This is a genomic window from Kribbella sindirgiensis (genome assembly GCF_004331435.1).
Lineage (GTDB): Bacteria > Actinomycetota > Actinomycetes > Propionibacteriales > Kribbellaceae > Kribbella > Kribbella sindirgiensis.
In genome coordinates this window covers 1-115,343 of the sequence record NZ_SJKA01000010.1, presented here as the reverse complement: position 1 = coordinate 115,343, position 115,343 = coordinate 1, and the positions used below count along the sequence as shown (strand labels likewise).

The following is a 115,343-nucleotide window of genomic DNA, read 5'->3' as shown; positions in this document are numbered from 1 at the left end:
TCTGCCGGCTACTTCCAGGCGCGGCGGCGGTTGTCGGTGGATCTCATGGGGCGGGTGGATTCCCAGACTCGGCGCCAGCGGGCTGCTTCGGGGCCGGTTTGGGAGGGGGAGGCTCCGATGGCGGCGCGGCGGCGGGATTCGTACCAGGTGGTGGATTCTTCGTCGAGGAGCGCCGAGACGGCGGCGGCGATCCGGGGTGCGAAGTCGCGGGCGCTTTCGCCGGCAGCGGGGCGGAGCGGGTCGCCGTACCGGACGTGGACGGCGGGGCGGCCGGGGATGGGCCAGCCGCGGCCGCGGGGCATGGCGGCGAAGGAGCCTTTGATGCCGACGGGGATGATCGGTACGTCGTGTTCGACGGCGAGGTACGCCGCGCCCATCCGGAACCGCTGCACCCAGCCGTCCGGCGAACGGGTGCCCTCCGGGAAGACGACGACGTTCCAGCCGTCGGCGAGCAGGTCGCCGGGGGTGGCACTCATCTTGCCGCCGCGGCGTTCGATCGGGAACGTGTTGAACACGATCGCCGACCCGGCGGCCCGCCACCAGGTGTCGAAGAAGTAGTCGGCGGCGGCTGCGAAGGCGGTACGGCGGCGCATCGCGTCGGGCAGTGACAGCAGGAGCAGCGGGGTGTCGAGGTGCGACGAGTGGTTCGCGACGATGATCGCGGGGCCGTCGAGCTTGAGCAGCGAGTCGAGTCCGCTGACCTGCGGGCTGACCTCGAAGTTGAGGACCGCGTTGAGCGGGCCTTTCTGGATCAGGTCGCGGACCGCGATCGCGGCCGGCGTCCGGGCCCATTTCGTCGGGAAGACCGTGGTCTCCTTGGGAATGACGTACGGCTCGGCGGATCGCGGTACTTGCGGCCGGCGGCCCCAGCGCCAGCCGCGCGCGACCTGCTTGACGTCGCGCGCGGTGTCCTTGCCGAACTTGACCAGACTGGTGCCCATCAGCGCACGTCCGCGAGCAGGTGCGGCGGGTTGTGCAGGTACGTGATCGACGGCGACCGGCCGACGGAGTGGCTGACCATCTCGAGCGCGTCGGACAGGGTCGACGCGGACCGGAAGCCCATCCGCTCGACGGTCTTGCGGTTGGCGCCGACCCAGACGATGTCGCCGCAGTGGTCGAGGGCGTGGGAGATCCAGTACCACATGTAGAACGGGTGTACGCCGTGGTAGGCGTACGACGTCCGGTACAGGTGGATGTACCACGGGTCTTCGGCGTACTGCTTCTCGAACTTGGCCTCGATCGTCGCCGGGTCGGTCGACTCCGAGAGCACTTCCTCGAAGAAGTCGACGTACGACGGGTGGTGCAGCTGGCTGAACTCGTAGTCGACCGGGTGGTACAGGATGACGGCGCCGTCCTTGCGGACGACGGGGTTGCCGCGGTACGAGTTGAAGTAGTACCCGAGGCCCATGCAGGCGGCGAGGATCGGGTTCATCACCGAGTTCACGTTGTAGGGGCCGACGAACGGCACGCCCATGATCGCGACGTCGGACTGGCCCTGTACCTCGACCAGGTGCTGGCGATGCACGGCCTCGATGGTCTTCTCGTGCACCGGCTCGATCGCGCCGGCGTTGATCCCGGTGAGGCCGTAGTTCGACCGGGTGTCGGTGAAGATCTTGTGCCGCAGCTTGGCCGGCGCGACGTCGAGCCCGCGCTTGGTGGCGAGGAAGGATGCCTGGTCCTTGATGGACCATTCCCATTCGCGCTTCTGCAGGAACTCGAGCGGCCCGCCGAAGATGTCGTTGTTCAGCGTGGTCTCGATCTGGAAGACCTTGACGTGGCTGGTCAGCACCTCGCCCATCCGCCAGGCGGAGTGGTGCATCTTCGAGGCCTTGTGGTCCATGAAGGACCGCGAGTGGATCATCGTGTGGCTGTTGTGGTGGTGCTTGAGCGACTTGTACGACGCCAGTCCGATCGACGTGGACTTGTGGCCGCCGTCCATCGCGACGAGGTTCACGTTCACGTAGACGAGCAGGTCGGATTCGGCGGCCCGCTTGGAGATCTCGACGTCCTCGCCGTGCCGGGTCTGGCCCAGGTGGGTGAGGTTGTCGCGGTCCTCGGCGTCGAAGTTGTAGAGCTTGCCGTCGGGGAAGAACGAGCGGAAGACGCGTTCGCCGACGATCTCGCGCAGCTCGTTCGGGGTGAGCCGGCGGTGCAGCGCGTTGGCGGAGATCAGCTCGACGTCGTCGACACCGGCCTGCGCGGCGAGCTCGAGGACGGCCTCGATGACACGCTGCCGGATGTCCGGCTTCTTCATCGGGGGCAGCGGCAGCGAGATGTCGTCGAACGCGATCGTCAGCCGCATCCCGGCGCGCAGCAGCTCCGGCAGCGGCTCGGAGTCGATCGGGTTCAGCAGCGCGTTCTGGATCGCCTCGTCGACGTCCCGGACCGGCGGCAGCGCCTCGGGCGGGTACACCACCCGGGTGCCTTGCGGGAACCGCTCCAGCAGGAAGCCCTCACCGTTGTGTACGAGCAGCGGCGGCGTGCGGTCGTCCACCTCAAGCACGAATCCTGGCCGAGACATGTCAGAACCTCTCTCGTCGTACGTACTGCGTCGTCACGGCCCTCATGAGGCCCTCACATCGAAAGCAACCTTGACCGTTCCCAGTCGGCCGGCGGAGTGCGCATGGTCGAGCGCTTCGCGCCAGCGGTACAACGGGTAGCGGGCCCCGACGATCCCGTCGAGCGGGGCGCGGCCGGCGAGTTCCAGAGCGGTCTCGAACGCGGGGCGGCCGTTCGGCTCCTCCCGCGCGGAGGCGTACGTGCCGGTGACCTCGAGTTCGCGGAACCACACGGGCGACAGGTCGGCGCCGCTGGCCGGCATCCCGGACAGTACGACGCGGCCGCCGGCCTTGGTGACGCGCAGCACGGTGTCGATGGAGTCCTTGCTGCCGACCGCGTCGACGGCGACGTCGACACCGCCGAGCAGGAACTCGCCGCCGCTGAAGTCCTGCTTCAGCCGGAACGCGCCGGTCGCCCGCCGGACGCCGCGGAACACCTCGTCGGGTGCCACGACGTCGCTCGCGCCGAACGCGCGGGCCAGCTCTCGCTGCTTCGCGTGCTTGGCCACCACGGTGATCCGCCCGGCCTGCGTCAGCTCGCGCAGGGCGAGTGTCGCGAACAGCCCGACCGCACCGGCGCCGCTGACGAGCACGGACTGTCCCGGCTCGACCTTGGCGCGCAGGGCGGCGTGCACCGCGCCCGCCAGCGGCTCGACCAGTACGGCGCGTTCGTCGGACATCCCGTCCGGTACGGCGTACAGCTGGCTGCGGTGGGCGACCATCAGGTTGCCCCAGCCGCCGCCGGTGTCCCGGCAGAACCCGGTCTGCAGGCCCGGCGCGACGTGGCCGACCGTGATGCGGTCGCAGCGGTTGGTGTTGCCGGTGACGCAGCCTTCGCACGGTTCGACGCCGCGCGCCGCGCAGGTCAGGACGCTGTCCATGACGACGCGGGTGCCCTTCGGCAGGTCTTCGCAGTCGTCGAGCAGTTCGCCGACGATCTCGTGGCCGGGGACGAACGGCATCGACACGACCGCGGAGAAGTACAGCTTGGTGGCGCCGGTGACCATGCCGAGGTCCGAGCCGCAGATACCGGACAGGATCGGCCGGATCCGTGCCCAGCCGTCCCGCTCGGCCTTCGGCTCGTTGATGGTGACGAGGCGCAGCGGCGCGGCCGGTCCGGTCAGGATGCCGGGGATGCGGCCGCCGACCGCCTTGGCCGCCAGGTACTTCGCCGGCGACCGGTACATCTCGAGAGCGAGCATCATCGAGCGTTCACCCCAGGGAGCTCCAGACGAGAAGGCGTGGACGAGGTCTTCCAGTCGACGATCTGCCAGCGCGCGGCCCGGGCGGCCCGGAACAGCGACACGTCCGGCGAGACCGCGACCGGGTTGCCGACGACCGACAGCATCGGGAGGTCCGAGTGGCTGTCGGCGTAGGCGTACGACTTGGACAGGTCGATGTTGGTCTGCCGCGCGTGGTGCTTGAGCCACGCGGCGCGCGATTCACCGACCAGCGGCGGGCCGGACAGGAAGCCGGTGCAGCGACCGCGGTCGTCGACGGCCAGCTCGGCGGCGACGATCTCGTCGAACAGCGGCTCCAGCGGCCGGGTCAGCGGCCGGACGGCGCCGGTGATCAGGATCGTCTTGTGCCCCGCGGCGCGGTGCTCGCGAATCCGCCGTACGGCGGCGCCGCTCAAACGTTCCAGCACGTGCTCGGCGAGGATCTCGTCGACGATCTGGTTCAGCTCCTCCAGATCCGCGCCGGCGTAGCGGCGGTAGATCGTGCGGAGGAACGTGCCGCGGTCCTTGCGCTCGGCGGCGATCAGCTTCGGGAGCTTGCGCAGCATCGCGCCGATCTCGTTCGCGCGCTGCGGGCCGTCCAGTTCGGGCAGCCGCATCCACAGGTAGGTCTCGATCACGTTCGACGACAGCAGCGTGCCGTCCATGTCGAACGCCGCGACCACCTTCGCCTCGGAGGGCTCGACCTTCTTCAGCACGCCGGCCGACTCGGCGAGCGCCTTGTTCCGCTTCTTGCGGACGACGTCGAGCCGGCGCATCGACTCGGTGACACTCGGGCAGTGCAGCTCCTGCAGGTAGTACTGCCAGTCGACGACCGCGGTGTCGCAGGCGAACTTCTCCTTGTCGTCGCCTTCGAGCGCGTTGTGCAGCGCGAGCACGTTGTCGTCGATGAACTGCAGCTCGGCCTGCGCGTACTCGGAGTACAGGTCCATGTAGCGGCGCAGGAAGTCGAGGCGGCGCTTCTGGACGTCGAGCTCGCGGGCGTACTTCCGGGTCCGCTCACCGCGCGGGATGGTGGTGATGATCTTGTCGGCGATCTTGTGCGCGCGCTCGCCGTACCTGAGCATCGTCTCGACCGAGTCGCCGCCGGGGAACTTCCAGACCGGCAGCCGGACCGCGCCGCGCTCGCCGAGGTCGAACGGGTGCTTGGAGAAGTACGCGCGAACGCCGGCGTACAGCTGCTCGAACGTCAGCGGGTTCCGGGCGCCGGAGCCGATGTGGTAGTACTCCGGCTTGCTCAGTTCGGGCTCGGTCGCCATCACCGCGCAGATCGCGCCGACGACGTGGTCGACCGGGATGATCTCGATCACCGAGTCCGGCGAGGCCGGGAACTCGGGCAGCTCGCCGCGGCCGTAGGCCAGGATCAGCGGCTCGGCCATCTTGAAGCCCTCGATCCAGCCCGGGTGCGGGCTCTGCACCGCGGACTCGATGATGGCGGGCCGGACGATCGACGTCGGCAGCTTGCCCGAGAACTCCTCGACGACGCGCTCGCCGAGCGCCTTGGTGAACGTGTAGCAGTCGGTCCAGCCGAGGCTGCGGGCGCGCTCGGTACCGGTCTCGACGAGCCGCTTCGCGACCCATTCGGTACGCCGACGCTCGGTGTCGGCCGCCGCCGTCAGGTGACCGGCGCGCCGGTGCAGCTTCTCGGCCTCCTTGCGGAACTTGGCCAGCATCGGCGCGGACCGGGACTGCTCCTCGATCCGGGACTTCATCGCCATCCCGGCCTCGGCCTCGATCCGCCAGTCGACGAAGTGGTCGACCGGGGCCTCCGGGATCGCGCCGCGCCGGCGGCCGGCGGTGTAGGCGGTGGAGATGTGCACGTAGTGGACCGGCTGCCCGGTCTCGACGATCCGCTCCAGCAGGCTCTTGGTACCGAGCACGTTGGTCGTGAACGCCTCGTGGATCGGCGGGTCGAAGCTGACGTCGCCGGCGCAGTGCACGACGATGTCGAGATCCTTCGGCAGCTCCGGCACGTCGGCCAGGTCGCCGTCGATGACATGGATCCGGGCCGCGGACAGTGCCTCGGCGTCGGCGTACTCCGTTCCCTCACCGTAGAACGGCTTGAAGATGTCCTTGCGGAGCAGCTGCGCCATCCGGTCAGCGCCGGTCAGCGAGCCCTTCGGGCGGATGATCGCGGCCACGGTGGTGCCGGGGAGCTCGCCGATGATCCGGTGCAGCAGCGCCTCACCGACGAAGCCGGTGACGCCGGTGACCAGGACCTTCTTGTCCTTGAGCTTGTCGGCCAGACTCACTTGTCGCCTCCACGCGTGAGCTCGAGTGCCTCGGTCAGGGTGAACGCGCCGGCGTACAGCGCCTTGCCGACGATGACGCCTTCGACGCCGTCCGCGACCAGCGTGCTGAGGGCGCGCAGGTCGTCGAGGCTCGAGACGCCGCCGGACGCGATGACCGGCTTGTCGGTGCGCGCGCACAGGTCGCGGTACAGGTCCAGGTTCGGGCCCTGGAGCATGCCGTCCTTGGTGACGTCGGTGACCACGTAGCGCTCGCAGCCGGCGGTCTCCAGCCGGGCGAGCACCTCGTACAGGTCGCCGCCTTCCTTGGTCCAGCCGCGGGCGGCCAGCGTGCGGCCGCGGACGTCGAGCCCGATCGCGACGCGGTCGCCGTACTGCTGGATGATCCGGTCGCACCACTCCGGGTCCTCGAGCGCGGCGGTGCCGATGTTCACCCGGCGCGCACCGGTGGCCAGCGCGGCTTCGAGCGAGTCGTCGTCGCGGATGCCGCCGGACAGTTCGACCTGGACGTCGAGCTTGCCGGTCACCTCGGCGAGCAGCTCACGGTTGCTGCCGCGACCGAACGCGGCGTCGAGGTCGACCAGGTGGATCCACTCCGCCCCGGCGTCCTGCCACGCCATCGCCGCCGCCAGCGGATCGCCGTACGACGTCTCGCTGCCGGCCTCGCCCTGCACCAGACGGACCGCCTGCCCGTCCGCCACATCGACGGCAGGCAGCAGCACCAAATGCTCAGACATGGGCCACACCCTAGAGGGCTTAGCTGAGAGATCCGTAACCCGGAGGGCTCCTGAGTCGTTTGAAATCGATCTGTCTCAGCAATACCAGTTGGGTCAATGGTATTACACCTAGGCTGATCCTGTGGTGACCGTCGAAGAGCTCACAGCCGACCCGCATCCGGCCCTCGCGCAGATCCGTCCGGTCGGGTGGGTGGAGGCGCTGAACAGCTGGGTCGTCAGTTCGCGCGCGCTCGCGATCACCGTGCTGCGCGATCCGGAGACGTTCACGGTCGACGATCCGCGGTTCTCGACCGCGCAGGTGGTCGGCCCGTCGATGCTGTCCCTGGACGGGAACCCGCACAAGGCGCATCGCGATCCGTTCGAGTCGCCGTTCGGCCTGGCCGAGACCCGCCGCCGCTTCACCGGCCCGGTCCAGCAAACCGTCGACGGACTGATGGCTGCTCTCGAACAACCTGCTGATCTCCGCACGGGGCTGGCGGGGCCGTTGTCCGTGGCGGTCGTAGCGCTCTCGCTCGGGCTTCCACCGGCGTCGGCGTCGACGGTGCTCGAGTGGTACACGGCGATCTCCGAGTCCGTGTCCGGTGTCTCGGCCGGGCGTCCGGTGACCGTCGAGGGCGCGGCGGCGTTCGCCGAGCTGCACAAACATGTTGCCGCGGGCATCGACTCGTCGGACTCCCTGGTCGCCGCGGCCGCGCACGCGGGGCTCGGCGTGGACGAAGTCGTCGCGAACGCCGCCGTCCTGATGTTCGGCGGGATCGAGACCACCGAGGGCATGATCACCAACGCGCTCTGGCACCTCCTGACGCATCGCGACCAGCTCGATCTGGTGCTGGCCGACCCGTCGCTGCTGCCGAACGCGATGGAGGAGTCGCTCCGCCTCGAACCGGCCGCGGCCGTCGTCGACCGCTACGCGACCCGCGACCTCGAGCTCGCGGGCCGGCCGATCCGTCGCGGCGACATGGTCACCGTGTCACTCGCGGGCGCGGGTCGCGATCCCGAGGTGTTCGAGTCGCCGGACGACTTCGACGTACGGCGGGCCAACGCCCGTCGCCACCTCGCCTTCGCCAGCGGACCGCACATCTGTCTCGGTATGCACCTGACCCGCCTCGAAACGCTCGTCGCCCTGGAGGCGGTACTGAAACTCCCCGGGCTCCGGCTGGCCGCGGACTCGCCTCCGCCGCGCGGCCTGGTCTTCCGGAAGCCGTCGGCGTTGCGGGTCAGCTGGGACGCGTGAGGACGAGCGTCGTCGCCGGGTAGACCGGCATCGCCCGATCGGGGTCCCGCTCCGCGTCCGCGGCGAACCTGGCGAACCCGGCCTCGATCTCGTCCGCCGGAAGATGCTCGAACGTCGACAGGAACATCAGCACCGCGTCAACCGATGCCTCAGGCAACGGAATGTCCTCGGCCCGCGACGTACACACTGCCCATCCGACCGTTGTAGTCGACCATGCTGCGAGGTTATCCGTCTTGGCCGAGCATCACCGCGAAGGAGAGGAGGGCCGCTAGCACTGCCAGGACGGCGGCGGCGTACGCGAGGATGGTCGTGGAGCGCGCGAAGGTGCGGCCGCTGGGCCTGTCACGTGCCTCCTTGCGGACCGTGTGGGCACAGCGAACAGCCGCGATGGCGACCAGCAGGCCCGGTATGGGTTGGAGCAGGAAGGCGGGCGCGTCGAACTGGGGATCCGAGTACGCCAGGTCGTACATCGTCGTGAAACCGGCCCAGATCGCCAGCGGCGTCGACAACGCGAGCAGCACGGCCGCCGGGGCGGCCGGCACCCAGAGCGGCCCGTCGGCGTTCGAAGGATTCAGCCACGCCCCGCCGCGGCGACGGCTCGCCGCGAGCACGGCCGCCAGCCCGAACGCAACCAACCCGATGAACGACCACAGAGCGACGTTGTCCCGTTGCATGGTCCCCACTTCCCCCACCGCCTACGGTACCGACGCAGGCTCAGGCGAAGAAGACGTCGTACGCGAGGCGCAGGATCAGCGCCGAGACCACGACCAGGAAGATCACCCGCACGAACTTGCTGCCGCGCGCGACCGCCGTCCGGGCGCCGAGCAGGCCGCCGAGCATGTTGGCGGCCCCCATGATCAGACCGAGCCGCCACAGCGGTGCGCCGCTGAGCGCGAACACCGCGATCGCGCCCAGATTCGTGGCCACGTTGGCGATCTTCGCCTTCGCGCTCGCCTGCAGGAAGTTGTACCCGAGCAGACCGACCAGCGCGAAGATCAGGAACGACCCGGTCCCCGGTCCGACCGCGCCGTCGTAGAACCCGATCAGTACGCCGACGCCACTGGCCGCGAGGTAGTGGTCGCGGCCGTCGAACCGCAGCGCGGTCCGGGCGCCGAGGGACGGTTTCATCGCGGTGTAGATCGCGACCGCGACGAGCAGGACCAGCACGATCGGCTTGAACCACGACATCGGGATCCTGGTCGCCACCAGTGCGCCGGCGGCGGCGCCGAGCCCGGCCAGGATCGCCATCGGCAGCACGGTTTTACGGTCCGGACGCACCTTCACACCGAACGTGACCGCGCTGGTCGCCGTACCGAACAACGACGAGATCTTGTTGGTGGACAGGATCTGCGCCGGCGATGCGTTCGGCAGTCCGAGCAGCATCGCGGGCAGTTGCAGCAACCCGCCACCGCCGACCACCGCATCGATCCAGCCGGCCGCGAAGGCGGCGATCACCAGCAACAGCAACGTCAGCAACGAGACATCAGGCACAGCGGCAAGTCCTCACGCCCCGATGATCCGGTAAGGGCGTAGTACGGCTCAACCCTTACGCCGTCGAGTGAGAGACAAACCACGTTTGCGGTGCGACAGTGAGCCCATGGCGTCCTCGATCCTGCCGCCGGAGGGTGAGACCCTCGCCACCGGCTGGGAGCCGGACCTCGCGCCGGCCGATTCGCTGATCCGCCAGGCGGTGCTCGTGCACGCGTCCTGGGCGGTCGATGCCGCCCGCCGGGCCGGCAAACCCTGGTACGAGAGCGACACGTGGGCCGGCGGGATCCTCGGTGAGCGCGGTGCGCTGACGAACTGGGTCGTGCCGAAGCAGCCTGTCGACCCGGCCGGGATCGTCGCCGAGGTCGCGCGGGAGCTGCCCGGCGACGCGCCGTACCTGTTCGTCAGCGCCTGGCCGGCCGGCGACCTACGCGGGTCGGGACTCGCGCTGGCCGGGCACCCGCCGCTGATGCTCCGGCTCCCGCAGATCACGACCACTCCCCCGGCGACCGATCTCGCAGTCCGCCAGGTGACGGACGCCGACGGACTGGCCGACGCCGAGCGGGTGCTCGTCGAGGGCTACCCGCTGCCGGAGCTGCAGCCGTTCCGGGCCGGCGCCGTCTACGTGCCCTCCTTCCTCGACGGCTCGGCGGTCTGGGTCGGGTACGACGGCGACGTACCGCTGGCCACCGCGACGGCGCACAGCGCGGCCGGCCTCACCGTCGTCGAGAACGTCGCCGTCATGCCCGCGGCCCGCGGTCGCGGCGCCGGCGCAGCCGTCACGTGGGCAGCCACCACGGCGTACCCGGATCAGCCGGCGGTCCTGATCGCGTCCGACGACGGCCAGCCCGTGTACCAGCGCCTGGGCTATCTGCGCGTGGAGCGGTGGACCGTCTGGGTACGCCCCTGACACCTTGGCTCTGACACCTCGTCCGGGAGAATGGCGGGGTGAAGTTTCTACTGCTGATCCACAACAATCTCGAGGCGCTCAAAGGATTCACCGAGCATCAACTGGTGGAGATGTCCGGTGGGCGGGAGCACGTCGCGACGCTCGCCCGCGACCTGCTGAAGAGCGGTGAGCTGGTGTCGGTCCTCGGGCTGAACGAGCCCGGCGAGGAGAAGGACGTCCAACTGGTCGCCGGTACGCCGGTGATCTCCGACCGGCCGTTCCTGGAGACGAAGGAGTACCTGGCGGGCGCGATGGTGCTGAACTGCGCGTCGGTGGAGCGGGCACTGGAGATCGCGGCGCTGATCCCGCTGGCGCAGTTCCGGCGCGTCCAGCTGCGGGAGATCCGGCTCGACCAGGACGATTTCCTGGCGGAGCTCGCCGAGTAGTGAGTGAACTCGAGGCGGCGATCCGGGCGGCGGCGCCGCGTGCGCTGGCCGCGCTGGTCCGGCGGTACGGCGTGTTCGACCAGTGCGAGGACGCGGTGCAGGAGGCCCTGCTCGAAGCGTTCGTGCAGTGGCGCGCGAACGGCGTACCCGAGCAGCCGATCGGCTGGCTGATCAGCGTCGCAGCGCGGCGGATGATGGACGGCTGGCGGCGGGACAACGCACGCCGGCAGCGCGAGCTGAACGACTATCTGCGCGCGCCGGCCGAACAGTACGACCCCGAGGACTACCACGAGGACGCCGACGACACGGTTCGGCTGCTGGTGCTGTGCTGTCACCCGGAGCTGACGCCCGCGTCGCAGATCGCGCTGACGTTGCGGTCGGTGGGCGGCCTGACCACGGCCGAGGTCGCGGCCGCTCTGCTCGTCAGCGAGACCACCGTTGCGCAACGCATCAGCCGCGCGAAGCGACAACTCAAGGACGCCCGGTTCGAGCTGCCGACGGCCGCTGAGTACGACGTACGGATGCGCGCCGTACTGCAGGTGCTCTACCTGATCTTCAACGAGGGGCACACGGCCAGCGCCGGCGACTCGTTGCAGCGCGTGGATCTGGCCGAGGAGGCGTTGCGGATCACGCGACTGCTCCACCAGGCCGTCAACGGACCGGGTGAGGTGACCGGGCTGCTGGCGCTGATGATCCTCACCCACGCCCGCCGGGACGCACGCACCGGGCCCGGCGGCAACCTCGTCCCCGCCGACCGACAGGACCGATCCCGCTGGTACGCCGGGGAGATCGCCGAAGGCACGCAGCTGGTCGAGGAGACACTGCGCTCCGGAGCCGTCGGCCCGTACCAACTGGAGGCGGCGATCGCGGCCGTGCACAGCGAGGCCGACTCGGTCGAGACCACCGACTGGGAACAGATCGCCGGCCTCTACCGGATCCTCGAGAAGATCGACCCGAGCCCGATGGTGACGCTCGGGTCCGCGGTCGCCGTCGCGATGACCGAAGGCCCGGACGCCGGGATCGCGATCGTCGAAGGTCTCGCCGGCGACCGGTACCTCGGCGACCACCACCGCCGGCTGTCGGTCCTCGCCCATCTCCACGAGCTCGCCGGCCGCACGGACCTGGCCCGCTCCAACTACCTGGCGGCACTGGAGCGGACCCGGAACACGGCCGAGCAGAACTACCTCCGCGACCGCATCGCCCACCTCATCAGGTGACGGCGGCCGCCGGTCCATTCCGGGCGCGGCGGCACGCTCAGCGGTCCGCGGAACACGTGCCCCGGATCGACCGACTGCTTCAGGGCGGCCAGCCTGGTGCGGTGCTGCTCCGGGAAGCAGCTGTCCAGATCGGCGTCGGTCGGGTTCGACAGGAAGTTCAGGTAGGCGCCGTTCGGCTCGAGCGCCTTCCACAGCGCGTCGAAGTCCTTGGGCTGCTGGGTGCCCTGCTGTTCGGGCGTTCCCATCAGCACCGAGTTGACCATGAACCGCGCGTCCCGGTGCGCGAACGCAGTCGCGTCCGCCGGCATCGCGCCGTACGCACCGCCGAGTGCGCGGATCTCCATCGCCATCCCCGGGATCCGCCGGCGCGCGGCGAGCAACTGGTCGGCCGGCAGTTCGTTGAAGAAGCCGTTGCGGATCCTGGGCCGCCAGTCCGCGGGCATCTCCATCGCCGTGAACACGTCGGCGTACGGGACCTCGGTCACGTTGTCGGTGAGCAAGGACCCGAGCTGCCGCAGCGGCTCCAGGACCTCGTCGCGCCGCGCGACGTCTCCGGCGACACACACCGCGATCGCGACCGGCACCTGGCCGTCAGCCATCATGGTCGGCGCCAACTGCAAGGACGACGTGAGCTCCTCGGGCGCGGTCGTCATGTACTCCGCCCAGCCCTCCAGCACCTGCGCCGCGTGCATCCACGGGTACAGCAGCGTGCCGAAGTGCACCGTCGGTTGCCGTACGGCCGTGATGTCGTACGACGTGACCACGCCGAGGCTGCCCGCGGCGCCACGGAGGCCCCAGAACAACTCCGGTTCCGTGGCGGCGTCGACCCGGCGGACCGAACCGTCCGCGGTGACCACCTCCGCGGAGACCACGTTGTCGATCGCCAGCCCGTGCTTGCGGACCATCCAGCCGATGCCGCCGCCCGCCATCAACCCGCCGACACCGACGCTCGCCGTGTCGCCGGACGAGATCGCCAGGCCGACCTTGCCGAGCCGCGCGGCGACCCGTCCCCAGGTGGCGCCGGTGCCGATCCGCACGACGTCGTCCGGCAGCACCCTGACCTCGTCCATCGGCCGTACGTCGATCACGACGCCGCCGTCGTTCGTGCCGAACCCGGCCGAGTGGTGCCCGCCGCTGCGGACCGCGATCGGGAGGTCGTGCGTCTCGGCGTACTTCAACGCCGTCACCACGTCGTTCACGCCCGCGCACCGCACCACCACCCGCGGCCGCCCCACGGCCGTCATCACCCGCCCGGCCTCCGGGTAGCCGGCGTCCCCGTCCGTGAGCACCTCCCCCACGACGGCCGCACGCAACTCGTCAAGCCCGCCCTGGGCCACTACAGATTCCGTCATCGCCAACTCCCTAACTCCCGGACGCCCCCTCAGGCGTCACACCCCGGGATCGGAGCCGATCGACGGTCCTCGACATCACCTGCCGAAGAAAAACAATCCGGCCCCGCCCCCTGCGAGGGGAACGGGGCCGGATGAGCCGATCGGTCAGCCGCGGACCGCGGCGACCAGGTGGTCGACGACGTCCGCGACCGGGACGTCCGCACGGTCGCCGGTACGGCGGTCCTTGACCTCGATCGTGCCGTCGGCGAGGCCCTTGCCGACCACGGCGATGGTCGGTACGCCGATCAGCTCGGCGTCCTTGAACTTCACGCCGGGCGACACCTTCTCGCGGTCGTCGTAGATCACCGTCAGGCCCCGGGACTCCAGCTCCGCGGCCAGCTCGGCGGCCTTCGCGAACAGCTCCTTGTCCTTGCCGGTGGCCACCAGGTGGACGTCGGCCGGCGCGATCTCCCGCGGCCAGACCAGGCCGAGCTCGTCGTGGTTGCCCTCGGCGATCGCGGCCACCGCGCGGGTCACGCCGACGCCGTACGAACCCATGGTGACCGTGACGAGCTTGCCGTTCTGGTCGAGGACCTTGAGGTCGAGCGCGTCGGCGTACTTGCGGCCGAGCTGGAAGATGTGGCCCATCTCGATCCCGCGCGCGGTCGCCAGCACACCCGAACCGTCGGGTGCCTGGTCGCCGTCGCGGACCTCGGCGGCCTGGATCGTCCCGTCCGCGGTGAAGTCCCGGCCGTGCACCAGGTTGACGACGTGGAACCCGGACTTGTCCGCACCGGTCACCCACGCGGACCCCTCGGCCACGCGCGGGTCGAGCAGGTACCGGATGCCGGAGGTGTTGTCCTTGCCGAGCACGCCCGGGCCGATGTAGCCCTTCGCGAGCGACGGGTACTTCTCGAAGTCGGCCTCCTCGAAGGCGACCACCTCGGCCGGCTCGACCTGCGCGCCGAGCCGCTTCTCGTCGATCGCGCGGTCGCCGGGGACGCCGATCGCGAGCGGCTCGCGGGCGCCGTCCGGGTGCACCAGCATCACGAGCACGTTCTTCAACGTGTCCGCGGCGGTCCACTCGCGGCCGTCGGTACGCGCGTGCTTGGCGTTCATCGCCTCCACGAGCGTGTCGATGGTCGGCGTGTCCGGGGTGTCCACGACCTCGGCGGCCGGTACGCCGGAGGCGTCGATCGCGGGTGACTGCGGCACCACGACCGCCTCGACGTTGGCGGCGTACCCGCCCGGGGAACGGACGAAGGTGTCCTCGCCGTTCTCCGCGATCGCCAGGAACTCCTCGGACCGCGAGCCACCCATCGCGCCGGACATCGCCTGCACGATCACGTAGTCGAAGCCGAGCCGGTCGAAGATCTTGATGTACGCCTCGCGGTGCTTCTCGTACGACGCGGCGAGACCCTCGTCGTCGACGTCGAAGGAGTACGAGTCCTTCATCACGAACTCGCGTCCGCGCAGCACCCCGGCCCGCGGCCGCGCCTCGTCGCGGTACTTGTTCTGGATCTGGTAGATCGACAGGGGAAGGTCCTTGTACGACGAGTACAGGTCCTTCACGACCAGGGTGAACATCTCCTCGTGCGTGGGGCCGAGCAGCATGTCGGCGCCCTTGCGGTCCTTCAGCCGGAAGATGTTCGGCCCGTACTCCGTCCAGCGGCCGGTGGCCTCGTAGGGCTCGCGGGGCAGCAGCGCCGGGAACACCAGCTCCTGCGCTCCGATCGCGTCCATCTCCTCACGGACGATCCGCTCGACGTTCCGCAGCACCCGCAGGCCGAGCGGCAGCCAGGTGTAGATACCGGGCGCGGCCCGCCGGATGTAGCCGGCGCGGACGAGCAGCTTGTGGCTCGGGACCTCCGCGTCCGCCGGGTCCTCGCGAAGGGTGCGGAGGAACAACGACGACATACGCAAAATCACGGGAGTCTCCAAGCGTGCAAAATCGAAAAACAGGACGTCACAGAGGATATCTGCCCGCCGGACCTGCTCCCACCACGTTGTCCACAGGGTCAGCGCGACTCGCGGGCGGCCTTCAGCGCCCAGCGGATCAACGGGATCTGCATCGGCAACCGCGCGTACGCGATCGTCAGCGCCGTCCGGGACCCCTTCTTCCGCAGGTCGGCGGCCATCTGGACGTTCGCCGGGAAGACCGCGACCAGCAGCCCGGCGCCGGCCAGTCCGGCGAGCCGCCGGGTCCGCGGGTGCAGCAGTCCGGCCGCGCAGGCCAGCTCCGCCGCCCCGGACAGGTACACGAGCTCTTTCTTCCGGGGCAGCGGTTTCGGCACGATCTGCTCGAACGGCTCCGGCTTCACGAAATGCAGAGTGCCGAGAACGCCGAACAGAACGGCCAAGCCGGTGGTGCTCTTGCTCCGCGACATGCGCCGGAGCTTACCCGACGGTAAGAACAGAGCCGGATCAGAACAGGATCGTCGCGAACGTCTCGATCGTCCGGAACCCGACCCGCTCGTACGCCGCCCGCGCCGGCAGGTTGAAGGCGTTCACGTACAGCGTCACGACCGGGGCGATCTGCCGGGCCAGCTCGACCACCGCCGCCATCCCGGGCGCGGCCAGCCCGCGGCCGCGGTACTCCGGATCCACCCACACGCCCTGGATCTGGCACACACCCGTTCCGACCGAACCGACCTCGGCCTTGAACACGACCCGCCCGTCCTCGATCCGCGCGAACGCACGCCCGGCCCGGATCAGCTCCGCGACCCGCGACCGGTAGAACGTCCCGTCCGGCCCGGTCTGCGGCGGTACGCCGACCTCCTCGGTGTACATCGCCACGCACGCCGGGTACAGGATCGGCAGCTCGACCGGCTCCACCGCGCGGACGAGCGGATCCGGCGCGATCCCCGGCGGCCCTTCGATCACCATGAACGGCTGGTCGTCGCGCACCTCACGGGCCGGTCCCCAGTGCGGCTCGAGAATCTGCCACAACTGGTCGACCGCGCGGGCCGGCCCGAGGATCTGGAAACAGTTCCGCCCCCGGCGCATCGCGTACGCCGCGAACGCCCGGAGCGCCGCGTCGCCGGCGCCGACCGGCACCATGTTCCCGCCCGCGTGGCACAGGGCCTCGAGCGCGCCGTTCTCGACGTACCCCCAGACCTCCGCACCGCGCCGCGGGTCGAGTCCGGACGCCTGCACCAGGCTGTCCACGAACACGTTCACCACCGGATCACGGGCGATGACCGCGCGCGCCGCCGCGAGGTCACGAGGACCGAGAACCCGTACGCCCACGCGCAGAACTTAGCGGATGATCACGCCGCAGGCATGCAATGGGTTGCAGACCGCGCCGATTCCGGACGCCCACCACTCATCAACCCGGCTCCGCCAACCCCAGCGGACGCCTCCTGAGCGTGCCGCCTACTGGACGTCGGCGGTTGATGAGTGCTGCAGGTCCGCCGACCGCAGCGGAGACGTCCAGGCGAAGACCACGCCGGCGCAACCGAACAACCCCATCAGCACCATCCCGGTCCGCGGCCCCAACGCGTTGCCGAGCAACCCGCCGACGACCGACCCGAGCGTCCACCCGACCCCCCAGGACAGCATCCGGCCCGCTGTGTTGACCCGGCCGAGCAGGTTCTCCGGCGTGACCTGCTGCCGGTACGACACCGCGTTCACGATCACCAGCACGTACGCCGAGCCCCAGACCAGCAACGCCAGCGAGGCCACGATCCAGTTCGGCGACAACGGCGAGAGCACACCGAGCAGCGCCGACACCGGCAACGCGTACAGCGTGATCGCCGCCGGCGGCATCCGCTTCAGCAGCCGCGGGAGGCTGAGCGCAGCGATCAGTCCGCCGATCCCCCACACGCCCCAGACCAGCCCGAAGCGGAGTCCCGACGTACCGATGTCCAGGACGCGGTCGCACCACACCACGATCAGCGCCATGAACCCGCCGCCGGCGAACGACTGCACGCTGCCGATGATCGTCATCGTGCGCACCCCGGCGTGCCGGACCAGGAAGCGCAGACCGTCACCGATGTCGTTCAGGATCACCTTCGGCCGCAGCGGCGGCTGCCCGTCGCGGGACTCCGACATCGCCCGCACGATCCCGCGGACCGCGAACGCGGACGCCGCGAAGCTGAGCGCATCGAGCGTGAGCAGACTGGCCGGATCGAGGACGGCGAGGAGCAGACCGGTGGCCGGCGGGACGAGCAACTCGATCAGGCTGGACGCCGTCCAGACCGCGGAGTTCGCCTGCGCCACTCGGGCACGGCCGACAAGGACGGGCAGCGCGCCGAAGTTCGCGCCGTCGAAGAACGTGTAGACGGCCTGCACGGTGAACGCGACGATCAGCACCTGGACGACGGTGAGCACGCCGAGCAGATGCGCGACCGGCACCGACCCGACCAGCACCGCGTTGACGGCGTCCGCGGTCACCATCGTGCGCCGCCGGTTCCAGCGGTCGGCCAGCGCGCCGGCGAACAGACCGGTCAGCAGGTACGGCGCGGACTCCAGCGCGGTCACCACCGCGGTCAGCACCGTCGACCCACTCAGCCGGTAGACGAGCACCGGCAACGCGATCGCCGTCACCATCGACCCGGTGATCGACAGCGCACGAGCCAGCCAGTACCGCCGGAAATCCGGATCGTCGCGCAGACGCCCTGTTGTCATGTGGCGCATCCTGCACGTTCAGGTCCGGTCGAGGTCAAGACTCATCCACATCAATTCGACACCGAGGTCCCGGTCGGGCGTCCGCTCTGACTCGGTGAACCCTTGTGAGCGGTAGAAGCCGATCGCCTGCTCGTTCGCGACGAGCACGTCCAGCAGGAGTTCCGGCGTACCTTCCGGCAAGGCCGCGATCGCCGCGTCCAGGAGGGCCTTTCCGACGCCTTTGCCCTGATGATCGGGCAGCACGTAGAGCTTCCACATCACCCAGAAGTCGTCCTCGCGGCCGAGCCCGGTCATGCCGACGAGTTCGTCGCCGTCGACCGCAACCAGCGTGATGCCGTTCTTGATGCCGTACTCGACGACCTGCGTCGACCACCACTGGGCGAGGCCGTCGGCGATGAACTCGTCGGACACCAGCCCGGCATAGGCCACCGGCCAGGTCGTGAGGCCGATGTGCCTGATCGCGTCGACATCGTCCGGCGCGGCACGACGTACGACGATCATCCGTGCACCACCACGAGCCGGCCGTCCGGGTCCTCGATCTCCAGACCGGATTCGGTCCGCGATCCGCCGGCGCGGGCCTGCACGTCGTCGAGGTCCTCGGACGTGGTCAGGTCGAGCCGTACGGCGAAGTCTCCGGCCGCCGGCCCGAAGCGGACCGCCTCCCGCACACCGATCGCGCCGAGGAACCGCTGCCAGGGCGCCTCGTCCGCTCCGGTCAGGTACGGCGTGACCGACCAGCGATCGTCCGGGCTGGCGTTGTGCAGCTTGTACCCGTACAGGTCGTCGTTGCGCTCGTCGACCCAGATCACCACACCCTCAGGACCGCTGACCGACAACACCCGGCCATATGCCTCGTCGAACACCGTCGCGTCGACGAACCCCACCTGCTCCAGCCGATCCTTCAACTCGTCGAGCTTGTCCGCCTCGAACGACAACGTCGTCTGGCCCGGCTGCCCGCCCGTGGAACTCGACGCCGCGTCGTGCAACGCGACCATCCCGCGACCGGCCACCATGTCGACCCATCCCCCGCGCTCGGACTCGATCCGCGACCGCAGCCCCAGCGTCTCCAGGAACGCCCGCATCGCCTCGACGTCCGCCGTGAACCGCAACGGCCTGATCACTGTGCTCATCCTCGCGCCTCCCCATGCTTGTCGAGATACTCCCCCAGCGCCTGCTCGACGAGCGCGGACAGACTCGCCCCGTCGTCGATCGCCTTGTGCTTCACCCGCCGCACCAGCTCCGGCGGCAGATACACGTTGAACTGCACCTTCTTGCCGCTAGCCTCCACCATGGCTATATTGCTAGCATCCTAGACAGCAAGTCGTCAATCTTCAGGGAGCCCGACGATGAACCTCCGCCTCGACCACCTCGGCCTACTGACGGACAGCCGCGCGAAGAACCAGGAGATCGCCGACTTCTTCACCGGAGTCCTCGGTCTGGAAATCTGCGGCGACGCCGGCGACGGGTACGCCGAGGTGAAGGCCGGTGCGATGACGATCGCGCTGCACACCGGCGCGATGGTCGACGACTTCGGCGCGCACGGCGGGACCCTGCTGCACTTCAGCAGCGACGACGTACGCGCCGACGTCGAGGAGATCCGCGGCCGCGGAGGCAAGATCGCGCTCGAACCGACCGACGCCGCCTGGGGCACGATCGCCTACATCGCCGGCCCGCAGGGCGTACTGGTGGAGCTCTGCAGCGCGAACTAGCCGACCGCGGTCAGCAGCGCCTCGTCGATGTCCTTCAGGAGTTTGGCCTTCGGGCGGGCGCCGACGACGGACCAGATCATCTCGCCACGGTGGAACAGGATCAGCGTGGGCAGCGCCATCACCCGGTAGCGGGCGGCGATCGCCGGGTTCTCGTCGGAGTTCAGCTTCAGCACGGTCAGCTGATCGTTGCGCTCGGCACCGATCTGGGCGAGGACCGGGGCGATCTGGTGGCACGGCGGGCACCACTGCGCCCAGAAGTCCACCAGTACGGGCTTCGCGGAGCGCAGTACCAGCTCGTCGAAGGTGTTCTCATCCACACTCAGCAGGTCGGCCATCGTTCGTCCTCCAGGATTCGGCATCGGTCAGGAGGTCGGTCAGCCGCGCCCGCAGATCGGTCAGTTCGGCGATCCGCCGGTCCACTTCCTCGATCCGGCTCCGGTACGCCGTCAGCGACGCGGGGCACACGTCCGCGCGTGCGTTCCCGGCCCGCAGGCACTCGATGAACGGGTACGTCTGCTCCGCGGTCAGCCCGAGGCTCAGCAACGCCTTCACCTCACGCACCACGACCACGTCGTCCGGCTCGTACGACCGGTACCCGTTGGCCTCCCGGCGCGGCTTGAGCAGTCCCTGCGCCTCGTAGTACCGCACCGCCTTGACCGTCACACCGGCCTCGGCCGCCAGATCGCTGATTCGCATCCCGCCTCCTTCACCCCGACGCTAAACCTTGCCCCCAGGGTCAAGGTCAAGCCAGGATATGCCGGATCCTTCAGTGCCCGCGGAACGCTTCCTCGAGCCACCACGACGGGTGCTCCGCGACGACCTTGGCGTCCACGAGCATCGGCGCCGACCGCGGCCCGTTCAGCCAGTCCTCGACCGCGGTCAGATCTTGGGCCGTGCGCACGGTCGCCGCCTCGAAGCCGTATCCCCGCCCGATCGCCGCGATATCCGTCGGCGGGAACGTCACCGTCTCCAGCGGATGCCCGCCCGGACCGAAGTGGTGTACCTCGGCGCCGTACGCCTCGTCGTTGTACACGACCACCAGCATCGGCAGGCCGAGCCGGCGTACGGTGTCGAGCTCCGCGGCGCTCATCAGTGCACCGCCGTCACCGAGTACCGCGACCGGCAGTCGATCCGGCTGCGCCAGCGCGGCACCGATCGCGGTGGCCAGCCCGAGCCCGATCGACTGGAACGCCTGAGTGAAACAGAACCCGTTCTCGTCCGGCACCGACAGGCACACGCTCGGGTAGCCCATGAAGTTGCCGGAGTCGACGGCGATCACCCGTTCGGCGGGGAGGAGGTCGTCGAGTGCGATGCTCAACGTCCGCGGGTCGATCCGCTCCCCCGTGCTCTCGTCGTCGAACGCAACATCCCTCCACCGCACGCTTCCAAGCTCGTCGGTGCGATAACCCACTTGCTGCTCGCCGTACGACGCGAGAGCGAGCTTCGCGGTGAGCTCGACGTCGCCTGTGACGCCCAGCTGGATCTCACGATGCGCACCGAGCGCGGACGGGTCGTCGTCGACCTGCACCACCGTCGCGTCGGGTCCGATCAGCTGCCCGTGCCGCATCGTCCACATGTTCAGCGCGCAGCCCCAGCCGACGACGAGGTCGGCGCCCCGGATCAGTTCAGCGGTACGGGGCGAGGCGAAGCCGCCGGAGATGCCGAGATCCCAACGGTTGCCGTGGAACAGGCCGTGCGCGACGGCCGACGTCGCGAGCAGCGCGCCGCACTGTTCCGCCAGCTCTTCAAGGGCGTGCCGACATCCACGGGAGCCGCGGCCCGCGACGAACACCGGCCGCTCCGCGCGCCGCAGGAGGTCGGTCAGCGCGGCGACCTCGGCCGCCTCCGGTACGAGGGGATCGCGTGAAGGCAGCGGTTGCGTCACCGGCTCCGCGGACTCCAACGCCTGCAGGGAAAGCGGAACATTCAGCAGTACCGTACGGCGTTCGCGTACCGCTGTCGCCACCGCTGCGTGGGCCTCCGCGGCCGCCGTCTCCGCCGAGGTGATCCGCGCCGGCACCGCGCCCACCGAACGGGCGAGCGCGTCCTGGTCGACGTAGAAGTTCGACCGCGGCTCGGTGACCTCCGCCGCGACCACGAGCATCGGCGTACGGCTCTTCGCCGCCTCGGCGATCCCGGTCATCGCGTTGGTGAGACCGCATCCCTGATGGACCGACAGCGCGGCGACCGTGCCGCTCATCCGTGAGTACGCGTCCGCCATCGTGGCCGCGCCGCCCTCGTGCCGCGCGGCGACGAACCGCGCACCGGCGGCCACCATCGCGTTCGTCAGGTGGAAGTTGCCGGAGCCGACCACGCCGAACACCTGGCGGACGCCCGCCGCCGTCAACGCCCGGCCGACGGCGACCGCGACGTTCATCCGCGTTCGACCAGTGCGAGCACCCGGGCGGGCGAGCCGGAGCCGCCGACGATCGGCAGCGGCCCGGCGATCACCACGGCGCCGGTCGGCGGCAGCTCGGCGAGGTTCTGCAACTGGGTCAGGCCGTACTTGTCGCTGCCCATCAGGTACGAGTGGCACGGGAACGGCGGATCGAACGAGTGCGCCTTCCCCGCGTCGGTCCCGACCGTCTCGACGCCCAGGCCGAGTACGGGCGACTCCTCCGCGACCCATCGTGCGCACTCGGGCGACAGGCCGGGCGTGTGCGGTCCGTTCTCGTCGGCGTTCAGGAACGCCTCCTGCGAATGCGACCGCGCATCCCATCCCGTACGGACGAACAACCAGCCACCGGCCGGCAGCGGGACGTTGTCCGCCTCCCACGCCTTGAGGTGGTCGACCTCGACGAGGAAGTCGGGATTCTTCTCGACCTCGGCAGTGAAGTCGAGCACAACGGCCGGCGCGATCAGCCGCCGCGCCGGCACCGACGCCACATCGGCCAGATCCTTGCCGGTCACCCAATGGTTCGGTGCGTCGAAGTGAGTACCGGTGTGCTCGCCACTGGTGAAGTTGTTCCAGTACCAGCCCGGCCCGCGATCGTCGTACCTGCTGATCTCCTCCAACGCGAACGACGCCGTCTGCCCGAACTCCGGCGGCAACTGAATCACCGGAGTCGCAGCAGACAACGGCGACGTCAGATCCACCACCTCAACCGCCCCATCGGCGAGCGCCGCAACCAGCCCCGACAAAACCGACATACAAACCTCCAGCCGAGTCCCTCACGAACCCCTGACGCTAGGCCGCCACCCCAGACCCCGTCCAGAATGCGCCATATGCACCTGGGGATCTTCCCGCGAGGTCGCCGTGCTCGAATGGCTCAGCGAGCGTTCTCGCTGACCCACTCGCCCAGCACCTTTGCGCTGGCGTCTACGAGGGCCGGCCAGTCGAGGGCTGCCTCGTCTGCTGAGTCCGATACGTGCTTCACGACGCGGACGGGTACGCCGTACTCCTGGCACGCGTAGACGACGCCGTACGCCTCCATGTCCACCAGGTGCGCCCGCTCCGCCAACCGCGCCCGTACGACGGAATCCGTCACGAACACGTCCCCCGACGCCAGGACCGTCCCGTCCCCACCCGCAACCTGCAGCTCATCACGTGGATCCAGCCCGATCGCCCGGACCGCGTCCGCGTTCACGTCGTGGTTGAGGACCGTGCTCGGCAGGTACAACCCGGAGAGCCCGTCCCGCAGCGCCCCCGTCGTACCGACGTTCAGCACCACCAGCTCCGTCGTATCCCGTTCCGCCAACGCCCGCGCGGTAGCGACCGCGGCCGCCGTCTTGCCCACGCCGGTGACGACGACCGGCAGCCCTTCCGGTACGTAGCGAGCTTCCGCGCGGATCGCGCTGACGATGAGGTAACTGGTCACCCGCCGAAGCGTAGCCGGCGGGTGACCGCAGCTCCCGCGATCAGGGAAGGTTGACGTACGGCGCGAGGAACGACCGCGCCGACGGGGTGTCGGTCCGGTACACGACGTTCGTCGCGTAGCAAGGCGTGTCGCCGGTGATGGTGGTCGCCGCGAGGATGCGCTTGCCGTTCAGCGTGACGAAGTTCGGGCCGCCCGAGTCGCCGTAGCAGGCGCCGCCGTTGCCCTGCGGCGCGGTCATCGCGAGCCGGACCCAGGTCTTGTTCAGCGCGTCGAAGTCGACCGGCGCCTTCATCCGCACACCGCCGCCCGGGTGCGTCTGGCCGCCCGGACCGTTGACCGCCTCCTGCGTGCCGTAGCCGACGACCAGCCAGGACGCGGCGTCGAGCGCGCGGCCGCCCAACTGGTCCAGCTGACCCGCGGTCGGCAGCGTGGCCGGTGTGAAGCTCCAGACGTCCGCGGGATCGGTCGCGCGGTTCGCGAAGTCGATCACGCCGATGTCGTGCGCGTCGGCCGAGGTGCCCGGGTACGCCGGGTCCTGATGGGTGTCGCCCTCCACCGCGTGGTGGTTCGCGACGAACCAGGCGGCGGTCTGCGCGGGCGTCAGCCCCTGCGCCGCGGCGTTGTCGAGGAGCGTCTGGACGTCCTGGTCGAGCGACACGTAGAACTTGGTACCGGCCGGCCAGTCGTCCGTGCAGTGCGCGGCCGTCAGATAGGTGTCGCGGTCCACCATCGTGCCGCTGCACACCCAGTCGAACCGGTCCGGTACGCCGTCGCCGGTGTTGTCCCACAACGCCACGAACGCCCCGACCTCGGTCCGCTCCGGCGCCGGAGTCGCGTTGTACGAGTTGATGGCCGCCGCCGGCATGGTGGACGCACACACCGCCGCACCGATCGCCAGCACGGCCAGAATCTTCTTGCGCATGGAACCTCCCAGAGGGCACGACCTGCGGGCACAGTACGCCCGCACCTACCCCCGGAGAATCCCCGGCAACCCCAACGGCCCCACGTCAGAGGAAACCCTTCGCAGCGTGGGGCTGCCCCTTCGCGCCGGCAGGATCAGCTGACGGTGACGGTGGGTTCGGTGCCTTCGGTGGGTTCCATCTGCTCGGCGATGCGCATCGCCTCTTCGATCAGGGTTTCGACGATGGCCGACTCCGGGACCGTCTTGATGACCTCGCCCTTGACGAAGATCTGGCCCTTGCCGTTGCCGGAGGCTACGCCGAGGTCGGCTTCGCGGGCCTCGCCGGGGCCGTTGACGACGCAGCCCATGACGGCGACGCGGAGCGGGACCTCCATGCCCTCGAGGCCGGCGGTGACCTGCTCGGCCAGGGTGTAGACGTCCACCTGGGCGCGGCCGCAGGACGGGCAGGAGACGATCTCGAGCTTGCGCTCGCGCAGGTTCAGCGACTGCAGGATCTGCAGGCCGACCTTGACCTCCTCGACCGGCGGCGCGGACAGCGAGACCCGGATCGTGTCGCCGATGCCCTTGGACAGCAGCGCACCGAACGCGACCGACGACTTGATCGTGCCCTGGAACGCCGGCCCGGCCTCCGTGACGCCGAGGTGCAGCGGCCAGTCGCCGCGCTCGGCGAGCATCTCGTAGGCCTGCACCATCACGACCGGGTCGTTGTGCTTGACCGAGATCTTGAAGTCGTGGAAGTCGTGCTCCTCGAACAGCGACGCCTCCCAGACGGCCGACTCGACGAGCGCCTCGGGCGTCGCCTTGCCGTACTTCTCCAGCAGCCGCTTGTCCAGCGAGCCCGCGTTCACCCCGATCCGCAGCGACGTACCGTGGTCCTTCGCGGCCTGCGCGATCTCCTTGACCTGGTCGTCGAACTTGCGGATGTTGCCCGGGTTCACCCGTACGGCGGCGCACCCGGCCTCGATCGCCGCGAACACGTAGCCCGGCTGGAAGTGGATGTCGGCGATCACCGGGATCTGCGAGTGCTGCGCGATCTCCGCCAGCGCGTCGGCATCCTCCTGCCGCGGGCACGCGACCCGGACGATGTCGCACCCGGCCGCGGTCAGCTCGGCGATCTGCTGCAGCGTCGTGTTCACGTCGTGCGTCTTGGTCGTCGTCATCGACTGCACCGAGACCGGCGCGTCGCCGCCGACGAGCACCTTACCCACCTTGATCTGGCGGGTCTTGCGGCGCGGCGCGAGGGTGGGGGGCGGCAAGGCAGGCATGCCGAGGTTGATGCTCATGTTTCCTAACCGTTGACTATCCGTTGAACAGCTTGATGGGGTTCACGATGTCGGCGATGACGAGCAGCACGCCCATCACCACGATCACACTCGCCGCGACGTACGCGATCGGGAGCAGTTTGGCCACGTCGACGTACCCGGGGTCCGGCCGGCCGAACAGCTTGGCGAGGCCGCGCCGGATACCTTCCCAGATCGCGCCGATCATGTGACCGCCGTCCAGCGGCAGCAGCGGGATGAAGTTGAACAGGGCGAGGAACAGGTTCAGCGAGGCGAGCAGCAGGATCAGGGTGGCCGCCTTCGCGCCGACGTTCAGGTCGCTGGCGGCGATCTCGCCCGCGACCCGGCTGGCGCCGACCACGCTCATCGGGCTGTCCTGGTCCCGCTCGCCGCCGACGATCGATTTCGCGACGCCGACCAGCTTCTCCGGGAACCGGCCGAGGGCCTGGACGGTGCTGACCGTGTAGCCGCCCATCTTGTCGAGCGCGTACCCGACGCTCTGCCGCTCGACCTTGCTCTCCGGCGAGACCCCGAGGAACCCGACCGACACGTACTTGTCCGACCCCGGCTTGTCCAGGACCTGGTTGATGATCGTGCTGGTCTTCAGCGTCAGCTGCTGACCGTTGCGCTCGACAACGATCGTGGCCGGCTTGTCGGTGTTCGCCCGGATCAGCGGCGTCAGCTGGTCCCAGCTGGTGATCGTGGTGCCGTTGAACGCGACGATCTTGTCACCGACCTGGAACCCGGCCTGCTTGGCCGGCGAGACCTTGTCGCCGTCCTGGCACTTGCGGTTCGCGGACGCCTGGTCGGCCGGGATCACGCAGTCGGTGACGGTGGAGATCGTGGTCTGCGCGACGCTGTCGCCGTAGATCGTGAACAGCCCGGTGAACAGCACGACCGCGATCAGCACGTTGACCAGCGGCCCGGACGCCATCACGATCAGCTTCTTCCACCACACCTTCTGGTAGAACAGCCGGCCGTTGTCCTCGGGCGCGATCGTCTCGTACTCCGCGGTGCGCGCGTTCTCGACCATCGACTGGATCGGGCCGGTGTTGGCCTTCCGCACCTTCGTCGGGTCCTGGCCCTTGGCGGGCGGCATCATCCCGATGATCCGGACGAAACCGCCGGCCGGGATCGCCTTGATGCCGTACTCCGTCTCGCCGCGTTTCGTCGACCAGATGGTCCGCCCGAAGCCGACGAAGAACTGCGTGACCTTCATCCCGAACGCCTTGGCCGGGAGCATGTGGCCCAGCTCGTGCAGCGCCACGGAGATCAGCACCCCGACAACGAAGAGCACGATGCCGAGGGTCGTGAGAAGCACACTCATGCCTGCTGGGTCTCCTGTACTCCGGTGATCTCCCGGGCCCGCTGTCGGGCCCACGCGTCCGCGGCGAGCACGTCGTCGACGGACAGTTCCTCATACGAGGGTACGTCGTGATCGGTCACCACCCGGGCCACCGTGTCGACGATCCCCGTGAACGGCAGCCGGCCGTCCCGGAAGGCCTGCACGCAGACCTCGTTCGCCGCGTTGAAGACGGCCGGAGCAGTCCCGCCGCGGGTCCCCGCCTCCCGGGCCAGCTGGACCGCCGGGAACGCCGCGTCGTCGACCGGCTGGAACGTCCAGGTGCTCGCCTCGGCCCAGTTCCACGGCGGCGATGCGTCCGGTATCCGGTCAGGCCAGCCCAGCGCGAGCGCGATCGGCACCGTCATCGTCGGTACGCCGACCTGCGCGATCGTGGAGCCGTCGACGAACTCGACCATCGAGTGGATCGCCTGCTGCCGGTGGACGACCACGTCGATCCGGTCCATCGGGATCCCGAACAGCAGGTGCGCCTCGATCAGCTCGAGCCCCTTGTTGACCAGCGTGGCCGAGTTGATCGTGACCACCGGCCCCATCGCGAAGTTCGGGTGGTCCAGGGCCTGCTCGACGGTCACGGCCTCCAACTCGCTCCGCGGCCGGCCGAGGAACGGGCCCCCGCTCGCGGTCAGCAGCAGCTTGCGGACCTCGTCCGGCGTACCGCCGCGCAGGCACTGGGCGATCGCGCTGTGCTCGGAGTCGACCGCGACGATTTGGCCCGGTTTCGCCCGCCGCGTGACGATCGGCCCGCCGATCACCAGCGACTCCTTGTTGGCGAGCGCCAGCGTGTTCCCGGCGTCCAGCGCGGCCAGCGTCGCGTGCAGACCGACCGACCCGTTGATGCCGTTGAGGACTACGTCACACGGCAGCGCCGCGAGCTCGCCGGCGGCGTCCGGCCCGGTGACGATCTTCGGGATCCGGAACTCGCCCTGCGCGTACCCCTTCCGCTGCGCCTCGGCGTAGAACGCCAGCTGCAGGTCCTGCGCGACCGTCGCCTTGGCCACCGCCACGACCTCGACGCCGAACTCGAGCGCCTGCTCCGCGAGCAGCGCGACGTTGTCGCCGCCGGCGGACAGGGCCAGGACGCGGAAGCGGTCCCGGTTCCGTCCGATCAGCTCGAGCGCCGTGGTACCGATCGAGCCGGTGGAGCCGAGGATGACGACGCTACGCGGGTTCACGGCGCCATTGTTCCAGGTCAGGGCACGGATCAGGGGCACGGGTCAGGCGAGCAGGAGCCGGAACGGGAGCGCTCCGAGCCGGATCTCGTCCCCGTGGGTCACCATCGCGGTCTCGATCGGTACGCCGTTCACCAGCGTCCCGTTGGTCGACCCCAGGTCCCGCAGCTCGTAGCTGGTCGCGTCGATGCGCAGCAGCTCCGCGTGATGCCGGCTGACGTCCGGGCGGTCGAGGATCAGGTCACAGTCCGGTGCGCGGCCGATCCGGGCCAGGTCGAGCAGCGGTACGACGTCACCGTCCACCCCGACCAGTGCGGGCTGTGGACCGGTCTCCAGGGCTTCTGCGATCTCCGTCACGCCGGCGGTCCGGATCGACAGCGAAACGATCAGGTCGTCGCCCTTGTCCACGTGCAGGTTGTGCTGAGCGCCGTACCCCTGCAGCAGGTCGCCGTACTCGTCGATGACCACAGCGGAGACGTGGTAGTACCCCGGCGGCAGCTGTGCGTACGCCGCCGCGCCGAGCGAGGTCGTCAGTACTACGGCGTCGTACTCGCGGTGGGTCACGTCGGTGATCGTGATCAGGACGGGACTGTTGGCCGTGAGATGGGCCTCGGCGCCGGTGTCACCCGGCGTGAACTCGACTGTGATCAGCGGAGCCGGCCGGAACTCGTCCAGGCCGACCAGTCGCCCCACGGCCGGCACGGTGCCGGTCGGAATGGCCAGCGGGACGTACTGCCCGTGTGACCGCACCAGTAGGTCGAGCTGCGGCCGCGGCCACCCGTTGCGGCGGGCGAGCAGGTACGCGCTGACCATGCCCTTGCTGAAGATGAAGGCCACATCTCCGACAACAGCCCGCACGAATCCGCTGACAGGTTCCATCGACACCCCCAGTGCATCAGTATCCCGGAATCCCTCCTCCGGTACGCCGCAGCTCGGTGTGCCGCCGTACCGTGGCCGGGTGACTTCTGTGCTGATCATCAAGAACGACCGTGACAGCGGTCCTGGCCGGTTGCTGGAATGGCTGGACGCCCGGAGTATCTCTCCAGTCGTCGTCCGGGCCTGGGACGGTGAACCCGTACCCGGGAGCGTGGACGGTCATGCGGGGCTCATCCTGCTCGGCGGCGGCATGCTGCCGGACGAGGACGAACGGTCGCCGTGGCTGCCGGCAGAGCGTGCACTACTGCGTCAGGCGCACGGACAGGTACCTGTGCTCGGCATCTGTCTCGGGGCGCAGTTGCTGGCGCATACGTTCGGCGGGGAGGTGCAGGGAAAGTACGGGCAGCCTGAGAAGGGTGTGACCTCGCTGACGGTGCTCCCGGCCGGTGCGGACGACGTACTGCTGGCTGGTCTGCCGTCGACGCTGCGGGCCGTGGAGAGTCACCAGGACCAGATCACCCGGCTGCCATCCGATGCTGTGCTGTTGATGTCGAGCGAGCGCTGCACGAACCAGATGCTGCGACTGGGGCAGCAGAGCTGGGGCGTGCAGTTCCATCCGGAGGTGGAAGCGGAGCGGGTACGGCGGTGGTCGCCGGACCGACTGCAAGCTCTCGGGTTCGACCCGGACACCGTGGTGGCGGACGCGGACCGGTACGCCGTCGAACTGGAGAAGACGTGGTCGACAGTGGTGGAGCGGTTCCTGTCACTCGTCGCCTGATGCGGCGGTTACCTTACGGGGCATGAGTCTGGAGCAGCCGCCGCCCAACCACCGGGCATCCGACAACGACCGTGAGCGTGCCGCCGCCGTGGTCCAGGAGGCGCACACCGACGGGCGGCTGGACTTCGAGGAACTCGACGAGCGGCTGACCCAGATCTACTCGGCCAAGACCCAGCTCGAGCTCCGCAACGCGACCGCGGACCTGGTGCCGGTCGCCCATGGCAGCGCCCAGGAGCTGACGCTGCGGGCCCGGCACAGCGCACAGAAGCGCGAGGGCGCCTGGACCGTCCCCGAACGGCTGACCGCGATCGCGGAGCACTCCTCCGTGAAGCTCGACTTCACCGACGCGCTGGTGCAGTGGACCGACATCTACGTCGACGCCCAGGCCATCCACAGCTCGGTGGTGATGGTCATCCCCGAAGGCTGGAGTGTCGACATCGACCAGGTCGAGGCCAACCACAGCAGCGCCAAGAACAAAGCCGTAGCCCCCCGCCCCGGCGGAGTCCGCCTCCACGTCACCGGCAAGGCCCACCACGCCAGCGTCATAGTCCGCCACCCCCGCAAACGCCACTGGTGGTGGCCCTGGTACCGCAAGTGAGGCCGGCCACAGCGCTGACCAGCTAGCGTGAGCACATGGGTGCTTCGTTGGATCTGGTGGATGTCGACTCCTTGCTGAGTGCGGAGGAGGTTGATGTTCGGGGGGCTGCGCGGCGGTTCGCGGACGAGCGGTTGCGGCCGTCCTTGCCGGAGTGGTTCGAGGCGGGGGCGATTCCGGCCCGGGAGCTGGCGAAGGAGCTCGGGGCGCTCGGGTTCCTCGGGATGCACCTGACCGGGTACGGGTGCGCCGGACTCGGTCCGGTCGCGTACGGGCTGGCCTGTCTCGAGATCGAGGCGGCCGACTCGGGCATGCGGTCGCTGGTGTCCGTGCAGGGCTCGCTGGCCATGTACGCGATCTGGAAGTACGGCAGCGAGGAGCAGAAGGCCGAGTGGCTCCCGCGGATGTCCGCGGGTGAGGCGATCGGCTGCTTCGGGCTGACCGAACCGGACTTCGGCTCGAACCCCGCCGGCATGCGCACGAACGCCCGCCGCGACGGCGCCGACTGGATTTTGAACGGCTCGAAGATGTGGATCACCAACGGCTCGATCGCCGACGTCGCGGTGGTCTGGGCCCGGACCGACGACGGTGTCCGCGGCTTCGTCGTACCGACGTCGACGCCCGGGTTCTCGGCGCCGGAGATCAAGCAGAAGATGTCGCTGCGCGCATCCGTCACGTCCGAGCTGGTACTCGACGACGTACGGCTGCCGGAGTCCGCGATGCTGCCCGAGGCGCGCGGCCTGTCCGGCCCGCTCGGCTGCCTGAACGAGGCCCGGTTCGGCATCATCTTCGGCGCGATGGGCGCGGCACGGGACTGCTTGGAGACCGCGATCGCGTACGCCGGCGAGCGGATCGTGTTCGACAAGCCGCTGACGGCGTACCAGCTGACGCAGGCGAAACTGGCCGACATGGCGGTCGAGCTGAACAAGGGCATCCTGCTCGCCGTCCACCTCGGCCGGCTGAAGGAGAAGGGCACACTGCGGCCCGAGCAGGTGTCGGTCGGCAAGCTGAACAACGTCCGCGAGGCGATCGCGATCGCCCGCGAGTGCCGCACGATCCTCGCGGCGAACGGCATCAGCGGCGAATACCCGATCATGCGGCACGCCAACAACCTCGAGTCCGTCCTCACCTACGAGGGGACGTCCGAGGTGCACCAGCTCGTGATCGGTCAGGCGCTGACCGGGCAGTCCGCGTTCCGCTGACGGCATCGAGAAAGCCGGCTTCACGTTCCTGCCGCCGCGCCGGTACGCCGTCCGCGTCAACACCTTCACCGCATCGGCCGCCGGCGTCGCCTAGAAGGTCTTCAGCAGGTACTCACACGGGTCGTTGTGCGTGCGTACGACAGTCCCGTCCGCCGCCTGCTCCGTCCAGTGGTCGAGCACCCGCGGCCCGGCCCACGGTTCGTACCCGAGCCGCTCGTACAACGCCCGCGCCCGGTCGTTGTCCAGTTCCACGGCCAACCCGATCGCCGGCCGGTTCCACTCCCCCGCCGCGATCGCCTCCGCGGCGCGAATGATCGCCGTACCGACGCCCTGTCCCGGGACTTCCGCGTGCAGCGCGTTGATCTCGGCCGGATCCGCGTCGGCGCGCACCTCGTCGTACTTCGACTGCCGCAGCAGGATCGTCTGCCCGACGATCTCGCCGTCGCGCCGCGCGAGCAGGTAGACGCCGCCGTCGGACTGTTGGATGTCCCAACGAGCCCGGATGTGGTGCTGCGCCCACGGTTCACCCTCCAGCGCGCCGACCATCCTGTCGACGTCGGCGCGGGTTGCGGGCTCGACAACTATTTCGCGACCTCCGTCGCCCGGGACTCCCGGACGACGGTCACGCGGATCTGACCGGGGTAGGTGAGCTCCTCCTCGACCTGCTTCGCGATGTCGCGGGCCATCACCTGCGCCGCGATGTCGTCGACCGCGTCCGGCAGCACCATCACGCGGATCTCCCGGCCGGCCTGCATCGCGAACACCTTCTCCACACCGTCGTGGTGCATCGCGATCTCCTCGAGCCGTTCGAGCCGCTGTACGTACGCCTCCAGCGACTCGCGCCGCGCACCCGGCCGGCCGCCGCTCACCGCGTCCGCCGCCTGCGTCAGCACGGCCTCGACGGTCCGGACCTCGACCTCGTTGTGATGCGCCTCGATACAGTGCACGACGTCGTCGTTCTCGCCGTACTTGCGGGCCAGCTCGGCGCCGACGATCGCGTGACTGCCCTCGGACTCGTGCGTGAGCGCCTTCCCGATGTCGTGCAGGAACGCGCCGCGCTTGCACAGCTTCGGATCCAGCCCGAGCTCGGCCGCCATCATCGAGGCGATGTGCGCCGACTCGACCAGATGCTTCAGCACGTTCTGCCCGTACGACGTCCGGTAGCGCAGCAGCCCCATCGTCCGGATCAGCTCCGGATGCAGGTCGATGATCCCGACATCGGCCATCGCGTCCTCGGCGGCCCGCTGGCACAGCTCGGCGACCTCGCCCTTGCTGCGCTCGTAGATCTCCTCGATCCGGCTCGGGTGGATCCGGCCGTCGAGCACCAGCGAGTCCAGGGTCAGCCGCGCGGTCTCCCGGCGAACCGGATCGAAGCAGGACAGCAGCACCGCTTCCGGGGTGTCGTCGATGATCAGGTTCACGCCGGTGGTCTGCTCGAACGACCGGATGTTGCGGCCCTCGCGCCCGATGATCCGGCCCTTCATGTCGTCGCTCGGCAGATGGACGACCGACACCACCGACTCACTCGTCTGCTCGGACGCCAGCCGCTGCACCGCGCCGGTGATGATCTTGCGCGCCTTCGTCTCGCCCTCGTCGAGCGCCTGCCGCTCGATGTCGCGGACGATCGTGTGCGCGTGCCGCTTCGCCTCGTCCTCGATCGCCGCGACCAGCTCGGCCTTCGCCTGCTCGCTCGTCAGGTTCGCGACACCCTCGAGAATCCGGCGGCGCTCGTCCTCGAGATCCTTGATCTCCTGCTTGCGCAGCTCCAGCTCCGCCAACCGCGCGGTCAGCTCGGTGTGGCGTTCCTCGATCCCGCGGTGCTGCTCGTCGAGCCGCTCCTCGCGTTCGGTCAGCCGGTGGTCGCGGCGCTCCATCTCCAGCCGCTGCTCCCGCAGGTCGTCCCGGATCGACTGCGCCTCCGCCTCCGCCTCCCGGCGTACGTCGGACGCCCGCTGCTCCGCGTCACGCCGTACCTCGGACGCCCGGTCCTCCGCGCCGCGGCGGATCTCCTCGGCGCGCTGCTCGGCCGCCTCGGCCCGCGTCCGCAGTACGGCGGCGTCCTCCTCGGCCTGCCGACGGATCAGCTCCGCCGCGGTCTTCGCGCCCGCCTGGAGTTGAGCCGCCTCCCGTTGAGCTGCCTCGACCTGTGCAGCCTCGAGCTGTGCTGTCTCGTGTTGGGCAGCCTCGAGCTGGGCGGTCTCGCGCTGGGTCGCCTGCTGTGGCGAACTCGCGGCGTCCACAGCCTTCCGGCGGGAGAGAGTGAGGCCGATCCACGCCAGCAGTCCGGCGATCAGCAATCCGATCAGGGCCAGGCCAACGGACATCGCGGTCATCGGCGTCTCCCCTCTCCTTCGAGTCCCACGCGGGAACTGTGGCCATCGGTCGAAGGGATCAGCCACCCAGCCTTTCGGTAAGGCGTCACCAGGGTACGGCGGTGCCGGCGCCACCCCTGCTGAGGCGGTACCGGTGCTGCCACTTCCGGCGGTGCCGACGGTGCTGCTGCGCACTCGCTGCCGATGTGCTGCCAGCGTGCTCGCGGTCCGCGAACCCCCGTCCGCCGACTGCGGGGACGCCGCATCCGCAGCCGTCCCGCGTTGCTTGCTCACCGTGCGTCGCCGGTCGAACCCTCGGAGACCACGATGGCCCCGCTCGTGTCCTGGCTGGCTGCTGCCGTTCAGGTATTACGTGCGGCGCCGTCTATCCGACAGCGTTTGTACGACGCCGTCGTCCTTCCTTCAGCTCGGTCGAGCGTGGTTGCGTTTTCCCGGCCGGCCGGTAGTTTCACCAGCCCGCCGTTCCTCATATCCGCCACCGTACCGGTGGATTCATCCCTTCCTGATGCCGAGGCTAAGCGCGCCCCACCACCCGGTCAAGACGGACACTCGTCGACGGCACCGCCGATCTCGCGCCACACCTCCACAAGACCACCTCGTGAGGTGGTCTACTCCGGATCCCCCAGCCGTGTGCTGTCAGCTCGACCACACCAACCTCAGCGGTCGAGCTGACCGTCCGTGGACCCGGCTGGACTAGCTGCCCTGGGTCCCGGTTCGCCCGTCCGACGTGCCGGCCGTCTCCGCCGACTCACCGGGGGCCGCTTCGGGTGTACCTGCCGACGCGCCCGTGGCTGACTCGGAAGCAGTCCCGGTGGACTCGGACGCTGCTTCGGGGCGCTCAGGCGCCGTGGAGGATTCCGCTCCCGCCGGGCTCGGGGTCTCTTCGGAGCGGCCCGGGGCGTCTTCGGAGTTCTGCTTGTCGACGAAGCCGCCGACCTTCTGCTGGACTGCGTCGACCTTCTCCGCGTACTTCCCGCCGGTCTGCTTGTCGATCAGGTCGCCTGCCTTCTCGACGCCGGCCTTGATCTTGTCCGGGTTCTGCTTGACGACATTCCGGAGCCAGTTCTTCGCCTGTTCCTGGAAATCGTTCATTGCACCCTCCGCGGTGTCTGGGGCGGATCGACGGAAAATCCCAGCCTACGGACCGGAGCAAATACCGGTCCTACCTCGGATAACACACCGTCACGCCGCACCCGTCAACGCCCCTCGCCGCAGCCCGCCCTCCGAACCCACGTCACCCTCCGTCATATCCATGGGTCACCGGGTGGTGAGGCCGGGTCGCCGGCTACCTGTTTCCGAGGTGCGCCTTGGCCACATCCGCCGGCGCGTGCACCAGCCAAGCGTCGAGCAGGGCTTCCTTCAGGACGGCCTCGGACACCTCGTCCAGCTGAACCAGTACTGCGGCGTACCCATCGAAATGCGGGATGGTGAAGAACCCGTCCCCGGCCCGCGCCTGCAGCACAGCTTCCTTCTCCGCCAGGTCCTCAACCACCAGCGCGAGAATCGGCCCGCTAGGCGGCGTCTCGTCCCCAAACCGCTTCAGATCCGCCTTACTGAACGGCCGCTCCCACGCGTACGCCTTCCCTCCAACCTTCCACGTCCGCGTCCCATACCGAGTGGCCTCCTCGGTCCCCGGCAACGCCAGAACCACCCGCTCCACATCACCCAGGCTCATCACCCCACCGACGCTACCGCCGATAACTACTCGGGTTCGAGACCGGAGGACTCGAGGAGCAGGAACTACTCCGGCTCAAGTCCCGAGGAGTCGAGGAGCGGGAACTCTTCGTGGCCGGCGTCGAGCTCCTCTTTGACGACGGTCATGGCCAGACCACCCGGATATCCCTTACGCGCAAGCATTCCGAGCAATCGCCGCATCGCTACCTGGCGCTCCAGCGAACGCATCGAGCGCAACTTCCGCCGTACCAGCTCGCGAGCCCGCTCCTCCTCCTGCTCAGGCTGCAGCTCGTCCAGCGCGTCCCGCGCCAACTGGTCGTCCACCCCACGCCGCCGCAGCTCCTGCGCCAGCGCACGCTTCCCCAGACCTCGTCCGCGATGCCGTGACTCCACCCAGGCGTTCGCGAACGCGGCATCGTCGATCAGCCCGACGTCGGTAAACCGATCCAGCACCGCATCGGCCACCTCGTCCGGAATCTCCCGCTCAGCCAGCAGATCAGCCAACTCGGCCCGCGTCCGCGGCTGCCCCGTCAACTTGTCCAGCAGAATCGTCCGAGCCACCGAGTACGGATCCCCCGCCGCCCCATCAAACTCCGGATCCCCCGTCCCCGGAGGCTCCTCCCCCACTGGCCGCTTCCCCCGCCGCCCAAATCCCCCACCACGCCGCCGCCCAGCCCCACCCCGAGCCGAACCACCCCGCGAACCCGCCGACGCCCCCGAGGCCTCTGCCCCGAACACGCCACCCGCCGTGTCCACGGGCGCAGCACCCGCCAGGCCAGGCACTCCGCTGAACGCGTCACCCGACCCGCGCGACTGTGCGCCGGAGGGTGCGTCCACGGGTGAATCCGTAGGTGCGGCCGTGACTCCGCCAGCACCAGCGTCAGAGGGTGCATCCGAGCGCGCGGCCGTGGATGCGTCTGTGGGCCCGTCAGCACGAGCGTCGGCGGGCACGTCGCCCCCGGAGGCGTGTGCCTCGTCGGATGCTGCGGTCGACGGACTGGGCCGAGCTTGGCTCGTACCGCGGGTGGAAGGGTGCGACGTGGTAGACGACAAGTCGTCCATAGAGGCATCAACCGGGTCTGCCCACGGGTCAAACGTGTCGACCGCGCCGAGGTCATCGCGCCAGGCCGACGGCGTCGACTCAGCTGACGGCTCAGGCGCAGGAGCGTCGTCTGCGAAGGCTTGGGCTGCGGCTCGGCGGGCGGCGGCTCGGTCCTTGGACGTCCGGACGGTCTGCTGGTCCTCGTCGCCCCAGGGGTCTATGGGGTCGGCGGTTCGTCTGATGGAACTGGTGCGTCGCGTGGTGCTCCGCTCCGACTCCCCACTGTCCAGGAAGTCACCGGGGTCGTCCCACGGGTCGACTGCGCTCGATCCCCGATTGCTTCCTCGCCTCGAATTACTGGAGGACCTTTCGCTGTCACCAAAGGCAGTTGCTGCGCTGCCCGCACGGCCCCGCCGATCGCCACCCGACGAAGACGTCGAGCGCGAGGTATCACGCTCCGCGGACACCTGCCGAGCTGACCTCCGCCGGTACGGCGTGCGCTCGGTGGCAGCCGGGTCCGCGGTTTCTCCGGCGACCGGCTCCGCGGGGTTCGCGGACGCGTTCGCGCCTTCGGCCAGGAGTTTGCGGGCCAGGGCGAGGCGTTCGTCGTGAGGGAGGGACAGCGCCGCGGGGGCAGCGTCGTCGGCAGCTGATGACTGCCGGGGGACGCTGCCGCCCGCGGAGGGTCGGTCAGAAGTCGACATCGACCTCGGCCGCGGCCTCGCCGGCCGGCTGGTCAAGGGTCGGGCCGATACCCATCTTCTCCTTGATCTTCTTCTCCAGCTCGTTGGCCAGATCGGGGTTGTCGCGCAGGAAGTTCCGCGCGTTCTCCCGGCCCTGGCCGAGCTGGTCGCTCTCGTACGTGAACCAGGCGCCGGCCTTGCGGACGAAGCCCTGGTCCACACCGAGGTCGAGCAGGCTGCCCTCGCGGCTGATGCCCTGGCCGTAGATGATGTCGAACTCGGCCTGCTTGAACGGCGGGGCCACCTTGTTCTTCACGACCTTGACGCGGGTCCGGTTGCCGACCACGTCCGTGCCGTCCTTCAGCGCCTCGATCCGGCGCACGTCCAGCCGCACCGAGGCGTAGAACTTCAGCGCCTTACCACCGGTCGTCGTCTCCGGGGAGCCGAACATCACGCCGATCTTCTCGCGCAGCTGGTTGATGAAGATCGCGGTCGTGTTCGTCCCGCTGACCGCACCGGTCATCTTGCGCAGCGCCTGGCTCATCAGGCGGGCCTGCAGACCGACGTGGCTGTCGCCCATCTCGCCCTCGATCTCGGCCCGGGGCACCAGCGCGGCCACCGAGTCGATCACGACGATGTCGATCGCGCCGGAGCGCACCAGCATGTCGGCGATCTCCAGCGCCTGCTCACCGGAGTCGGGCTGCGAGACCAGCAGCGCGTCGGTGTCGACGCCCAGCTTCCGCGCATACTCCGGGTCGAGCGCGTGCTCGGCGTCGATGAAGGCCGCGATCCCGCCGGCGCGCTGCGCGTTCGCCACCGCGTGCAGGGCGACCGTCGTCTTACCGGAGGACTCCGGGCCGTAGATCTCCACCACCCGGCCGCGCGGCAGACCGCCGATCCCGAGCGCGATGTCGAGTGAGATCGAACCGGTCGGGATGACCTCGATCGGCGGCCTGTTCTGCTCGCCCAGGCGCATCACCGAACCCTTGCCGCACTGCCGCTCGATCTGCGTCAGCGCGGTCGCAAGCGCCTTCTCGCGATCGGCCGCCGCGCGCTCCGCACTCGCTACACCCGCCATGTGACTGCCACCTGACCCATCTGATAATCCGGGGCCGCCGCCGGCCGCCCGAAGGAACTTTGTTGTCGCCAGAGAAGGTATTCGTTGCCTCCGACAGTTTTCGCCGCGACTTCGAATCTGTGGACAACTCGGCCGTCCAGCCACCTTCCGAGCACCAAAGTATCCCGAACACGTGTTCGAATCACAACTGACACGCCGAAGCCTGTTCCGGCAACCATCCTGACCCAGCTGATCCCTACTCTTGCGGACGTGACCGACCGTCCCGACATCCCCGATTCCGCCGTGGTCCTCGCGATCAGCCGGGTCGAATTCGGTATCGACTTCGTGCTCGACGCGCTCCGCTCGCAGGACCCGTTCGGCATCCGCAGCTACCTGACCGAGTACTCCGACCAGGAGAAGCCCAACCTGGCCGAGAAGGGCCTGATCCTAGCGATCGACCGGCTGCTGCAGATGAAGGTGCCCGGCCACGAGGAGTGGCCGACGCTCCCGCTGGCCAAGCGCTGCGACTGGTGGGTCGAGCGCCTCGGCGGGTTCGCCGCGGTCGTCGCCGGTCTCCCCCGGCTCAGCGGTGCGGCCGCCGACCGGCTACCGATGAAGGACACTCTCGGCGCGGCCGTGCAGGCGATGGTGATCGGCGCGGTCTGCCGTGAGTACGGCGTGGAAGCGCACGCCGACCGTACGTCGATCATCATCCGCGTCCTCACCGACCGCCCGATCACGCCGGACGAGGTCCTCAAGTACGACGACCCCGAGGTCGCCGGCAAGGACGTCTCCGAGCAGCTGGGCCTCGACGAGGTCTCAAAGGACATGGGGTTGCGCAAGGGCGTCCGGCTGGTCTGGCGACTGAGCAAGCTGTTCGGCGGGCTCAGCGAGGTGTTTGAAGAGCGCCCGCGCGGCAGCCTGGGCGCCCGGTTCGTCGGGAAGCTTCCCGGCGTCGGCGTGGTCGGCGGCTTCTTCGACGAGCGCAAGGGCATCAAGAAGGCGGCGTACGAAGCAGCAGACCTGCTCACCACCAGCGCGTTCCGGGTCAAACCGGTGTAATGGCTGGGACCTGCCCTCGCGGTACTGGGATGATCTCCCCATGACTGAGATCGTCATTGCGCGGCCGGACGACACCTGGCCCGCGCAGTACCAGAAGACCGCACAGGTGATCAGCGGGTTGCTCGGCGAGCTGGCCCAGCGGATCGACCATGTCGGCTCCACCTCGGTGCCGGGTCTGCCAGCCAAGGACATCATCGACATCCAGGTGACGGTAGGCACCGAACCGGACCTGGACGACGTCGCCGAGCGGATGGCCGCCGCGGACTGGGAACTCCGCCCGCCGCGGCGTGACCACCCGGTGCCGGGCCTGCCCGCGGACGACATCCAGTGGGTGAAGCGGATGCTGGTCGAGCCGATGTACCGGCGCCGGGTGAACCTGCACATCCGCGTGGCAGGGCGCGCCAACCAGCGCTACGCCCTGCTGTTCCGCGACTACCTGCGCAGTCATCCGGAAACGGCACGGGCGTACGCCGTCTTCAAGGAGCAGGCCGCCGCGCTCCGGCTCGGGATCGGCGACTACACCGATCTCAAGGACCCGGTCTGCGATCTCATCTACCTACCGGCCGAGGAGTGGGCCGCCCGCACCGGCTGGACGATCTGAGAACTGAACCAGTTCCTGTGCAGGCAGGAGGACGCACGGTGAGCGCAGTACTACCGAGTGGTCGTTGACCCTGCATGACACAGCCACCACGCTGGTTCCGGGGGACGTCGTGATCGGTCCGGCGTGCGGACAGACGTCTCTCCAGGGGGCGTGGTTCGGGTGGGCGGAGTGGGACGGCTGGCGGCGTTGCCGTGCGGCAAGGTGTCCAAGTGGATCGTGCTGGCACTGTGGATCGTCGCAATAGGCGTGTCCTTCAGTCCGGCAGGCAAGCTGACCGGCGCGCAGGAGAACGACGCTGTCTCGTGGCTGCCCGGCAAGGCTGAGTCCACCGAGGTCTTGAAGGCGACCGAGCAGTTCTCGTCCCCGGACGAGATTCCGGCTGTGCTGGTGTACGAACGCTCGTCCGGTATCACTCCCGCTGACCAGCAAGCGGTCGCCCGACAGGTGGCGCAGTACGGCGACCTGCAGGACGTCGACCGTGACGTCGTCGGGCCGATCCCGTCGGAGGATCGCAAGGCACTCCAGGTGCTCGTACCGATCAACGCCGGCTCTGGAGGCTGGGAGACCATCGGTGCGCGTGCCGATGACATCAGGCGGATCGCGGCGGACCGGCCGGACGGGCTGTCGTTCCACGTGACCGGACCGGGCGGATTCGCCGCCGACTCGCAAGAGGCCTTCGCAGGTATCGACGGCAAACTCCTGTACTCCGCTGCAGCCGTAGTGATCGTCATCCTCCTGCTCACCTACCGGAGCCCTGTGTTGTGGTTGCTGCCACTCCTCTCCGCAGGTGTCGCCCTCTTTGCGGCACAGGCCGTCATCTACGTCTTGGCGACCCGAGCAGACCTGACCGTCAACGCCCAGAGCGCAGGCATCCTGACAGTCCTCGTGTTCGGCGCGGGGACGGACTATGCCCTGCTACTGGTAGCCCGGTACCGCGAAGAACTCAGGAGACATCAGGACCGGCATGAGGCGATGGCAGTCGCTCTGCACCGATCGGGCCCAGCGATCATCGCATCAGGATCCACAGTGGTAGCAGGCATGCTCTGTCTGCTGTTCGCCTCGATGAACTCCACCCGCGGGCTCGGTCCGGTCGCAGCAGTCGGCATCGTGATCGCACTGCTCGCCATGCTGACCTTGCTGCCCGCACTGCTCGTCATCTGTGGTCGTTGGGTGTTCTGGCCGCTCCGTCCGACGTACGGATCGGATGACCACACCGAGACGAGTGTGTGGGGTCGCATCGGCAGACGGATCGCCGTACGGCCGCGGCTGACCTGGATCACCACGTCCGTACTCCTCGGCATCGCCGCCCTCGGCGTCCTGACACTCGACGCCAACGGGCTGTCCAACGAGGAGTCCTTCGTCGGTACGCCGGACTCCGTGGTCGGAGAGAAGATCGTGGCCGCCCATTTCCCGGCCGGCGCGGGCAACCCACTGGTCGTCGTGAGCAAGGCTGACAAGGCCGCGGAGGTCCGTACGGCGATGTCGTCGACGCAAGGGATCGCGGCGGTGGCGGAGCCGCGGGTGGCCGGCGGACTGGCGTACCTCGAGGGGACCATGACCGACGCGGTGGACACGCAGGCCGCGAAGGACACCGTCGATCGGGTCCGGGCGTCCGTTCACGCCGTGCCGGACGCCGACGCGCTCGCCGGGGGTGGCGCCGCGATCCTGCTGGACACGCAGCGGGCGTCCGATCACGACAACAAGCTGATCATCCCGGTGGTGCTCGCGGTGGTGCTGGCGATCCTCGCACTGTTGCTGCGGGCACTGGTCGCGCCGGTGATGCTGGTGGCAACCGTCGTACTGTCGTTCGGCGCGGCGCTCGGGATCAGCTCACTCGTGTTCAACGCACTCGGCTTCGGGGGTGCGGACACCTCGTTGCCGCTGTTCGTCTTCGTCTTCCTCGTCGCCTTGGGGATCGACTACAACATCTTCCTGATGACGCGCGTGCACGAGGAGGCGAAGACCCACGGCACCCGGCGCGGAGCGCTGATCGGGGTCGCCGCGACCGGTGGGGTGATCACGTCGGCCGGCCTGGTACTGGCGGGGACGTTCGCGGTGCTGGCGACGCTGCCGGTGGTGGCCTTCGCGGAGATCGGCATCGCGGTCGCGCTCGGCGTACTGCTCGACACCATCGTCGTCCGCGCCGTGCTGGTCACGGCGCTGAACCTGGACATCGGCCGGCACCTGTGGTGGCCGAGCCGACTGGCCCGTCAGCGCGATCCCGAGCCGGCCGACAGCCTGCCTGAGGGTGAGTCCACGCTCACCAGAACCTGATCGAGTGGGTGGGCTGTTCAGCGTTCGCTGGCGGGGAGGTTGAGGTGCTTCCACACGGCCCGCCAGACGAACTTGGCGGCCTCACCGTCGGCCAGGGCCTCGACGACCGTGCGGCCGCCGAGCTCCTGGACCACCTGGGTCTCTGCCCAGGTCCGTGCATACGCGGGCCCGAGATGGTGATCCATCCGAGCCCAGAATTCCGTCAGTCTCATGCCTGCCCGTCATTGTCCTTCGGCGGCGGTCCCCAACCGCCCTGCTGCCCCTGCTGAGGCGCCGACGGACCACCCTGCTGACCCCAACCACCCTGCTGCTGCGGCGGCTGCTGACCGTAACCCTGCGGCGGCTGACCAGGCTGCTGACCTGGCTGCTGTCCCCAACCACCGGGACCCTGCTGAGGCTGCCCAGGGTACTGCTGCTGACCAGGCTGACCAGGCTGCTGCCCCTGCGGCGGCTGACCCGGGTACTGCCCCGGCTGCCCGCCGTACTGACCAGGCTGTCCCTGCTGGCCACCGTACTGACCAGGCTGGCCCGGCTGGCCCGGCTGGCCGCCGTACTGACCGGGCTGGCCCGGGTACTGCCCACCGGGACCTTGCTGGCCGTACTGCTGCTGACCGAACCCAGGCTGCCCCGGGTACTGCCCCGGACCGCCGTACTGACCCGGCTGGCCCGGGTACTGCCCCGGGAACTGCTGGCCGTAGCCCTGCTGCCCCTGCGCCTTGCGGCTGCGCAGGATGAAGAACACCGCCGCGCCGATCGCCAGCAGCACGAGCACGATGATCAGGATCAGCGCCCACATCGGGAACCCGCCACCGGCCTCGGAGGTCAGCGAGATCTTCCCGAGCTTGTCGACGCTGTCGTACGTCGCCGTCCGCCCACTGATCTTGGCGCCGCTGTCGTGCTCGAGGATCTTGCCCGGCATGGTGATCTTGAAGTTCACCTCCGGCTGACTGCCGGACGGCAGGCTGCTGCCCAGGTTGTCGGCGTCGACCTTCAGCGTGACCTTGTCGCCGTCCTTGGCGAGGGCGACCCCGTCACCACTCGAGCCGCCCATGTCGGAGAACGGCACGTTCTGGAAGGTGCAGTTGGAGCCGACGTACTTGTCGTCCTCGTACGACTTGCACTCGACGCCCTTGGTGGCCGTCGATTTGACGCCGGTCTCGATCTGCTGCCGGATCTTGTCGAGGGACTGGCCGCTGGACTGCAGCAGCTGCTTGTCCACCCCGAGCTTCATGGTCCCCGAGACCGTCTCGTTCGACCCGACCTTCAGGTCGGCGTCGAGCTTGACGCACCCGGTCAGCCCGACCAGGCAGGCCACGACGACGAGGGCTGCACGTACGCGGTTCATCATGGCGCCGATCATTCCAGACGAAGGGGACAACCGGCGCACCGGACGGAAAGCGTGTGCTCACGGTGGGCGATCGGGCGGCTCGTGAAAACTGTCGGCGGGACCCGGCAAGATGGTCGGCGTGAAGAAAACCAGCGCGTTGAGCCGGTTCTCGCCCGCGACCCGGGCGTGGTTCGGCGACGTCTTCGAGGCGGCCACCCCGGCCCAGCTCGAGGCGTGGGACGCCATCACCGCGGGCCGGGACGCGCTGGTGGTCGCCCCGACCGGCTCCGGGAAGACGCTGGCGGCCTTCCTGTGGGCGCTGGACCGGCTGGCCACGACCCCACCGCCGGACGATCCGAAGCTGCGCTGCCGGGTGCTCTACGTGTCACCGCTGAAGGCGCTGGCCGTCGACGTCGAGCGGAACCTTCGCGCTCCGCTGATCGGCATCCGCGAGACCGCCCGCCGGCTCGGTGAGGCGCCGATCGACGTCGAGGTCGCGGTGCGCTCGGGCGACACCCCGGCCAATGAGCGGCGACGGTTCGCCACGCGGCCGTCCGACGTACTGATCACCACTCCCGAGTCCCTGTTCCTGTTGCTGACCTCGCAAGGCCGGGAGTCGCTGCGCGGCGTCGAGACCGTCATCGTCGACGAGGTGCACGCGGTCGCCGGGACCAAGCGGGGCGCGCATCTCGCGCTGACCCTCGAGCGGCTCGACACACTGCTGCCGCAGCCGGCGCAGCGGATCGGCCTGTCGGCGACGGTGCGACCGGTGGAGGAGGTCGCGCGATTCCTCGGCGGCGAGCGGCCGGTGACTGTCGTGCAGCCCAAGTTCACGAAGCAGTGGGATCTGAGCGTGGTCGTCCCGGTCGAGGACATGGCCGAGCTGGCCGCGACCGAAGTGGAGACGTCGGGGTCCGCGGCCGGTCCGCAGCAGCACGCGTCGATCTGGCCGCACGTCGAGGAGCACGTCTTCGACCTGATCAGTCAGCACAGTTCGACGATCGTCTTCTCGAACTCGCGCCGCCTGGCCGAGCGACTGACCGCCCGGCTGAACGAGATCGCCGCCGAGCGCGCGGAGCTCGAGCTTCCGGAGCTGGGATCGCCCGCGCAGCTGATGGCGCAGTCCGGCGGGTCGCTCGCGGCGCCGCCGTTGATCGCGCGGGCGCACCACGGATCGGTCAGCAAAGAGCAGCGGGCACTGATCGAAGCGGACCTGAAGTCCGGCCGACTGCCCTGCGTCGTGGCCACGAGCAGTCTCGAGCTAGGCATCGACATGGGTGCCGTGGATCTCGTCATCCAGGTCGAGGCCCCGCCGTCGGTGGCCAGCGGGCTGCAGCGCGTCGGTCGTGCGGGTCACCAGGTGGGAGCGGTGTCGCGCGGCGTGCTGTTCCCGAAGTTCCGCGGCGACCTGATCGACACCGCCGTCGTCGTGCAGCGGATGCGCGACGGCCTGATCGAGAGCTTGCACATCCCGGCCAACCCGCTGGATGTTCTCGCGCAGCAGATCGTGTCGATCGTGTCGCTGGACTCCGTCGACGTCGACGAGCTCTTCTCGCTGGTACGACGCTGCGCGCCGTTCGCGACCCTGCCGAGATCGGCGTACGACGGGGTCCTCGACATGCTCTCGGGCCGGTACCCGTCGGACGAGTTCGCGGAGCTGCGGCCGCGGATCGTGTTCGACCGGGTCAGCGGTGAGATCTCCGGCCGGCCGGGTGCACAGCGGCTCGCGGTGACGAGCGGCGGGACGATTCCGGATCGCGGGCTGTTCGGCGTGTTCCTGGTCGGCGAGTCGACGAACCATCGGGTCGGCGAGCTCGACGAGGAGATGGTGTACGAGTCGCGGGTCGGCGACGTGTTCACGCTCGGCGCGTCGAGCTGGCGGATCGAGGACATCACTCACGACCGCGTGCTCGTCTCCCCCGCGCCCGGCCAGCCGGGCAGATTGCCGTTCTGGAAGGGCGATGCGGTCGGGCGGCCGGCCGAGCTCGGCGCGGCGACCGGCGCGTTCGTGCGCACAATGGCGTCGCTGCCGGCGGGCAAGGCGGTCCAGCGCGCTCGGACCGCGGGCCTCGACGAGTACGCCGCGAACAACCTCGTCTCGTATCTCGCCGAGCAGCGCGACGCGACCAGCCGGGTGCCTGACGACGTGACGATCGTGGTCGAGCGGTTCCGTGACGAGCTCGGTGACTGGCGGGTGTGCGTGCACTCGCCGTACGGCGGTCAGGTGCACGGCCCGTGGGCGCTGGCGATCGCCGCCCGGCTCCGGGATCGCTACGGGATGGACGCGCAGTCGGTGTCCGGCGACGACGGGATCGTGCTGCGGCTGCCGGAGACGGACGAGGCGCCGCCGGGCGCGGAGCTGGTGCTGTTCGATCCGGCGGACATCGAGGATCTGGTGACCACCGAGGTCGGTGGGTCGGCGTTGTTCGCGGCGCGGTTCCGGGAGTGCGCGGCGCGGGCCTTGCTGCTGCCACGGCGCAATCCGGGACGACGCTCACCGCTGTGGCAGCAGCGGCAGCGCGCCTCACAGCTGCTGAGTGTCGCGAGCAAGTTCGGGTCGTTCCCGATCGTGCTCGAGACGCTGCGCGAGGTCCTGCAGGATGTCTACGACCTGCCGGCGTTGAAGGACCTGCTGACCGGGATCAGTGAGCGCCGGATCTCGGTCGTCGAGGTCGAGACGTCCGAGGCGTCGCCGTTCGCGAAGTCGTTGCTGTTCGGCTATGTGGGCGCCTTCATGTACGAGGGCGACAGTCCACTCGCCGAGAAGCGGGCCGCCGCGCTGGCGCTCGATCAGAGCTTGCTCGCGGAGCTGCTCGGGCGGACCGAGCTCCGGGAGTTGCTCGACGCCGAGGTCGTGCTGCGGACCGAGGCCGAGCTGCAACGCCTCGCCGAGGACCGTCGAGCGCGGGACGCGGAAGGCCTGTTCGACGTGCTGCGGATCGTCGGTCCGCTGTCGTTGCCGGAGGCAACTCAGCGCTGCGTCGACGGTTCGGATGCGGAGTCCTGGCTGACGTCGCTCGCGGCCGCGCGGCGCGTCGTCCGGGTGCGGATCGCGGGCGAGCACCGCTGGGCGGTCGTCGAGGACGTGGCCCGGTTGCGCGACGCCCTCGGCGTGCCGCTCCCACCTGGCGTCGCGGAGGCGCATGCCGAGCCGGTCGCAGATCCGCTCGGCGACCTCGTGTCCCGGTATGCGCGGACACACGGACCGTTCCGCGCGATCGACCTCGCGACCCATCTCGGGATCGGAGTCGCGGTCGTCACCGACGCACTGCGGCGCCTGAGCGCGGCCGGTCGAGTCGTCGAAGGCGAGTTCCTGCCCGGCGGCATCGCGCTCGAGTGGTGTGACAGTGAAGTCCTCCGGCTGCTGCGCCGGCGCTCGCTCGCCGCGCTGCGAAAAGAGGTCGAGCCGGTCGATCCCTCCGCGCTGGCGCGGTTCCTCCCGGCCTGGCAAGGCATCACGAGCAGCCGCGGCCGCGGGTACGACGTACTTCTCGGCGCGGTCGAACAACTCGCGGGATGCGCGGTGCCGGCGTCGGCGCTGGAATCGATCGTGCTGCCGTCACGGGTGCCCGGGTATCAGCCGTCGATGCTGGACGAACTCACCGCGACCGGTGAAGTGGTGTGGGCCGGCTCGGGCTCACTGCCCGGGACGGACGGCTGGGTGTCGCTGCATCTGGCGGACAACTGCGATCTGACACTGCCCGACCCGGATCCGGCGTTCGAGCTCGGCGAGACGCATCAGGCGGTGCTGGACGCACTGTCCGGCGGCGGTGCGTTCTTCTTCCGGCAGCTGAGTGACGTCGTCGGATCCAGTTCCGGTGCGGTCGATGACGAGACGCTGGTCGGCGTTCTCTGGGACCTCGTCTGGGCAGGCTTCCTGACGAACGACACGTTGACGCCGGTCAGATCGCTCGTCGGCGGGGGTCGCGGCAGTCACCGAAGCCGTCGTGCGACTCCACGCGCACGTCCGGGACGCCCGGTTCGACCGGGACGGCCCGCGATGCCGTCACGCAGCGGTCCGCCGACGGCCGGTGGGCGATGGTCGTTGCTGCCGGACCGAAGCTCGGACGCGACCAGGCGCGCGCATGCCGCGGCCGAGACCCTGCTCGATCGCTACGGCATCGTGACGCGGGGCTCAGTGATCACTGAGCGGACTCCGGGTGGATTCGCGGCCGTCTACAAGGTGCTGAGCGCGTTCGAGGAGTCCGGGCGGTGCCGCCGTGGGTACTTCGTCGCAGGACTCGGAGCAGCGCAGTTCGCACTGCCGGGCGCAGTCGATCGGCTGCGGGCGCTCGCCGAGCTGCCGACGTCGACGAAGCCAGACGGGCCGTTCGGTCCTCCTGGACGGTTCGGCCCGGGCGGCGCACGGACCGGCGGTGCAGCGCGCGGCCGGAAGGACGAGGAGCTGAACGCGCGCGCCGTCGTACTGGCCGCGTCCGATCCGGCCAACCCGTACGGCGCTGCGTTGCCGTGGCCCGAGCGGGAAAGCGCCGGCGGTCATCGTCCTGGCCGGAAGGCGGGCGCTCTGGTCGTGATGGTCGACGGACAGTTGATCGTGTACGTCGAGCGTGGCGGGCGGACGGTACTGAGTTTCACCGAGGATCCCGATCTGCTGCAGCCGGCCGTTGACGCCTTGGCGCTGTCGATCCGGGACGGTCAGCTGGGCAAGCTCAGTGTGGAGACGGCCGACGGTGAGCAGGTTCGCCATACCGCGTTCGGGGACGCGTTGGCCAGGGCCGGCTTCCACGCGACGCCACGCGGTCTGCGGCTCCGGGCCTGAAGTAGTCGGTCATGCCCGAAGGAGACACCGTCTGGCGAGCCTGCAAGCGGCTGAATCAGGCTCTTGCCGGGCAGGAACTCGTCCGCACGGACTTCCGGGTGCCGTCGTTGGCGACGACCGATCTGAGTGGAAGGACGATGCTGGAAGTCGTTGCGCGCGGCAAGCACATCCTGATGCGGCTGTCCGGTGAGCTCACGGTGCACAGCCACTTCCGGATGGACGGCAGCTGGCACCTGTACCGCCCCGGCGAGCGTTGGCGCGGCGGACCTGACCACGAGATCCGGGTGGTCCTCGAAACCGCGCCATGGACGGCCGTCGGATACCGGCTCCCGGTGCTCGACCTCGTCGCCACCGGCAAGGAGGACACTGTCGTCGGGCATCTCGGACCGGATCTCCTGTCGCCGTCGTTCGATCGCGCACTCGCGATCGCGAACGTCGAGTCCGATCCAGGTCGCACCGTCAGCGAGGCCCTGCTCGACCAACGCAACCTCGCCGGGATCGGCAACTTCTATCGCACCGAGGTCTGCTTCCTGCTCGGCTTGCACCCTTGGCGTCCGGTCGAGGCTGTCGACGTCCCCGCCGCGATCGACCTCAGCCGCAAGCTGATGAAGGCCAACGTCCGCAACGGAGCCCAGGTCAGCACGGGCATCGACCGGCCGGGGCAACGCTCCTGGGTGTTCGAACGCGCCGGTAAGCCCTGCCGCCGGTGCGGTACGACGATCCTCTCGTCCACCCTCGGCGAGCCGACCCGCGAACGGGTCACCTACTGGTGCCCCGCCTGCCAACCCGAAGCCTGATTCCTGTCGGCGCCCTCCAAAATTGCCCTGTGGACAACGCCTCCGGAGGGCGCGAACACGGATACCTTCTCTGGCGAATCGAACAACCGTTCGAGCGAGAGGAGAGGGTGATGTGCGACAAGTGCGGCGGCCTGGACGACGAGGGCTACTCGCGACAGCTCGAGCGAAACATTCAGACCTACGGCTGGACGATGCAGTTCATCGAGGGCGACGGCGGCCGGAACCCTTCCTTCGGGTACACGCTCGGCCTCAGCCTGTGCGGGCATCCGGAGATCATCGTGTTCGATCCGGAGCCGTGCTGTGCCTATTTCGGGCTCAAGCCCCTCGCCTGGGCGGTGCTGGGAGGCTCGGTGTTCGACGAGGGAGACGATCTGTCCGGCTTCTTCCCGCCTCCGTATACCGCCGAGCTCCTGCGATTCCCCGACTCGGCACACCACCTGTACACGGCCAACACCATGTTCCGGCAGCCCGGTCAGCCGCCGCTGCCCGCACTGCAACTCGTCTGGCCCACCCGGACAGCACTCATCCAGCCGTCCAGAAGTGGTTCGACTCCCGACGGAGGCGTCCGATGATGATCCACGGCTCAGGCCGCGGCCACGACCTCGGCCTCGATGGTCGGGTGCGCCAGCACCAGGGCCTCTTCGCGCGCCAGATCTTCGCTCACCTCGGCGAACACCATCGACAACGGCACGTCCAACGCCATGCAGATGGCGGCCAGCAACTCGCTCGAAGCTTCCTTCTGACCGCGCTCGACCTCGGACAGATAGCCGAGGCTGACGCGTGCGTCGGCAGATACCTCGCGCAGAGTGCGCCCCTGGCGCAGCCGCTTACGCCGCAGCACGTCGCCCAGCAGGCCACGAACCAGCACCATGAGGTTTCTCCCTTCCGCCTGTCCGGTCGCGTCTACTCGCACGGTAGCTCGACCGTAGGAACCAACGGTACCTGTTGCTGGGTCACTACTTCTCGCAATGTCCACCTTCGGTGCGCCGTGCCAGTCTGCCTTACCTGTCCCCATGCTGGTCCCAACACCCCGATCAGTCGAGTTCTTCCGCCACAACTTCTGCTCCGAGTTCCAGGACGGCCTGCACACTCCCCCGCCGTACAGCTGCCCGATCACCGCTCAGCTGCAGTTTCCGGACCTGCACCGAGCCCGGTCCCGCCGCGGCGACGTACACCGTGCCGGCCTCGACACCCGCCTGCGGGTCCGGGCCGGCCACACCAGTCGTGGCGAGCCCGTAGTCCGCCCCCAGACGCTCCCGCACACCGCTGGCCAAGGCAGCGGCCGTATCCGGGTGCACCGGACCGACAGCAGCCAGCAGCTCTTCCGGAACGCCCGCAAGCGTCGCCTTGAGGTCAGTCGCGTAGACCACCACGCCACCCCGATACACAGCCGACACCCCCGGCACATCCGTCAGAACCGCCCCGACCATCCCACCGGTCAACGACTCGGCGGTCGCCAGCGTCACGCGACGTTCCAGCAACAACCCCACCAGCCGCTCAACCGCCACCTCAACCCCACTGTCCACGGCCACCTCCGACTCCCAGCACGTGCCAACCCGACACGCACCACCCAACACCACCCCCGCAACCCAACCCATGACATGGCACCCACGACGCGCGGTGGGAGTCGGTCAGTAGCCGACGGCGGACCGGTCCGGCGCCGAGTTCCGTGGCTAGACTCGCTGGAATGCCGGATGTGACTGGTGGGAGCGCGAAGAGCGGGGCGCGCGCGGGTGGGCTCGCGCAGGTCTATCGGCGGTTCGGTGAGGGCGACGCGCTGAAGACTTCGCCGCTGTACGCGCGGATGGCGATCGCACTGAGCGAGTCACCTGAAGCGCTGCGGGTGATCGAGAACGCGCCGTCACGCCGCCGGCATCCGACGGTAATCCTCGCCGCACTCCACGACCTCGCCCTCTCCGGAGACGCCCCTGACCTAGCCACAGCCATCACCGCAGCAACCGCCGCCACGGCGACCTCCATCTCCACCTCCACCTCTGCGGGACCCTCCGCGGCGACCGCCACCTCCGCGTCTTCTGTTCCTGTCGGGCGGGATGTGGCTGGGCTGGAGTTGGTTGGGGCGGTGGGGGTTGGGGTGGTTCTGCGGGACGGGGAGTTGGTTTTGGAGGTTGGTGGACGGCGGAAGGTTCGGGGGGATGAGGGTGGGCGGCATGCGGTGCTGTATCCGGCGGTTGCTGAGGTGGCGCGGCGGGTTGGGGCGGGTTCGGTTGGGCTGATTGATGTGGGGCGGCCGGCGGGGCTGAATCTGACGGTTGATCGGGTGGGGATCTTGTACTCCAACGGGCAGACGTTGGGCGTCGCGGGTTCGGCGGTGCAGGTGCCTGCCTCGATCGTGGGTGAAGGACTCGTGCCGCTACGCGCGATGCCGGAGGTTGCGGCTCGGGTCGTCGTTGATGTCGAGCCGATCGATGTCACCGCGGTGGACGAGGCACGTTGGCTGCGGGCGTGTGTTCCGCCGGATCAGGTCGAGCGGTTGGCGAGGCTCGAGGCGGAGCTGGCGTTGGCGGAGGCGGCTCCTCCGGTGCTGATCCGGGGCGGTGTCGTCGAGGTTCTGCCCGAGGCGATCGCGTCGGTGCCTGACGACGTACTCCCGGTGGTGATCACGACCTGGGCGTTGTCGGGGCTGGATCTCGAGGGGCGGTTGCGGTTCCTGCAGCGGCTGGACGAGGCGGCGACGCGGCGGCCGGTGGCGTGGGTGTCGGTCGAGGGAGTGGGAGTCGCGCCGGGGATGCCGACTTTTGGCGATCGGCGGGCATCGGGGCACAGCATTGTGGGTTTGGGCGTGTTCGACCACACGTCACTGCATGCCACGGGCGTCGGCCGCTGCTGGCTCCGCGGCGAAATGCTCGCCTGGCTGGCCAACCCGTAGACCCATGCACCGGCTCGCTGCGGCTGGTCAAGCAGCGAATGCGGGTTATGGGAGGGGGCGTTTGGCGGCGGCTCTCAGGCGGAGCGCCCGGAAGAGGTAGTCGAGGCCGGTCACGAGGGTTACCAGGACGGCGGCGGCCATGATGGCTACCGCAGGCCAGTGGACCACTGCCAGGTGTTGCCATGGGAGGAGGTAGAGGCCGAGGGCCACGGCTTGGAGGACCGTCTTCAGTTTGCCGCCGCGGCTGGCCGGCATGACGCCGTGGCGGATGACCCAGAAGCGGAGGGCGGTCACGCCCCACTCGCGGACCATGACGACGATGGTGACCCACCACGGGAGCTCGCCGAGGTACGAGAGGCCGATGAAGGCGGCGCCGGTGAGGGCCTTGTCGGCGATCGGGTCGGCGATCTTGCCGAAGTTCGTGACCAGATTCCAGCGGCGGGCGATGTCGCCGTCGAAGCGGTCGGTGACGATGGCGACCACGAACGCGGCCGTGGCGAGCAGGCGGTCGCCGGTGGTGTGGCCGCCGTCACGGAGCAGGAGCCAGACGAACAGCGGTACCAGGACCAGGCGCAGGACCGTGAGCGCGTTCGGCACGTTCCAGGCGCTGGGCGCGTGGAGATGGCCGCCGGCTGCATGCGGCGCCGGGTTCGTCTCCGGGTTGGTCACGCGGTCAGGTTAGCTGCCGAACGGGCGTCTGGGGCGTTCACGAGTGCCGCGAACTCGGCGATCAGGTCGACGCCGTCGTTCGACACCACCTTCGCGGACACCAGATCCCCGGCCCGGACCCCCTCCGGGAGGCCGGTCACCGTCGTGATTCCGTCCACCTCGGGGCCTTGGTGCGCGGCCCGGCCCTCAGCCGTCCGCTCCGCCGGTCCGGACCCGGTCGCGTCGGTGTCGGCGGTGTCGGCGGTGTCGGCGGTGTCGGCGGTGTCGGCGGTGTCGGCGGTGTCGGCGGTGTCGGCGGTGTCGGCGGTGTCGGCGGTGTCGAGGGACTCGACGAGGACCTCCAGGAGTTCGCCGATGCGGGATTCGGCGCGGGAGGATGTCAGGTCCTCGGCGAGGCGGGTGACGCGGTCCAGGCGGTCGGCGATGGTGTCCTCGTCGAGTTTGCCGTCGTACGTCTCGGCCTCGGTGCCGTCCTCGTCGGAGTAGCCGAAGACGCCGATCGCGTCCAGGCCGGCGCGGGACAGGAAGTCGCAGAGGATGTCGACGTCTTCCTCGGTCTCGCCCGGGAAGCCGACGATGACGTTGCTACGGATGCCGGCGGTCGGGGCGGCGGCGCGGACCTGGGCGATGAGTTCGAGGAAGCGTTCGGAGTCGCCGAAGCGGCGCATGCGGCGCAGCAGCGGGCCCGAGGCGTGCTGGAAGGACAGGTCGAAGTACGGGACGACGCCGGGGGTGGCGGTCATCGCGGTGATCAGGGTGGGGCGCATCTCGGCGGGCTGCAGGTACGAGACGCGGACGCGGGTGATGCCGGGGACCTGGGCGATCTCGCCGACCAGGGTCTCGAGCAGGCGGAGGTCGCCGAGGTCCTTGCCGTAGGAGGTGGAGTTCTCGGAGACCAGGAAGAGTTCCCGGACGCCGTTCTCGGCCAGCCACTCGGCCTCGCGGAGGACCTCGGCGGGCCGGCGGGACATGAAGGCGCCGCGGAACATCGGGATCGCGCAGAACGCGCAGCGGCGGTCGCAGCCGGAGGCGAGTTTCAGCGGGGCCATCGGGCCGCCGTCGAGGCGACGGCGCATGACGCGGGGGCCGCTGGCCGGGGCGGTCGCGAGGTCGGGTGCGTCGATCTTCAGTTCTTCCGGTGCACCGGTGACGAAGCGCCCCTTGAGCTCGCCAGGAGCGTCCGAGGTGGTATCAACCGGTCGCAACGCCTCGGGGATGTGATCACCAAGCACAGACGCCCGCCCGGCGGCGGTGCCGGCGGTGGTGGTCGCGGGGGCCGAGGCGGCGCCGTCGGCGGGGGTGGTGTCGCCGTGGCCGGGGATTGCGACACCGGGGGTGGAGTGGCGGTCGGCGGGGGCCAAGGGGAGGAGTTTGCGGCGGTCCCTCGGTACGTGGGCCTGGTGTTTGGTGCCGGCGAGGATTGAGCGGAGGCGGTCCGAGATGTCGGTGTAGTCGTCGAAGCTGAGGACGGCGTCCGTTTCCGGCAGGGCGTCGGCGAGTTGCTCGCCGTACCGTTCGGCGAGGCAGCCGACCGCGACGACGGCCTGTGTGCGGCCGGACTCCTTGTAGTCGGCGGCTGCGAGCAGCGTGTCGACGGAGTCCTTCTTCGCGGCCTCGACGAAGCCGCAGGTGTTCACCACCACCGTGTCCGCCTCGGCGGCGTCGTCGACCAGCCGGAACCCGCCGGCTTCTAGCCGGCCGGCCAGTTCCTCGGAGTCGACATCGTTGCGGGCACAGCCCAGCGTGACCAGGGCGACGGTGGTGGGTGGCGTAGTCATCCCTACGAGTATGACGCGCTGTGCACGTCCGCACCTAACTCGGAAGCGCGCTCACTGGTTGGCGGTGGTCTTGCTGAGGGTGCCGTTCGGGTGCGCGGTGAACTTGTACAGCTTGGTGGGGATCCGCTTGCCGTTCAGGACGACGACGAGGTTGCCGGGGTTGCCCACCGTCACGCGGATATCGCCGGCGCTGGTGACGGACTGCGCGATTCCCGGGCTGAGCCGGCCCTGGAAGAGGCGGCGGTTCTTCCGGTCGCGGATCGTCAGATACGTACCGTCGCCCGTCGCCGTCAGGCGCAGCGCGGTCTGCAGAGCGGGCGGCTTGGCCGACGTCGGCTTCTTGGTGGGTTTCACCGTCGGCTGCGGCGGCGCCTTCGGGGTCGGCGTCGTGACCGTTGCCGTCGTGGTCGCGGTCTTGGACGCGTTGGCCTCGATATCGCTGGGCAGCGTGAAGAGCCGCACCATCCCCCAGCCCATCAGGATGACCAGGATCGCGCCGACCACGAGGGCCCAGCGCGGACGGGCCGGTCGCAGGGTCGGGGCCTTGGCCGCGGCGCGTTCCTCGCGGCGGGACTTCTCCTCCTCGACGGCGTGTTCGGCGTCGAAGCTGGCGAGCAGCGGTGCGGGGTCGGCCTTGACCACGCGAGCGATCGACCGGATGTGCCCACGGGCGTAGAAGTTGCCACCGCAGCGGGAGAAGTCGTCGGCCTCCATGGCGATCAGCAGCCCGGATCTGATCCGGGTGGCGGCGCTCAGCTGCTCGATCGTCATGTCGGCCCGTTCGCGGGCCGCCGTGAGCTCGCTGCCGATGCTCACGTCCCCACCATCCTCTCCTCGTCCGACCTGTTCTCGCGCACAATCGACAGCCGGTGCATCGACATCAACACCACGACATCAACTCAACGGCCTGGGCTCGACGGGGTCACGGACGAGTCAGAGCTGTTCCCTGACCGGACATCTGGCATCGGCCAGCATGTGCAGTGCCTGCACCACTTCCCCGTTGGACGGCCGGGCCGTCAACCCGAACGGTATCGCGAGTGAGGATCCGGTCAGGCGGCGGTTGGCATCGGTTGTCTTGCGGGTCGAACTCGGCATCGCACCGAGGACGGGCCCAGGATCCTGCAGGTGTACGGCGATCCGCCCGTCGTCGAGCGGATGCCGGCGCTGCAGCACCGTCACCTCTTCGATGTCCTCCCACCGGGTACCCACCCATTCGCTGCCGATGCGCAGCCGGATGCCGACGTCGTCGGCGACCAGCATGTCCCCCACCGTCAGCGCGCGGGCGCAGACCACGGCGAGGACGCCGAACGCGGCCGCCACGATCCAGCGCAGGATGCCGGCCGGACTCGTGGACGCCGACGCCGCGAAGCCGATCGCGACCAGTGCCGCGCCGGCGGCCAGCCCGCCGTGCACCCGCTGGGAGGCGCGAACGGTGAACGGCACCGGCTCGGGGTCGACGCCGAATCGGTCCTGCCTGGGCAGTGCACTCGCGGCGGTCACGGGTCTCACTCTCCTCGGAGGGTGGTGATGAAGTCCTCTAGGTCGTCGGGCTTGACCAGGACGTCCCGGGCCTTGGAACCCTCACTGGGGCCGACGACGCCGCGGCTCTCCAGGATGTCCATCAGCCGGCCGGCCTTGGCGAAGCCGACGCGGAGCTTACGCTGCAGCATCGACGTCGAGCCGAACTGGGTGGAAACAATCAGCTCCGCCGCCTGCACCACCAGGTCGAGGTCGTCGCCGATCTCGTCGTCGAGGTCCTTGCTCGGGCCTGGCGCCGCGGTGACGTCCTCGCGGTACGTCGGCTGCAACTGCTCCTTGCAGTGCTCGACCACGGCGCGGATCTCGGCCTCGTCGACCCACGACCCCTGGATCCGCATGGGCTTGCTCGCGCCCATCGGCAGGAAGAGCCCGTCGCCCTGTCCGACCAGCTTCTCGGCGCCGGGCTGGTCGAGGATGACCCGGCTGTCGGCCAGCGACGAGGTCGCGAACGCGAGCCGGGACGGCACGTTGGCCTTGATCAGACCGGTGACGACGTCCACCGACGGCCGCTGCGTGGCGAGCACCAGGTGGATGCCGGCGGCGCGGGCCAGCTGGGTGATCCGGACGATCGAGTCCTCGACGTCGCGCGGCGCGACCATCATCAGGTCGGCGAGCTCGTCGACGATCACCAGCAGATACGGGTACGGCGTCAGCACCCGCTCGGATCCCGGTGGCGGCTTCACCTTGCCGCCGCGGACCGCCTTGTTGAAGTCGTCGACGTGCCGGAAACCGAACGCCGCGAGGTCGTCGTACCGCATGTCCATCTCGCGGACGACCCACTGCAGCGCCTCGGCCGCCTTCTTGGCGTTGGTGATGATCGGCGTGATCAGGTGCGGGATGCCCTCGTAGTTGTTCAGCTCGACCCGCTTCGGGTCGACGAGGATCATCCGCACCTCGTCGGGGGTGGCGCGCATCAGGATCGACGTGATCAGCGAGTTGACGAACGAGGACTTGCCGGAGCCGGTGGCGCCGGCGACCAGCAGGTGCGGCATCTTCGCCATGTTGGCGACCACGAACCCGCCCTCGACGTCCTTGCCCAGACCGGCCACCATCGGGTGGTGGTCGTTGCGTGCGGTCGCCGACCGGACCACGTCACCGAGGCTGACGGTCTCCTTGTCGGTGTTCGGGATCTCGATCCCGATCGCGGACTTGCCGGGGATCGGCGACAGGATCCGGACGTCGGCCGACGCGACGGCGTACGCGATGTTCTTGGAGAGCGCGGTGACCTTCTCGACCTTCACCGCGGAGCCGAGTTCGACCTCGTACCGGGTGACTGTCGGGCCACGGGTGTAGCCGGTGACCTGCGCGTCGATGCCGAACTGCTCGAACACCTCGGTCAGCCGGTCGACCACCGCGTCGGACGCCTTGGTCCGCGCCTTGTGCACCGAGCCGGGCTTCAGCATCTGCCCGTCGGGCAGGGTGTACGTGATGTCGCCGGACAGGCTGAGCTGCTCGACACGCTGCGGCAGCGGCGTGTGCGGCGGCGGCTCCGGCGCCGGTTGCTTGCTCGGAGCGGGCGCCTCGAAGGCAGGCTCGACAGGAGCCGCGACAGCTGCGTCCTCGGCGCCGTCGACGTCGTACGCTTCCTCTTCGGCCGCCGGCTTCGCCTTGGCCTTGCGGCCTCGCTTCGGGGTTTCCCCGAGCACCGGTGAGTCGTACGGCTTGAGAGTCGGCTCGCCCTCGTCCTCGAGCTCTGCCTTGGCGCGCCGCTGCTTGCGGGTCAGCCGGACCGTGTCGTCGGTCGGGGCCGCGATCACGGACGGAGCGTCCTCGGGCAGCTCGGTACGTCCCATCAGTACGTCGAACGCCGCCCGGAACCGCAGCGGGATCGCGTACACCGGCGTCCCGGTGATCACCAGGGCGCCGAAGATCGACAGCAGCACCAGCAGCGGCGCTGCGACGTACTGCGTGAGCAGGTCGGAGAGGAACGACGAGATGAAGTACCCGATCGCGCCGCCGGCGTCACGCAGCGGTCCGTCGGCCGGGTTGCTCGGCCGGGGTAGACCGTTGGCGATGTGGATCAGGCCGAGTACGCCGAGGCACACCGCGGTCCACCCGATGACCTGACGGCCGGCCGGGCCGTTGCGGTCGGGGTGCCGGAGCGTGCGGATCGCGATGACGACCAGCATCAGCGGCAGGGCCCAGCCGAGCATGCCGATGCTGCCGCCGACCACGGTCCGTACGCCGTCGCCGACCGAACCCGGGAGGTCCCACCAGATCGCGGCGGCCACAACGACCGCGAGGCCGATCAGGAACAGGCCGGCGCCGTCACGGCGATGCTCCGGCTCCAGGTCGCGGGCGCTGTGGCCGATCCCCCGCACCATGCTGCCGAGCAGGTGTGCGATGCCGATCCAGACCTTCACCACCCCGCGACAGAGTGCGAGCATGGCGGCCGCGAACGGGCCCGGTCCGCTGTTTTTGGGCGTGCTGGTCCGCGCGGCGGTGGTTCCACCGCGCTTCGTGCTCTGCCCACGCTTCTGGGCGCCTGACGGACGGGAGCGTCCACCGGCAGCCGAACGGGCCGTACTCGGCCGTTTAGCTGCCGACTTCTGCGCCCGCGCCGGGGAAGACGTGCGGGTCGCCATATTGATCAGGCTACCCCGACTACCCCTTGAGTCCCATGTGTCACACGCCGATCACGCTGCCCCATCCGTAGCGTCACGACACGTGCGTTCGCCGTCGCAGCCGCTCCAGGTGCCACAGAACGACGTACCACGCGAGCGCGGCCAGACCGCCGGACACGAGGCCGGACAGCACCAGCCGTACGGCGGTCTCCCCCGCGAGCTCGCCGTCCACCCGGCCGAGCTCGACGACCGCACCGACCACCCCGAACACCACCAGGGCCCCGAGCACGAGGTACCTCACCCAGACGGGCACACCAGGTGTGGCTGCCGATGGCGACGTGCGGCGGTACCAGCGGTAGAGCCAGATCGCGAGGACGAGGCAGCCGCCGACCGTGCTGACGTACTGCAAGATGCGGTTCACGTCCCAGGCTCCCGTGACCTGTGCACGGAAGAAGTTTGGGAACTGGCGGACGAAGTACCCGTCGCCGTGAGTGAAGGAGTCCCAGACCACGTGAGTCAACGCGCCTAGGACGGCCGAGACGACTGTCCAGAACAGGAGCGTGGCGCCGGGGAGGCGGGGTAGGCCAGGTGCAGGTAGGCGCGCTGCGAGCGCGGGTGGCGCGAGAGCCGTCAGGGGTCGCCTGAGGACCAACTCGAAGACAGCGAGGAGCAACAGCGCCAGCAGCGGGTCCAGCCAGAAGGCTGAGGTGAACGCATGGGTGAGCGTCAGGGTGAAGTTCCCGTTGATCTGCTGTGTGGCGATCCGGTAGATCGGGCCGACGTACAGCAGGTCAGGCGCCACCGCACCGGCGACCAGGGCCGACGCCACGAGAGGTCGGCGGACCAGCGGGAGTACGGCCGCAGGATGGGCGAGGGTGAACGGCACGGCGGCAGCCTAGAAGCGCAGCAGGTCTCGTTACGCGCCCGTGGTCCCGTCGAGTTGCTCCCGTAAGAGGTCGGCGTGGCCGCAGTGCCGGCTGTACTCGCCGATCAGATGGATGTAGATCATCCGCAGCGTCGACTCCGTGCCCTTGAACGTGAAGCGCTCGTCCAGCGAGTGCCCCGCCGCCGCGTCGTCAGAGAGCTTCCACTCGGCGATCAGCCCGTCGTACGCCGCCTGCGCGTCAGCAGGGTCGATCAACTCGAAATCCGCGTCCTTGCCGAGCTCTGGCGCGAACAGCGGCTCGGCGGGCTCGTCGGCGAAGTGGATGCGGAACCAGATCCGCTCGACCTTGGTCAGATGCCTGATCAGGCCCAGCAGTGACAGGTTGGACGGTGGCGACGGCCGCTCGGCCAGCTGCTCAGCGGTCAGCCCTGCGCACTTGAAGAGCAGTGTGGTGCGGTAGAACTGCAGGTAGCCGTGCAGCAGTTCCGCTTCGGGTGCGGTCAGCGAGCCGTCCGGTCGCTCGACGGCGGGTGCTCTCCAGGTCATCGAATTCCTTGCCTCGTCCCACGATGTGTGCAGCCATCTCATCACATGAGATACGCACTGGCGGTGCCCGTAGCCCGTTCGTTACCGTTCTCGGCAGGTCATGAGTGTCAGCGACAAGCCCCGGCTAGCTGGCCGGCAACCCTCCTCCGCGGTGGGGTGCCCCGGGTGAAGACCAGGCCGTGCGGATACCCCGCTCGGCAAGTGCGGACTTCCCTGGGAGCAGCATCATGTCGATCCTGTCCATTCTCGAGCCGGCCAGTACGACGTCCCCGCGGCCGGCGATCGCCCGGCTCGCGACCGGCAGCATCCCCGCCACGGTCGGCTCGGACCTCCTGGTCCCGCTCGCCGACGGCCGGGTCACCGATTACGCGAACTTCGACCACGGTGCGAGCGCGCCGTGTCTGGAGTCCGTCCGCGCCAGTGTCGAGGCCGCGCTGCCGTCGTACGCGTCGGTGCACCGCGGCAACGGGTACGCCTCGCGGATCACCACCCAGTGGTACGAGCGGGCGCGCGCCGAGGTGCACGCCTTCGTCGGTGCCCGGACGGACGACCAGGTGGTCTTCACCCGGCAGACCACCGACGCGCTGAACCTGCTGGCCCGTGCGGTGCCGGCTGACGCGACCGTGGTCGTGTTCGAGTCCGAGCATCACGCGGCGCTGCTGCCCTGGCCGGCCGAGCGGACCGTACGCCTCGCCGCACCGGAGAGCCCGGCCGAGGCCGTGACCCGCGTCGCCGACGCGCTCCGCCAGGCGCCCGAAGGCCCGCGGCTCGTGGTGATCACCGGCGCGTCCAACGTCACCGGCGAGATCTTCCCGATCGCCGACATCGCCAAGGTGGCCAAGGCGCACGGCGCACGCGTCTGCCTGGACGCCGCGCAACTCGCCCCGCACCGCCCGGTCGACATCACCCTCCTGGATGTCGACTGGGTGGCGCTGTCCGGTCACAAGCTCTACGCGCCGTACGGCGCGGGCGCGCTGATCGGCCGCGCCGACTGGCTCGACGCCGCCGACCCGTACCTGCACGGCGGCGGCGCGACGCATGCCGTCACCGGCGACGCCGTGGTGTGGACGACCGGTCCGGCGCGGCACGAGGGCGGCTCCCCGAACGTCATCGGCGCCATCGCGCTGGCGAGTGCCTGTGCCGCGATCAGCAAGCACCGGGACGCGATCGAGCAGCACGAGCGCAGTCTGCTGGCGCGTCTGCGCACCGGCCTCGCCCAGATCCCGGGCGTCACGACGTACTCGATCTTCGGCGAGGACGCGGACCGTGTCGGCACCGTCTGTTTCACGGTCGCCGGTCTGACCTCGACGCTGGTGTCGGCGGCGCTGAGCGCCGAGTACGGCATCGGCGTCCGGGACGGCAAGTTCTGCGCACACCCGCTGGTCGGTCATCTCCTCGCCGGCTCCCCCGAGCACGGTACGGCGGTCCGCGCCAGCCTCGGCCTCGGGACGACCCGTGAGCACGTGGACCGGCTCGTCGGCGCCGTACGCACGCTGGCCACGACCGGCCCGCGCACGGAGTACGCGGAGAGCGCGCACGGCTGTCAGCCGGCCGACGACCCGCGGGACCTTCAGGCCCCGCGGATCTGGTAGCCACAAGCAGCCCTCCTACTGCTCAGGAGGTACGAGACCTACGTGGTGAGCAGCGAACGCCAGTAGGTCCGCCCACTCCGCCGCGATCATCGCGGCGGGCTTTCCGAAGCCATGGCCGGTGTTGACCTCGACCCGGGTCAAGACAGGCCGCGGACCGGACTGGGCATGCTGTAGCGCCGCGATGAACTTGTGGCTGTGCAACGGAACCACGCGGTCGTCATGGTCGCCTGTGGTCACGAGAGTTGCCGGGTACGCCGTACCGTCGCTGACGCGATGCAGGGGCGAGTACGCCAGCAGGTCCTCGAACTGTTCCGGATCGTCCGGTAGACCGAAGTCGGACGCCCACGCCGCTCCCACGGTGAACAGGTGGAACCGCAGCATGTCCAGAACGCCCACACCGGGCAGTGCGACGGCGAACAGGTCCGGCCGCTGCGTCATGACCGCGCCGACAAGCAGTCCGCCGTTGCTGCGGCCGTGGATGGCCAGCTGCTCCGGAGTGGTCACGCCGGTGTCCCGCAGGTGTTCAGCGACGGCGATGAAGTCGTCGAACACGTTCTGCTTGTTCTTGAGCCGCCCAGCGTCGTGCCACTCGGACCCGTACTCACCGCCGCCACGCAGGTTCGTGATGACCAGTACGCCCCCTGCGGCGAGCCAGGCCGGTCACCCGGGACGGTAGTCGGCCTCGACCGGGATGCGGAACCCGCCGTACCCCCACATGAGCGTCGGACGCGGCGCCTCGAAGTCCAGGTCGGACCGAGTGATCAGGAAGTACGGCACGTCGCGGCCAGGAGCGATGCGGCGCGTGACAGTGACCTCTGGCGGTGTAAAGCCACCAGAGCCACGGACCAGCTCCGGCAGGGCGCGTACGTCGCCTGACCCGGTGGAGACGGCGTACGACAGCGTGGGGTCGGTTGTCGTCGACAGCCCGATGAACAGCTCGTCGTACTCCGCTCCGGCGTTGAGGCCGACCACTCCCCCGCCAGGTACGTCGACGACGCGCTGACCGGACCCGTCCAGCGCGTAGAGCGTCAGCACCGGCTGCGCGTCGACGAGCGTCAACGTGGCCAGGCCGTCCGCCGTACCGCGGACTGCCTGCAGCGTCGACTCTCCCTCCGGGATGAGGTCGGTGAACTCCCCGTCCAGCGTTGAGAGCACCACACGCCCACGCGACGCGTCCCGGTCGGTCCGTAGGACGAGCTGGTCGCCGGACATCCGGACGAACGCGATCTCGTCCACGAACTCGTCGACGACCTTCACCGGCTCGCCCAGCCCGTCCGAACTGATCGGGTACACCCAGAGCCGTGTGCTCGGGTCTGTGCCTTCGAAGATGTGGACGACCAGGTAGCGGTCGTCGTCGGACACCTCGGGCGTGATGAAGTACTGGTCGTTGTCCGGGAAGCTCAGCACCAGCTCGTCCTCGGACTGCGGCGTGCCGACCCGGTGCAGCATCAGCCGCCCGCCGCTGAGCGACTTCGTCTCGGTCCCCTCACTGCGCCCGCTCGCCGGGTAGTGCAGGTACAGGTACGCCGAACTGTCCGGGAGCCAGGTCGCCTCGCTGAACTTGGCTTCCGACACCACGTCGTCGACCGGCGAACCGGTGGCGATGTCGAGCAGCCGGAAGGTCGTCCAGTCGCTGCCGCTCTCGTTGATGCCGTACGCGAAGTACTTCCCGTCCGGCGAGACGGTGAACGACCCGAGCGAGTCGGTGCCGTCCTCGGACAGGGTGTTCGGGTCGATCAGCACGCGGCCGCGGGACAGCAGCTCGTCGAGCGAATCGGCAACGTAGATCACGTCCTGTGCCTGCGTGCCGTCGTTGCGCCCGACGAAGTACCAGCCCGCTTTCTTGACCGGTACGCCGGCGCGTGGGCGAGCCAGGATCGCGGCCATGGTCGTCTCGAACCAGGCTCGCTCCGGATAGCCCGAGAGCTCGGCCTGGGTGAACGCGTTCTGCCGGCTGACCCAGTCCTGGGTGTCGGCGGAGTCAGGGTCTTCCAGCCAGCGGTACGGGTCGGCGATCTGGTGCCCGTGCAACGTCTCGACCACGTCGTCGCGGCGGCTCTCCGGATAGGTCATGCTGACAAACCTAGCTGGTGACGGTCACACTGCGAGCGTGAATAACGACCTGCTCCTGGGTGCCGCTGCGGTGGCCGGTGAGCGGGTGCGCCTCGACGTACTCCAGCAGGTCGTCGGCCTGCCTCCCAACGACTTCCTGGGCTCCCTGGACGCGCTGGTTCGGGCCGGCGCTCTGGTCGTCACGGCGGGCGAGGCCTGGTTCGCCGACGAGTCCGTACGCCGGGACGCCGAGGCACGACTGCCCTTCACAGCTCGCGCGGACCTGCACCGCCGTACGGCTGAGGCTGTTGACGCGCCTGCCGAGGCGCAGCGGCACTGGTCCGCAGCCGTCGCACTGACACCGGATGCACGAGAACGAGCACGGCTGCAGCTCAAGCTGGCGCAAGCAGCTGTCAAGGCTGGTGACCTAACGGCAGCGCACGTGGCCGCGCAGGCCGCAGCCAGGGCGGCCCGCAACGAGCAGGACCTCGACCTGCTCGCAGACGCGGCGGTGGCGTTGGAGCCGATCGGCCAGTCCGCGTGGGACGGCGACATCCACCAGTGGTGCACCGAGGCGCTGGCCGCGCCCGGCCTCTCAACAGAGACCAGGGTCCGGCTGCTTGCCCGGCAGGCGCAGGCGGCTGTCTACCTCGGCCGCTGGGGCGAGGCGGCGGCCGCGAGCAGCGAAGCGCTCGGGCAGGCTGACACCAACGACCTCCTGGTAGAGGCGCTCACCGCACGGCAGCTCGCCACCAGCGGACCGGACGACGTCGACGAGCTGGCAGCTGCGGCACGCCGCATGATCGAGCTCGGTACGTCGACGGGCCGCGCCGAGATCGAGCTCCGCGGACGCCTGTGGCAGGTGGACGTGCTGTGGTACTCCGGCGACCTGGCCGCCATCGGAGCCGAGACAGGACGACTGGCGAGCTGTGCCGGCCGCGTCAACGGGTCACACGGCCGCTGGCACGTACTGCTCACGCAGGCGTCGCTCGCACTGGCCAGAGCCGAGTTCGAGGACGCAGAGTCACTGCTCGACGAGGCACTCGAGGTGTTCCGCAGCATCGGACACCCGGCAACGCATGGCGCCGAAGTCGCGTTCCGGATGCTGGTCGGCCACCACCGAGGCCACTCCGCCGAGTTGCTGGGCAGCGCGGTCTGGCAGTTCGGGACCGATGCCCGCTGGGACCTCGCCGCCCGTCTCAACCGCGCCTTCGTCCTCGTCGACGCCGGCCGTCTCGACGAGGCGGCCGCCCTGTACCAACGCTCCGGTGATCCAGAGTCCTGGCCCAGCTGGCGCGCCGGCGAACTACTGCTGCACACCATCGGCGCCCGAGTGGCAGCCGCGGTCGGCGCGACCGCCGACGTACGCCGCTTCCGCGACCGGCTGGGACCACACCGTGGCCGGTACGTCGTCGCCGGTGCTGGTGCGACCAACTTCCTCGGTCCGGTCGAGCTGGTGCTCGGTGCATGTGCTGCCGCGCTGAACGAATGGGATGCGGCCATTGCGGACCTCCAGAAGGCCGGTGCGTTGTGCCGGTCCATCGGTGCGCCTGGCTTCGCGGTCGAGGCCGCCTGCCTGCTGGCCGAGGTCTACGAGCGGTCCGGTGACGTACCTCAGGCCCGTGCGCTGGCCGCCGAGACACTGCCGCTCGCGAAGACGCTAGGTATGGCTCCGTGGGTTCAGAGACTGGCAACGCCTACAGGCCCGTTGAGTCAGCGGGAGCGGGAAGTCGCCGATCTGGTCGCCAAGGGCCTCAGCAACCGTGAGATCGCCGCCGCACTGGTCATCTCCGAACGAACCGCCCAGAACCACGTCCAGCACATCCTGACCAAGCTCGGCTTCGCGAACCGTGCCCAGGTCGCTGCCTGGGTGAGTAGGGGATGAGCATTTCGGACGATGCGCCACGTCACCGTGCGGCGGACGCTGAGGACCATGACGCGACACGACCAGACCGGTGCCGACCTCGACCTGTGGGACCAGGTCACCAGCGCCTACTTCACTGAGCGCCTGCACCGCAGCACAGCACCAGGCGTGGACCTCTACATCGACCCCATCTGCCCGTACACGTGGGTAGTGGCCTGCTGGCTGCGGGAGGTCGCCCAGTACCGCGACCTCGACCTCCGGTACCACGTGATGAGCCTGCTCCTGCTCAACGAAGGCCGCGACGACAGCTACAGCCGGCAGCTCGGCGCGTCGACTGGCCCGTCCCGGGTGGCGACCGCCGTCGTCACGCACCATGGCAGTGAAGCGTTCCGGACCTGGCACGGTGCCTTCGGTGACCTGATCTTCGACCACTGGCGTTACCCGACGCCGACGGAGTACCGCGACGCCTCGGCAGCAGCGCTGAGCGAGGCCGGACTGCCCGCCGCGCTCGCGGACGCCGCCGACACCACGGAGTACGACGACGCACTGCGCCGCAGCCACAACGAAGGGACCCGTCCGGTCGGGATCGACGGCGGTACGCCGGTTGTGCACATCGACGGCGCCGCGTTCTTCGGACCGGTTCTGAACGCGGTCCCCCGCGGCGACGACGCAGTGCGCCTGTTCGACGGCGTACGGCTGCTGGCGGGCTGTCCCGACTTCTACGAACTCAAGCGCACGCGCACCACACCGCCCGATGTGAGCTACCGTCCGATGGAGGGGAAGGCACCACGATGAACGACGACGAACTCTGGGCCGCGATCGATGCCCAGCGCCTGCGCACCGCCGACCTGCTGGCAACGCTGGCGCCGGCCGACTGGTCGCACCGCTCGCTGTGCGACGGCTGGACCGTCCGCGACGTCGCCGGCCACCTCACCCTCCAGCAGATGACCCTGGGCGACGGCCTCCGCCTCGCGCTGAAGCATCCGGGCCTCCACAGCCTCAACTGGATGATCCAGACCTCCGCCCGCGACCAGGCGGCCCTGCCGACCGAACAAATCATCGGGGCGATCCGCGGCATGGTCGGCTCCCGGCGGCACAACCTCGGCGTCACTCCGCGCGAGACGCTGATCGACATCGTCGTTCACGGGCAGGACATAGCGATCCCGATCGGCCGCACGCTCCCGGTGCCGGCGGAGGTGGCTGCGACGGCGGCCGAACGTGTCTGGGAGTGCCGGGGCACGCGGCTGTCCAAGGTCTTCAAGCCAGTGCCGTACGACGGCCTGAAACTGGTCGCCGACGACGTCGACTGGAGTGTGGGCGACGGGCCGGAACTCCGCGGCCCAGTCCTGTCGCTGCTCCTGCTGCTCACAGGCCGCCGGGTTGTCCTGCCGCAGCTGGACGGTCCCGGCGCCGCAGCATTGCAGCGGGTCTGACGTCGTGCCCACCGGCTCCAGTGGGCGGCATCCCGCGCAGGCGCCGGAGCCGGTGAGCACGACTGGCCCTCACGAACGGGCCGGGGTGATGTCCTTGGTCCAGAGCACGTCGCCGAACAGGTTCCGCAGCGAGACCGTGAACACGCCGGTCCGCGGGTCGATCCGGGTGTGCCCGAAGAACTGGTTGCCGCTCGCGGGCGACTGGCTCGGGAAGTCCGCCGCCTTCGAGAACACGACCTCGGGGCCGAAGGTGCTGTCGAGCGCGTTCGGGCCGAACACACCCGCGTTGATCGGCCCGGCCACGATCTCCCAGAACGGGTCGAAGTCCGTGAACGCCGCCCGGGACGGGTCGTAGTGGTGCGCCGCGGCGTAGTGCACGTCGGCGGTCAGCCAGATCGCGTTGCGCACCTTGCGCTTCTTGAACTGGCTGAGCACCCAGGCGATCTCGTGCTCACGACCGCCGGGCGCCCCCGGCAGACCGTTCGCAACGGCCTCGATCCGGTCACCGTCCGGGACCAGCAGGCCGAGCGGCATGTCGCTGGCGATCACCTTCCAGGTCGCCCGCGACGCCGCGACCTCACGCACCAGCCAGGCGGCCTGCTCGGCGCCGAGCATCGCCACCGGGCCGACCGTCGACGGCACCGGGTTCGCGCCGCGGAACGTGCGCATGTCCAGGCAGAACACGTCGAGCAGCGGGCCGTGGCTCACCTTGCGGTAGATCCGGTCCCGCCCGGCCACGTGCTCCATCGGCAGGTACTCGAGGAACGCCTTCTTCGCCCGCGCCGCCAGGACGTCGACCCGCCGCTCGGTGTACCGCGAGTCGGTGATGATCTCCCCCGGGTACCAGTTGTTCAGCGTCTCGTGGTCGTCCCACTGCGCGACCAGCGGTACGTCGGCGTACAGCGAGCGCACGTTGTCGTCCAGCAGGTTGTACTTGTACCGGCCGCGGTACTCGGCCAGCGTCTCGGCGACCTTCGAGACCTCCTCGGTCACCACGTTCTTCCAGACGGTGCCGTCGGCAACTTTCAGCTCCGCCTGGATCGGGCCGTCGGCGTAGATGTTGTCGCCGGAGTGCAGGAAGAAGTCCGGCCGGGTCTCGTGCATGGCTTTGTAGGCGATCATGCCGCCGAGCTCGGGGTTGATGCCGTACCCCTGGCCGGCGGTGTCACCGGTGAACACGAACGACACCGGCCGGTTGCGGCCCGGCGTACTGAACGAACCGTCCAGGGTCTCGCCGATCCGGCCGTCGGAGTCCTCGAAGCCGAGCCGGTAGTCGTAGCGCTGCCCCGGGCGCAGACCGCGCAGCGGGAGCCGCGCGGTGAAGTCGTCCGCGGCGTCCGTCTTCGGGCCGCGCAAGCAGATCGCCCGGTCGAAACGGCCGTGGCTGGTCAGCTGGACGACCAGCCGGCCGGGCCGGTCGGCGCGCGACCAGACGACGGCCGAGTTCGGCGTCACGTCGGCGCTCGCGACACCGGAGGGCAGCGCGGCCCGGTCACGACGGACGAGATTGGGCGCCCCAACGGCCACCCCCGGTACGGCGAGGGACGCACCGGCGACGGTGGACGCGGCAAGGAGCTGGCGGCGACTCAGTTTCATGACCCGAAGGTGCTCCCCGCTGATGACGGCCAGGTGACAGCCGGGCGAACTGAGCCTCAAATCACCTGCGGGCCTCGGCCACCGCCTTGCGTGCGGCTACCTGGCGTGGTTCCGTTGAAGTACTCAGCACCTTCTCGTGACGCTGCCCCAGACCTGGTAGCGCATCAGCCGATGCACTACTGGAACGGGGCGTTCTCATGTCACAGCTTCTCGCCGAAGACCACGACCCGTTGCGGGCTCAGCACAAGTACACGCACCTCTACACCGACCTGCTCCGGACCGTCCGCGAACTCGGACTCCTCCGGCGGCGGCGCGGATACTACTTCACCCGGATCGGCCTGGTGCTGGCTGCCTTCGCCGGGGTCTGGGTCGGCGTCGGGCTGCTCGGCAACTCCTGGTTCCAGCTCCTGATGGCAGGTGCACTGGCGCTGGTCCTCACACAGGTCGCCTTCCTCAGCCACGACAGCGCGCATCGCCAGGTCTTCGACTCGGCCGCCTGGAACGACTGGACCGCGCGCCTGCTGGCCGGTGGTCTCGTCGGGATGAGTGCCGCGTGGTGGAAGTCGAAGCACAGCCGCCACCACGGTGCGCCGAACCAGCTGGGGAAGGACCCGGACATCGCCATCGGCGTCGTCGCGTTCACCCCTGAGCACGTCAACAGACGCAAGGGCTTCCAGGCATGGCTGACCCGCCGCCAAGGCTGGCTCTTCTTCCCCCTGCTGACCCTGGAGGGCCTGAGCCTCTACGTCTCGAGCATCCAGCACCTGTTCCGACGGGGAGCGAGCACGGTCGACCGCATCGAGGCCGCGATCGTAGTGACCCGGCTCGGTGGATATCTGGCCGTGCTGCTCCTCCTCCTGCCGATCGGCAAGGCCGGAGCGTTTCTCGGGCTGCAGCTCGCCCTCTTCGGCGTCTGCCTCGGCGGTTCGTTCGCCCCGAACCACAAGGGCATGCCACTGGTCCCGAAGACGATGAAGCTCGATTTCCTGCGTCGCCAGGTACTGATGTCGCGCAACGTCCGCGGCGGGGTGCTCACGGACTTCGCGATGGGCGGCCTGAACTACCAGATCGAGCACCACCTGTTCCCGAGCATGCCGCGGCCGACGCTGCGCAAGGTCCAGCCGATCGTCCGCGAGTACTGCGAACTGCACGGCATCAAGTACACCGAGGTCGGCCTGTTCACGTCGTACAAGATCGTCGTCGGCTACCTGAACAACGTCGGTCTCCGCGCCCGGGACCCGTTCGACTGCCCGCTGGCCTCGCAGTACGGGCGATAGCACTTTGCCAACCCGACCTCGTCGGGTCACGTGTCCGCACGTCTGACGTTGCATGAGGTCACTAGGCTGACCGGCGTGAGCGCCCAGCAGCAGTACGTCAGCCTCTACACCGATCTCCTGCAGACCGTCCGCGACCTCGGTCTGCTGAGGCGGCGGCAGGGCTATTACGTCACCCGGATGAGCATCGTCCTGGGTGCCTTGCTCGCGGTCGTCGCGTGCATGATCCTGCTCGGCAACTCGTGGCACCAGCTCTGGCTCGCCGGCGCCCTGGCGCTCGTGCTGGTGCAGGTGGCATTCCTGAGCCACGACAGCGCCCATCGGCAGATGTTCCACTCGAACGCGCGCAACGACTGGACCGCGCGGATCCTCGCCGGCGGCGTCCTCGGCATGAGCGTCAGCTGGTGGCGGGCCAAGCACAACAAGCATCACGCCGCCCCGAACCAGGCGGACCGCGATCCCGACGTACAGCTCAAGGTGCTCGCGTTCACACCCGACGCCGTCGTCGAACGCGGGCCGATCGGCCGCTGGTTCGCGGCGCGGCAGGGCTGGCTGTTCTTCCCGCTCCTCACACTCGAGGGCGTCGGCCTGCACGCCTCCAGCCTGACGCACCTGCTGCGCCGCGGCGCGACCCGCGCGGACCGGATCGACGCCGCGGTCGTCGCGTCGCGGATCTCGCTGTACGTCGCCGCGCTCTACTTCCTGCTGCCGCCCGGGAAGGCCAGCGCGTTCCTCGGGCTGCAACTCGCCGTGTTCGGGGTCTGCCTCGGAGCCGCGTTCGCCCCGAACCACAAGGGCATGCCGATCGTGCCGAAGACGATGAAACTGGACTTCCTGCGGCGTCAGGTGCTGATGTCGCGCAACATCCGCGGCGGGGTGTTCACCGATATCGCGATGGGCGGCCTGAACTACCAGATCGAGCACCACCTGTTCCCGAGCATGCCACGGCCGACGCTGCGCAAGGTCCAGCCGATCGTCCGCGAGTACTGCGAACTCCACGGCATCGCGTACGCCGAGGTCGGCCTGTTCACGTCGTACAAGATCGTCGTCGACTACCTCAACAACGTCGGCCTCCGCGCCCGCGACCCGTTCGACTGCCCGCTCGCCGCCGAACTGCGAACGGTGCCGTCAGCGGGCGGGCGGGATCTCGCCTGAGCCGCGGATCGTCAGTTTCACCGGGACGCGGACGGTACGCCCGGGGCGGTGCGGCTCCGGGAGCCGCTCGGTCATCAGCTGGATCGCCGTCCGGGCCATCACGTCGGCGGACTGCGCGACCGCGGTCAGGCCGGGGCTGAGCAGGTCGCCGAGCGCCAGGTCGTCGAAGGACACCAACGCGACCTGGTCCCGCCGGCCGGCGAGACCGCGCAGGACCTCCGCAGTGGTCATGTTGTTCGCCGAGAGCAACGCCGTGGCCGGCTCGGAGCGGTCGAGGACGGCCGAGAGCGTGATGCCGATGCCCTCGGTGGTCGGCTCGGACAGGTGCACCAGGTCCTCGTCGACGACGATCCCGTGCCGGGCCATCGCCGCCCGGTAGGCCACCACCCGCTCGCGGGCGGTGAAGATCCGCTCGTCGTCACCGAGGTACGCGATCCGGCGGTGGCCCTGGCGGACCAGGTGGTCGATCGCCTGATCGATCCCACCGGCGTTGTCCGCGAGGACGGCGTCCGCCTCGATGCCGTGCGCGGGACGGTCGATCGTGACGACCGCCATCCCGGCGTCGACATGCGGCGCGAGGTACTCCTGGGTCTCCCCGATCGGCGCCATGATCAGCGCGTCCGGGCGCCGGGCGACGAACTCCAGGCAGACCTCCCGCTCCCGCTCCGGGTCCTCGTCGGTCAGGCCGATCATCACGACCGAACCGGACGAACGGGCCCAGAGCTCGACTGCCCGCCCCAGCGACGCGAAGAACGGGTCGCCGATGTCGCGGATCACCACCGCGATCGTCCCGGTCTTGCCGCGGCGCAGCATCCGGGCGGACTCGTTCGGGGTGTAGTTGAGCTCCTTGATCGCGGCCTGGACCTTGGCGGTCAGCTCCGGGCTGACGTTCGGTTCCTCGTTCACCACCCGGGACACGGTCTTCAACGCGACCCCGGCCCGGGCGGCGACCTCCTTCATCGTGGGCCGGCGCTGACCCGTCCCGTTCACCCCGCTGACACTCATCGCCGGCCCACCCTTCGTCTCGTCGCGCCGAGGTTACACCGGGTGACTAGCTTTCGACCACGACCGGGATGATCATCGGGCGGCGGCGGTGGGTGTCGCTGACCCATTTGCCGACGACCCGGCGGATCACCTGCTGCAGCTGGTACATGTCGTCGACGCCCGTGCCCATCGCCTTGGCGATCTCCGCCTCGATCTTCGGTTTCAGGTCGTCGAACACCGAGTCGTCCTCGGCGAACCCGCGAGCGTGGATCTCCGGGCCGGCGGTCAGCTTGCCGGTCACCGAGTCCATCACCGCGATCACCGAGATGAAGCCCTCGTCCCCGAGGATCCGGCGGTCCTTCAGCGAGGTCTCGGTGATGTCGCCGACGGTCGAGCCGTCCACGAACACGTACCCGCAGTCCACCTTGCCGGCCACCACGGCCTTGCGGTCGATCAGGTCGACCACCACACCGTCCTCGACGACGACCACGTTCTCCCGCGGTACGCCGGTCTGCACCGCCAGGTCCGCGTTCGCGTGCAGGTGCCGGACCTCGCCGTGCACCGGCATCACGTTGCGCGGCTTCACGATGTTGTAGCAGTACAGCAGCTCGCCCGCGCTCGCGTGACCGGACACGTGCACCAGCGCGTTGCCCTTGTGGATCACGTTCGCACCGTGCCGGATCAGGCCGTTGATCACCCGGTACACCGAGTTCTCGTTGCCGGGGATCAGCGAGGACGCCAGTACGACGGTGTCACCCCGCTGGAGATGTACGACGTTGTGGTCGTTCGCGGCGATCCGGGACAGCGCCGACATCGGCTCGCCCTGCGAACCGGTCGACACCAGCACCACCTGCTCCGGCGGGTAGTTGTCCAGGTCGCGCATGTCGATCAGCGTGTCGCCGGGCACGTTCAGGAAGCCGAGGTCCCGGGCCACGCCCATGTTGCGGACCATCGAGCGGCCGACGTACGCGACCTTGCGGTGATGCTTCACCGCGGCGTCCATCACCTGCTGGACGCGGTGCACGTGCGAGGCGAAACAGGCGACGATGATGCGCTGGTTCTTCGCCTTGGTGAAGACCCGGTCCAGCACCGGCGCGATATCGCGCTCGTGGGTGGTGAAGCCGGGCACCTCGGAGTTCGTGGAGTCGACCATGAACAGGTCGACGCCCTCCTCGCCGAGCCGCGCGAACGCGCGCAGGTCGGTGATCCGGTTGTCCAGCGGCAGCTGGTCCATCTTGAAGTCACCGGTGTGCAGCACCACGCCGGCCGGCGTCTTGATCGCGACCGCGAGCGCGTCCGGGATCGAGTGGTTGACCGCGACGAACTCGCAGACGAACGGCCCGATCTGGAGCTTCTCGCCCTCGACCACGGTCTGCTGCGGCACGTTGCGGTGCCGGTGCTCCTTCAGCTTGCCCTCGAGCAGCGCGAGCGTGAGCTGCGATCCCACCACCGGGATGTCGCCCCGCTCACGCAGCAGGTAGGGCAACCCGCCGATGTGGTCCTCGTGGCCGTGCGTCAGGACGACCGCGACGACGTCGTCGAGACGGTCCCGGATCGGCTCGAAGTCCGGCAGGATCAGGTCCACGCCGGGCTGGTTCTCGTCCGGGAAGAGTACGCCGCAGTCCACGATCAGCAGCTTGCCGTCGTACTCGAACACGGTCATGTTCCGGCCGACCTCGCCGAGGCCGCCGAGCGGGATGACCCGCAAAGCGCCCGGAGCGAGAGGTCCGGGCGCGGAGAGATCTGGATGGGGATGGCTCATGCAATCAGTCCTGCCTGCTTCAAGTCGGTGGTGAGCCGGTCCACGTGCTCGGCCGTCGCCTCAACCAGCGGCAACCGAAGGGTCGCGTGCTCGATGACGCCGGCCAGCTTGAGCGCGGCCTTCACCATGATGGCGCCCTGGGTCCTGGTCATGATCGTCTCGACGGCGGGCACCAGCCGTCGATCAATTTCCTGTGCGGTGGCGAGGTCGCCGGCCACCACGGCGTCGATCAGTTGCCGGTACTCCCGGCTCGCGACATGGGCCACCACGCTCGCGATACCGACCGCGCCGATCGCCAGGGAGGCGAGATTCAGCTCGTCGGCACCGCAGTAGTAGAACAGATCGGTGTTCGCCAGCACCTTGGTGGTCCCGGCGATGTCGCCCTTGGCGTCCTTCACCGCGACGATCCGCGGGTGCTCGGCGAGTGTGATCAGCGTCTCGCTCTTGATCTCGACCCCCGCCCGGCCGGGGATGTCGTACAGCATGTTCGGCAGTCCGGTGGCGTCGGCGACGGCGGTGAAGTGCGCGCGCAGCCCGTCCTGCGGAGGCTTGTTGTAGTACGGCGTGACGACGAGCAGGCCGTCGGCGCCGGCGGCCTCGGCCTGCTTGGCGCACTCGATCGTGTGCGCGGTGTCGTTGGTCCCGACGCCGGCCACGAGCTTGACCCGGTCACCGACGGCCTCGCGGACCGCCTGGAGGATCTGGACCTTCTCCTGGTCCGACGTGGTCGGCGCTTCGCCGGTGGTCCCGTTCAGCACCAGGGCGTCGTTACCGGCGTCGACGAGGTACGTCGCGACCTTCTGGGCGGCGTCCAGATCGAGGGAGCCGTCGGGCCGGAACGGGGTGACCATCGCGGTCGTCAGACGGCCGAAGGGCAGCGCCGTCGACGAGGTCTGCGAGGGCGTGGATGCTGGCGAGGACATGGGCCTCAGATTACCGCTCCCGAACCCTGAAGAAATGGGTAGGCCTGGTGGCTGTCCGCTCGGGGGTCCGGGCAGCCACCAGGCTCACTCGTCCTATCGGGGCGCACCCGGCAGTCGTTACAGCTTCCGGCAAAAAAGTCCGGAAAAACTTCTGCGAATACTCTCCGTAAGCGAGCGACCGCAGTGTGTTGGAATTCCGGTGCACTTCTGATGCCTTAGTCTCATCGGCGTGTCGACACCCTTTGCCGCCCCCACGACCCAACAGCGCCTGACCACGGTCTGCGCCACGATGGCCGCCGCGATCCCGATGATGACCCTGGTCCTGTGGTTCGTGCTCGGCACCCACGGGCTCGGCGAACTCCCGGCGAGCTGGCCGCTGCTGGTGGTGCTCGCCGCAGCGGTGGGCGCGTATTCCTTCTGCGAACTGATCGGCTTCCGCACTCCCCCGCTCGAGTACTCCAGCCGCCCGGCCGCCGAGGTCCACGCGGAGTCGTGGCGCCGCTTCACCGCGTCGACGTTCACCCGGTTCGCGGTCTGCGAGTCCGTGTTCCTGATCTCCGTCGCGCTCGCGTTCGTCGCCGACAGCTTCTGGGTCGTCCTGCTCGGTGCGGTGATCGCGCTCCCGCTGTTCCTCTGGGAGGCGTGGCCGGGCGCGCGCAACCAGCGCCGCTTCGCAGCGGCGCTCGAGTCCGGCGGAATTCCGTCGTACCTGACCGGCCGGCCTCAGGACTGACCCGCGAGCCAGACCGAGGTCGCGTCGAACAGGCGCTCCACCACCTGCAGGCCGCCCGGCAGCAGCAGTACAGCGGCGACAGTCAGCACCGGGACGATGATCGCGTGCTCGAACCAGTGGCCGGTGCTGAACCGGAGCGGTTTCGGCAGCCGGAGTTCGTACCAGGTCTCGCCGCGGATCGGCAGGGGCCAGAGCCACGGACAGCCGGAGCGGGTCAGGCTGTCGCCCAGGCAGTGAACGAACATGCCGACGGCGACGGCCGCGCCGATCCAGCCGCCGATCTGACTCAGACCCGTCTGTAGCGCGTCGGCGGCCGCTGTGCCGGGGAGGGCGGTCCCTGGACCTGTCGTGCTGACGATCGACCAGCCGACCGCCGCGAGGACGGCCATGACGATCCAGTCGCCCAGTGCGTCGGCTGCCAGGACGAGGCCGGTGACCGCGACCGCCAGTACTGCCCATTTGCCGCGGTCGCCGAGGCTTGCCGCGAGCATGCCGAGGAGGATCGCGGCGGCGAGGGTGTGGGTCGCGTGCCGGTGTTTGCCGGTGCTGTCCTCGTCGCGTGGGCCCTTCGTCACGTTGTAGAGCACACCGGAGAACGCCCTGACCGCGGCCGACGCCAGGCGAGTCACCGGTCCGAGCAGGCGCGATGCGCTCGCACCCGGGTGATCCAGGTCCGGCAGCAGCGCGTACCCGGCCGTGGCCGCCGCGAACGGCACGACCTCCGCCACCGAGGTCAGCCCGACCAGCGGCGCCACCGCCAACCCGGCACACCACCCCGACAAAGCATGCGACCGCCCCATCATCCCGCGCCTCACTCCCTCCAGCCGACCCACATCCTCCCCCACCAACCTCACCAACCCCTCGCACCACACGGCACCACCAACGCATCTTTGAGCCCCCACCAACCAAATCTCGCCGCCGAATTCGGTTGGCCGGGGCTCAAAGAGGGCTTGAGGTGGTTGATGAGGCCCAAAGAGGGGGTTGAGGTGGGGCGGCTTTGCATAATCATGCAGGAGGGTGCATACTTTTCCTGTGTCCAAGGTGCTTACTTCTTTGCCGGTCGGTGAGCGGGTCGGGATTGCCTTCTCGGGTGGTCTCGACACGTCGGTTGCGGTTGCGTGGATGCGGGACAAGGGTGCGATCCCGTGCACGTACACCGCTGATCTCGGGCAGTACGACGAGCCCGACATCGGGTCGGTCCCCGGCCGCGCGACGGCGTACGGGGCCGAGATCACCCGGCTCGTGGACTGCCGCGCCGCGCTCGTCGAGGAAGGGCTCGCGGCGCTGGCCTGCGGCGCGTTCCACATCCGGTCCGGCGGGCGGACGTACTTCAACACCACCCCGATCGGGCGGGCGGTGACCGGCACCCTGCTGGTCAAGGCGATGCTCGACGACGACGTCCAGATCTGGGGCGACGGCTCGACCTTCAAGGGCAACGACATCGAGCGGTTCTACCGCTACGGCCTGCTCGCGAACCCGCAGCTGCGGATCTACAAGCCGTGGCTGGACGCGCAGTTCGTGCACGAGCTCGGCGGCCGGAAGGAGATGTCCGAGTGGCTGGTCACGCACGGCCTGCCGTACCGGGACAGCACCGAGAAGGCGTACTCCACCGACGCGAACATCTGGGGCGCCACCCACGAGGCGAAGACCCTCGAACACCTCGACACCGGGGTGGAGACGGTCGACCCGATCATGGGCGTCGCGCACTGGGACCCGTCCGTGGAGATCGCCGCCGAGGACGTCACGATCGGGTTCGTACAGGGCCGGCCGGTGACGATCAACGGCAAGGAGTTCGGTACGGCGGTCGACCTCGTCCTGGAGGCGAACGCGATCGGCGGCCGGCACGGGCTGGGCATGTCGGACCAGATCGAGAACCGGGTCATCGAGGCCAAGTCCCGCGGTATCTACGAGGCGCCCGGGATGGCGCTGCTGCACGCCGCGTACGAGCGGCTGGTGAACGCGATCCACAACGAGGACACGCTCGCCAGCTACCACACCGAGGGCCGCAAGCTCGGACGGCTGATGTACGAAGGCCGTTGGCTCGACCCACAAGCGCTGATGGTGCGGGAATCGCTGCAGCGGTGGGTAGGTACGGCGGTGACCGGTGAGGTCACGCTCCGGCTGCGGCGCGGCGAGGACTACTCGATCATCGACACCACCGGTCCCGCGCTCAGCTACCACCCCGACAAGCTGTCGATGGAGCGGATCGAGGACTCGGCGTTCGGCCCGGTCGACCGGATCGGCCAGCTGACCATGCGGAACCTGGACATCGCGGACTCCCGCGCGAAGCTGGAGCAGTACGCCGGTCTCGGGATGTTCGGCTCGTCCAACCCCGCGCTCGCGTCGTCCACCGAACTGATCGGCGAACTCCCGAAGGGCGGCGCCGAAGCCATCGCCTCCCGCGGCGAGGCCACCGAGGAAGACGAACTCCTCGACCGCGCCGCCATGGAATCCGGCACCGACTGACCCCCACCCCGCCCCACCACTCGGCGCCCGTCCGCTCGACGCCCTCCGCTCGACGCGCCCACCGCTTGGCGCGCCCACCGCTCGGCGCCCCTCCGGCGCTCGCCCACCCGCATTTGGCTGGCTCACCAGCGATATCGGGGGTTCCGCACCCTGATTGAGGGTGCGGAACCCCCGATTTCATGGGTCAGCCAGGCAAATTCGTGGGTCAGCCAGGCAAATGGGGTTGGGGCGAGGGTTCGGGCGGGGGCGGCCGGGGCGGTGGAGGGGTGCAGGTCAGCCGCGGGTGTGGGGTTGGGGGCGGTTGGGTTTGGTGCGGTCGGCTGGTTTTGTGGCGGGAGTGTTGGGGGTGCTCGAGGCCGTTCGGGGATCGGGGCGTTGGCCGGGTGGAGTGACGCCGGCGGCGGCGTGGCGTTGGGTTTCTGCCAGCTGGTGGACGAAGCGGGCTCGGTTGATGGCGCCGCCGAGCACCAGGCCGACCTCGCCGCCGGCCTCCTGAGCCACCCTCTCGTACTCTCCGCGAAGCAGCCGGTCCGCGCCTTTGCCTACCAGCTCGCCGAGCCGGCTGTCGGCGGCCTGCACCGTCAGTCTCGCGTCGATCCTCTTGGCGGTGACGAGAGCGGCCTGCTCGGCGACCGCCGACCGCTCCTCCGCGGGTAACGCGTCGAAGTGAGTGCTCCTGCTCATGTTCGCCTCGACGGCCGTCTGCAGACGGTGCCCCGGAGCCGCGGCCGACATCTGCTCCACGACCTCGTCCGTCGGCCGGCCGTAGGGACCGAACTCGCGGCCCACCGCCTCGAGAAACGCGGGCCGCATCGACTCCTCGACGGTCGCGACGAACTCCCGTTCCTCGGTCGTGATCGGACGTGGCACAGGGAAAGGTTCGGTCATGCGCGGGAGTGAACCAGGTCCCGGGGTCAGGCGTCGAAGTCGAGGGTCACCGTGGGTGTGGTGGGGTGGGACTGGCAGGTGAGGACGTAGCCGGCGCGGATCTCGTCGGGCTCCAGCGCCCAGTTCGTGTCCATCCGGACGCTGCCGTCGAGGACCTTCGCGCGGCAGGTGCCGCACACGCCGCCCTTGCAGGCGAACGGCGCGTCGGACCGTACGGCGAGCGTCGCGTCCAGCACGGCCTTCGAGTGCTCCCCCAGCGGGAACGTCGACCGGCGGCCGTCGAGGATCACGGTCACCTGGGCCGCGTCCTCGTCAATGGCCGTCTCCTCGACCGGCGCCTTCGGTGCCTCGTCGCCGACGTGGAACAGCTCGGCGTGCACGTGTTCGCGCGCGACGCCCTCGGACAGCAGCAGTTCCTGCGCGCCGACGACCATCGCGTACGGGCCGCACAGGAACCACTCGTCGACGGAGTCCAGCGGGAGGATCGTCGCGAACATCCGCCGCAGCCGGTCCGCGTCGATGCGGCCGCTGAAGAGCTCCACCTCGGTCGTCTCGCGTGACAACACGTGGACGAGGTGCAGGCGCTCGGCGTACCGGTCCTTCAGGTCGGCCAGCTCGTCGGCGAACATCACCGAACCCGCGGTCCGGTTGCCGTACAGCAACGTCACCCGGCTGTCCGGTTCGATCGCGAGCACCGTCGCGACCAGCGACAGGACGGGCGTGATTCCGCTGCCCGCGGCAACGAACGCGTAGTGCTTCGCGTTCGCGACGTCGAGCGTCGTACCGAAGCGGCCGAGCGGGGTCATCACCTCGAGTTCGTCGCCGACCTTCAGGTCCTTGGCGGCGTACGACGAGAACTCGCCGCCGGGGAGCCGCTTCACGCCGATCCGCAGCACGCCCGATCCCGCGGGTGAGCAGATCGAGTAGCTGCGGCGTACCTCTTCTCCGGCCCGGCGGATGGTCAGGTGCTGGCCGGCGGTGAACTCGTACTCGGCCGCGAGGTCCGGTGGTACGGCGAAGGTGATCGCGACCGAGTCGTCGGTGACGGACTCGATCGCGGCGACCTTGAGGGCGTGGAAGGTGGCGCGCCGGCGCGGGGCGATGGTCGTCATCTCAGATCGCCTTGAAGTGGTCGAAGGGTTCTTTACAGCTGTTGCAGCGCCACAGGGATTTGCAGGACGTGGAGCCGAAGCGGCTGAGTTCGGACGTGTTGGGCGAGCCGCACAAGGGACAGCGGACGCTCAACTGCAGGAGGACCGGCCCGGTGCTGGATGGCGGGGCGATGCCGTAGTCGGTCAGCTTGGTCTTGCCTGCTTCGGTCATCCAGTCAGTTGTCCACGCCGGCGACAGGACCGTCTCGACCCGTCCGTGGACGTGCAGCGACTGCAAGGTCAGTTCGACCTCGTGGCGGATCAGGTCCATGGCGGGGCAGCCGGAGTACGTCGGGGTGATCGTCACGACGACCTCGTCACCCTCGCGCCGTACGCCGCGCAGTACGCCGAGGTCCGCGATCGTGAGCACCGGGACCTCGGGGTCCGCGACCTGGCCGACGGCCTCGAAGATCGCTTCTTCGGTCACCATGTCGCACCTGGATGGGATCTGGCGACGTGCTGCAGCTCGGCCAGCAGATAACCCATGTGCTCGGTATGACGACCCGAACGACCGCCCGAATGCTGGTACGAGGACGAAGGCCGCTCGCACGTGGACTCGTCGATCACGGCCAGCACGCGATCGCTCCACGAGTCGTGCAAGGTCGCCGGGTCGACCGCGACCTCCAGCCGCTGCACCAACGCGTCGGACTCGAAGAGCTCCGCGGTGTAGGGCCAAAGAGTGTCCAGCCCGGCCTGCATCCGCCGGTGGCTCTCCTCGGTGCCATCGCCCAGCCGCAACACCCACTGCGTCGCATGGTCGACGTGGTACGCGACCTCCTTGACCGCCTTCCCCGCCACGCCCGCGAGCGTCTCGTCGGCACACGACCGCAGCTCGTCGTACAGCAGATGCTGGTACGTCGCGAAGTACAGCAACCGTGCCATCGCGAACCCGAAGTCGCCGTTCGGCAGCTCGCACAGCTGCACGTTCAGGAACTCGCGCTCGTCCCGGAAGTACGCGAGCTCGTCCTCGGTGCGGCCGTCGAGCGAGCCGGCGTACTGCAGCAGCGAACGCGCCTGCCCGAGCTGGTCCAGCGCAATGTTGCCGAGCGCAACGTCTTCCTCGAGCTGCGGCGCGGCCGCGATCCACTCGCCGGTGCGCTGCGCGGAGATCAGCGCGTCGTCACCGAGGCGGAGTGTGTAGGCGAAGAGGTCGCTCACAGGTGCTCGACACCTTCCGGGACCTCGTAGAACGTCGGGTGCCGGTACACCTTGTCGCCGGCCGGGTCGAAGAACTCGTCCTTCTCGTCCGGCGAGGACGCGGTGATGTCGGCCGCCCGCACCACCCAGATCGACACGCCTTCCTGCCGGCGCGTGTAGACGTCCCGCGCGTTCCGCAACGCCATCGTTGCGTCCGGCGCGTGCAGGCTGCCGACATGGGTGTGCGACAACCCACGCCGCGAGCGGACGAAGACCTCGTACAGCGGCTCGACACTGTGCTTGCTGGTGACCTCGCTTCGCTCGGTCATGCGGCGCGAGCCTCCTTCTTCGCGGCATACGCAGCCGCGGCTTCGCGCACCCAGGCGCCGTCCTCGTGCGCCTTCACGCGATGCGACAGCCGCTGCTGGTTGCACGGGCCGTTGCCCTTCACCACGTCGTACAGCTCGGTGTAGTCGGGCTCGGTGAACCGGTAGTGCCCGTCCTCGTAGACCAGGCCGTCGTCCGGGACACGCAGCCCGAGTACGTCGGCCTGTGGCACGGTCATGTCGACGAACCGCTGCCGCAGCTCGTCGTTGCTGTGCCGCTTGATCCCCCACGCCATCGACTGCTCCGAATGCGTCGACGCCGCGTCCGGCGGACCGAACATCATCAGCGACGGCCACCACCAGCGGTTCAGGGCGTCCTGCGCCATCGCCTTCTGCGCCTCGGTGCCCTGCGACAGCGTGTGCAGGATCTCGAACCCCTGCCGCTGGTGGAACGACTCCTCCTTGCAGACCCGGACCATGGCCCGCGCGTACGGCCCGTACGAGCAGCGGCAGAGCGGGACCTGGTTGACGATCGCGGCGCCGTCGACCAGCCAGCCGATCGCGCCGATGTCGGCCCAGGTCAGCGTCGGGTAGTTGAAGATGCTGGAGTACTTCTGCTTCCCGCTGTGCAGCAGGTCGAGCAGGTCCGCGCGGTCCACGCCGAGCGTCTCCGCGGCGGCGTACAGGTAGAGACCGTGGCCGGCCTCGTCCTGCACCTTCGCCATCAGGATCGCCTTGCGGCGCAGCGACGGCGCGCGACCGATCCAGTTGCCCTCGGGCTGCATGCCGATGATCTCGGAGTGCGCGTGCTGCGCGATCTGCCGGATCAGGGTCTTGCGGTACCCGTCCGGCATCGCGTCCCGCGGCTCGATCCGGCCGTCGGCGTCGATGGTCGCCTGGAAGTCCATACCCGCAGCATATGTGACACTTTTCGTCCGAATCAACAACAAGTGTCACAAAGGTGGTGCTGGGCCCACCCCGGGAGTGGGTTTGACGCTCTGGGGAGGCCCGCTCGGGGTCGCGAGGATGGATTCAACAGCTCAACCCTTCCACAGTTTTCGGAGGATCCCGTGACCACCACCCTCCCGGCCGTCGACCATCGCGGACCGGTCACCGGTAAGGAACGAGCGCTCGCACCCGATCTGATCCGCGGCGCGATGCTGCTGCTGATCGGCCTGGCGAACAGCGCCAACTTCGCGTTCGCCGGCCAGCCCGGCGTGGAGAGCGCGCCGCACGGCTTCGAACGCATCCTGAACTTCCTCAAGCTCACCTTCGTCGACGCCCGGGCCTACCCGGTGTTCGCGGTGATGTTCGGCTACGGCCTCGTGCAGCTGTTCCGCCGGCAGTGCTCCTCGGGCGCCACCCCCGGCGCCGTCCGGCGGATCCTGCTCAAGCGCAATGCCTGGCTGATCGGCTTCGGTCTCGCCCACGCGACCCTGCTGTACTTCGGCGACTTCCTCGGCGCGTACGGCATCGTCGGCATCATCTGCACGCTGTTCCTGCTCAACCGCGGCGACAAGTTCCACCGGATCGTGCTCGCGATCTGGGCGTTGATGGCCGTCGAGGTCCTGTTCATCGGGGCCCGCGCCGCGCTCGCGGTCGTCAACAGCACCGGCCCGGCGCACGCGCTGACGAACTCCCCGAACCCGTCGCTGGCCGCGTCGTCGTACCTGGGCAGCCTGGTCGACCGCCTGCACGAGTACCCGCTGCACGCCGCGAGCGTCATCCCCTTCATCATGATCGTCTGGCTCGGCATCTGGGCCGCCCGCAAGCAGATCCTGGAGAACCCGGGCGCCCACAAGACCGTCCTCACCCGAGTGGCCGTCGGCGGTCTCGGCATCACCGTCGTGGGCGGCCTGCCGCTCGCACTGGTCGGAGCCGGCTGGATGCACGTCGACAAGAGCGCGGTGGACGCGTTGAGCCTGCTGTCGCACGTGTCCGGCATGTTCGGCGGCCCGGGGTACGTCGCTCTGTTCGGCCTGCTCGTCCTGCGGATCCGCACGCTGTCGCTGCCGGTCCGCGCGATCTCCGCACTCGGTCAGCGGTCGCTGTCCGGGTACCTGTTCCAGTCGGTCTCGTGGATGATCCTGCTGGCCCCGTTCACGCTGAACCTGCGGTTCGGAAGTACGGCGTACACCGCGGCGCTGGTCGCGATCGGCGTCTGGGTCGTCTCGGTCGCCGGGGCGTACGCGATGAGCCGGCGTTCGTACCGCGGTCCGGCCGAGACCCTGCTGCGCAAGCTCGTCTACTGACTTGCGAGGATGGCAGGCATGAGTGACTTCGGCGTACCGGAACCCGCCAACCTCTCGGATCTGTCAGGCGATACCCCGGTGGCCGAGACGAGCGTGCGGCTCGCCCTGCCCGCGGAGGCAGGAGAGATCGGCGAGATTCAGGTCGCAGCCTGGCGTACGTCGTACGCCGGGCTGCTGCCGGCCGATGTCCTCGCCGATCTCAACCCGGCGCAGTTCGCGGCGCAGTGGCGGGCCGCGCTGGTCGCTCCGGGCGAGGCGCGGAACCGGGTGATGGTCGCGCTGGCCGGCCGGACGCTGGTCGGCTTCGCGGCCATCACCCCGTCCGACGACCCGGACGCCGACCCGCAGAACGACGCGTTGATCGCCGAGCTGGCCGTCAGCCCCGAGGCGACCCGCGCCGGCCACGGCTCGCGCCTGCTGAACGCCGTCGTCGACACGATCCGCGCCGACGGCTTCCGCCGGGTCACCGTCTGGGTCAACTCGACCGACGACGTCCTCCGCGCCTTCTACACCGAGTCCGGCTGGGGCCCCGACGGCGCCCACCGCGAACTCGACCTCTACGGCGACGAGTCCGTCCGCATCAAGCAGATCCGCCTGCACACCGACCCCGGCACCGAGTAGTCCCCCGACGCCGATCGCAGGTCGCCGATAGCAGGTCGCCCGATCGGCGACGGGCCGGGGGTGGTGCTCGACCCGTTCCGGTGGGCATGACAGATTGTCACGGACCGATTACGCGTGGCGTCCGCTGGAGTCTGCATGAAGTTGCTTCCCCTGGCCCTTGGTGGGGCAGCCCTTGGGCTGTCCGTAGCCGCTGTTCTCGTCGTCCCCGGCTCGGGAGCGACCGCGTCGACGGAATCAGCGAGCGTGGTCGACAGACCGCATCCGGTGGCATCCAAGTACCTGAAGCAGAAACCGCAGTGGGTCGAGTGCGGTGACGTCGAGCTCCGCACGTACTGCGCGAAGATCACCGTCCCGCGGGACTGGGCCAACCAGCACGCCGGGCACGACCTGCAGATCGCGGTCAGCAAGGTCGCACCACCCAAAGGCAAGCCGACTCGGGTCGTGTTCGGCAACCCCGGCGGGCCCGGCGGCGCCGGGCTCGGGATGGCGCCGTACCTCGCGAGCCAGGCACCGCTCGCCAAGGACCACCTCGCCGTCGGCTTCGACCCGCGCGGCACCGGCGGCAGCTCGAACGTGAGCTGCGACGGCGCCCCGGGCTACACGATGGACGCGCGCGACCGCGATCCCGCGACCCGCGACCTGATCTCCGAGGCCTCGGAGATGACGCAGACGTACTGCGAGCAGCAGTCCCGCGGCCTCCTCCCCTACATCACCACCGCGCAGACGGTGCAGGACATGGACCTGATCCGCCGGCTGCTCGGCTTCGACACGATCGACTACGTCGGGTACTCCGGCGGCACCTGGCTCGGGGCGTACTACCAGACCTACTTCCCCGCGCACGTCGGCCGCTTCGTGCTCGACTCGAACACGGACTTCACCAGGGGCTGGCTGGACACGTTCGTCAGCCAGCCGCAGGCGTTCGAGCGCCGGTTCCGCGAGGACTTCGCGCCCTGGGCGGCCAAGTACGACGACCAGCTACACCTCGGATCGTCACCGGGTGCGGTCATCCGCCTGTACGAACGGTTACGACGGAGCCTCAAGGAGCGACCCGCGACCGAGGAGTTCCTGGACGGCGCGGTCAATGTCAGGTACGACGAGAACACCCTCGACCTGATGGTGACCGGGGATATGTACTCGAAGCGCGATTTCCATTCCCTCGCAGCCGACCTGCTCTTTCTTCATGACCTTTCCGAAACGCAGGCAAAGGGCGGCCCGCGGGCCGCGCAACGCCAGGTCGACGCGCTCTCGAAGGCCCGCCAGCAGCAGCTCGTGGAGCGCGCCGGCCGCTCGCCCGTCGGGCTCCGGACGCTCGGCGAGGACGATGCCGAGGACGCGACGTTCACCGCGGTCACCTGCAACGACTCGGTCTGGCCGCAAGGCCGCGAGTACGGCGAACAGCTCGCCGCCCGCCTCGGTCCGCACTTCCCGCTCGTCGGCTGGACGATGACCGAGAACCCCTGCTTCTACTGGGACCGCCCGAACCTGACGATGCCGACACCGACCGGCAAAGGCTTGCCCACAACGCTGATGGTGCAGTCCGTGCACGACCCGGCGACCAGCTACAGCCTGGCCGCGGCAGCCCACAGCCGGTACGCCGGTTCGCGGCTGCTGACCGTCACGGGCGAGGGCGACCACGGCGTGTACGGCGGCGTGAACCGCTGCGCCGACCGGATCGTCAACACGTTCCTCACCACCGGGGTCGCGCCGGCCAAGGACGTCAGCTGTGCCGGCGAGGGCATTCCGGCTCCGGAGGCCGTGGAGCCGGACTTCGACGAGACCGAAGGCGCCCCGTTGCGGAAGATCGCCGGATTCACCCAGGCCGTTTCCGGATATCTGCCGTAACGAGCGTTTGAAATCCGGCCGGAATTCATCTACGGACCGGCAGTTCGCGGTCACGGTCGGCGAAATCCGACCGGGGATTTCGTTGTCAGGACAAATTTGTCAGGGCGATGTCAGGGTTGCGTCCCTGTGCGACGCAGCGTGATCACGGCAACCTTGAGGAAGCGCGGAGGACCCGGACGTCGACTGGGAGGGCTCGACGACGGTGACCATCGCCGACGTGGCTTCGGCCGGCTGTGAGGTGGGGGGACTGCCTGGGGGGTCAGACAGAGGACACAGCCGGCCGGGCCACGAATCTGGATCCGCGCCCTCAGATCCCTCGCGGGGCATCGTCGATCCCCCAGGTCGTGGTGCTCCGCGAGGCACGCCCGCTCAGAACCAGTCCCGGCTCCGCTCGGCAGGCGCCGAGCCCGGGTCCCCGGCCGGTTCCCGGGGCGGGTAACCGTCCGCGACCGCGGCCAGCGGCGCCGCGCGACCGGCCGACCAGGCGGCCCGGAAGGCCCGGCGCTCGAGTGACGCTTCGACCGCGGCTCGCGTGGCCGCGCAACCGGCCTTCTCGATCTCCGGCACCGGCGCGCGGATCACCTCACGAACCCCGTCGGCCGCACCGAGCAGGAACGCGGCGTACTCGCTGCGTTCGCGTTGCTGTGCGACGGCGGCCAGCTCCTCGAGCACACTCGCCGACCGCCATCGGTCCCCCAGATCACGATGCTCGGCGAGGCTTTCGTCGAGCAGGTGAACGGCACGGTCGGTCAGGCCACGCCGGCGTTCGACGATGCCGAGCTGGTTCAGCGACCAGGCGACGCCCTCGCGATAACCGAGCCGTTGCGACAGCGCGAGACTCTCCTGCAACAGGTCCTCGGCCTCGACCAGCTCACCGCCGTACTGCGCGATCGCGCCGAGGCTGATCAGCGACCAGGCGAGTCCCTCGCCGTCACCGACGGCCCGGAAGCTGTCCCGGGCGCGCCGGCACCGGCGCGCGCCGACCTCGAGATCGCCGCGGAGCCAGGCCACGAAGCCGAGGTGGTTCTGTGCCCAGGCCATCCCGGACCGGTCGCCCACGCTCTCGTACAGGTCGAAGCTCTCGCAGTGCAGATCCTCGGCCGCCGCGTAGTCGCCGCGTTCCCGGGCGACGCCGCCGAGCCGCTGCAGCACCAACGCGGTACCGGCTTTGTCGCCGAGCTCCTTGTACTGCCGCAAAGCGGTCTGCAGGCGCTCGGTCGCGGCGTCGTACTCGCACTGGAGGAACGCCAGCGTGCCGGCGCCCAGGTTCGCCTGCGCGCACACCGGCGCGAGCTCCGCGATCCGTTCGGGCGGCACCGAGTCGCCGAGTTGCAGAGCCCGCTCGAGCCACTGACCTCCCTCGGCGTAGTGCCCGCGGAGGTAGCAGAACAGCCACAGCCCACCGGCCAGACGCAGTGCCTCGTCGACCGAGCTGGTCCGCAGCGCCCAGGCCATCGCGGCTCGCAGGTTCGCGAGTTCACGGTCCAACCGGTCGAGCCACTCCCCCTGCTCCGGTCCTCGCAGGTGGCTCTGCGAATCCTCGGCCAAGCCGACGAAGTACCTCGCGTGCCGCGCGGCCGCCTCCTCCGTCTGTCCGGTGGCCCGCAGCCGATCGGCCGCGAACTCCCGGATCACGGCGAGCATGTAGTACCGCGCGACGCCCTCTCGCCTGACCACCCGGATCAGTGATTTGTCGGCCAGCCGCCCGATGAGGTCCAAGGCCTCGACCCGGGTCGCGCCACCGGGCATCACCGCAGCGGCGGCGCCCAGCGTCCAGCCGCCGGCGAACACCGACAGCCGGGCGAACACCTCCCGCTCGGCCTCGCTGAGCAGTGCGTGGCTCCACTCGATCGCGCCGTACATCGACTGCTGGCGAGGCGACGCGGTACGGGGGCCGCCGGCCAGGATGGTGAACGACGTCTCGAGTTCGTCCGCCAGTTCCTCGATCGTCATGACGTTCGTCCGCGCCGCGGCCAGCTCGATCGCGAGCGGCATACCCTCCAGACGGCGAACGACGCGCGCGACCTGATCGAGTTCGCCGGTCGGGTCGTAGCCGCGCGCGGTGGCGCGGTCGACGAACAGCCGCACCGCTTCCGACGACGCCACCCGGTCCTCGTCGTGCGGCAGGGCCAGCGCGGGAACGACGTACACACTCTCGCCCGGCAGTCGCAGCAGTTCGCGGCTGGACGCCAGGATCGACAGGTTCGGGCAGGACTCGAGCAAGGTCGAGCAGACTTGCCCGACACTCGCGACCAGGTGTGAGCAGTTGTCGAACACCAGCAGCATCGTGCTCCGGCCGATCTGCTCGGCGATCTCCTCGAGCAGCCGCGTGCTCTCCAGCAGATGCATGCCGATCGACGTGGCGACCAGGGGCGCGACGGCCGCGGGATCGGTCACCGACGCGAGCGGCACCCAGCAGACGCCGTCGCGGAAGTTGTCCGCCACATCGGCCGCGAGGGCCAGGGTGAGCCGGGTCTTGCCGACCCCGCCCGGCCCGGTCAAGGTGAGCAGACGCGTCAGGTGCTGCCCCAGCACGCGCGTCGTCGCGGTCAGCTCGGTCGTCCGCCCGATCAGCTCGTTGGCCGGCACCGGCGGTTGCCGCATCGGCAGGCGTGCGGCTCCCGCCTCTTTGCGCGCCTCCGCGGACAGCAGGGAACGCTCCGGCTCACCGAGGCGCAGGGCGTCCGCGAGCAGCCGCAGCGTCTGCGCCCGCGGCGCGCGCCGGCGTCCCCGCTCCAACGCCGCGATCGCGTCGACGCTGAGACCGGCGCGTTCGGCCAACGCTTCCTGCGACAGCCCCGCCTCCCGTCGGTGCCGGCGCAGTAGTCCGCCGAACCCAGCTCCTTGTCCGTCGCCCGTGCCGCGGCGAGATCCGTCTGATGGCACAGGACGGCCCCACCCAGTCTCCGACCTTTACGTGGCGGCTGCCACGTACCAGCGAAAATATCGCGTTCCACACCCGGTTGTCAGTTATCCCGGCGAACTGCCGCGGAACTCATGCGGTCCGATCGTGGTGCGCGATGGCGGTGCGCATCGCCTCGCGGGCCCGTTTCCGGTCCCCCGCGGCGTCGTACGCCGTCGACAGCCGGAACCACGCCCGCCAGTCGCCGGGGGCCGCTTCCGCCTCCGACCGGTACCGCCCGAAGGCCTCGTCCGCGGCGGTCCGGTCCACCCGGCCGGACGGCCGCCGCGGCAGATCGTCGACCGGCAGACCGCCGGCTGCCTCCAGTTCGCGGGCCAGCGCCTCGGTCCGGCGCCCGAACTGGATCTCGCGCCAGACCAGGTACGCTCCGATCACCGGGATGACCAGGACCGCGAGGCCGAGCACGACCGCGACCGGCGTACCGACCTTGACCAGCAGCACGCCTCGCCAGCCGATCAGGACGGCGTACGCGACGAACACGACCGCCAGCACGAAGGCGGTCTGCTTGGCTTTCATCTCAGCCGAGATCCATGAAGTGCTCGAGTCCGACCGTCAGGCCGGGCGCGCCGCCGATCCGCCGGACGCCGAGCAGGACGCCGGCCATGAACGAGACCCGGGCCATCGAGTCGTGCCGGATCGTCAGCGTCTCGCCCTCGTCGCCGAACAGCACCTCCTGGTGCGCGATCAGGCCGCGCAGCCGGACGCCGTGCACCCGGATCCCCTCGACGTCCGCGCCCCGGGCGCCGTCGAGCGCCGTCGTGGTCGCGTCCGGGATCGGGCCGGAGCCGGCCTCGCGGCGGGCGTCCGCGATCAGCTCGGCCGTCCGCCGGGCCGTGCCTGACGGAGCGTCCACCTTGTCCGGGTGGTGCAGCTCGACGATCTCGACGGACTCGTAGTACGGCGCGGCCTTCGCGGCGAACTGCATCATCAGCACGGCGCCGATCGAGAAGTTCGGCGCGATCAGTACGCCGGTCTCCGGGGACTTCTCCAGGAACCCGCGCAGCGCGGCCAGCCGCTCGTCGTCGAAGCCGGTGGTGCCGACCACCGCGTGGATCCCGTGGTCGACGCACCAGGCCAGGTTGTCCATCACGACCTCGGGCCGGGTGAAGTCGACGACGACCTCGGCGCCGGCGTCGATCAGCGCGTCGAGCGTGTCGCCCTGGTCGAGCTGCGCGACCAGCTCACAGTCGGCAGCCTCCTCGACCGCGAGGCACGTCTGAGCACCCATCCTGCCCTTGGCCCCCAGGACACCGACCTTGATCATGCGACACCTTCCCGTTCGAACGTGGAGAACAGGATCTCATCCGGTGGGTGGGGCGGGTCGCTCGGCCTTGGGGATCCAGATCTCGAGGCCGATCGTCTCCCGGGCGGGCGCCAATTGCTCGTAGTCGGCGCGGAAGTCCAGCCCGCAGCTGTGCAGGGCGTTGATCTCCCGGTCGGAGATCTCCCGGTTCAGGATGACCAGCGGCGGCCTCGACGGGTGCTCGTGCCGGCAGACCTCCTCGACACCGGCCGCGGTCCGCTCACGTTCCTTGGGCGCGATCCAGGCCTCGCCGAGCGGGCGGCCGCCGAGCATCAGCACCAGGCCGGCCATCTTGTCGTAGGCGAGCATCGGCCGCCCGGGCGGCTCGGTGTACGGGCGGAGATCGGCGGCCAGGCGGCTGAAGTTCTCCTCGGCCGGCTGCGACAGGTACATGCCGTTCAGCGCGGGGATCGTCGCGGCCGCGGTCAGTTGCGAGTGGCCGACGGAGCGGTACGGGTACCGGAACAGGCCGGTGTACGCGATCGTCGCGGTCGCGACCAGGGAGCCGGTCAGCACCAGTCCGACCGTCACCCGCGCCACGATCGGGGTCGCCCAGATGCCGGTCAGTACTGCGATCATGACCGCGGCCCACGCGGCGAACGCGTTGAAGCCGATCGTGAAGAGCGGAGTGTTCGTACCGAACGCCTGCACGAGCGGCAGTAGGACGAGCAACGCCAGGATCACCCAGGTCCGCGTGTTCTCACGGCTCAACCGGGAGCGGGGCGTGACGCCGGCGCGGCCCGCGATCACGGCGCCGGCCGCGGCCACGACCGCGACCAGTACGGCGGCCAGCAGCGTCTCGGCATACATCGGGATGTGCTGCGAGCCACCGACAGCCCCGTCGTCCACGACGACCCGCCGGACGGACAAGGCCAGGGCCGCCAGCGCGAAGACCGCGGCGGCGATCCGGATCCGGCGCCAGCGGGCGACGACCGCCACGGCGGTTGCGAGGAGCAGCAGGCCGTGCGCGATCAGTGTCTGACCGATCAGCTTCATCGTGCTCGACCAGTACAGCTGCAGCAGCTCGGCGGGCGAGTACGACGTACCGGCGATGAACCTGTTGACGTCGAGGATCCCCGGCACCGCGACGTTCAGCCGCACCACGAACAGCTGCACGACGAGCGCGACGAAGGCCAGACCGCCGAGCGCGAAAAGGATGCCGCGGGCAACGGCTCGCCCGCCCTGACCGGCCAGGACGACCACCGCGGTGATCACGATCAGCCCGATCACCACGACCGAGGTCCACTTGGCCAGCACCATCACGCCGATCACCAGGCCGGCGGCGACAAGAATCCAGAACGGGACTGACGTACCGCGGTCGACCGCGGTCGCCATCCACAGCACGCAGGACACCAGCGTGAGCGCACCGAGCAGCACCACATCGTTGTAGCCGGGCGATTGCGGCAGCCAGCTGTAACACATCCCGCCCGCGGCGAGCACGACCACCGTGCCCGCGGCCTCCCACAGGCGGGTCGGCGGCAGCCCAGGCCGCCGCCCGCGCAGCCACCGCATGAAGCTGTACCCGAACAGGACGTGGACGGCGACCACCGTGAACAGCCGGAAGAACCGGAGCTTCACGATGTCGTACCCGAACCACTCGAACACCGGGCCGTACAGATACTGCACACCGGTCAGCGCCAGCGGATTGCTGTCCCACCACCGGTACGAGAGCAGGTAGTAGCCCTCGTCGGTGATGTCGAAACCTTCGTTCGCGGCCCGGCCCGCGGTCAGAATCCACCACGCGGCCAACCCGCCGGCGACGGCGATCACCCCGGCGAGCAGCACGAATCGTCTGCCCACCGAGGAAATCTTGATCACGGCCGCAACCCTAGGCCATCACCGAAAAGCTATGTTGCGTAGGCGGTTTGCGCATCCTCCGCGAAGTGGCACGAGACGGTCTGGCCGGACTTGATCTCGCGGAGCTCCGGTACGTCGGTGCTGCACTTGGCCTCCGCCCGCAGGCATCGGGTGTGGAACCGGCATCCGGACGGCGGCATCACCGGCGATGGCGGGTCTCCGGCCAGCACGATCCGCTGCCGGCCCTGCCGGGCCAGACCGGGCTCGGCGGACAGCAGCGCCTGCGTGTACGGATGCGCGGGTACGTCGTACACGTGCTGGTGCTCGCCCAGCTCGGCGACCTTGCCCAGGTACATGACCGCGACCCGGTCGGAGACGTGCCGGACCACGGACAGGTCGTGGGCGACGAAGATGATGCTCAGGCCGAGCTCGCGCTGCAGCCGCATCAACAGGTTCACCACCTGCGCCTGCACCGACAGGTCGAGTGCCGAGACGGGTTCGTCGCACAGCAGTACGTCGGGGTTGAGCGCGATCGCCCGCGCGATCCCGATCCGCTGCCGCTGGCCGCCGGAGAACTGGTGCGGGAACTTCGTCTCGTCCTCGGGCCGCAGACCGACCAGCTCGAGCAGTTCGCGCACCCGGGACCGGATCTCGACCTTCTTGCCGACGTCCGGGTGCACCTCGAACGGCTCGGCGACGATCTCGCCGACCCGCATCCGCGGGTTCAGGCTGGAGTACGGGTCCTGGAACACCACCTGGACGTTCCGCCGCCAGCGCCGCAGCTCACGGCCGCGGAGCTTGCTGACGTCCACACCGCCGTACTCGATCCGGCCCGACGTCGGCTTCTCCAGCGCTGCGAGCAGCCGGACCAGCGTCGACTTCCCGCAGCCGGACTCGCCGACGATGCCGAGCGACTCGCCCTTGCGCAGCGTCAGGTCGACGCCGTCGACCGCGCGGACGACGGTCTTGGCGCCGAAGTTCAGCGCCGGGCTGATGTCGTAGTGCTTCACCACGTCCGTTGCCGTCAGCAACTCGTTCATACGGCCTCCTTCGCGGCCAGTGACGTCCGCCGGATGCACGCGGCATCCCGCCCGGGCGCGACCGTGAGCAACGGCGGCACCTCGGCCGCACAGTCGTCGATCGCGATCGGGCACCGGGTCCGGAACGCGCAGCCGGACGGGATCGCCCGCAGCGACGGCGGCGTACCGGGGATCGTCGGCAGCTCGCGGCCCTTGAGTTCGGCCGACGGCATCGAGCCCAGCAGGCCTTCGGTGTAAGGATGGACGGGATGTTCGAGGGCCTCCGCGGTCGCGGCCCGCTCGACCACGTGACCTGCGTACATCACCACGACGTTGTCGGCGACGTCCGACACCACGCCGAGGTCGTGCGTGATCAGCACCACGCCCATGTCCCGCTCGGCCTGCAGCTCGGCGATCAGTTCCAGGATCTGCGCCTGCACGGTCACGTCGAGCGCCGTGGTCGGCTCGTCGGCGATCAGTACGTCGGGATCCAGCGCGAGCGCCATCGCCAGCATCACGCGCTGCCGCATCCCGCCGGAGAACTCGTGCGGGTAGTCGCCGACGCGTTTCGCCGCGGCCGGGATCCGTACCTGGTCGAGCATCTCCGCGGCCTTCTTGAGAGCGTCCCGCTTCGACATCCCGCGGTGCACCCGGTAGCACTCAGCGATCTGGGTCCCGACCGACTGCACCGGGTTCAGCGCGGACAGCGAGTCCTGGAACACCATTGTGATCCGGTCGCCGACGATCCGGCGCCGTTCCCTGGTGGTCATCTGGATCAGGTCGGCACCGCGGTACTCCGCCGTACCGGACACGATCCGGCCCGGCGGCATCTCCAGGATCCCGGTCAGCGCCTGCGTCGAGACGCTCTTCCCGGACCCGGACTCGCCGAGGATCGCCAGCATCTCCCCCGCCCGCACCTGCCAGGACACCCCGTCCACGGCCCGCACCGGACCCCGCGGCGTGTCGAACTCCACCGACAGGTTGTCGACCTTCAGCAGTACTTCGCCCTGTTTGGTCATCTCATCAACTTCGGGTCGAGGGCATCTCGGATCGAGTCGCCGATGATCATGAACGAGATCGTCATCGTGGAGATGAACAACGCCGGCCAGATGAACAGGTGCGGCGTGTCCCGGTACGACGCCGCGACGCCGAACTGCGAGCCCCAGGAGATCGACGGCGGTTGCAGCCCGACCCCGAGGAACGTCAGCGCGGCCTCGAGCCCGACCATGCCGCCGATGCCGAGCGTGGTCATCGCCAGCAGCGGCGCCATCGCGTTCGGGAACACGTGTTTGCGCAGGATCCGCACCGGCGGTACGCCGATCGACCGGGCCGCGAGCACGTACTCGCGGTTGCGGACCGAGAAGACCGTGGCCCGCATCAGCCGCATCCCACCCGGCCAGCCGATCAGCAGGATGACGCCGACGATGATCCAGATGCTCCGGTTCGCGACCGAGTTCAGGATCACGATCAGCACCACGATGCCGGGGATCGAGAACAGGACGTCGGCGGTCCGCGAGATCAGGCCGTCCACGAACCCCGGGAAGTACCCGGCCAGCAGGCCGAGCGAGCCGGCCAGCACGAACACGCCGAAACTCGCGCAGATACTGACCAGGACCGACGGTCGCGCGCCGTAGACGACGTTCGCGAAGTAGTCGCAGCCCTGGATGTCGAACCCGAACGGGTGCCCCGGGCCGCGTCCCTGCCGGCTCTTGGCCAGCTCGCAGAACCGCGGATCGGCGGACGTGAACAGCTTCGGCACCGCCGCCATCGCGAAGAACACCAGCAACAGCAGGCTGCAGAGCACGAACTGCGGCTTGCGCAGCAGCGCCCGGAGCAGCTCGCGGTTGGACAACGTACGACCGTCGCCGAGCTCCTGTGCTTCGGCGCCGACGGTCGCTGAGATCTGTTCAGACATTGCGCACCCTCGGATCCAGGACGCCGTACAGGAGGTCGATCAGCAGGTTGATCAGGATGAACGAGATGAACGCGAGCGTGGACAGCAGCACCACGACGCCACCCTCCTTCAGCTTGATCGCCTGGAACATGAACTGGCCGAGCCCCGGCAGGTTGAAGATGCTCTCGGTGATGATCGCGCCGCCGAACATGCCGGCCAGGTCGAGCCCGATGAACGTGACCACCGGCAGCAGCGCGTTCGGCAGGATGTGCCGCCACAGCACCCGCTGCTCGCCGAGCCCCTTGGCCCGCGCGGTCTTCACGAAGTCGGCGTTCACCGTCTCCACGATCGACGTCCGCAGCAGCCTGGCCAGGCCGGCGAACCCGAGTACGCCGATCACCAGCGCGGGCAGCACGTACGAGCGCGGGAACCCTTCCAGCACACCGGACACCGGGAACCACTTCAGCTCGACCCCGAACAGGTACTGCGCGGCGAAGTACGCCACCAGTCCGGGGACCGCGAGCAGCACGAGCGTGACCAGCAGCAGCGACCGGTCGACCCAGCCGTTGCGCTTGAACCCGGCGTAGATGCCGAAGAACAGTCCCAGCGTCCACTGGACGGCGTTCGCCAGCAGGGTCAGCTTCAGCGTCACCGGGATCCGCAGCCGGAGCTGGTCGGCGATGTCCGCGCCCGCGAACGTCGTACCGAAGTGGCCGGTGAGGATGTCCTTCATGCTCAGCAGGTACTGGACGATGAACGGATCGTCCAGGTGGTACTGCGCGCGCTTGGCGGCCAGCACCGCGGCCGGGATCGGCTTGTCACCGGCCAGCTCCCGCAGGGGGTCCCCGGGCATCGCGAAAACGAGCGCGAAGACCCCCAGCGTCACGAGCACACCGATCGGTACCGCTGCCAGTGCGCGGCGCAGGATGAAACGGATCACTTGAACGTTGCCCAGAGGGCCGATACGCCGACGTACTTCGAGACCCGCGGTTCGATCTTCGCCGAGTGCAGGTACGCGTTCGACTTGGTGTACAGCGGGATCAGCGGCATGTCCTCGAGCGCGATGTCCTCGGCCTGCTGGTACAGCTTGATCGCCTTCTCCGGGTCCGGCTCGGCGTCGCCCTTGGCCAGGACGGCGTCCAGGGCCGGGTTGGAGTACTGGGCGAAGTTGGCGTCACCGTTGGACTTGAACATCGGCGTCAGGTAGTCCTCGATCGACGGGTAGTCGTGACCCCAGCCGCTGAAGCGCAGCCCGTCCAGCTTGTGGGAGTCCGCGAGCTCGGTGATCTCCGAACCCTGCTTGCCGGTGTACTTCACCTGCAGGCCGAGGTTCTGCCGGAGCATGTTGCCGATCGCCTCGGCGAAGATCTGCCCGGTCGCCGACGTCGTGTTGTAGTTGATGTTCAGCGGGCCGGAGAAACCGCCGGCCTCCTGCAGCAGTTGCTTGGCCTTGGTCGCGTCGAAATCGCAGTACTTGCAGGCGTTGTCGCGGTACCCGGCCATGTCCGGCGCGACCAGACCCTTGGCGGGCTCGGACAGCCCGACGAGGTCCGCGAACGCCTTCCGGTCGATCGCCTCCGAGATCGCGTGCCGCAGCTTCGGGTTCTTGAACCGCGGGTCCCAGGCCGGGATCACCAGGTAGTTCGCACCGGAGCTGATGCTCGTCACCCACTGGTCCGGGGCGTCGGTCTTGAAGCTCTTCACCTTGGTCGACGGCACGTCGACGAAGTCCACGTTGCCGGCCAGGAACTCGTTGTACGCCGTGTCCGCGTTCGGGATGAACCGGTACGTGATCTCGTCGGCCTGCGGTACCGGCGAGCCCTTGTAGCCGTCCCACTTGGCCAGCTTGATGTCGTCACCGGCGTTCCAGTCGGCGGCGAGCTTGAACGGGCCGTTGCCGATCGGCTTGCGCTTGTACGCGTCCGGGTTCTTCCGCACCTCTTCGGGCAGCGGCGCGAGACCGAGGTACTGCAGGGTCAGGCCGAACTGCGAGAACGGGACCTTGAGCTTCACCGAGAAGGTCAGGTCGTCGATCTGCTTGAGTCCGCTGAGCGTCTTCACCGCGGTCGGCTTCGGCGTGGCGCCGTCCGGGGTCGGCGGGTTCAGGGCGTCGTACCCGTCGACCTTGGAGAAGAAACCGTTGTTCTTCCAGGCGTTCGAGCCCATCGCGGTCATGTTCCAGCTGTCCACGTAGTCCTTCGCGGTCAGCGGCTGGCCGTTCTGGAAGGTGTTGCCGGCCTTCAGCTTGATCGTCCAGGTCTGGCTGGTCTTGTCCGGCGTGACCGAGTCGGCCATCACGTTCTGCAGCTTGCCGGTCTCCGGGTCCGTGGTCACCAGCGGAGCGAACATCGCCATCGCGACCTGGATGCCCGGACTGCCGTTCTCGTTCAGCGGGTTGATGTACTCCAGCGGGTCGGCAGCGATCGCGATGACCTCGCTCTTGCTGCCGGAGCCACTGCCGGAGCCGCTGCTCTTGCCGTCTCCACACGAGGCGAGCACCAGAGCTAGTCCGAGTGCCACCCCCACTACCCCAGTCAGACGTCGCACGGTCAAACCAACTTCCTCGGCGGGAGGGCCGCTAGGCGGGCGGATCAAGCGTCATGGTGGCTGGTCGAAACTGCACATGTCAACGTTGTCAGGCGCAAAGCGGCGGCGCGTAACTCAGGCGTTACTTTGCCAAGACCTCAGATGACCAGCACGCGCCGACGGCGCGAACCCCCACTTAATCAGATCAGTTCCCCAGAGTCATCTGATGACAGGTCAGATCTGGGCAAAACTCGCCTCTGCGCACAGTTGCGCACTTATCGGTAGCCGGCCGCTTGCAGACGGTAGAGCTCGGCATACGTTCCGTCGCCCGCCATCAACTCGCCGTGCGTACCCCGCTCGGTCACCCGGCCGTTGTCCAGTACCACGATGAGGTCCGCGGAGCGCACTGTTGAGAAGCGATGTGAGATGAGCAACGTGATCCGTCCGTCGGCCCGTCCGGCCCGCGCTTCGGCGGCCAGCCGGTCGAAGACGTCCGCCTCGGTCTGCGGGTCCAGCGAGGCGCTCGGCTCGTCCATGATGACCAGCAACGGCGCCGGACGGACGAGTGCGCGGGCGATCGCCAGCTTCTGCCATTGCCCGCCGGACAGTTCGACGCCGTCGGCCCACGACGTACCCAGCTGGGTGTCGACACCCTGCGGCAGAGTGTCCACGAAGCCGGCATCCGCTTTGCTCAGCGCGGTCCGCACTTGGTCCGGCGGCTCGGACAGTCCGCCGACCGCGACGGCCTCGCCGACGGTCAGCTGGTACCTGACGAAGTCCTGGAAGCCGGCGCTGACCTTCTGCCGGTACTGGTCGAGGTCCATGGTGGCGAGGTCGACTCCGTCGATCAGCACCGCACCGGTGGCGGGCCGGTACATGCCGGTGAGGAGCTTGACCAGGGTCGACTTGCCCGCGCCGTTCTCACCGACGATCGCGACCGTCTGCCCGGCGGGGAGGAACAGGTCGGTACCAGGCAGCGCGAGGCGATCGTCCGCGCCGTACCCGAAGGTGACGTGTTTGAGTTCGATGCCGTGCAGGAGGCGATCCGGCGTCGGCGCGGTGCCTGGTTCCGGGTGGGCCTGGTGCGCGAGCCAGAAGTAGTGCTCGGCCGTGGTGCGCACCCGCAGTACGGTGCCGGCGAGGTCGAGGACGCGGTTCGCCGCACTCACCACGGCGCCGGCCAGGGCGAGCGCCAAGGCCACATCGCCTGGGGTGACGCTTGACTCGTCGAGGATCAGCACCAGCGCGCCGACGTACGCGAGGGGGAACACGGACCAGCCGACGGACCCGATCAGGACCGATCGCAGGAGCGCCCGGTGAGCGATGGTGTTGGCCTTGTCCGCTGCTTCGCGGTGGTGTCTCAAGAGCTCGTCGCCCATCGACGCGACATGCAACTCCTGCGCGGACGACGGCGCGACCGACAGCATGAACAGTTGCTGCGCGAGCCGGCGTTGCGGTGCCGCGTCCAGCTCCGACCGTCGGCGGATCCGTTCGGCCCGGCGGCTCAACCACAGCGAGGGAATCGCGACCAGCGGGAGCACCGCCAGCACCGGCTTGAGGTCTGCGAGGAGGACGGTGCTGATCACCAGCTGGGCCACGACGAACAGGCCGATGAACGGCATCGTGACACTGTCCGCGAGGTCCGGCGCCTCCCGTCGCAGCGTCTGCAGCCGGTCGAGAAACTCGGGTCGCTCGAAGTGCTGGATCTGTGGGGCGCCCGCGGCCAGCCTCAGTACTCGGCGTTCGGCGACGAAGCTCGAGCGCTCGCGCATCCGGATCGTCGCCCAGCGATAGCCGATCGGGGCCACCAGCACGAAGGTCAGTCCTACGGCGACAGCGATGCCTCCGGCAACTACCTGTCGGGGTTCGCCGGACACCACGCCGTCGACCAGCGGCCGGACGCCGAGCGCGACGAGCAGCGGGCTGACGAAACTCGACATCGTGACGACGGTGTAGAGGGTGAACAGGCCCGGGCCGATCTCCCAGCCGAGCCCGATCAGCAAACGGGCTGTGGCGACCCATGACTTCATGCCGGGCCTCCCTCGAAGCGAGCCGCTTGCAGGCGGAAGAGGTGGGCGTAGATTCCGTCGCGCTCGAGCAACTCGTCGTGCGATCCCTGCTCGATCACCCTGCCTTCGTCGAGGACGACGATGGAGGATGCCTGGCGCACGGTGGAGAAGCGGTGCGAGATCAGGATCGTGGTGAGCCCGGCGGTGAGGTCGAGGAAGCGTCGGTACAGCTCTGCCTCGGATCGGGCATCCAGGTGCGCGGCGGGTTCGTCCAGTACCAGTACGGATGCGCCCTGCTGGACGGCGTACAGCGCTCTTGCTAGGCCCAGCCGTTGCCACTCGCCGCCGGACAGTTCGACACCGCCGTCGAACTCCGCCGAGAGGACTGTGTCCCAACCGTTCGGCAGTGCCTCGACGATGGTCTTCGCACCTGCCCGCTCGACCGCCCTGTCCGGCGAGGCATCGGCACGACCGAAGCGGACGTTGCTGTACGCCGACATCGGCAACCGCACGGGCTGCTGGAAGACGACCGCCAGCCTGCGCCGCCAGTCGTCGAGGTCGAGCTCGCGCAGGTCGAGTCCGTCGATCGTCACGGATCCTCGAGTCGGTTCGTACAGGCCGCAGAGCAGCTTGACGAGGCTGGTCTTTCCAGCACCGTTCGCGCCGACGACCGCGAGCGACTGCCCGGCGGGAATCACCAGGTCGAGATCACGCAGCACCTCTCGGCTGGTGCCGGGGTAGCTGAACGACACCTCGCGAAGGGCGATCTCCCGCTGCGGCATCCCGGTGGACGGCTTCGATCCACGGTCAGCGGGCGCGGCTGTCGGGGCGATTGCGTGCATCGCCTCGTCGTACCGGGCGAGGGTTGCGAGGGCGAGTTCGGTCTGCAGGCCGGACCAGGACGACTGCTGGATACCGCCCAACGCGACCAGGAACGTCTGGACGTACGTCGCCGTCGGGCCGGCGGCGAGGCGGCCGGCGACCGCCTCGCGAACCACGAGCACGATGCCGCCCAGCACGACAACGCCCAGGAACGCGGTCGCGATCAGCGGACGACGGCCCGCCGGGGTGAGAACCCGCTGCATCGTCGCGGCCCAGGTCTCCCCGTGCCTGTTGACGACGAACTCCGGCAGCCCGAACAGGCGGATCTCCTTGGCGGCCGGCGGGGTGGTTCCCAGATCGTTGAAATACCGCATCCGGCGAGCCGACTCCGACGCGCCGTAGTGGTGTCCTGCCTCGGTGCGGGACGCGACCCGGTCCTCGTACGCCGCCCAGACACCGGCCGCGAGCAGACCCGCGCCCAGCCACCAGTGGAATCCGGCGAGGATGATGCCCGCGGCCAGCAGAATGATCCGCCCCGTGGCCAGACCACCGATCGTGCTCGCGAGCCGGCCAGGACGCGCCCAGTCCGCCCGTAAGGTGTCCCGCCCGACCTCCACCAGCGCGGCCGTCGCAGGATCCTCCAAGTGCCGCACGCCGCTGGGCGCTGCGACAGCCCGCATCAGCTCGTGCTGCAGCAGCGCATCGACCCGCTCCCCCAACGCAGTCGCCGCCGCCCGCTGCAGCGCACCACCAAGCCACTGCAACAACAAACACGCACCCGCGACAGCAGCCCACCCCACCGCGTAAGCCCTGTCCCCCCGAGCAACCCCCGCAACAACCTGCCCCAGCCCCACCGCGATCCCAAGAGGCGCCGCGGCAGCTACTCCAACCATGCCAACGGTGAGAACGAACAGCCCCCGACCCGCACCCCACCCAACGCCCGCAAACCGCCGAAGTCCACGCACCGCCCCAGTCAACATCACCCACCAGTCCACCCCGCGAGGCTTTGGGTGGCGAACAGGCGAGCGAAGCGGGTGGTGGGGTCGGCCATCAAGTCGTCGTACGTTCCTTGCTGTACGACGGTGCCGTCGTCGATGAGGTAGATGCGGTCCATGGCGCGGAGGGTCCAGGCTCGATGCGAGACGACGATCGTGATCCGGCCGGCGCTGGTACGACGTAGGTCGGTGAAGATCTCATGCTCTGCCTCGGCGTCGATCGCGGACGTCGGCTCGTCGAGGATCCAGACGCCTGCGTTGCGCAGCCGAATCCGCGCGAGCGCCAGCCGCTGCCATTGGCCGCCGGAGATGCCGATGCCGCCCCATTGCTGGCCGAGTTGGGTGTCCAGCGGGAGGTCGGCGGCGAACGCACCGGCCAGGGCGTCGCGGATGTCCTGGTCCGTGACGGCGTCCGGCGCACCGAGGCCGACAGCGTCGCGGAGGGTGAACTCGAAGCGTCCGAACTCCTGCACCAGCAGGCCGAAGTGCGCGAGTCGCTCGTCCTCGGCGAGCGCGTCGGCGTCGGCGCCGTCGATCAGCACCCGCCCGCGGTCGGGGCTCAACGCACCGACCAGCACGTTGATCGCCGTCGACTTGCCGGCCCCGTTCACGCCGACCAACGCAACCATCTCGCCCCGCCGGGCCTCGATCGTCACGCCGCGAAGGGCCGGCCCGGCGGCGCCCGGGTACCCGAACGTGACGTTGTCCAAGGCAACAGAATCGACGCGCCGGACCACCGCGCGACGTGGCCCGGCGGACGCGCTCCGCACGAACCGGCGGTAGATCGCGGCCTGCGGGGCCGCGGTGACAATGCTGCCGAACGCATACCCACACTGCCGAATCGCGTTCAGCCCGGTGATCGTCCCGGCCACCGCCGCGGCCGCCGCTCCCCCAGTCGCACCGCCGCGCACCAACGCCACCAGCGCACAGCCGAACAGCACCACCGTGACCAGCGCCGCGCCCAGCTCGCACAACACCGCCGTACGGATCATCCGATCGAGGACCCAGGTCGCCGACGCCCGGCTGTTCGCGACCAGCCCGGCCACCTTCCACCCCGATCCCAGCACCGCCAACTCGGTCCCGGGACGTTGCTGGATCAGCTGCTCGGTCGCGTACGCCGCCTTGCGGTCATGCTCGGCGACCCGCGGCCACCCCTTCGCCTCCATCCGCGAGATCACCGTGAACGCGAGAACTGTCGGCACCAGCGCCGCAAGCACCAGCAGCCCCGAGACCAGGTTGATCGACGCGATCGCCGCGCACAGGACGCCGGACGTCGCCGCCGCGCTGAGCAGTTGCACCGGCTTGCCGGCCACATCACTCATCGGGTGCGTCGCGGTCTGACTCGCCTCCAGGTCGCGGACCGTACCGGGATCGGCCAGCCGGCTCGGGCTCAGCCGGGCGGCGACGCGCGCCAGTTCGATCCGCAGTTCGAGCCGGAGACGCAGCATCATCCGCTGGCCGACGCCGTTCGACACCTGGGTCAGCGGATACATCGCCCCGACCACCACAGTCAGCCCGAGCAGCGGACGCCAGACGGCACCGCTGTCGATCAGCTCGCGGATCAGCACCACCTGTGCACCAGGCAGAACGGCCAGCAATAGTTGGAGAACGGAGTACGTCGCGAGCCATCCGGGGGTGATCCGGAGGGCGTCGACCAGTGATTCACGGGCAGTACGGAACGCGTCGAGCACGAGGATCCTCGCAAGGCAGGCCGGAGCCGCGCCGGTGTTCCAGCGCGGATCGCGTCGGCCGCAAATTGCGTGTCATCCCAGCAAGCAGGCCCGGCCCGTGCGTCCAGGGATCCAGTGGCAGATCACGTATGACGTCTTGGCGTCAACCTATCGCACAACGCTTAGTGCGGTGGGATGTTCTGGTTCAGGTGGAACAGGTTGCCGGGGTCGTACTTGCGTTTGAGCGTCTGCAACCGGTCGTACGTCGCGGCGCCGTACGCGGAGCGGATCCGGTCGGTGCCCTCGTTGCTCAGGAAGTTGAGGTAGACGCCGGTCAGGTGCGGCTCGAGGGCCCGCCAGGAATCGCGGACCCAGTCGCGCTGGGCCTCGAAACCGTCCGGCCCATCGGTCGCGCCGACGAAGTTGAACGTGTGTCCGCTCGCCCGGCCGCCGAACGGCGTACTGTCGGCCGGTACCCGGGAGATCGCGCCGCCGAGGTGGAAGATCGGGTACGCGGTGTACGGCGAATCGATCGCGTGACCGCGGGCCACGGCCACGTCGATCACCTCGTCGGACAGTTCGGCCACATCGCCGGCGCGGATGTAGTACCAGCGGCCATGCGGGAAGCCGGGGTCGAGCATCGCCTGCAGGTCCAGGTACGGCTGCGGCTTCACCAGATCCAGCAGCGGCGGCGCGAACGCCTTCAGCGGGGCCACCACCCGCTCGCCGTCCTCGACCGGCCCGGCATAGCAGGCGACGACCGCCACCACGGGCCGGCCGTGCAGCTCGGGCGGGATCGTCGCCGTGGACGGCAGCCGGCGGTGGATCACCGCGGTCGTGAGCTCGTCGGGGATATCGGTGATCCAGTCCCGGTAGAAACGCATCAGCTCCGGCGACAGGTCCATCGGCCACGCGACCAGGCCGCCGTACACGATCGGCCCGACCGGGTGCAGCTGGAACTCGAACTCGGTCACGACGCCGAAGTTCCCGCCGCCGCCGCGGATCCCCCAGAACAGGTCGGCGTTCTCGTCCGGGGAGGCAGTCACCAGGTCGCCGTCGGCCGTGACAACGTCGGCCGAGAGCAGGTTGTCGATACTCAGCCCGTACTTGCGCATCAGCCAGCCGATCCCGCCGCCCAGCGTCAACCCGGCCAGACCGGTGTGCGTGACGATCCCGGACGGCGTGGCCAGGCCGAACGCCTGGGTCTCCCGGTCGAGCTCCCCGAGCAGCACACCTGCCTGCGCCCGCGCGGTACGACGTACCGGATCGACCCGGATGCCCTTCAACAGGCCGAGATCGATCAGCGTTCCGCCGTCACACGTGGAGTGCCCGGGGAAGCTGTGGCCGCCGCCCCGCACCGCGACCGGCCCACCGGTACGCCGCGCGTAGGCGAGCGCCGACCGGATGTCGGCGACCCCGGTGCACCGCGCGATCAGCCCGGGCCGGCGGTCGATCGACCCGTTCCAGACCCTCCGCTGGTCGTCGTACGCCGGATCGCCCGGCCGGATCAGGTCGCCACGAAAGTCCGTGGCCAACTCGTTGAGTGCATGGATATCCGCCGCGATGGTGCTCATGACCGCCCCCTTGGCGCCAGTATGCGCCCGGCACGTCAGAGCGTGAAGGCCGTGCTGCCTTCGTCGAACGGGCCCATCACGGTCAGGGCGGGAGTGCCGGCGTACAGCTCGGCGGCCAGCGCGGCGACGTCATCCAGCGTGACGGAGTCGATGCGGTGCAGGATCTCGTCGACGGTCTGGAGCTGGCCGTACACGAGTTCGGCCTTCGCGATCCGGGTCATCTTGGCGCCGGTGTCCTCCAGTCCCATCACGACCGAGCCGCGCATCTGGCCCTTGCCGCGGAGCAGTTCGTCGGGGGTGATGTTGCCGCGGGCAATCGAATCGAGTTCGCCGCGGATCACGTCCAGGACCTCGGGGGCCTTCTTCGGCAGGCAGCCCGCGTACACGCCGACCATGCCCGCGTCGGCGTACGCCGAACCGAACGTGAACACCGAGTACGCCAGCCCGCGCTTCTCCCGGACCTCCTGGAACAGCCGCGACGACATCCCGCCGCCGACGATCCCGTGCAGTACGCCGGCGGTGTACCGGCGCTCGTCGCTCCGGACCAGCCCCGGCATCCCGAGCACCAGATGCGCCTGCTCGACGTCACGGTGGTGCACCTGCACCCCGCCGTACGTCGGAACGGTCTTGCCCGCACCACGTCGTACAGCGGCGGGCTCGGCCTCGGCCGTCACCCAGTGCCGCTCGAACGCCTTGCGGACCAGGCGGACCACGTCGGCGTGGTCGACGTTGCCGGCCACCGACACGACGATGTTGGACGGCTTGTAGCGGCGCCGGTACCAGCCGACGACCTGCTGGCGGGACAGCCCGGCGACCGATTCCGGCGTACCGGTGATCGAACGCCCGAGCGGGGACCTGCCCCACAGCTGCTCCGCGAACAGGTCGTGGATGTGGTCCGACGTCTCGTCGGCGTGCATCGCGATCTCTTCGTCGATGACGTCGCGCTCACTCTCCACGTCCGCGGTCGTCAGCGTGGCGGAGGTGATCATGTCGCAGACGACATCGACCGCGAGCGGCAGGTCGGTGTCCAGCACCCGTGCGTAGTAGCACGTGTACTCCTTGCCGGTGAACGCGTTCATCTCGCCGCCGACCGCGTCGATCGAGGCCGAGATCTCCAGCGCGTCGCGGCGCTCGGTGCCCTTGAACAGCAGGTGCTCGAGGAAGTGCGTGGCGCCGGCCAGCTGCTCCGGTTCGTCCCGGGAGCCGACGCCGACCCAGACTCCGAACGTGACGGATCGGAAGCCCGGGACGGATTGGGTGAGCACACGAAGCCCGGAGGGCAGGACGGTCCGTTTCACCGGACCGCCCGCCTCCGGGCTCAGCAGGGTACTCGTGATTGCGCGAGTCACTCGGCGGCCGGCGCCTCTTCCTTCTTCTCGTCGTCGGAGCCCTCGATCACCGGGATCAGCGAGAGCTTGCCGCGGTCGTCGATCTCGGCGATCTCGACCTGCAGCTTCTGACCCACCGAGAGCACGTCCTCGACGGCCTCGACGCGCTTGCCACCGGCCAGCGGACGCAGCTTGCTGATGTGCAGCAGGCCGTCCTTGCCCGGCAGCAGGCTGATGAACGCACCGAAGTTGGTCGTCTTCACGACCGTACCCAGGTAGCGCTCACCCTTCTCCGGCATGGTCGGGTTCGCGATCGCATTGATAGCAGCTCTCGCGGCCTCCGCACTCGGGCCGTCGGTCGCGCCGATGTACACGGTGCCGTCGTCCTCGATCGAGATGTCGGCGCCGGTGTCCTCGGTGATCTGGTTGATCATCTTGCCCTTCGGCCCGATGACCTCGCCGATCTTGTCGACCGGGACCTTCACCGAGATGACCCGCGGCGCGAACTCGCTCATCTCACCCGGCGCGTCGATGGCCTTGGCCATCACGTCCAGGATCGTCAGGCGGGCGTCCTTGGCCTGGGTCAGCGCGCCGGCCAGCACGCTGGCCGGGATGCCGTCCAGCTTGGTGTCCAGCTGCAGGGCGGTGACGAAGTCCTTCGTCCCGGCGACCTTGAAGTCCATGTCGCCGAACGCGTCCTCGGCGCCCAGGATGTCGGTCAGCGCGACGTACTGCGTCTCGCCGTCGACCTCACCGGAGATGAGGCCCATCGCGATACCGGCGACCGGGGCCTTCAGCGGCACACCGGCGTTCAGCAGCGACAGCGTCGAGGCGCAGACCGAACCCATCGAGGTGGACCCGTTCGAACCGAGCGCCTCGGACACCTGACGCAGCGCGTACGGGAAGTCCTCCCGCGACGGCAGCACCGGCACCAGGGCCCGCTCGGCCAGCGCGCCGTGACCGATCTCGCGGCGCTTCGGCGACCCGACCCGGCCGGTCTCACCGGTCGAGTACGGCGGGAAGTTGTAGTTGTGCATGTACCGCTTGCGGGTCTCCGGGGAGAGCGTGTCCAGCTGCTGCTCCATCCGGAGCATGTTCAGCGTGGTGACACCCATGATCTGGGTCTCGCCGCGCTCGAACAGCGCCGAACCGTGCACCCGCGGGAGCACGCCGATCTGGGCCTTCAGCGGCCGGATGTCGGCCAGCCCGCGGCCGTCGATGCGGACCTTGTCCTTCAGCACCCGCTGCCGGACCAGCTTCTTGGTCAGCGAGCGGAAGGCTGCGGACAGCTCCTTCTCGCGGCCCTCGAAGTCGGCGGCCAGCTTGTCCACCGTGGCGGCCTTGACCGCGTCGGTGGCGTCCTCGCGCTCGTGCTTGCCGGCGATGGTCAGCGCCTGGGCGAGCTCCTCGCTCGCCGAGGCCTCGACCGCGGCGAACGCGTCGTCGGCGTAGTCCGGGAAGACCGGGAACTCACCGGTCGGCTTCGCGGCCCGCGCGGCCAGGTCGGCCTGCGCCTCGACCAGCGCCTTGATGAACGCCTTGGAAGCCTCGAGGCCCTCGGCGACGATCTCCTCGGTCGGCGCCTGGGTACCGGCGGCGACCTTCTCGAAGGTGCCCGGGGTCGACTCGGCCTCGACCATCATGATCGCGACGTCACCGGTCTCGGTCACGCGACCGGCCACCACCATGTCGAAGACCGCGTCTTCGAGCTCGGTGTGGGTCGGGAACGCCACCCACTGGCCGTTGATCAGCGCGACGCGGACGCCGCCGATCGGGCCGGAGAACGGCAGGCCGGCCAGCTGGGTCGACATCGAGGCCGCGTTGATCGCGAGCACGTCGTACAGCTTGTCCGGGTTCAGCGCCAGGACCGTGATGACGACCTGGATCTCGTTGCGCAGGCCGGACACGAACGACGGCCGCAGCGGGCGGTCGATCAGCCGGCAGGTCAGGATGGCCTCCTCGGACGGGCGGCCCTCCCGGCGGAAGAACGAGCCCGGGATGCGGCCCGCGGCGTACATCCGCTCCTCGACGTCCACCGTCAACGGGAAGAAGTCGAACTGGTCCTTGGGCTTCTTGCTGGCCGTGGTGGCCGACAGCACCATCGTATCGCCGTCGAGGTAGGCGGCGGCGGAGCCGGCGGCCTGCTGGGCCAGACGGCCCGTCTCGAAGCGGATGGTGCGGGTGCCGAAGCTGCCGTTGTCGATGACGGCCTCAGCGAATTCGGCGCCCTCCATGGGCGCGCGTGTGGATCCCGACACGGGATACCCCTCTCTCACAGTGTGACGACTGCGAGGCGCGAGCTTCCGGGATGCCGGTCTTCGATCGAGGCCCGCGGGTCTTTCCAGAAAATCTGGCACAGTCCCGAAAGCCACTACCGAGGACCGGTCGTGGTCCCGCCACGCGCTTCGCGTCGCCTCGTACGTCTTACGTGATTCTGTATTCAGTTTTGTCTTCAGTTGTTCCACGCCAGGGCGTGGATACGCCAGGAGCGGCCACCCGAGATCCGGGGGCCGCTCCTCGCGAAGTCATCGGCGAAGGCCGAGCCGCTCGATCAGGGACCGGTAGCGGTTGATGTCCTTCTTCGCCAGGTAGTTCAGCAGCCGGCGGCGCTGGCCGACCAGGAGCAACAGGCCACGACGGCTGTGGTGGTCGTGCTTGTGCTCCTTCAGGTGCTCGGTCAGGTGGCTGATCCGGTAGGTCAGCAGCGCGACCTGGACCTCGGGGGACCCGGTGTCGCCCTCGGTCAGGGCGTACTCGCCCATGATCTTCTTCTTCGTTGCGGCATCAACAGATGACACAGGATTCCTCTCGATTTCCGTTGCGCGGCGCACCGGGGCATTCTTCACCCGAGCACTCTCGATCCGCGGCCGTTCAGACGGCAGCAGCTAGCGTATCAGTCCGTGGACTGGCCCCCTAATCAGCCCTGAGCAGGTGTCGCGCCCCGTCGACGTCGGCCTTCATCTGCACCAGCAGTTCGTCGATGCTGTCGAACCGGATCTGGGTCCCGCGCAGCCGGGCGACGAAATCGATCGCCACCGTCGCGCCGTACAGCTCGAGGTCGTCGCGGTCCAGCACGTACGACTCCACCCGGCGGTCCACGCCGTCGAAGGTCGGGTTGCTGCCGACGCTGATCGCCGCGGGCAGCGGATCCGGGTACGCCGGAGCGCCCGGCGCCGCCGTCAGCACGGTGAGCCACCCGGCGTACACACCGTCCTGAGGGACCGCCGCGCCCGGGTCGGCGGGGATGTTCGCGGTCGGGTAGCCGAGCTCGCGGCCGCGCTTGTCGCCCTCGACGACCACGCCGGTGACCCGCAGCGGGCGGCCGAGCGCCTCCGCGGCGGCCTCCACGTCGCCGTCGGCGAGCCGCTGCCGCACGTACGTCGACGACCAGGGCTGCTCGTCCCCCGCGAGGCTCAGCCCTTCGACCTGGAAGCCGTACTGCGTTCCCGCCTCGACGAGCGTGTCGACGTGCCCGGCCGCCTTGTGGCCGAAGCGGAAGTTCTCACCGACCACGATCGCCTTCGCGTGCAGCGAGTTCACCAGCGTGCGCTCGATGAACTCCTCCGGCGACCAGTGCGACACCTCTTTGGTGAAGGGGAGGATCAGCACCGCGTCCGCGCCGGCCTCACCGAGCAACTCGGCGCGCCGGGCGGGATCAGTGAGCTGCAGCGGCGCGTGGTCGGGCCGCAGGACCCGCATCGGGTGCGGGTCGAAGGTCATCGCCACGACCGGCAGTCCCTCCAGCTCGGCCGCCCGCGCGCGGGCGTGCGCGAGCACCTCCTGGTGACCCCGGTGCACGCCGTCGAAGTTGCCGATGGTGACGACGGTCGGCCCGAAGTCCGGGCTCACCTCGTCCAATCCGTGCCAGACACGCATGAGAGCAGGATTCCATGCCCCGCCCCGATTGCTTCCATCAGGTCCACGATCACCCCTTGTAATCGTGCGGTGACTCAACTTAGGGTGGGCCGCGCACTGGATGAGCCTGGGGAGGTCTTGTGAAGCTACGCCGTCTGGTTGCGGTCTGCGCGGCACTCGCACTGGTGAGCGGTCTACCTGCCGCCGCCGCCACCGCCGCGCCGACCTCCGTGACCTCCACCAGCTTCTCGCGGTACGTCGCGCTCGGCGACTCGTACACGTCCGCGCCGTTCGTCCCGCTGGCCGACCTGCTGTCGCTCGGGTGCGCTCGCTCGTACAGCAACTACCCGAAGCTGCTGGCCGGAGCGCTCGGCGTGCACCGGTTCACCGACGTGAGCTGCGGCGGGGCCGACACCACGAACATGACGCAGCCGCAGAGCACGATCCTCGGCACCGCCGCGCCGCAGTTCAACGCGCTGACGCCGGACACGGACCTGGTGACGCTCGGGATCGGCGGGAACGACTTCGGCGTCTTCGGCGACATCATCGGCACCTGCCCGGGCCTGCGCGCCTCCGATCCGACGGGGGCGCCGTGCAAGGCGCACTTCACGGTCAACGGCGTGGACACGCTGAAGGCCAAGATCGCCCAGACGCAGACCCGGATCGCGGTCGTCGTCCAGGGCATCCGGGCACGGTCACCGCAGGCCACCATCGTGCTCGTCGGCTACCCGAAGATCGCGCCGGAACACGGGACCTGCCCGTCGATCCTCCCGTTCGCCGACGGCGACTACGCGTACCTGTACTCGATCGAGCAGGCACTGAACGCCGCCGTCTCCGGGGCAGCGGCGGCCGGCGGAGCGACGTACGTCGACACCTTCGGGCCGTCCACCGGGCACGACGCCTGCGCCCCGGACGGTCAGGCGTGGATCCAGGGCAAGGACATCAACCTGCTGCGGGCGCTGAACTACCACCCCCGCTTCGAGGGCGAGGCCGGTATGGCCGCGCTCACCTACAAGACCCTCACCGGCGCGCAGCCGGTCGTCACCGCCGCCGAGCAGGCCTCGTGGGCCGCGCAGGCGCGCAAGCTGGCGAAGCAGGCCGCCGCGTCACCCAGAACGGCTCTCTCCCCCAAGGCCCTCGAGGCCTCCCTGAACCGCGTACGGACCAGCGCGCAACGCTGACCCTTTCCAATCCGTATCGCGGACCACGGGCCGGGCCACCTCACGCGTGGCTCGGCCCGCTGGCTTCTTCCAGTAGGTCCGTGAGTGCCTGTCCCAGGGGGAGATCCACGCGGTACGTCGCGTACGGGTCACCGCGGGTCAGCCCCTGGTTGACGATCAGTACCGGCGTACCGGCCTTGGCCGCGTGCCGGACGAAGCGGAACCCGGACATCACGGTCAGCGACGAGCCGAGGACGAGGACGGCGTTCGCGTCGTCGATCAGCCGGTAGCAGCGTTCGACGCGGGCCTTCGGGACGTTCTCGCCGAAGAAGACCACATCGGGTTTCAGGACGCCGCCGCACACCGTGCAGGAGACCACGGTGAACGTGCGTACGACGTCCTCGGGGAGCTCGACGTCGCCGTCCGGGTTGATCCGGGTCGCCTCGGCCGTGAACGCCTGGTTGGCGGCGCGGAGCCTTCGATCGAGGACCTCGCGAGCCGACGTCGTACCGCAGCCGAGGCAGATCACCTGGTCGAGATTGCCGTGCAGTTCGATCACGTCGCGGGCGCCGGCCGCCTGGTGCAGGCCGTCGACGTTCTGCGTGATGAGGCCGCCCAGGTAGCCGCGGGCCTGGAGCGCGGCCACGGCGCGATGGCCGTCGTTCGGGGCGGCGCGGGCGATGGTGCGCCAGCCGAGATGGCTGCGCGCCCAGTACCGCTGCCGCGCGGCCTCGCTCCCGGTGAAGTCGCCGTACGTCATCGGCGTGTGCGTCCGCAGGCTGCCGGTCTCGCCGCGGTAGTCCGGGATCCCCGATTCGGTCGAGATCCCGGCGCCACTCAGTACGACGACCCGCCCGGCGGCCACGGTCCGCGCAACCGGCCCGATATCCGTCGCCCCCGGCGCCAACGCCAGCACCTCAGGCCCCGGAGCCCACTCCAACGTCGGACGAGAACGCACCCCTCCAGGGTAGCTACCGACGCACGGGGGCGCCGCTCAGTCGGCCACGCGGCGCGAGACGGAGTGGTAGCCGCCGCCACCCGGGTAGACCCAGTCGCCGGCGAGCGTGTTGCCGCCGTCGGTCAACGTACCGCGGAAGTACGCCGGGCTGCCCTTGGCGCCACCCCAGATCGTGAGTGTGTCGCCGTCCGGCTCGTACACGTAGTCGAGGGTGTTCCCGGTCGAGTCGTAGAACCGCGACCACACCTCCGCGCCGGCGGGTTCGCCGAACGGCCGCAGGTTGCCGATCACCTCGAACCCCGTGATCTCCTGCCCGTACTGCCGCAGTTCGACGTGCTGGAGCAAGAAGAACCGGCCTGGCATCCACTCGTACCGCACGGTGCCCTCGACACCGCCGGTCACCGCCCAGGTACCGATCAGGCGGTCCAGCGCCTGCAGGTCGTCACTCGGCTGAAGGCTCTTGTTCATTGGTGTCTCCTCGGAGCTCGGTGGGTGAAGTTGCCGCTACCTCGGAGGCACCCACCCGCTCTCGACAGACCACAAAGGTGACCTGAGTCACAGCGCGGCCCTGTCGAGCTCACCCTGCCGGTCACGAGGTGGCAGTGGGACGACGGACCTGTTCACGTCTTACCGTTCGATAGCCACCGAGGAGGGACCACAGTGAAGTACCTGTTGCTCAGCTACACACCGGCCGCCGCGTGGGATGCCGCCACCGCGGAGACCCCGTCCGAGGACGCGCTCGCGGCGTTCGCGTTCTACCAGACCTACGAGAAGGAACTGCGGGCTTCCGGGGAGTTCGTCACCAGTGAGGGGCTCGGCCATCCGGTAGTCAGCACCACCGTCCGCAAGGGAACGGACGGCGTGGTCGCCACGGACGGCCCGTTCGCCGAGCTCAAGGAGGTGCTGGCCAGCTTCGCGGTGATCGACGTCGCGAGCCACGAGCGCGCGGTCGAGATCGCCGGCCGGATCGTCGAGGTGCTGGGCGAGCCGATCGAGATCCGGCCGATCATGGGCGACGACTTCGCCGCGTGAACCAGCCGAGCGAACACGTCGAGCACCTGCTGCGCACCGAGGCGCCGCAGGTGCTCGGCGCGCTGGTCCGGCGGTTCGGCCGGTTCGACTTCGCCGAGGACGCCGTCCAGGAGGCGCTGCTCGCGGCCACCCGCGTGTGGGCGGACGGTGTACCGGAGAACCCGCGGAGCTGGCTGATCAGGATCGGCTACCGGCGGATGGTCGACCTGCTGCGCTCCGACCAGGCGCGGCGCCGGCGTGAGCAGGAGGCCGAGCTCGCCGAGCCGGTGCACCGCGGCTCGGCGAGGCCGCCGTCCGCTGTCGACGACAGCCTCACGCTGTTGCTGCTGTGCTGCCACCCCGTGCTGCCCCCGACCAGCCAAGTGGCGCTCACCCTGCGCGCGGTGGGCGGTCTGACCACGACAGAGATCGCCCACGCGTACGGCGCCACCGAGAACACCATGGGTACTCGGATCAGCCGCGCCAAACAACAACTCGCCCGTGCCGGTGCCCGCTTCACCGCCCCGACCGACGACGACCGCGCCGACCGCATCGCTGCCGTGATGCGGGTCCTGTACCTGATCTTCAACGAGGGCTACACCACGAGCGCGGGTGACGCCCTGACCCGCGTCGACCTGACCCACGAGGCGATCCGCCTCACCCGGCTGCTCCTGGACACCCTGCCACCCGACGACCCCGTGCACCCCGAGGCCACCGGTCTGCTCGCGCTGATGCTGCTCACCGAGTCCCGGCGTACGGCGCGCACCGGACCGGCTGGTGAACTCGTGCCCCTCGACGAGCAGGATCGCGCCGAATGGGACGTCGAACTGGTCCGCGAAGGCACCCAGCTGATCGACAGCGTCTGGCAACAAGGTGAACCCGGCCAGTACCAACTCCAGGCCGCGATCGCGGCGACCCACGCGGCCGGTGTCACCGACTGGGCGCAGATCGCCGTCCTCTACCTCTGGCTGGAGCGTCTCACGCCCACCGCGCCCGTGCGCCTCAGCCGAGTCGTCGCGGTAGCTCAGGCTTACGGCCCGACCCGTGGCCTCGCGCTGCTCGACGAACTCAACAGTCACCACGGCCTGGACCAGGAACCACTGACCCGCCGGCGTGAACGCGCCGTCCGCGCCCATCTTGTCGAGCTGACCGGTGACGGGCCCCGGGCCGCTGCCCTCTACCGTGAGGCGGCCGAGCTGACCGAGAACCAGGTCGAACAGCGCTACCTGGTCGAGCGCGCCGAGCGCGCCTCCTCGCTCGAGTCATGAGCCCCGCGGCGGTCCAGCCGTGATGCGAGCTTCCGCGGTACGGCGTACCTCGGCCGGATCCATCGACGACCAGTCGGCCTCGATCCACCACGTGGCACCGGCATCCGCCCACGGCCTGACCTTGTCCGAGTCCGTCCGGTCGGCGGCTGTGGTGCCTTCGACGACGATGTCGTAACCGTCCATCGACAGGTCGTGGGCGGCGCGCTCCCGGCGGATCCAGTCGACGCCCTCCGCCACGACCTCCGGCGTCACTTCACCGTCGCCGACATACGCCGGCAGCCAGCCGTCCTGCAGCGCGGCCCGGCGCATCGACTTCGGTCGCGGCCAGCCGCCCACGACCCAGGTCGGCACCCGTGGCTGCTGCACGGGACGCGGTGGAGCGGGCGGCATCAGGTCGGTGATCTTCCGGGATCGGTAGTGCTTCCCGGAGTACTCGAACGGCTCGTCGCGCCACAGGTGCGGCAGCATCTCCAGCGACTCGTCCATGCGCTCCGCGCGCACCTTCCGCCCGGGATCGTCCTCGAACAGCCAGAACCGGTCGTCCCCCGTCACCCCGAGACCCACCGACAGGATCACCCGTCCGTTGCTGAGGTTGTCCACGGTCGAGACCTGTCCGGCAACGTCCCATGGTTTGCGGCGCGGCAGCGGCGTGAGCATCGTGCCCAGCCGGATCCGCTCCGTCGTCATCGCCGCGGCCCCGAGCATCACCCAGGCGTCGATCCCCCAGATCGACTCCCACACGAAGAACCCGTCCCAGCCGTGCCGTTCCGCGAGCACCGCCAACTCAGCCGCGTCGCGCGCATCGCCATACGCCATCACGAATCCGTATTTCATGCCACCGGACGGTACGCCGGCCCACCGACATTTAGGTTAGGTGTGTGCCCCGCGGGCGGCCGAACCACCGACCGGAACGCCTTGGTGATTCCTGAGTTCTGAGTGGTCGTTCGCGGGGC

General features: G+C 69.3%; 104 protein-coding genes, 1 pseudogene and 1 riboswitch. Of the genes and pseudogenes, 29 read left to right on the top strand and 76 right to left on the bottom strand.

Annotated elements, in window-relative coordinates:
• Positions 1–8: 8 nt before the first annotated feature.
• From E0H50_RS26805 to priA, 5 genes are read right to left on the bottom strand one after another with little or no spacing between them, the layout of a single operon-like run.
• A complete protein-coding gene (locus E0H50_RS26805; RefSeq protein WP_131293290.1) occupies positions 9–941 on the bottom strand; it encodes a lysophospholipid acyltransferase family protein in 933 nt (310 codons plus the stop codon).
• A complete protein-coding gene (gene larAH / locus E0H50_RS26800) occupies positions 941–2,521 on the bottom strand; it encodes an NPN-dependent hydroxyacid isomerase, LarAH14/15/16 family (protein WP_131293289.1) in 1,581 nt (526 codons plus the stop codon). The genes E0H50_RS26805 and larAH overlap by 1 nt, the downstream gene beginning before the upstream one ends.
• 42 nt (positions 2,522–2,563) lie before the next feature.
• On the bottom strand, positions 2,564–3,763 hold the full coding sequence (locus E0H50_RS26795; RefSeq protein ID WP_131293288.1) for a zinc-dependent alcohol dehydrogenase: 1,200 nt from the start codon (positions 3,761–3,763) through the stop codon (positions 2,564–2,566).
• Positions 3,760–6,048: an HAD-IB family hydrolase gene (locus E0H50_RS26790; RefSeq protein WP_131293287.1), complete on the bottom strand. Its 2,289-nt coding sequence runs from the start codon at positions 6,046–6,048 to the stop codon at positions 3,760–3,762. Before E0H50_RS26790 ends, E0H50_RS26795 begins: the two co-directional genes overlap by 4 nt.
• Positions 6,045–6,782 (bottom strand): bifunctional 1-(5-phosphoribosyl)-5-((5-phosphoribosylamino)methylideneamino)imidazole-4-carboxamide isomerase/phosphoribosylanthranilate isomerase PriA, encoded by a 738-nt coding sequence (gene priA / locus E0H50_RS26785; RefSeq protein WP_131293286.1) that lies wholly within the window; start codon positions 6,780–6,782, stop codon positions 6,045–6,047. The genes E0H50_RS26790 and priA overlap by 4 nt, the downstream gene beginning before the upstream one ends.
• 121 nt (positions 6,783–6,903) lie before the next feature.
• Here priA and E0H50_RS26780 point away from each other — a divergent pair, with 121 nt between their 5' ends.
• Positions 6,904–8,016, top strand: a complete 1,113-nt coding sequence (locus E0H50_RS26780) for a cytochrome P450 (RefSeq protein ID WP_131293285.1) — start codon at positions 6,904–6,906, stop codon at positions 8,014–8,016.
• Here the strand turns inward: E0H50_RS26780 and E0H50_RS43130 are convergent.
• The 3 genes from E0H50_RS43130 to E0H50_RS26770 form a co-directional block, all read right to left on the bottom strand.
• Complete coding sequence (locus tag E0H50_RS43130) at positions 8,000–8,173, bottom strand: hypothetical protein (protein ID WP_165547313.1); 174 nt, start codon at positions 8,171–8,173, stop codon at positions 8,000–8,002. The two genes, E0H50_RS26780 and E0H50_RS43130, sit on opposite strands and share 17 nt — an antisense overlap.
• A gap of 67 nt (positions 8,174–8,240) precedes the next feature.
• A complete protein-coding gene (locus E0H50_RS26775) occupies positions 8,241–8,690 on the bottom strand; it encodes a hypothetical protein (RefSeq protein ID WP_131293284.1) in 450 nt (149 codons plus the stop codon).
• A 40-nt stretch (positions 8,691–8,730) separates the two neighbouring features.
• Positions 8,731–9,507 carry a sulfite exporter TauE/SafE family protein gene (locus E0H50_RS26770; protein WP_131293283.1) on the bottom strand — a complete coding sequence of 259 codons (777 nt, stop codon included), beginning with the start codon at positions 9,505–9,507 and terminating at the stop codon, positions 8,731–8,733.
• A 106-nt stretch (positions 9,508–9,613) separates the two neighbouring features.
• On the opposite strand from E0H50_RS26770, the gene E0H50_RS26765 reads away from it, so the two are divergent.
• From E0H50_RS26765 to E0H50_RS26755, 3 genes are read left to right on the top strand one after another with little or no spacing between them, the layout of a single operon-like run.
• Entirely contained in the window at positions 9,614–10,414 is an 801-nt protein-coding gene (locus E0H50_RS26765) for a GNAT family N-acetyltransferase (protein ID WP_131293282.1), read from the top strand.
• Between the two features lie 38 nt (positions 10,415–10,452).
• Positions 10,453–10,839, top strand: a complete 387-nt coding sequence (locus tag E0H50_RS26760; RefSeq protein ID WP_131293281.1) for a YciI family protein — start codon at positions 10,453–10,455, stop codon at positions 10,837–10,839.
• Positions 10,839–12,056 carry an RNA polymerase sigma factor gene (locus E0H50_RS26755; protein WP_131293280.1) on the top strand — a complete coding sequence of 406 codons (1,218 nt, stop codon included), beginning with the start codon at positions 10,839–10,841 and terminating at the stop codon, positions 12,054–12,056. The genes E0H50_RS26760 and E0H50_RS26755 overlap by 1 nt, the downstream gene beginning before the upstream one ends.
• Here the strand turns inward: E0H50_RS26755 and E0H50_RS26750 are convergent.
• From E0H50_RS26750 to E0H50_RS26715, 8 genes are all read right to left on the bottom strand, one after another.
• Positions 12,020–13,408 carry an FAD-binding oxidoreductase gene (locus tag E0H50_RS26750; protein WP_131293279.1) on the bottom strand — a complete coding sequence of 463 codons (1,389 nt, stop codon included), beginning with the start codon at positions 13,406–13,408 and terminating at the stop codon, positions 12,020–12,022. The two genes, E0H50_RS26755 and E0H50_RS26750, sit on opposite strands and share 37 nt — an antisense overlap.
• 144 nt (positions 13,409–13,552) lie before the next feature.
• Complete coding sequence (locus E0H50_RS26745; protein ID WP_131293278.1) at positions 13,553–15,316, bottom strand: proline--tRNA ligase; 1,764 nt, start codon at positions 15,314–15,316, stop codon at positions 13,553–13,555.
• A gap of 89 nt (positions 15,317–15,405) precedes the next feature.
• On the bottom strand, positions 15,406–15,774 hold the full coding sequence (locus E0H50_RS26740; protein WP_131293277.1) for a DoxX family protein: 369 nt from the start codon (positions 15,772–15,774) through the stop codon (positions 15,406–15,408).
• Between the two features lie 37 nt (positions 15,775–15,811).
• Positions 15,812–16,636, bottom strand: a complete 825-nt coding sequence (locus E0H50_RS26735; protein WP_131293276.1) for a GNAT family N-acetyltransferase — start codon at positions 16,634–16,636, stop codon at positions 15,812–15,814.
• A 126-nt stretch (positions 16,637–16,762) separates the two neighbouring features.
• The gene (locus E0H50_RS26730; RefSeq protein WP_165547312.1) at positions 16,763–18,016 is read right to left on the bottom strand and encodes an MFS transporter; all 1,254 of its coding nucleotides are present in this window, start codon (positions 18,014–18,016) and stop codon (positions 16,763–16,765) included.
• Between the two features lie 18 nt (positions 18,017–18,034).
• Complete coding sequence (locus E0H50_RS26725; RefSeq protein WP_131293274.1) at positions 18,035–18,517, bottom strand: GNAT family N-acetyltransferase; 483 nt, start codon at positions 18,515–18,517, stop codon at positions 18,035–18,037.
• A complete protein-coding gene (locus E0H50_RS26720; protein ID WP_131293273.1) occupies positions 18,514–19,146 on the bottom strand; it encodes a VOC family protein in 633 nt (210 codons plus the stop codon). The genes E0H50_RS26725 and E0H50_RS26720 overlap by 4 nt, the downstream gene beginning before the upstream one ends.
• Complete coding sequence (locus E0H50_RS26715; RefSeq protein WP_131293272.1) at positions 19,143–19,307, bottom strand: ribbon-helix-helix domain-containing protein; 165 nt, start codon at positions 19,305–19,307, stop codon at positions 19,143–19,145. The genes E0H50_RS26720 and E0H50_RS26715 overlap by 4 nt, the downstream gene beginning before the upstream one ends.
• Positions 19,308–19,362: 55 nt before the next feature.
• Between E0H50_RS26715 and E0H50_RS26710 the strand changes: the two genes are divergently transcribed.
• On the top strand, positions 19,363–19,725 hold the full coding sequence (locus E0H50_RS26710; RefSeq protein ID WP_131293271.1) for a VOC family protein: 363 nt from the start codon (positions 19,363–19,365) through the stop codon (positions 19,723–19,725).
• On the opposite strand, the gene trxA is transcribed toward E0H50_RS26710, so the two are convergent.
• The 10 genes from trxA to E0H50_RS26660 all read right to left on the bottom strand — a co-directional run bounded on the left by trxA (position 19,722) and on the right by E0H50_RS26660 (position 29,255).
• Positions 19,722–20,060, bottom strand: coding sequence for a thioredoxin (trxA, locus tag E0H50_RS26705; RefSeq protein WP_131293270.1), 339 nt, complete (start codon positions 20,058–20,060; stop codon positions 19,722–19,724). The two genes, E0H50_RS26710 and trxA, sit on opposite strands and share 4 nt — an antisense overlap.
• Entirely contained in the window at positions 20,035–20,421 is a 387-nt protein-coding gene (locus E0H50_RS26700) for a MerR family transcriptional regulator (RefSeq protein WP_131293269.1), read from the bottom strand. Before E0H50_RS26700 ends, trxA begins: the two co-directional genes overlap by 26 nt.
• A gap of 70 nt (positions 20,422–20,491) precedes the next feature.
• Positions 20,492–22,102, bottom strand: a complete 1,611-nt coding sequence (locus E0H50_RS26695) for a thiamine pyrophosphate-binding protein (protein ID WP_131293268.1) — start codon at positions 22,100–22,102, stop codon at positions 20,492–20,494.
• Complete coding sequence (locus E0H50_RS26690) at positions 22,099–22,875, bottom strand: cyclase family protein (RefSeq protein WP_131293267.1); 777 nt, start codon at positions 22,873–22,875, stop codon at positions 22,099–22,101. Before E0H50_RS26690 ends, E0H50_RS26695 begins: the two co-directional genes overlap by 4 nt.
• A 119-nt stretch (positions 22,876–22,994) precedes the next feature.
• Complete coding sequence (locus E0H50_RS26685) at positions 22,995–23,543, bottom strand: nucleosidase (protein WP_131293266.1); 549 nt, start codon at positions 23,541–23,543, stop codon at positions 22,995–22,997.
• A 40-nt stretch (positions 23,544–23,583) separates the two neighbouring features.
• Positions 23,584–24,465 carry a trypsin-like serine protease gene (locus tag E0H50_RS26680; RefSeq protein ID WP_131293265.1) on the bottom strand — a complete coding sequence of 294 codons (882 nt, stop codon included), beginning with the start codon at positions 24,463–24,465 and terminating at the stop codon, positions 23,584–23,586.
• A 134-nt stretch (positions 24,466–24,599) separates the two neighbouring features.
• A complete protein-coding gene (gene ispG, locus E0H50_RS26675; protein WP_131293264.1) occupies positions 24,600–25,748 on the bottom strand; it encodes a flavodoxin-dependent (E)-4-hydroxy-3-methylbut-2-enyl-diphosphate synthase in 1,149 nt (382 codons plus the stop codon).
• Between the two features lie 16 nt (positions 25,749–25,764).
• Positions 25,765–27,072 carry a M50 family metallopeptidase gene (locus E0H50_RS26670; RefSeq protein WP_131293263.1) on the bottom strand — a complete coding sequence of 436 codons (1,308 nt, stop codon included), beginning with the start codon at positions 27,070–27,072 and terminating at the stop codon, positions 25,765–25,767.
• Positions 27,069–28,280 carry a 1-deoxy-D-xylulose-5-phosphate reductoisomerase gene (dxr, locus tag E0H50_RS26665; RefSeq protein WP_131293262.1) on the bottom strand — a complete coding sequence of 404 codons (1,212 nt, stop codon included), beginning with the start codon at positions 28,278–28,280 and terminating at the stop codon, positions 27,069–27,071. Before dxr ends, E0H50_RS26670 begins: the two co-directional genes overlap by 4 nt.
• Before the next feature lie 42 nt (positions 28,281–28,322).
• Entirely contained in the window at positions 28,323–29,255 is a 933-nt protein-coding gene (locus tag E0H50_RS26660) for an FHA domain-containing protein (protein WP_131293261.1), read from the bottom strand.
• Between E0H50_RS26660 and E0H50_RS26655 the strand changes: the two genes are divergently transcribed.
• The 3 genes from E0H50_RS26655 to E0H50_RS26645 are packed head-to-tail and all read left to right on the top strand — an operon-like array spanning position 29,236 to position 31,728.
• Positions 29,236–29,931 (top strand): type 1 glutamine amidotransferase, encoded by a 696-nt coding sequence (locus E0H50_RS26655; protein WP_165547311.1) that lies wholly within the window; start codon positions 29,236–29,238, stop codon positions 29,929–29,931. The two genes, E0H50_RS26660 and E0H50_RS26655, sit on opposite strands and share 20 nt — an antisense overlap.
• A 22-nt stretch (positions 29,932–29,953) precedes the next feature.
• Positions 29,954–30,529 carry a DUF1707 SHOCT-like domain-containing protein gene (locus tag E0H50_RS26650; protein ID WP_131293259.1) on the top strand — a complete coding sequence of 192 codons (576 nt, stop codon included), beginning with the start codon at positions 29,954–29,956 and terminating at the stop codon, positions 30,527–30,529.
• A 35-nt stretch (positions 30,530–30,564) separates the two neighbouring features.
• Positions 30,565–31,728: an acyl-CoA dehydrogenase family protein gene (locus E0H50_RS26645; protein WP_131293258.1), complete on the top strand. Its 1,164-nt coding sequence runs from the start codon at positions 30,565–30,567 to the stop codon at positions 31,726–31,728.
• A gap of 90 nt (positions 31,729–31,818) precedes the next feature.
• Here E0H50_RS26645 and E0H50_RS26640 read toward each other — a convergent pair whose 3' ends face one another.
• The 6 genes from E0H50_RS26640 to recA all read right to left on the bottom strand — a co-directional run bounded on the left by E0H50_RS26640 (position 31,819) and on the right by recA (position 38,538).
• Positions 31,819–32,274, bottom strand: coding sequence for a GNAT family N-acetyltransferase (locus E0H50_RS26640; RefSeq protein WP_131293257.1), 456 nt, complete (start codon positions 32,272–32,274; stop codon positions 31,819–31,821).
• A gap of 35 nt (positions 32,275–32,309) precedes the next feature.
• The gene (gene rny, locus E0H50_RS26635; RefSeq protein ID WP_131293256.1) at positions 32,310–34,061 is read right to left on the bottom strand and encodes a ribonuclease Y; all 1,752 of its coding nucleotides are present in this window, start codon (positions 34,059–34,061) and stop codon (positions 32,310–32,312) included.
• A 693-nt stretch (positions 34,062–34,754) separates the two neighbouring features.
• Positions 34,755–35,153, bottom strand: coding sequence for an antitoxin (locus tag E0H50_RS26630; RefSeq protein WP_131293255.1), 399 nt, complete (start codon positions 35,151–35,153; stop codon positions 34,755–34,757).
• 193 nt (positions 35,154–35,346) lie between these two features.
• Positions 35,347–35,736 carry an MmcQ/YjbR family DNA-binding protein gene (locus tag E0H50_RS26625; protein ID WP_238151229.1) on the bottom strand — a complete coding sequence of 130 codons (390 nt, stop codon included), beginning with the start codon at positions 35,734–35,736 and terminating at the stop codon, positions 35,347–35,349.
• Positions 35,737–35,801: 65 nt separating this feature from the next.
• Positions 35,802–36,296 carry a regulatory protein RecX gene (locus E0H50_RS26620; RefSeq protein ID WP_238151228.1) on the bottom strand — a complete coding sequence of 165 codons (495 nt, stop codon included), beginning with the start codon at positions 36,294–36,296 and terminating at the stop codon, positions 35,802–35,804.
• Positions 36,297–37,467: 1,171 nt separating this feature from the next.
• A complete protein-coding gene (gene recA / locus E0H50_RS26615) occupies positions 37,468–38,538 on the bottom strand; it encodes a recombinase RecA (RefSeq protein WP_131293253.1) in 1,071 nt (356 codons plus the stop codon).
• Positions 38,539–38,787: 249 nt separating this feature from the next.
• On the opposite strand from recA, the gene E0H50_RS26610 reads away from it, so the two are divergent.
• The 3 genes from E0H50_RS26610 to E0H50_RS26600 all read left to right on the top strand — a co-directional run bounded on the left by E0H50_RS26610 (position 38,788) and on the right by E0H50_RS26600 (position 42,454).
• Positions 38,788–39,579 (top strand): hypothetical protein, encoded by a 792-nt coding sequence (locus E0H50_RS26610; protein ID WP_131293252.1) that lies wholly within the window; start codon positions 38,788–38,790, stop codon positions 39,577–39,579.
• 40 nt (positions 39,580–39,619) lie between these two features.
• Positions 39,620–40,180, top strand: coding sequence for a GrpB family protein (locus tag E0H50_RS26605; RefSeq protein ID WP_131293251.1), 561 nt, complete (start codon positions 39,620–39,622; stop codon positions 40,178–40,180).
• Positions 40,181–40,348: 168 nt separating this feature from the next.
• Positions 40,349–42,454, top strand: coding sequence for an MMPL family transporter (locus E0H50_RS26600; protein ID WP_238151227.1), 2,106 nt, complete (start codon positions 40,349–40,351; stop codon positions 42,452–42,454).
• A gap of 17 nt (positions 42,455–42,471) precedes the next feature.
• Here the strand turns inward: E0H50_RS26600 and E0H50_RS26595 are convergent, their stop codons facing one another.
• Together E0H50_RS26595 and E0H50_RS26590 are read right to left on the bottom strand one after the other, a co-directional pair.
• Entirely contained in the window at positions 42,472–42,666 is a 195-nt protein-coding gene (locus E0H50_RS26595) for a DUF3046 domain-containing protein (RefSeq protein ID WP_131293249.1), read from the bottom strand.
• A complete protein-coding gene (locus E0H50_RS26590) occupies positions 42,663–43,802 on the bottom strand; it encodes an LppM family (lipo)protein (protein WP_131293248.1) in 1,140 nt (379 codons plus the stop codon). Before E0H50_RS26590 ends, E0H50_RS26595 begins: the two co-directional genes overlap by 4 nt.
• 109 nt (positions 43,803–43,911) lie before the next feature.
• Between E0H50_RS26590 and E0H50_RS26585 the strand changes: the two genes are divergently transcribed.
• The 3 genes from E0H50_RS26585 to E0H50_RS26575 all read left to right on the top strand — a co-directional run bounded on the left by E0H50_RS26585 (position 43,912) and on the right by E0H50_RS26575 (position 49,930).
• Positions 43,912–48,561 (top strand): ATP-dependent helicase, encoded by a 4,650-nt coding sequence (locus E0H50_RS26585; RefSeq protein ID WP_131293247.1) that lies wholly within the window; start codon positions 43,912–43,914, stop codon positions 48,559–48,561.
• An 11-nt stretch (positions 48,562–48,572) separates the two neighbouring features.
• On the top strand, positions 48,573–49,358 hold the full coding sequence (locus tag E0H50_RS26580; protein WP_131293246.1) for an Fpg/Nei family DNA glycosylase: 786 nt from the start codon (positions 48,573–48,575) through the stop codon (positions 49,356–49,358).
• Between the two features lie 110 nt (positions 49,359–49,468).
• Positions 49,469–49,930, top strand: coding sequence for a DUF4262 domain-containing protein (locus E0H50_RS26575; RefSeq protein WP_131293245.1), 462 nt, complete (start codon positions 49,469–49,471; stop codon positions 49,928–49,930).
• A gap of 11 nt (positions 49,931–49,941) precedes the next feature.
• Here the strand turns inward: E0H50_RS26575 and E0H50_RS26570 are convergent, their stop codons facing one another.
• A complete protein-coding gene (locus E0H50_RS26570) occupies positions 49,942–50,229 on the bottom strand; it encodes a helix-turn-helix domain-containing protein (protein WP_131293244.1) in 288 nt (95 codons plus the stop codon).
• Between the two features lie 163 nt (positions 50,230–50,392).
• Positions 50,393–50,890: a CinA family protein gene (locus E0H50_RS26565; protein WP_420323258.1), complete on the bottom strand. Its 498-nt coding sequence runs from the start codon at positions 50,888–50,890 to the stop codon at positions 50,393–50,395.
• A 155-nt stretch (positions 50,891–51,045) separates the two neighbouring features.
• On the opposite strand from E0H50_RS26565, the gene E0H50_RS26560 reads away from it, so the two are divergent.
• Positions 51,046–52,245, top strand: a complete 1,200-nt coding sequence (locus E0H50_RS26560; protein WP_131293242.1) for a DUF2332 domain-containing protein — start codon at positions 51,046–51,048, stop codon at positions 52,243–52,245.
• A 45-nt stretch (positions 52,246–52,290) separates the two neighbouring features.
• Here E0H50_RS26560 and pgsA read toward each other — a convergent pair whose 3' ends face one another.
• From pgsA to E0H50_RS26525, 7 genes are all read right to left on the bottom strand, one after another.
• Positions 52,291–52,914, bottom strand: coding sequence for a CDP-diacylglycerol--glycerol-3-phosphate 3-phosphatidyltransferase (pgsA, locus tag E0H50_RS26555; protein ID WP_131293241.1), 624 nt, complete (start codon positions 52,912–52,914; stop codon positions 52,291–52,293).
• Positions 52,911–54,692 (bottom strand): MiaB/RimO family radical SAM methylthiotransferase, encoded by a 1,782-nt coding sequence (locus E0H50_RS26550; RefSeq protein ID WP_131293240.1) that lies wholly within the window; start codon positions 54,690–54,692, stop codon positions 52,911–52,913. The genes pgsA and E0H50_RS26550 overlap by 4 nt, the downstream gene beginning before the upstream one ends.
• A gap of 51 nt (positions 54,693–54,743) precedes the next feature.
• Positions 54,744–55,508 (bottom strand): helix-turn-helix domain-containing protein, encoded by a 765-nt coding sequence (locus E0H50_RS26545; protein WP_238151226.1) that lies wholly within the window; start codon positions 55,506–55,508, stop codon positions 54,744–54,746.
• Between the two features lie 117 nt (positions 55,509–55,625).
• Positions 55,626–56,192: a hypothetical protein gene (locus E0H50_RS26540; RefSeq protein ID WP_131293239.1), complete on the bottom strand. Its 567-nt coding sequence runs from the start codon at positions 56,190–56,192 to the stop codon at positions 55,626–55,628.
• Between the two features lie 5 nt (positions 56,193–56,197).
• Complete coding sequence (locus E0H50_RS26535; RefSeq protein ID WP_202868342.1) at positions 56,198–58,816, bottom strand: FtsK/SpoIIIE family DNA translocase; 2,619 nt, start codon at positions 58,814–58,816, stop codon at positions 56,198–56,200.
• 73 nt (positions 58,817–58,889) lie between these two features.
• Positions 58,890–59,681, bottom strand: coding sequence for a DUF4184 family protein (locus E0H50_RS26530; RefSeq protein WP_131293238.1), 792 nt, complete (start codon positions 59,679–59,681; stop codon positions 58,890–58,892).
• A 30-nt stretch (positions 59,682–59,711) separates the two neighbouring features.
• Positions 59,712–60,227 (bottom strand): DinB family protein, encoded by a 516-nt coding sequence (locus E0H50_RS26525; RefSeq protein ID WP_131293237.1) that lies wholly within the window; start codon positions 60,225–60,227, stop codon positions 59,712–59,714.
• A gap of 96 nt (positions 60,228–60,323) precedes the next feature.
• Positions 60,324–60,437: riboswitch (SAM riboswitch) on the top strand.
• Positions 60,438–60,454: 17 nt separating this feature from the next.
• On the opposite strand from E0H50_RS26525, the gene E0H50_RS26520 reads away from it, so the two are divergent.
• Complete coding sequence (locus tag E0H50_RS26520) at positions 60,455–61,819, top strand: aminotransferase class V-fold PLP-dependent enzyme (protein WP_131293236.1); 1,365 nt, start codon at positions 60,455–60,457, stop codon at positions 61,817–61,819.
• A gap of 15 nt (positions 61,820–61,834) precedes the next feature.
• On the opposite strand, the pseudogene E0H50_RS43930 reads toward E0H50_RS26520, so the two are convergent.
• Both E0H50_RS43930 and E0H50_RS26515 read right to left on the bottom strand, forming a co-directional pair.
• Positions 61,835–62,461 (bottom strand): annotated as a pseudogene (locus E0H50_RS43930) (prolyl oligopeptidase family serine peptidase); the annotation flags it as partial.
• Positions 62,462–62,479: 18 nt separating this feature from the next.
• The gene (locus tag E0H50_RS26515) at positions 62,480–63,892 is read right to left on the bottom strand and encodes a prolyl oligopeptidase family protein (RefSeq protein WP_238151225.1); all 1,413 of its coding nucleotides are present in this window, start codon (positions 63,890–63,892) and stop codon (positions 62,480–62,482) included.
• 37 nt (positions 63,893–63,929) lie between these two features.
• Between E0H50_RS26515 and E0H50_RS43925 the strand changes: the two genes are divergently transcribed.
• Genes E0H50_RS43925 through E0H50_RS26500 form a run of 3 tightly spaced genes read left to right on the top strand, consistent with a single transcriptional unit; the run spans position 63,930 to position 67,168 of the window.
• Positions 63,930–65,756 (top strand): LuxR family transcriptional regulator, encoded by a 1,827-nt coding sequence (locus E0H50_RS43925; protein WP_131293235.1) that lies wholly within the window; start codon positions 63,930–63,932, stop codon positions 65,754–65,756.
• Between the two features lie 48 nt (positions 65,757–65,804).
• A complete protein-coding gene (locus E0H50_RS26505; RefSeq protein WP_238151224.1) occupies positions 65,805–66,530 on the top strand; it encodes a mycothiol-dependent nitroreductase Rv2466c family protein in 726 nt (241 codons plus the stop codon).
• Entirely contained in the window at positions 66,527–67,168 is a 642-nt protein-coding gene (locus E0H50_RS26500; RefSeq protein WP_131293234.1) for a maleylpyruvate isomerase family mycothiol-dependent enzyme, read from the top strand. Before E0H50_RS26505 ends, E0H50_RS26500 begins: the two co-directional genes overlap by 4 nt.
• 69 nt (positions 67,169–67,237) lie before the next feature.
• On the opposite strand, the gene E0H50_RS26495 is transcribed toward E0H50_RS26500, so the two are convergent.
• A complete protein-coding gene (locus E0H50_RS26495; protein WP_131293233.1) occupies positions 67,238–68,764 on the bottom strand; it encodes an alkaline phosphatase D family protein in 1,527 nt (508 codons plus the stop codon).
• Between the two features lie 197 nt (positions 68,765–68,961).
• Between E0H50_RS26495 and E0H50_RS26490 the strand changes: the two genes are divergently transcribed.
• Positions 68,962–70,041 (top strand): fatty acid desaturase family protein, encoded by a 1,080-nt coding sequence (locus E0H50_RS26490; RefSeq protein ID WP_131293232.1) that lies wholly within the window; start codon positions 68,962–68,964, stop codon positions 70,039–70,041.
• Positions 70,042–70,116: 75 nt separating this feature from the next.
• The gene (locus E0H50_RS26485; protein ID WP_238151223.1) at positions 70,117–71,193 is read left to right on the top strand and encodes a fatty acid desaturase family protein; all 1,077 of its coding nucleotides are present in this window, start codon (positions 70,117–70,119) and stop codon (positions 71,191–71,193) included.
• Here E0H50_RS26485 and E0H50_RS26480 read toward each other — a convergent pair.
• From E0H50_RS26480 to dapA, 3 genes are read right to left on the bottom strand one after another with little or no spacing between them, the layout of a single operon-like run.
• Positions 71,167–72,198, bottom strand: coding sequence for a LacI family DNA-binding transcriptional regulator (locus tag E0H50_RS26480; RefSeq protein WP_131293231.1), 1,032 nt, complete (start codon positions 72,196–72,198; stop codon positions 71,167–71,169). The two genes, E0H50_RS26485 and E0H50_RS26480, sit on opposite strands and share 27 nt — an antisense overlap.
• 46 nt (positions 72,199–72,244) lie before the next feature.
• On the bottom strand, positions 72,245–73,939 hold the full coding sequence (locus E0H50_RS26475) for a ribonuclease J (protein WP_131293230.1): 1,695 nt from the start codon (positions 73,937–73,939) through the stop codon (positions 72,245–72,247).
• A complete protein-coding gene (gene dapA, locus E0H50_RS26470) occupies positions 73,936–74,862 on the bottom strand; it encodes a 4-hydroxy-tetrahydrodipicolinate synthase (protein ID WP_131293229.1) in 927 nt (308 codons plus the stop codon). The genes E0H50_RS26475 and dapA overlap by 4 nt, the downstream gene beginning before the upstream one ends.
• A 229-nt stretch (positions 74,863–75,091) precedes the next feature.
• On the opposite strand from dapA, the gene E0H50_RS26465 reads away from it, so the two are divergent.
• Positions 75,092–75,595, top strand: coding sequence for a hypothetical protein (locus E0H50_RS26465; protein WP_131293228.1), 504 nt, complete (start codon positions 75,092–75,094; stop codon positions 75,593–75,595).
• Here E0H50_RS26465 and E0H50_RS26460 read toward each other — a convergent pair.
• Positions 75,586–76,395 (bottom strand): metal-dependent hydrolase, encoded by an 810-nt coding sequence (locus tag E0H50_RS26460; RefSeq protein ID WP_131293422.1) that lies wholly within the window; start codon positions 76,393–76,395, stop codon positions 75,586–75,588. The two genes, E0H50_RS26465 and E0H50_RS26460, sit on opposite strands and share 10 nt — an antisense overlap.
• Before the next feature lie 232 nt (positions 76,396–76,627).
• Between E0H50_RS26460 and argG the strand changes: the two genes are divergently transcribed.
• Positions 76,628–78,061 carry an argininosuccinate synthase gene (gene argG, locus E0H50_RS26455; protein WP_131293227.1) on the top strand — a complete coding sequence of 478 codons (1,434 nt, stop codon included), beginning with the start codon at positions 76,628–76,630 and terminating at the stop codon, positions 78,059–78,061.
• Between the two features lie 273 nt (positions 78,062–78,334).
• Here the strand turns inward: argG and E0H50_RS26450 are convergent, their stop codons facing one another.
• From E0H50_RS26450 to paaA, 6 genes are read right to left on the bottom strand one after another with little or no spacing between them, the layout of a single operon-like run.
• Positions 78,335–78,949, bottom strand: a complete 615-nt coding sequence (locus E0H50_RS26450; protein WP_131293226.1) for a hypothetical protein — start codon at positions 78,947–78,949, stop codon at positions 78,335–78,337.
• A gap of 26 nt (positions 78,950–78,975) precedes the next feature.
• Positions 78,976–80,061 carry a 1,2-phenylacetyl-CoA epoxidase subunit PaaE gene (gene paaE / locus E0H50_RS26445; protein WP_131293225.1) on the bottom strand — a complete coding sequence of 362 codons (1,086 nt, stop codon included), beginning with the start codon at positions 80,059–80,061 and terminating at the stop codon, positions 78,976–78,978.
• Between the two features lies 1 nt (position 80,062).
• Positions 80,063–80,530: a 1,2-phenylacetyl-CoA epoxidase subunit PaaD gene (gene paaD / locus E0H50_RS26440; RefSeq protein ID WP_131293224.1), complete on the bottom strand. Its 468-nt coding sequence runs from the start codon at positions 80,528–80,530 to the stop codon at positions 80,063–80,065.
• Entirely contained in the window at positions 80,524–81,258 is a 735-nt protein-coding gene (gene paaC / locus E0H50_RS26435) for a 1,2-phenylacetyl-CoA epoxidase subunit PaaC (protein ID WP_131293223.1), read from the bottom strand. The genes paaD and paaC overlap by 7 nt, the downstream gene beginning before the upstream one ends.
• Entirely contained in the window at positions 81,255–81,566 is a 312-nt protein-coding gene (gene paaB, locus E0H50_RS26430; RefSeq protein WP_131293222.1) for a 1,2-phenylacetyl-CoA epoxidase subunit PaaB, read from the bottom strand. Before paaB ends, paaC begins: the two co-directional genes overlap by 4 nt.
• Positions 81,563–82,471: a 1,2-phenylacetyl-CoA epoxidase subunit PaaA gene (gene paaA / locus E0H50_RS26425; protein WP_131293221.1), complete on the bottom strand. Its 909-nt coding sequence runs from the start codon at positions 82,469–82,471 to the stop codon at positions 81,563–81,565. The genes paaB and paaA overlap by 4 nt, the downstream gene beginning before the upstream one ends.
• Before the next feature lie 162 nt (positions 82,472–82,633).
• Here paaA and E0H50_RS26420 point away from each other — a divergent pair, with 162 nt between their 5' ends.
• From E0H50_RS26420 to E0H50_RS26410, 3 genes are all read left to right on the top strand, one after another.
• Positions 82,634–83,815, top strand: coding sequence for a DUF418 domain-containing protein (locus E0H50_RS26420; protein WP_238151222.1), 1,182 nt, complete (start codon positions 82,634–82,636; stop codon positions 83,813–83,815).
• 18 nt (positions 83,816–83,833) lie between these two features.
• On the top strand, positions 83,834–84,436 hold the full coding sequence (locus E0H50_RS26415; protein WP_131293220.1) for a GNAT family N-acetyltransferase: 603 nt from the start codon (positions 83,834–83,836) through the stop codon (positions 84,434–84,436).
• 135 nt (positions 84,437–84,571) lie between these two features.
• On the top strand, positions 84,572–86,278 hold the full coding sequence (locus tag E0H50_RS26410) for an alpha/beta hydrolase (RefSeq protein WP_131293219.1): 1,707 nt from the start codon (positions 84,572–84,574) through the stop codon (positions 86,276–86,278).
• A gap of 369 nt (positions 86,279–86,647) precedes the next feature.
• Here the strand turns inward: E0H50_RS26410 and E0H50_RS26405 are convergent, their stop codons facing one another.
• The 17 genes from E0H50_RS26405 to E0H50_RS26325 all read right to left on the bottom strand — a co-directional run bounded on the left by E0H50_RS26405 (position 86,648) and on the right by E0H50_RS26325 (position 110,014).
• Positions 86,648–89,164, bottom strand: a complete 2,517-nt coding sequence (locus E0H50_RS26405) for an ATP-binding protein (RefSeq protein WP_131293218.1) — start codon at positions 89,162–89,164, stop codon at positions 86,648–86,650.
• A gap of 109 nt (positions 89,165–89,273) precedes the next feature.
• Positions 89,274–89,717: a hypothetical protein gene (locus tag E0H50_RS26400; protein WP_131293217.1), complete on the bottom strand. Its 444-nt coding sequence runs from the start codon at positions 89,715–89,717 to the stop codon at positions 89,274–89,276.
• Position 89,718: 1 nt separating this feature from the next.
• Positions 89,719–90,465, bottom strand: coding sequence for a 4-hydroxy-tetrahydrodipicolinate reductase (gene dapB / locus E0H50_RS26395; RefSeq protein ID WP_131293216.1), 747 nt, complete (start codon positions 90,463–90,465; stop codon positions 89,719–89,721).
• Positions 90,466–90,501: 36 nt separating this feature from the next.
• Positions 90,502–92,322, bottom strand: coding sequence for a hypothetical protein (locus E0H50_RS26390; RefSeq protein ID WP_131293215.1), 1,821 nt, complete (start codon positions 92,320–92,322; stop codon positions 90,502–90,504).
• Between the two features lie 29 nt (positions 92,323–92,351).
• On the bottom strand, positions 92,352–93,341 hold the full coding sequence (locus tag E0H50_RS26385; RefSeq protein WP_131293214.1) for an ABC transporter ATP-binding protein: 990 nt from the start codon (positions 93,339–93,341) through the stop codon (positions 92,352–92,354).
• Complete coding sequence (locus E0H50_RS26380; protein ID WP_131293213.1) at positions 93,338–94,339, bottom strand: ABC transporter ATP-binding protein; 1,002 nt, start codon at positions 94,337–94,339, stop codon at positions 93,338–93,340. Before E0H50_RS26380 ends, E0H50_RS26385 begins: the two co-directional genes overlap by 4 nt.
• Complete coding sequence (locus tag E0H50_RS26375) at positions 94,336–95,235, bottom strand: ABC transporter permease (protein WP_131293212.1); 900 nt, start codon at positions 95,233–95,235, stop codon at positions 94,336–94,338. The genes E0H50_RS26380 and E0H50_RS26375 overlap by 4 nt, the downstream gene beginning before the upstream one ends.
• Entirely contained in the window at positions 95,228–96,154 is a 927-nt protein-coding gene (locus E0H50_RS26370) for an ABC transporter permease (RefSeq protein WP_131293211.1), read from the bottom strand. The genes E0H50_RS26375 and E0H50_RS26370 overlap by 8 nt, the downstream gene beginning before the upstream one ends.
• On the bottom strand, positions 96,151–97,734 hold the full coding sequence (locus E0H50_RS26365; protein WP_238151221.1) for a peptide ABC transporter substrate-binding protein: 1,584 nt from the start codon (positions 97,732–97,734) through the stop codon (positions 96,151–96,153). Before E0H50_RS26365 ends, E0H50_RS26370 begins: the two co-directional genes overlap by 4 nt.
• A 281-nt stretch (positions 97,735–98,015) precedes the next feature.
• A complete protein-coding gene (locus E0H50_RS26360) occupies positions 98,016–99,770 on the bottom strand; it encodes an ABC transporter ATP-binding protein (RefSeq protein WP_131293209.1) in 1,755 nt (584 codons plus the stop codon).
• Entirely contained in the window at positions 99,767–101,341 is a 1,575-nt protein-coding gene (locus E0H50_RS26355) for an ABC transporter ATP-binding protein (RefSeq protein ID WP_131293208.1), read from the bottom strand. Before E0H50_RS26355 ends, E0H50_RS26360 begins: the two co-directional genes overlap by 4 nt.
• A gap of 209 nt (positions 101,342–101,550) precedes the next feature.
• Positions 101,551–103,257 carry an ATP-binding cassette domain-containing protein gene (locus E0H50_RS26350; protein WP_238151220.1) on the bottom strand — a complete coding sequence of 569 codons (1,707 nt, stop codon included), beginning with the start codon at positions 103,255–103,257 and terminating at the stop codon, positions 101,551–101,553.
• Positions 103,258–103,418: 161 nt separating this feature from the next.
• Positions 103,419–104,810, bottom strand: a complete 1,392-nt coding sequence (locus E0H50_RS26345) for an FAD-binding oxidoreductase (protein WP_131293206.1) — start codon at positions 104,808–104,810, stop codon at positions 103,419–103,421.
• 35 nt (positions 104,811–104,845) lie between these two features.
• The gene (locus tag E0H50_RS26340; RefSeq protein WP_238151219.1) at positions 104,846–106,108 is read right to left on the bottom strand and encodes a M16 family metallopeptidase; all 1,263 of its coding nucleotides are present in this window, start codon (positions 106,106–106,108) and stop codon (positions 104,846–104,848) included.
• Positions 106,109–106,155: 47 nt separating this feature from the next.
• On the bottom strand, positions 106,156–108,372 hold the full coding sequence (locus E0H50_RS26335) for a polyribonucleotide nucleotidyltransferase (protein ID WP_131293204.1): 2,217 nt from the start codon (positions 108,370–108,372) through the stop codon (positions 106,156–106,158).
• 291 nt (positions 108,373–108,663) lie between these two features.
• A complete protein-coding gene (gene rpsO / locus E0H50_RS26330; RefSeq protein WP_131293203.1) occupies positions 108,664–108,936 on the bottom strand; it encodes a 30S ribosomal protein S15 in 273 nt (90 codons plus the stop codon).
• A gap of 115 nt (positions 108,937–109,051) precedes the next feature.
• Complete coding sequence (locus tag E0H50_RS26325) at positions 109,052–110,014, bottom strand: bifunctional riboflavin kinase/FAD synthetase (RefSeq protein ID WP_131293202.1); 963 nt, start codon at positions 110,012–110,014, stop codon at positions 109,052–109,054.
• Between the two features lie 119 nt (positions 110,015–110,133).
• Between E0H50_RS26325 and E0H50_RS26320 the strand changes: the two genes are divergently transcribed.
• Positions 110,134–111,174, top strand: a complete 1,041-nt coding sequence (locus E0H50_RS26320; RefSeq protein ID WP_131293201.1) for an SGNH/GDSL hydrolase family protein — start codon at positions 110,134–110,136, stop codon at positions 111,172–111,174.
• Between the two features lie 40 nt (positions 111,175–111,214).
• Here the strand turns inward: E0H50_RS26320 and E0H50_RS26315 are convergent, their stop codons facing one another.
• Positions 111,215–112,111, bottom strand: coding sequence for an NAD-dependent protein deacetylase (locus tag E0H50_RS26315; protein WP_202868341.1), 897 nt, complete (start codon positions 112,109–112,111; stop codon positions 111,215–111,217).
• Between the two features lie 36 nt (positions 112,112–112,147).
• Positions 112,148–112,579, bottom strand: coding sequence for a hypothetical protein (locus tag E0H50_RS26310; RefSeq protein ID WP_131293200.1), 432 nt, complete (start codon positions 112,577–112,579; stop codon positions 112,148–112,150).
• 192 nt (positions 112,580–112,771) lie between these two features.
• Between E0H50_RS26310 and E0H50_RS26305 the strand changes: the two genes are divergently transcribed.
• On the top strand, positions 112,772–113,143 hold the full coding sequence (locus E0H50_RS26305; RefSeq protein WP_131293199.1) for a YciI family protein: 372 nt from the start codon (positions 112,772–112,774) through the stop codon (positions 113,141–113,143).
• The gene (locus tag E0H50_RS26300; protein WP_131293198.1) at positions 113,140–114,390 is read left to right on the top strand and encodes an RNA polymerase sigma factor; all 1,251 of its coding nucleotides are present in this window, start codon (positions 113,140–113,142) and stop codon (positions 114,388–114,390) included. The genes E0H50_RS26305 and E0H50_RS26300 overlap by 4 nt, the downstream gene beginning before the upstream one ends.
• Here the strand turns inward: E0H50_RS26300 and E0H50_RS26295 are convergent.
• Positions 114,385–115,224, bottom strand: coding sequence for an LLM class flavin-dependent oxidoreductase (locus E0H50_RS26295; RefSeq protein ID WP_131293197.1), 840 nt, complete (start codon positions 115,222–115,224; stop codon positions 114,385–114,387). The genes E0H50_RS26300 and E0H50_RS26295 overlap by 6 nt on opposite strands.
• Positions 115,225–115,343 lie beyond the last annotated feature (119 nt).

Coding starts and splice junctions, on each gene's coding strand:
- E0H50_RS26805 (WP_131293290.1), bottom strand. CDS start 941: ATGGGCACCAGTCTGGTCAAGTTCGGCAAGGACACCGCGCGCGACGTC.
- larAH (WP_131293289.1), bottom strand. CDS start 2,521: ATGTCTCGGCCAGGATTCGTGCTTGAGGTGGACGACCGCACGCCGCCG.
- E0H50_RS26795 (WP_131293288.1), bottom strand. CDS start 3,763: ATGATGCTCGCTCTCGAGATGTACCGGTCGCCGGCGAAGTACCTGGCG.
- priA (WP_131293286.1), bottom strand. CDS start 6,782: ATGTCTGAGCATTTGGTGCTGCTGCCTGCCGTCGATGTGGCGGACGGG.
- E0H50_RS26775 (WP_131293284.1), bottom strand. CDS start 8,690: ATGCAACGGGACAACGTCGCTCTGTGGTCGTTCATCGGGTTGGTTGCG.
- E0H50_RS26765 (WP_131293282.1), top strand. CDS start 9,614: ATGGCGTCCTCGATCCTGCCGCCGGAGGGTGAGACCCTCGCCACCGGC.
- E0H50_RS26750 (WP_131293279.1), bottom strand. CDS start 13,408: ATGACGGAATCTGTAGTGGCCCAGGGCGGGCTTGACGAGTTGCGTGCG.
- E0H50_RS26740 (WP_131293277.1), bottom strand. CDS start 15,774: ATGTCGCGGAGCAAGAGCACCACCGGCTTGGCCGTTCTGTTCGGCGTT.
- E0H50_RS26730 (WP_165547312.1), bottom strand. CDS start 18,016: ATGACAACAGGGCGTCTGCGCGACGATCCGGATTTCCGGCGGTACTGG.
- E0H50_RS26725 (WP_131293274.1), bottom strand. CDS start 18,517: ATGATCGTCGTACGTCGTGCCGCGCCGGACGATGTCGACGCGATCAGG.
- E0H50_RS26720 (WP_131293273.1), bottom strand. CDS start 19,146: ATGAGCACAGTGATCAGGCCGTTGCGGTTCACGGCGGACGTCGAGGCG.
- E0H50_RS26715 (WP_131293272.1), bottom strand. CDS start 19,307: ATGGTGGAGGCTAGCGGCAAGAAGGTGCAGTTCAACGTGTATCTGCCG.
- E0H50_RS26710 (WP_131293271.1), top strand. CDS start 19,363: ATGAACCTCCGCCTCGACCACCTCGGCCTACTGACGGACAGCCGCGCG.
- trxA (WP_131293270.1), bottom strand. CDS start 20,060: ATGGCCGACCTGCTGAGTGTGGATGAGAACACCTTCGACGAGCTGGTA.
- E0H50_RS26700 (WP_131293269.1), bottom strand. CDS start 20,421: ATGCGAATCAGCGATCTGGCGGCCGAGGCCGGTGTGACGGTCAAGGCG.
- E0H50_RS26695 (WP_131293268.1), bottom strand. CDS start 22,102: ATGAACGTCGCGGTCGCCGTCGGCCGGGCGTTGACGGCGGCGGGCGTC.
- E0H50_RS26690 (WP_131293267.1), bottom strand. CDS start 22,875: ATGTCGGTTTTGTCGGGGCTGGTTGCGGCGCTCGCCGATGGGGCGGTT.
- E0H50_RS26680 (WP_131293265.1), bottom strand. CDS start 24,465: ATGCGCAAGAAGATTCTGGCCGTGCTGGCGATCGGTGCGGCGGTGTGT.
- ispG (WP_131293264.1), bottom strand. CDS start 25,748: ATGAGCATCAACCTCGGCATGCCTGCCTTGCCGCCCCCCACCCTCGCG.
- E0H50_RS26670 (WP_131293263.1), bottom strand. CDS start 27,072: ATGAGTGTGCTTCTCACGACCCTCGGCATCGTGCTCTTCGTTGTCGGG.
- E0H50_RS26660 (WP_131293261.1), bottom strand. CDS start 29,255: ATGATCAGCACAGAAGTCACCCGGCCACGGTACGGCGGCACACCGAGC.
- E0H50_RS26650 (WP_131293259.1), top strand. CDS start 29,954: ATGAGTCTGGAGCAGCCGCCGCCCAACCACCGGGCATCCGACAACGAC.
- E0H50_RS26645 (WP_131293258.1), top strand. CDS start 30,565: ATGGGTGCTTCGTTGGATCTGGTGGATGTCGACTCCTTGCTGAGTGCG.
- E0H50_RS26640 (WP_131293257.1), bottom strand. CDS start 32,274: ATGGTCGGCGCGCTGGAGGGTGAACCGTGGGCGCAGCACCACATCCGG.
- rny (WP_131293256.1), bottom strand. CDS start 34,061: ATGACCGCGATGTCCGTTGGCCTGGCCCTGATCGGATTGCTGATCGCC.
- E0H50_RS26630 (WP_131293255.1), bottom strand. CDS start 35,153: ATGAACGATTTCCAGGAACAGGCGAAGAACTGGCTCCGGAATGTCGTC.
- E0H50_RS26625 (WP_238151229.1), bottom strand. CDS start 35,736: ATGAGCCTGGGTGATGTGGAGCGGGTGGTTCTGGCGTTGCCGGGGACC.
- recA (WP_131293253.1), bottom strand. CDS start 38,538: ATGGCGGGTGTAGCGAGTGCGGAGCGCGCGGCGGCCGATCGCGAGAAG.
- E0H50_RS26605 (WP_131293251.1), top strand. CDS start 39,620: ATGACTGAGATCGTCATTGCGCGGCCGGACGACACCTGGCCCGCGCAG.
- E0H50_RS26595 (WP_131293249.1), bottom strand. CDS start 42,666: ATGAGACTGACGGAATTCTGGGCTCGGATGGATCACCATCTCGGGCCC.
- E0H50_RS26590 (WP_131293248.1), bottom strand. CDS start 43,802: ATGATGAACCGCGTACGTGCAGCCCTCGTCGTCGTGGCCTGCCTGGTC.
- E0H50_RS26585 (WP_131293247.1), top strand. CDS start 43,912: ATGGTCGGCGTGAAGAAAACCAGCGCGTTGAGCCGGTTCTCGCCCGCG.
- E0H50_RS26580 (WP_131293246.1), top strand. CDS start 48,573: ATGCCCGAAGGAGACACCGTCTGGCGAGCCTGCAAGCGGCTGAATCAG.
- E0H50_RS26575 (WP_131293245.1), top strand. CDS start 49,469: ATGTGCGACAAGTGCGGCGGCCTGGACGACGAGGGCTACTCGCGACAG.
- E0H50_RS26570 (WP_131293244.1), bottom strand. CDS start 50,229: ATGGTGCTGGTTCGTGGCCTGCTGGGCGACGTGCTGCGGCGTAAGCGG.
- E0H50_RS26560 (WP_131293242.1), top strand. CDS start 51,046: ATGCCGGATGTGACTGGTGGGAGCGCGAAGAGCGGGGCGCGCGCGGGT.
- E0H50_RS26550 (WP_131293240.1), bottom strand. CDS start 54,692: ATGACTACGCCACCCACCACCGTCGCCCTGGTCACGCTGGGCTGTGCC.
- E0H50_RS26535 (WP_202868342.1), bottom strand. CDS start 58,816: ATGGCGACCCGCACGTCTTCCCCGGCGCGGGCGCAGAAGTCGGCAGCT.
- E0H50_RS26525 (WP_131293237.1), bottom strand. CDS start 60,227: ATGACCTGGAGAGCACCCGCCGTCGAGCGACCGGACGGCTCGCTGACC.
- E0H50_RS26520 (WP_131293236.1), top strand. CDS start 60,455: ATGTCGATCCTGTCCATTCTCGAGCCGGCCAGTACGACGTCCCCGCGG.
- E0H50_RS26515 (WP_238151225.1), bottom strand. CDS start 63,892: ATGACCTATCCGGAGAGCCGCCGCGACGACGTGGTCGAGACGTTGCAC.
- E0H50_RS26505 (WP_238151224.1), top strand. CDS start 65,805: ATGACGCGACACGACCAGACCGGTGCCGACCTCGACCTGTGGGACCAG.
- E0H50_RS26500 (WP_131293234.1), top strand. CDS start 66,527: ATGAACGACGACGAACTCTGGGCCGCGATCGATGCCCAGCGCCTGCGC.
- E0H50_RS26495 (WP_131293233.1), bottom strand. CDS start 68,764: ATGAAACTGAGTCGCCGCCAGCTCCTTGCCGCGTCCACCGTCGCCGGT.
- E0H50_RS26490 (WP_131293232.1), top strand. CDS start 68,962: ATGTCACAGCTTCTCGCCGAAGACCACGACCCGTTGCGGGCTCAGCAC.
- E0H50_RS26480 (WP_131293231.1), bottom strand. CDS start 72,198: ATGAGTGTCAGCGGGGTGAACGGGACGGGTCAGCGCCGGCCCACGATG.
- E0H50_RS26475 (WP_131293230.1), bottom strand. CDS start 73,939: ATGAGCCATCCCCATCCAGATCTCTCCGCGCCCGGACCTCTCGCTCCG.
- dapA (WP_131293229.1), bottom strand. CDS start 74,862: ATGTCCTCGCCAGCATCCACGCCCTCGCAGACCTCGTCGACGGCGCTG.
- E0H50_RS26460 (WP_131293422.1), bottom strand. CDS start 76,395: ATGGGGCGGTCGCATGCTTTGTCGGGGTGGTGTGCCGGGTTGGCGGTG.
- E0H50_RS26450 (WP_131293226.1), bottom strand. CDS start 78,949: ATGACCGAACCTTTCCCTGTGCCACGTCCGATCACGACCGAGGAACGG.
- paaE (WP_131293225.1), bottom strand. CDS start 80,061: ATGACGACCATCGCCCCGCGCCGGCGCGCCACCTTCCACGCCCTCAAG.
- paaD (WP_131293224.1), bottom strand. CDS start 80,530: ATGGTGACCGAAGAAGCGATCTTCGAGGCCGTCGGCCAGGTCGCGGAC.
- paaB (WP_131293222.1), bottom strand. CDS start 81,566: ATGACCGAGCGAAGCGAGGTCACCAGCAAGCACAGTGTCGAGCCGCTG.
- paaA (WP_131293221.1), bottom strand. CDS start 82,471: ATGGACTTCCAGGCGACCATCGACGCCGACGGCCGGATCGAGCCGCGG.
- E0H50_RS26415 (WP_131293220.1), top strand. CDS start 83,834: ATGAGTGACTTCGGCGTACCGGAACCCGCCAACCTCTCGGATCTGTCA.
- E0H50_RS26410 (WP_131293219.1), top strand. CDS start 84,572: ATGAAGTTGCTTCCCCTGGCCCTTGGTGGGGCAGCCCTTGGGCTGTCC.
- E0H50_RS26400 (WP_131293217.1), bottom strand. CDS start 89,717: ATGAAAGCCAAGCAGACCGCCTTCGTGCTGGCGGTCGTGTTCGTCGCG.
- dapB (WP_131293216.1), bottom strand. CDS start 90,465: ATGATCAAGGTCGGTGTCCTGGGGGCCAAGGGCAGGATGGGTGCTCAG.
- E0H50_RS26385 (WP_131293214.1), bottom strand. CDS start 93,341: ATGAACGAGTTGCTGACGGCAACGGACGTGGTGAAGCACTACGACATC.
- E0H50_RS26380 (WP_131293213.1), bottom strand. CDS start 94,339: ATGACCAAACAGGGCGAAGTACTGCTGAAGGTCGACAACCTGTCGGTG.
- E0H50_RS26375 (WP_131293212.1), bottom strand. CDS start 95,235: ATGTCTGAACAGATCTCAGCGACCGTCGGCGCCGAAGCACAGGAGCTC.
- E0H50_RS26360 (WP_131293209.1), bottom strand. CDS start 99,770: ATGAAGTCATGGGTCGCCACAGCCCGTTTGCTGATCGGGCTCGGCTGG.
- E0H50_RS26345 (WP_131293206.1), bottom strand. CDS start 104,810: ATGAGCACCATCGCGGCGGATATCCATGCACTCAACGAGTTGGCCACG.
- E0H50_RS26335 (WP_131293204.1), bottom strand. CDS start 108,372: ATGGAGGGCGCCGAATTCGCTGAGGCCGTCATCGACAACGGCAGCTTC.
- E0H50_RS26325 (WP_131293202.1), bottom strand. CDS start 110,014: ATGCGTGTCTGGCACGGATTGGACGAGGTGAGCCCGGACTTCGGGCCG.
- E0H50_RS26310 (WP_131293200.1), bottom strand. CDS start 112,579: ATGAACAAGAGCCTTCAGCCGAGTGACGACCTGCAGGCGCTGGACCGC.
- E0H50_RS26295 (WP_131293197.1), bottom strand. CDS start 115,224: ATGAAATACGGATTCGTGATGGCGTATGGCGATGCGCGCGACGCGGCT.